The 115,343-nt window shown below is 40.2% G+C and carries 104 protein-coding genes (2 of these 104 running past the window's edge); 56 read left to right on the plus strand and 48 right to left on the minus strand.

Translation table 11 applies throughout. The annotated features are described in order from the left end of the window. On the minus strand, positions 1–404 hold the start of the coding sequence (locus OM33_RS15300; protein ID WP_040134790.1) for a NupC/NupG family nucleoside CNT transporter. Its footprint begins 826 nt before the window's first position; the window shows 404 of its 1,230 coding nt (coding positions 1–404); its start codon is at positions 402–404; the stop codon falls past the left edge of the window. Positions 405–425: 21 nt separating this feature from the next. Next, positions 426–1,052 (minus strand): uridine kinase, encoded by a 627-nt coding sequence (udk, locus tag OM33_RS15305; protein ID WP_040134791.1) that lies wholly within the window; start codon positions 1,050–1,052, stop codon positions 426–428. A gap of 272 nt (positions 1,053–1,324) precedes the next feature. On the opposite strand from udk, the gene OM33_RS15310 reads away from it, so the two are divergent. The 5 genes from OM33_RS15310 (at position 1,325) to OM33_RS15330 (ending at position 6,492) form a co-directional block, all read left to right on the plus strand. Beyond that, a complete protein-coding gene (locus OM33_RS15310; protein WP_040134793.1) occupies positions 1,325–2,536 on the plus strand; it encodes a phosphopentomutase in 1,212 nt (403 codons plus the stop codon). A gap of 16 nt (positions 2,537–2,552) precedes the next feature. Beyond that, positions 2,553–3,254 carry a purine-nucleoside phosphorylase gene (gene deoD / locus OM33_RS15315; RefSeq protein ID WP_040134795.1) on the plus strand — a complete coding sequence of 234 codons (702 nt, stop codon included), beginning with the start codon at positions 2,553–2,555 and terminating at the stop codon, positions 3,252–3,254. A 221-nt stretch (positions 3,255–3,475) separates the two neighbouring features. Next, positions 3,476–3,811, plus strand: coding sequence for a DUF3718 domain-containing protein (locus OM33_RS15320; protein WP_052141085.1), 336 nt, complete (start codon positions 3,476–3,478; stop codon positions 3,809–3,811). A 160-nt stretch (positions 3,812–3,971) separates the two neighbouring features. Then, entirely contained in the window at positions 3,972–5,645 is a 1,674-nt protein-coding gene (locus tag OM33_RS15325) for a substrate-binding domain-containing protein (protein ID WP_040134796.1), read from the plus strand. Positions 5,646–5,847: 202 nt separating this feature from the next. Continuing rightward, on the plus strand, positions 5,848–6,492 hold the full coding sequence (locus OM33_RS15330; RefSeq protein WP_199922595.1) for a hypothetical protein: 645 nt from the start codon (positions 5,848–5,850) through the stop codon (positions 6,490–6,492). 793 nt (positions 6,493–7,285) lie between these two features. Here OM33_RS15330 and OM33_RS15335 read toward each other — a convergent pair. Beyond that, a complete protein-coding gene (locus OM33_RS15335) occupies positions 7,286–8,893 on the minus strand; it encodes an isocitrate lyase (RefSeq protein WP_040136825.1) in 1,608 nt (535 codons plus the stop codon). 253 nt (positions 8,894–9,146) lie between these two features. Between OM33_RS15335 and OM33_RS15340 the strand changes: the two genes are divergently transcribed. Then, complete coding sequence (locus OM33_RS15340; protein WP_040134800.1) at positions 9,147–11,315, plus strand: malate synthase G; 2,169 nt, start codon at positions 9,147–9,149, stop codon at positions 11,313–11,315. Between the two features lie 78 nt (positions 11,316–11,393). Here the strand turns inward: OM33_RS15340 and OM33_RS15345 are convergent, their stop codons facing one another. Continuing rightward, positions 11,394–12,116 (minus strand): YebC/PmpR family DNA-binding transcriptional regulator, encoded by a 723-nt coding sequence (locus tag OM33_RS15345; protein ID WP_040134802.1) that lies wholly within the window; start codon positions 12,114–12,116, stop codon positions 11,394–11,396. Positions 12,117–12,414: 298 nt separating this feature from the next. Next, complete coding sequence (locus OM33_RS15350; RefSeq protein ID WP_199922596.1) at positions 12,415–13,284, minus strand: hypothetical protein; 870 nt, start codon at positions 13,282–13,284, stop codon at positions 12,415–12,417. Positions 13,285–13,444: 160 nt separating this feature from the next. Here OM33_RS15350 and OM33_RS15355 point away from each other — a divergent pair, with 160 nt between their 5' ends. Together OM33_RS15355 and OM33_RS15360 are read left to right on the plus strand one after the other, a co-directional pair. Next, a complete protein-coding gene (locus tag OM33_RS15355) occupies positions 13,445–13,687 on the plus strand; it encodes a hypothetical protein (RefSeq protein ID WP_040134805.1) in 243 nt (80 codons plus the stop codon). Positions 13,688–13,938: 251 nt separating this feature from the next. Beyond that, positions 13,939–14,172 carry a hypothetical protein gene (locus OM33_RS15360; RefSeq protein WP_040134807.1) on the plus strand — a complete coding sequence of 78 codons (234 nt, stop codon included), beginning with the start codon at positions 13,939–13,941 and terminating at the stop codon, positions 14,170–14,172. Between the two features lie 21 nt (positions 14,173–14,193). Here OM33_RS15360 and OM33_RS15365 read toward each other — a convergent pair whose 3' ends face one another. Both OM33_RS15365 and OM33_RS15370 read right to left on the minus strand, forming a co-directional pair. Then, complete coding sequence (locus OM33_RS15365; RefSeq protein ID WP_040134809.1) at positions 14,194–14,817, minus strand: lytic transglycosylase domain-containing protein; 624 nt, start codon at positions 14,815–14,817, stop codon at positions 14,194–14,196. A gap of 211 nt (positions 14,818–15,028) precedes the next feature. Then, positions 15,029–16,927 (minus strand): beta-ketoacyl synthase, encoded by a 1,899-nt coding sequence (locus OM33_RS15370; protein ID WP_040134810.1) that lies wholly within the window; start codon positions 16,925–16,927, stop codon positions 15,029–15,031. A 128-nt stretch (positions 16,928–17,055) separates the two neighbouring features. Between OM33_RS15370 and OM33_RS15375 the strand changes: the two genes are divergently transcribed. The 3 genes from OM33_RS15375 (at position 17,056) to OM33_RS15385 (ending at position 20,907) form a co-directional block, all read left to right on the plus strand. Further along, on the plus strand, positions 17,056–18,048 hold the full coding sequence (locus OM33_RS15375; RefSeq protein WP_040134812.1) for a GlxA family transcriptional regulator: 993 nt from the start codon (positions 17,056–17,058) through the stop codon (positions 18,046–18,048). Between the two features lie 597 nt (positions 18,049–18,645). After that, positions 18,646–20,457 carry a S8 family serine peptidase gene (locus OM33_RS15380; protein ID WP_040134814.1) on the plus strand — a complete coding sequence of 604 codons (1,812 nt, stop codon included), beginning with the start codon at positions 18,646–18,648 and terminating at the stop codon, positions 20,455–20,457. 9 nt (positions 20,458–20,466) lie between these two features. Then, complete coding sequence (locus tag OM33_RS15385; protein WP_040134816.1) at positions 20,467–20,907, plus strand: hypothetical protein; 441 nt, start codon at positions 20,467–20,469, stop codon at positions 20,905–20,907. A gap of 32 nt (positions 20,908–20,939) precedes the next feature. Here the strand turns inward: OM33_RS15385 and OM33_RS15390 are convergent, their stop codons facing one another. Together OM33_RS15390 and OM33_RS15395 are read right to left on the minus strand one after the other, a co-directional pair. Beyond that, positions 20,940–23,066: a sensor domain-containing protein gene (locus OM33_RS15390; RefSeq protein ID WP_052141086.1), complete on the minus strand. Its 2,127-nt coding sequence runs from the start codon at positions 23,064–23,066 to the stop codon at positions 20,940–20,942. A gap of 102 nt (positions 23,067–23,168) precedes the next feature. After that, the gene (locus tag OM33_RS15395; RefSeq protein WP_040134817.1) at positions 23,169–23,735 is read right to left on the minus strand and encodes a DUF6942 family protein; all 567 of its coding nucleotides are present in this window, start codon (positions 23,733–23,735) and stop codon (positions 23,169–23,171) included. Positions 23,736–23,791: 56 nt separating this feature from the next. On the opposite strand from OM33_RS15395, the gene OM33_RS15400 reads away from it, so the two are divergent. Beyond that, on the plus strand, positions 23,792–24,145 hold the full coding sequence (locus OM33_RS15400; RefSeq protein ID WP_040134819.1) for a gamma-glutamylcyclotransferase family protein: 354 nt from the start codon (positions 23,792–23,794) through the stop codon (positions 24,143–24,145). 274 nt (positions 24,146–24,419) lie between these two features. Here OM33_RS15400 and OM33_RS15405 read toward each other — a convergent pair whose 3' ends face one another. Continuing rightward, complete coding sequence (locus OM33_RS15405) at positions 24,420–25,535, minus strand: anhydro-N-acetylmuramic acid kinase (RefSeq protein ID WP_040134821.1); 1,116 nt, start codon at positions 25,533–25,535, stop codon at positions 24,420–24,422. Positions 25,536–25,707: 172 nt separating this feature from the next. On the opposite strand from OM33_RS15405, the gene OM33_RS15410 reads away from it, so the two are divergent. The 4 genes from OM33_RS15410 (at position 25,708) to OM33_RS15425 (ending at position 34,066) form a co-directional block, all read left to right on the plus strand. Further along, positions 25,708–28,050, plus strand: a complete 2,343-nt coding sequence (locus OM33_RS15410; RefSeq protein WP_040134823.1) for a S8 family serine peptidase — start codon at positions 25,708–25,710, stop codon at positions 28,048–28,050. 12 nt (positions 28,051–28,062) lie between these two features. Next, on the plus strand, positions 28,063–28,599 hold the full coding sequence (locus OM33_RS15415; protein WP_040134825.1) for a hypothetical protein: 537 nt from the start codon (positions 28,063–28,065) through the stop codon (positions 28,597–28,599). A gap of 318 nt (positions 28,600–28,917) precedes the next feature. Then, positions 28,918–32,295, plus strand: coding sequence for a S8 family serine peptidase (locus OM33_RS15420; RefSeq protein ID WP_040134827.1), 3,378 nt, complete (start codon positions 28,918–28,920; stop codon positions 32,293–32,295). Positions 32,296–32,485: 190 nt separating this feature from the next. Then, positions 32,486–34,066, plus strand: coding sequence for a methyl-accepting chemotaxis protein (locus OM33_RS15425; protein ID WP_040134829.1), 1,581 nt, complete (start codon positions 32,486–32,488; stop codon positions 34,064–34,066). Between the two features lie 72 nt (positions 34,067–34,138). On the opposite strand, the gene OM33_RS15430 is transcribed toward OM33_RS15425, so the two are convergent. From OM33_RS15430 to OM33_RS15440, 3 genes are all read right to left on the minus strand, one after another. Further along, positions 34,139–36,316 carry a M3 family metallopeptidase gene (locus OM33_RS15430; protein ID WP_040134832.1) on the minus strand — a complete coding sequence of 726 codons (2,178 nt, stop codon included), beginning with the start codon at positions 36,314–36,316 and terminating at the stop codon, positions 34,139–34,141. 78 nt (positions 36,317–36,394) lie between these two features. Further along, entirely contained in the window at positions 36,395–37,402 is a 1,008-nt protein-coding gene (locus OM33_RS15435) for a S66 family peptidase (protein WP_040134834.1), read from the minus strand. Further along, a complete protein-coding gene (locus OM33_RS15440) occupies positions 37,402–37,935 on the minus strand; it encodes a dihydrofolate reductase family protein (protein WP_040134836.1) in 534 nt (177 codons plus the stop codon). The genes OM33_RS15435 and OM33_RS15440 overlap by 1 nt, the downstream gene beginning before the upstream one ends. Positions 37,936–38,212: 277 nt before the next feature. Between OM33_RS15440 and OM33_RS15445 the strand changes: the two genes are divergently transcribed. The 3 genes from OM33_RS15445 (at position 38,213) to OM33_RS15455 (ending at position 42,201) form a co-directional block, all read left to right on the plus strand. Continuing rightward, the gene (locus OM33_RS15445) at positions 38,213–38,938 is read left to right on the plus strand and encodes a substrate-binding periplasmic protein (protein ID WP_407681061.1); all 726 of its coding nucleotides are present in this window, start codon (positions 38,213–38,215) and stop codon (positions 38,936–38,938) included. Positions 38,939–39,157: 219 nt separating this feature from the next. After that, entirely contained in the window at positions 39,158–40,069 is a 912-nt protein-coding gene (locus OM33_RS15450) for a DMT family transporter (protein ID WP_040134838.1), read from the plus strand. A gap of 86 nt (positions 40,070–40,155) precedes the next feature. Beyond that, a complete protein-coding gene (locus tag OM33_RS15455; protein WP_040134839.1) occupies positions 40,156–42,201 on the plus strand; it encodes a TonB-dependent receptor domain-containing protein in 2,046 nt (681 codons plus the stop codon). 83 nt (positions 42,202–42,284) lie between these two features. Here OM33_RS15455 and OM33_RS15460 read toward each other — a convergent pair whose 3' ends face one another. Further along, on the minus strand, positions 42,285–43,910 hold the full coding sequence (locus tag OM33_RS15460) for a methyl-accepting chemotaxis protein (protein WP_040134842.1): 1,626 nt from the start codon (positions 43,908–43,910) through the stop codon (positions 42,285–42,287). Between the two features lie 348 nt (positions 43,911–44,258). On the opposite strand from OM33_RS15460, the gene OM33_RS15465 reads away from it, so the two are divergent. Then, positions 44,259–47,699, plus strand: coding sequence for a PAS domain-containing hybrid sensor histidine kinase/response regulator (locus OM33_RS15465; protein ID WP_040134844.1), 3,441 nt, complete (start codon positions 44,259–44,261; stop codon positions 47,697–47,699). Positions 47,700–47,841: 142 nt separating this feature from the next. Here OM33_RS15465 and OM33_RS15470 read toward each other — a convergent pair whose 3' ends face one another. Together OM33_RS15470 and OM33_RS15475 are read right to left on the minus strand one after the other, a co-directional pair. Further along, positions 47,842–49,839 carry a methyl-accepting chemotaxis protein gene (locus OM33_RS15470; RefSeq protein ID WP_040134846.1) on the minus strand — a complete coding sequence of 666 codons (1,998 nt, stop codon included), beginning with the start codon at positions 49,837–49,839 and terminating at the stop codon, positions 47,842–47,844. A 227-nt stretch (positions 49,840–50,066) separates the two neighbouring features. Continuing rightward, entirely contained in the window at positions 50,067–50,438 is a 372-nt protein-coding gene (locus OM33_RS15475) for a DoxX family protein (RefSeq protein WP_040134848.1), read from the minus strand. Positions 50,439–50,548: 110 nt separating this feature from the next. Between OM33_RS15475 and OM33_RS15480 the strand changes: the two genes are divergently transcribed. Continuing rightward, entirely contained in the window at positions 50,549–51,427 is an 879-nt protein-coding gene (locus tag OM33_RS15480) for a LysR family transcriptional regulator (protein WP_040134850.1), read from the plus strand. Positions 51,428–51,613: 186 nt separating this feature from the next. Further along, positions 51,614–52,855 carry an EAL and HDOD domain-containing protein gene (locus OM33_RS15485; RefSeq protein ID WP_010558375.1) on the plus strand — a complete coding sequence of 414 codons (1,242 nt, stop codon included), beginning with the start codon at positions 51,614–51,616 and terminating at the stop codon, positions 52,853–52,855. 310 nt (positions 52,856–53,165) lie between these two features. Here the strand turns inward: OM33_RS15485 and OM33_RS15490 are convergent, their stop codons facing one another. From OM33_RS15490 to OM33_RS15530, 9 genes are all read right to left on the minus strand, one after another. Next, positions 53,166–53,693: a DinB family protein gene (locus OM33_RS15490; protein WP_040134854.1), complete on the minus strand. Its 528-nt coding sequence runs from the start codon at positions 53,691–53,693 to the stop codon at positions 53,166–53,168. Positions 53,694–53,975: 282 nt separating this feature from the next. Continuing rightward, the gene (locus tag OM33_RS15495) at positions 53,976–54,335 is read right to left on the minus strand and encodes an NMCC_0638 family (lipo)protein (protein ID WP_040134856.1); all 360 of its coding nucleotides are present in this window, start codon (positions 54,333–54,335) and stop codon (positions 53,976–53,978) included. A gap of 113 nt (positions 54,336–54,448) precedes the next feature. Then, the gene (locus OM33_RS15500) at positions 54,449–54,838 is read right to left on the minus strand and encodes a DUF6228 family protein (RefSeq protein WP_199922597.1); all 390 of its coding nucleotides are present in this window, start codon (positions 54,836–54,838) and stop codon (positions 54,449–54,451) included. 106 nt (positions 54,839–54,944) lie between these two features. Beyond that, positions 54,945–55,169 carry a hypothetical protein gene (locus OM33_RS15505; protein WP_040134859.1) on the minus strand — a complete coding sequence of 75 codons (225 nt, stop codon included), beginning with the start codon at positions 55,167–55,169 and terminating at the stop codon, positions 54,945–54,947. A 393-nt stretch (positions 55,170–55,562) separates the two neighbouring features. Next, positions 55,563–56,444 carry an NAD-dependent epimerase/dehydratase family protein gene (locus OM33_RS15510; RefSeq protein WP_040134861.1) on the minus strand — a complete coding sequence of 294 codons (882 nt, stop codon included), beginning with the start codon at positions 56,442–56,444 and terminating at the stop codon, positions 55,563–55,565. Between the two features lie 44 nt (positions 56,445–56,488). Continuing rightward, positions 56,489–57,430: a DMT family transporter gene (locus OM33_RS15515; RefSeq protein WP_040134863.1), complete on the minus strand. Its 942-nt coding sequence runs from the start codon at positions 57,428–57,430 to the stop codon at positions 56,489–56,491. Positions 57,431–57,529: 99 nt separating this feature from the next. Continuing rightward, positions 57,530–58,237, minus strand: a complete 708-nt coding sequence (locus OM33_RS15520) for a helix-turn-helix domain-containing protein (protein WP_040134865.1) — start codon at positions 58,235–58,237, stop codon at positions 57,530–57,532. A 109-nt stretch (positions 58,238–58,346) separates the two neighbouring features. After that, on the minus strand, positions 58,347–59,018 hold the full coding sequence (locus OM33_RS15525) for a response regulator transcription factor (protein WP_040134866.1): 672 nt from the start codon (positions 59,016–59,018) through the stop codon (positions 58,347–58,349). A 110-nt stretch (positions 59,019–59,128) separates the two neighbouring features. Beyond that, entirely contained in the window at positions 59,129–61,441 is a 2,313-nt protein-coding gene (locus OM33_RS15530; RefSeq protein ID WP_052141090.1) for a TonB-dependent receptor, read from the minus strand. A gap of 258 nt (positions 61,442–61,699) precedes the next feature. Between OM33_RS15530 and OM33_RS15535 the strand changes: the two genes are divergently transcribed. Genes OM33_RS15535 through OM33_RS15555 form a run of 5 tightly spaced genes read left to right on the plus strand, consistent with a single transcriptional unit; the run spans position 61,700 to position 66,320 of the window. After that, a complete protein-coding gene (locus OM33_RS15535; RefSeq protein ID WP_040134868.1) occupies positions 61,700–63,001 on the plus strand; it encodes a GntP family permease in 1,302 nt (433 codons plus the stop codon). A 9-nt stretch (positions 63,002–63,010) separates the two neighbouring features. Beyond that, complete coding sequence (locus OM33_RS15540; protein WP_040134870.1) at positions 63,011–64,186, plus strand: E22 family MetX-like putative esterase; 1,176 nt, start codon at positions 63,011–63,013, stop codon at positions 64,184–64,186. Next, positions 64,186–64,947, plus strand: a complete 762-nt coding sequence (locus tag OM33_RS15545) for a 3-hydroxybutyrate dehydrogenase (RefSeq protein WP_040134872.1) — start codon at positions 64,186–64,188, stop codon at positions 64,945–64,947. The genes OM33_RS15540 and OM33_RS15545 overlap by 1 nt, the downstream gene beginning before the upstream one ends. A 9-nt stretch (positions 64,948–64,956) precedes the next feature. Then, positions 64,957–65,661 (plus strand): CoA transferase subunit A, encoded by a 705-nt coding sequence (locus OM33_RS15550; protein ID WP_040134874.1) that lies wholly within the window; start codon positions 64,957–64,959, stop codon positions 65,659–65,661. Beyond that, positions 65,661–66,320, plus strand: coding sequence for a CoA transferase subunit B (locus OM33_RS15555; RefSeq protein WP_040134876.1), 660 nt, complete (start codon positions 65,661–65,663; stop codon positions 66,318–66,320). Before OM33_RS15550 ends, OM33_RS15555 begins: the two co-directional genes overlap by 1 nt. A 74-nt stretch (positions 66,321–66,394) precedes the next feature. Here OM33_RS15555 and OM33_RS15560 read toward each other — a convergent pair whose 3' ends face one another. From OM33_RS15560 to OM33_RS15590, 7 genes are all read right to left on the minus strand, one after another. Beyond that, positions 66,395–67,471 carry a DUF4340 domain-containing protein gene (locus OM33_RS15560; RefSeq protein ID WP_040134877.1) on the minus strand — a complete coding sequence of 359 codons (1,077 nt, stop codon included), beginning with the start codon at positions 67,469–67,471 and terminating at the stop codon, positions 66,395–66,397. Between the two features lie 10 nt (positions 67,472–67,481). Next, on the minus strand, positions 67,482–70,415 hold the full coding sequence (locus OM33_RS15565; RefSeq protein ID WP_040134879.1) for a Gldg family protein: 2,934 nt from the start codon (positions 70,413–70,415) through the stop codon (positions 67,482–67,484). Continuing rightward, entirely contained in the window at positions 70,405–71,358 is a 954-nt protein-coding gene (locus tag OM33_RS15570; protein WP_040134881.1) for an ABC transporter ATP-binding protein, read from the minus strand. The genes OM33_RS15565 and OM33_RS15570 overlap by 11 nt, the downstream gene beginning before the upstream one ends. Before the next feature lie 339 nt (positions 71,359–71,697). Further along, positions 71,698–72,102, minus strand: a complete 405-nt coding sequence (locus OM33_RS15575; RefSeq protein WP_040134883.1) for a hypothetical protein — start codon at positions 72,100–72,102, stop codon at positions 71,698–71,700. 123 nt (positions 72,103–72,225) lie between these two features. Then, positions 72,226–72,435, minus strand: coding sequence for a cold-shock protein (locus OM33_RS15580; RefSeq protein ID WP_040134885.1), 210 nt, complete (start codon positions 72,433–72,435; stop codon positions 72,226–72,228). A gap of 462 nt (positions 72,436–72,897) precedes the next feature. After that, positions 72,898–73,446 carry a redoxin domain-containing protein gene (locus tag OM33_RS15585; RefSeq protein ID WP_040134887.1) on the minus strand — a complete coding sequence of 183 codons (549 nt, stop codon included), beginning with the start codon at positions 73,444–73,446 and terminating at the stop codon, positions 72,898–72,900. Between the two features lie 11 nt (positions 73,447–73,457). Further along, on the minus strand, positions 73,458–74,039 hold the full coding sequence (locus OM33_RS15590; RefSeq protein ID WP_040134891.1) for an NAD(P)H-dependent oxidoreductase: 582 nt from the start codon (positions 74,037–74,039) through the stop codon (positions 73,458–73,460). A gap of 118 nt (positions 74,040–74,157) precedes the next feature. On the opposite strand from OM33_RS15590, the gene OM33_RS15595 reads away from it, so the two are divergent. The 4 genes from OM33_RS15595 to OM33_RS15610 all read left to right on the plus strand — a co-directional run bounded on the left by OM33_RS15595 (position 74,158) and on the right by OM33_RS15610 (position 78,588). Next, positions 74,158–74,523, plus strand: coding sequence for a winged helix-turn-helix transcriptional regulator (locus OM33_RS15595; RefSeq protein WP_040134892.1), 366 nt, complete (start codon positions 74,158–74,160; stop codon positions 74,521–74,523). A gap of 182 nt (positions 74,524–74,705) precedes the next feature. Beyond that, on the plus strand, positions 74,706–76,577 hold the full coding sequence (locus OM33_RS15600; protein WP_040134894.1) for a methyl-accepting chemotaxis protein: 1,872 nt from the start codon (positions 74,706–74,708) through the stop codon (positions 76,575–76,577). Positions 76,578–76,642: 65 nt separating this feature from the next. Continuing rightward, complete coding sequence (locus OM33_RS15605; protein ID WP_040134896.1) at positions 76,643–77,776, plus strand: porin; 1,134 nt, start codon at positions 76,643–76,645, stop codon at positions 77,774–77,776. A 5-nt stretch (positions 77,777–77,781) separates the two neighbouring features. Then, positions 77,782–78,588, plus strand: coding sequence for a substrate-binding periplasmic protein (locus OM33_RS15610; RefSeq protein WP_199922598.1), 807 nt, complete (start codon positions 77,782–77,784; stop codon positions 78,586–78,588). Between the two features lie 27 nt (positions 78,589–78,615). On the opposite strand, the gene OM33_RS15615 is transcribed toward OM33_RS15610, so the two are convergent. The 6 genes from OM33_RS15615 to OM33_RS15640 form a co-directional block, all read right to left on the minus strand. After that, the gene (locus tag OM33_RS15615; RefSeq protein ID WP_040134900.1) at positions 78,616–80,946 is read right to left on the minus strand and encodes a hypothetical protein; all 2,331 of its coding nucleotides are present in this window, start codon (positions 80,944–80,946) and stop codon (positions 78,616–78,618) included. Between the two features lie 18 nt (positions 80,947–80,964). Then, positions 80,965–81,420 (minus strand): type III secretion system chaperone, encoded by a 456-nt coding sequence (locus tag OM33_RS15620; protein WP_040134902.1) that lies wholly within the window; start codon positions 81,418–81,420, stop codon positions 80,965–80,967. A gap of 231 nt (positions 81,421–81,651) precedes the next feature. Next, entirely contained in the window at positions 81,652–82,569 is a 918-nt protein-coding gene (locus OM33_RS15625; protein WP_040134904.1) for a GTP-binding protein, read from the minus strand. Between the two features lie 147 nt (positions 82,570–82,716). Next, positions 82,717–83,382, minus strand: coding sequence for a DUF1826 domain-containing protein (locus OM33_RS15630; RefSeq protein ID WP_040134905.1), 666 nt, complete (start codon positions 83,380–83,382; stop codon positions 82,717–82,719). A gap of 115 nt (positions 83,383–83,497) precedes the next feature. Continuing rightward, positions 83,498–84,826: a dihydroorotase gene (locus OM33_RS15635; RefSeq protein ID WP_040134907.1), complete on the minus strand. Its 1,329-nt coding sequence runs from the start codon at positions 84,824–84,826 to the stop codon at positions 83,498–83,500. A gap of 32 nt (positions 84,827–84,858) precedes the next feature. Further along, positions 84,859–85,308 carry a Fur family transcriptional regulator gene (locus OM33_RS15640; RefSeq protein ID WP_040134910.1) on the minus strand — a complete coding sequence of 150 codons (450 nt, stop codon included), beginning with the start codon at positions 85,306–85,308 and terminating at the stop codon, positions 84,859–84,861. A gap of 130 nt (positions 85,309–85,438) precedes the next feature. On the opposite strand from OM33_RS15640, the gene OM33_RS15645 reads away from it, so the two are divergent. Beyond that, positions 85,439–86,833, plus strand: coding sequence for an alkaline phosphatase PhoX (locus tag OM33_RS15645; protein ID WP_040134912.1), 1,395 nt, complete (start codon positions 85,439–85,441; stop codon positions 86,831–86,833). 82 nt (positions 86,834–86,915) lie between these two features. Further along, the gene (gene bla, locus OM33_RS15650) at positions 86,916–87,677 is read left to right on the plus strand and encodes a subclass B1 metallo-beta-lactamase (RefSeq protein ID WP_040134913.1); all 762 of its coding nucleotides are present in this window, start codon (positions 86,916–86,918) and stop codon (positions 87,675–87,677) included. Here the strand turns inward: bla and OM33_RS15655 are convergent. Beyond that, the gene (locus OM33_RS15655) at positions 87,674–88,078 is read right to left on the minus strand and encodes a winged helix-turn-helix transcriptional regulator (protein ID WP_081991163.1); all 405 of its coding nucleotides are present in this window, start codon (positions 88,076–88,078) and stop codon (positions 87,674–87,676) included. The genes bla and OM33_RS15655 overlap by 4 nt on opposite strands. A 111-nt stretch (positions 88,079–88,189) precedes the next feature. Here OM33_RS15655 and OM33_RS15660 point away from each other — a divergent pair, with 111 nt between their 5' ends. From OM33_RS15660 to OM33_RS15695, 8 genes are all read left to right on the plus strand, one after another. After that, positions 88,190–88,669: a nuclear transport factor 2 family protein gene (locus OM33_RS15660; protein ID WP_040134915.1), complete on the plus strand. Its 480-nt coding sequence runs from the start codon at positions 88,190–88,192 to the stop codon at positions 88,667–88,669. 311 nt (positions 88,670–88,980) lie between these two features. After that, complete coding sequence (locus tag OM33_RS15665) at positions 88,981–89,943, plus strand: alpha/beta fold hydrolase (RefSeq protein WP_234402768.1); 963 nt, start codon at positions 88,981–88,983, stop codon at positions 89,941–89,943. Between the two features lie 334 nt (positions 89,944–90,277). Beyond that, positions 90,278–90,673: a hypothetical protein gene (locus OM33_RS15670; RefSeq protein WP_040134918.1), complete on the plus strand. Its 396-nt coding sequence runs from the start codon at positions 90,278–90,280 to the stop codon at positions 90,671–90,673. Positions 90,674–90,785: 112 nt separating this feature from the next. Then, entirely contained in the window at positions 90,786–91,091 is a 306-nt protein-coding gene (locus OM33_RS15675; RefSeq protein WP_040134920.1) for a DUF2695 domain-containing protein, read from the plus strand. A gap of 119 nt (positions 91,092–91,210) precedes the next feature. After that, positions 91,211–91,585, plus strand: a complete 375-nt coding sequence (locus OM33_RS15680; protein WP_040134922.1) for a hypothetical protein — start codon at positions 91,211–91,213, stop codon at positions 91,583–91,585. Positions 91,586–91,698: 113 nt separating this feature from the next. After that, positions 91,699–92,151: an SMI1/KNR4 family protein gene (locus OM33_RS15685; protein ID WP_199922599.1), complete on the plus strand. Its 453-nt coding sequence runs from the start codon at positions 91,699–91,701 to the stop codon at positions 92,149–92,151. Between the two features lie 108 nt (positions 92,152–92,259). Next, positions 92,260–92,829 (plus strand): hypothetical protein, encoded by a 570-nt coding sequence (locus OM33_RS15690; RefSeq protein ID WP_040134927.1) that lies wholly within the window; start codon positions 92,260–92,262, stop codon positions 92,827–92,829. A 101-nt stretch (positions 92,830–92,930) separates the two neighbouring features. Next, positions 92,931–93,389: a hypothetical protein gene (locus OM33_RS15695; RefSeq protein ID WP_040134929.1), complete on the plus strand. Its 459-nt coding sequence runs from the start codon at positions 92,931–92,933 to the stop codon at positions 93,387–93,389. A gap of 206 nt (positions 93,390–93,595) precedes the next feature. Here OM33_RS15695 and OM33_RS15700 read toward each other — a convergent pair whose 3' ends face one another. Beyond that, positions 93,596–94,099 (minus strand): lactoylglutathione lyase family protein, encoded by a 504-nt coding sequence (locus OM33_RS15700; RefSeq protein ID WP_040134932.1) that lies wholly within the window; start codon positions 94,097–94,099, stop codon positions 93,596–93,598. A gap of 105 nt (positions 94,100–94,204) precedes the next feature. Between OM33_RS15700 and OM33_RS15705 the strand changes: the two genes are divergently transcribed. Then, on the plus strand, positions 94,205–95,107 hold the full coding sequence (locus tag OM33_RS15705) for a LysR family transcriptional regulator (RefSeq protein ID WP_040134934.1): 903 nt from the start codon (positions 94,205–94,207) through the stop codon (positions 95,105–95,107). Here the strand turns inward: OM33_RS15705 and OM33_RS15710 are convergent. Further along, on the minus strand, positions 95,096–95,710 hold the full coding sequence (locus OM33_RS15710; protein ID WP_040134936.1) for a LysE family translocator: 615 nt from the start codon (positions 95,708–95,710) through the stop codon (positions 95,096–95,098). The genes OM33_RS15705 and OM33_RS15710 overlap by 12 nt on opposite strands. Before the next feature lie 7 nt (positions 95,711–95,717). Next, a complete protein-coding gene (locus OM33_RS15715; RefSeq protein WP_040134938.1) occupies positions 95,718–96,053 on the minus strand; it encodes a DUF2834 domain-containing protein in 336 nt (111 codons plus the stop codon). A 234-nt stretch (positions 96,054–96,287) separates the two neighbouring features. On the opposite strand from OM33_RS15715, the gene OM33_RS15720 reads away from it, so the two are divergent. From OM33_RS15720 to OM33_RS15760, 9 genes are all read left to right on the plus strand, one after another. Continuing rightward, positions 96,288–96,992, plus strand: coding sequence for a spondin domain-containing protein (locus OM33_RS15720; protein ID WP_040134940.1), 705 nt, complete (start codon positions 96,288–96,290; stop codon positions 96,990–96,992). 12 nt (positions 96,993–97,004) lie between these two features. Continuing rightward, positions 97,005–97,715: a spondin domain-containing protein gene (locus tag OM33_RS15725; RefSeq protein WP_040134942.1), complete on the plus strand. Its 711-nt coding sequence runs from the start codon at positions 97,005–97,007 to the stop codon at positions 97,713–97,715. Between the two features lie 125 nt (positions 97,716–97,840). Further along, positions 97,841–98,578: a response regulator transcription factor gene (locus tag OM33_RS15730; RefSeq protein WP_407681054.1), complete on the plus strand. Its 738-nt coding sequence runs from the start codon at positions 97,841–97,843 to the stop codon at positions 98,576–98,578. A gap of 241 nt (positions 98,579–98,819) precedes the next feature. Next, positions 98,820–99,377 (plus strand): type II secretion system protein, encoded by a 558-nt coding sequence (locus OM33_RS15735; protein ID WP_040134944.1) that lies wholly within the window; start codon positions 98,820–98,822, stop codon positions 99,375–99,377. Between the two features lie 95 nt (positions 99,378–99,472). Further along, entirely contained in the window at positions 99,473–100,831 is a 1,359-nt protein-coding gene (locus tag OM33_RS15740; RefSeq protein WP_040134946.1) for a DASH family cryptochrome, read from the plus strand. Continuing rightward, positions 100,832–102,283, plus strand: a complete 1,452-nt coding sequence (locus OM33_RS15745; protein WP_040134948.1) for a cryptochrome/deoxyribodipyrimidine photo-lyase family protein — start codon at positions 100,832–100,834, stop codon at positions 102,281–102,283. After that, complete coding sequence (locus OM33_RS22385) at positions 102,283–102,435, plus strand: DUF2256 domain-containing protein (RefSeq protein ID WP_040134951.1); 153 nt, start codon at positions 102,283–102,285, stop codon at positions 102,433–102,435. Before OM33_RS15745 ends, OM33_RS22385 begins: the two co-directional genes overlap by 1 nt. Continuing rightward, positions 102,425–103,984: a cryptochrome/photolyase family protein gene (locus tag OM33_RS15755; protein WP_040134952.1), complete on the plus strand. Its 1,560-nt coding sequence runs from the start codon at positions 102,425–102,427 to the stop codon at positions 103,982–103,984. Before OM33_RS22385 ends, OM33_RS15755 begins: the two co-directional genes overlap by 11 nt. 54 nt (positions 103,985–104,038) lie before the next feature. Next, on the plus strand, positions 104,039–104,695 hold the full coding sequence (locus OM33_RS15760) for a flavin reductase family protein (RefSeq protein WP_040134954.1): 657 nt from the start codon (positions 104,039–104,041) through the stop codon (positions 104,693–104,695). A 70-nt stretch (positions 104,696–104,765) separates the two neighbouring features. On the opposite strand, the gene OM33_RS15765 is transcribed toward OM33_RS15760, so the two are convergent. The 3 genes from OM33_RS15765 to OM33_RS15775 are packed head-to-tail and all read right to left on the minus strand — an operon-like array spanning position 104,766 to position 107,476. After that, on the minus strand, positions 104,766–105,956 hold the full coding sequence (locus tag OM33_RS15765; protein ID WP_407681062.1) for a porin: 1,191 nt from the start codon (positions 105,954–105,956) through the stop codon (positions 104,766–104,768). 15 nt (positions 105,957–105,971) lie between these two features. Next, positions 105,972–106,382 carry a type 2 periplasmic-binding domain-containing protein gene (locus OM33_RS15770; RefSeq protein WP_040134958.1) on the minus strand — a complete coding sequence of 137 codons (411 nt, stop codon included), beginning with the start codon at positions 106,380–106,382 and terminating at the stop codon, positions 105,972–105,974. Between the two features lie 14 nt (positions 106,383–106,396). Beyond that, complete coding sequence (locus OM33_RS15775) at positions 106,397–107,476, minus strand: porin (protein WP_040134959.1); 1,080 nt, start codon at positions 107,474–107,476, stop codon at positions 106,397–106,399. 157 nt (positions 107,477–107,633) lie between these two features. Between OM33_RS15775 and OM33_RS15780 the strand changes: the two genes are divergently transcribed. Continuing rightward, a complete protein-coding gene (locus OM33_RS15780; protein ID WP_040134960.1) occupies positions 107,634–109,247 on the plus strand; it encodes a methyl-accepting chemotaxis protein in 1,614 nt (537 codons plus the stop codon). A 100-nt stretch (positions 109,248–109,347) separates the two neighbouring features. Here the strand turns inward: OM33_RS15780 and OM33_RS15785 are convergent, their stop codons facing one another. Continuing rightward, positions 109,348–109,893, minus strand: a complete 546-nt coding sequence (locus OM33_RS15785) for a GNAT family N-acetyltransferase (RefSeq protein ID WP_040134962.1) — start codon at positions 109,891–109,893, stop codon at positions 109,348–109,350. Positions 109,894–110,075: 182 nt separating this feature from the next. On the opposite strand from OM33_RS15785, the gene OM33_RS15790 reads away from it, so the two are divergent. Next, entirely contained in the window at positions 110,076–110,882 is an 807-nt protein-coding gene (locus OM33_RS15790) for a hypothetical protein (protein WP_199922600.1), read from the plus strand. Between the two features lie 43 nt (positions 110,883–110,925). Here OM33_RS15790 and OM33_RS15795 read toward each other — a convergent pair whose 3' ends face one another. Further along, entirely contained in the window at positions 110,926–111,378 is a 453-nt protein-coding gene (locus OM33_RS15795) for a hypothetical protein (RefSeq protein ID WP_040134965.1), read from the minus strand. A 192-nt stretch (positions 111,379–111,570) separates the two neighbouring features. Between OM33_RS15795 and OM33_RS15800 the strand changes: the two genes are divergently transcribed. Beyond that, positions 111,571–112,116, plus strand: a complete 546-nt coding sequence (locus OM33_RS15800) for a hypothetical protein (protein WP_040134967.1) — start codon at positions 111,571–111,573, stop codon at positions 112,114–112,116. Between the two features lie 414 nt (positions 112,117–112,530). After that, positions 112,531–113,532 (plus strand): low-specificity L-threonine aldolase, encoded by a 1,002-nt coding sequence (ltaE, locus tag OM33_RS15805; protein ID WP_040134969.1) that lies wholly within the window; start codon positions 112,531–112,533, stop codon positions 113,530–113,532. Between the two features lie 102 nt (positions 113,533–113,634). On the opposite strand, the gene OM33_RS15810 is transcribed toward ltaE, so the two are convergent. After that, complete coding sequence (locus OM33_RS15810) at positions 113,635–114,693, minus strand: hypothetical protein (protein ID WP_234402769.1); 1,059 nt, start codon at positions 114,691–114,693, stop codon at positions 113,635–113,637. A 116-nt stretch (positions 114,694–114,809) separates the two neighbouring features. On the opposite strand from OM33_RS15810, the gene OM33_RS15815 reads away from it, so the two are divergent. Next, a protein-coding gene (locus tag OM33_RS15815) for a methyl-accepting chemotaxis protein (protein ID WP_040134970.1) crosses the window boundary here: on the plus strand, positions 114,810–115,343 show its beginning. Its footprint extends 1,428 nt past the window's final position; only the first 534 of its 1,962 coding nucleotides appear in the window; its start codon is at positions 114,810–114,812; its stop codon lies off the right edge, out of view.

Below are 115,343 nucleotides of genomic sequence, written 5' to 3' on the forward strand. Positions count from 1 at the left end.
GATGTACCTAATAATTTTTGTAGGCCACCACCTAGAATCTTAATTATCCAATCCATAATACGTAGGTGGTATAGTACCGCCACTAACGCAGAGAAAAAGACAATTACAGGCAGCACTTTAATTGCAAAAACAAAACCGATGCCTTCGATTTCGTCACCCGCTAAGCCGCCAAATAAGAAGCGAATACCATCATTCGCATAACTAATTACGTTTGCAACACCAACTGAAATGCTGTTAAGCACTTCGCGCCCAGCAGGTACGTATAAAACGAACGCGCCGATCAATACCTGCAGTGCAAATGCACCACCAACAGTGCGTAAATTAATTTTTTTTCGATTAGTAGAGCAAATAAATGCAATGGCGAGTAAGCTCGCAATGCCCACTAAACTCATTAAAGAGGTCATAAATCGTTCCCAAGTTACCTTTTATTGAAGTAATTGTTTTATTTTGCTTTTTAATATATCAATGGCAACTCGATTGCGCCCCCCTCGAGTTACAACAACATCAGCGTTGTGCTTCGATGGGTCAATAAATTGGTAAAACATTGGTCTTACCGTAGCTTGGTATTGCTCAATCACAGATTGTAGGCTTCTACCACGCTCTTCAAGATCACGCTGCATTCGACGCATTAAACATATATCTAATGGCGTATCGATAAACACCTTAATGTTAAATTCTTCACATAATTGAGGGTCTGAAAGAAGTAAAATACCCTCAACAATTAAAATTTTAGCTGGTTGAACTCGCCTAGTTTGATCACTACGAGTGTGTTTAGCGTAATCATAAACAGGAATATCAACCGGTTCGCCAGCTTTGAGCTGGTTTAAATGCGTTAATAGCAACTCATGCTCAAATGCATCAGGGTGATCATAGTTCGTTTGCGTTCTATGTTCGAACGGCAAGTGCGATTGATCACGGTAATAAGCATCTTCTTCAATAATGGCGATAGCACCGGGTGCTAGCTCATTTACAAGTTCATTATAAATCGTTTGACTAAACAACGACTTTCCAGAAGCAGATGCACCTGCAATTGCGATAATTGTGCGTGTCACAAAAACGTTACCTTAAAAATCATTACAACAGTGACTTACCTTAGCAAAAAAGCGCACAATTATCTTTAGTTAGTGGCGCCCAGTGGTTCTTTCCTGAATACGATGCCAAATTTAGCCCCTTTAACTGGTTAAAAACAGGACAAAAGTCCTGTGTTACCCATGGCGCAAAGCCTAGAGTATTTAAGTCGCTAACAGAATTTGGCTAGGCGAAATATTTGCCAGTAGCTAAACTAAAAGCAAACACCCTTCGGTAACATCAATCTGAGGTAATAATGGCAAGAGCGCTAATTTTAATGGCAGACAGTTTAGGTATCGGTGCAGCACCAGACGCTGAAAGCTTTGGTGATAAAGGAGCGAATACCTTAGCTCATTTGCTTGCAGCATACCATGGTGAGACAGGCCAAAAACTTGCGTTACCAAATTTATCAAAGCTGGGATTAATAGACGCCTGCGAAGAGGCGAGTAATACTAGTTGCCAAGTTGCTGAACGAAATGCACCAATTGCAGCATATGGCTATGCTAAAGAAATCTCCTCAGGCAAAGATACACCCTCAGGTCATTGGGAAATGGCAGGTGTTCCAGTACTGTTTGACTGGGGCTATTTTCACGATAAACAAAACAGCTTTCCAGAAGCATTTATTGAAGAATTTATCAAACGCGCAAACTTGCCAGGTATTTTAGGCAATTGTCATTCATCAGGCACAGTTATTTTAGAATCGCTTGGTGAAGAGCACATGCTAACCGGTAAACCAATTTGTTACACATCAACTGATAGTGTTTTTCAGATAGCTTGTCATGAAGAATCCTTTGGTCTTGAACGTTTATATGAAATTTGTGAAATTGCCCGCGAATTACTAGACGAATACAACATTGGTCGTGTTATTGCACGCCCATTTTTAGGGGATGCTGCTGATAATTTTGCCAGAACGGGTAACCGTCGTGATTATTCAGTATTACCACCAGCACCAACACTACTCGATAAACTAGCCGCAGATAATGGCGCGGTAATTAGTATTGGTAAAATTTCCGATATTTATGCCCACCAAGGCATCACTGAAAAACACAAAGCACCAGGCCTTGAAAACTTAATGGCAAAAACAGCTGAGGTTTTTGGCAGTGCAAATGATCACAGTTTAACGTTTGTTAACTTAGTTGATTTTGATGAAAAATTTGGCCATCGTCGCGATGCTATTGGTTATGCAAAAGCCTTGAAGCAACTGGATGATTATTTACCAGAATTCTTAGCATTGTTAGGTAAAGATGACGTATTGATGATCACTGCTGACCATGGCTGTGATCCGACATGGCAAGGCACAGATCATACGCGTGAATATGTCCCAGTCATTGCGTATACGCCAGGTATGAATGCAGTTAATTTAGGCGAACGCGGCACCTTTGCCGATATCGGACAAACATTAGCCCAATGGTTTTCACTTGAGCCATTGGAATACGGAAACAGTTTTAAATCTCAGCTTGGCAGCTAACTTAATAGGAAAGATTATGAGCACACCACACATTAATGCACAGTTAAATGATTTTGCCGAAACGGTATTGATGCCAGGCGATCCGCTTCGTGCTAAGCATATTGCTGAAACGTTTTTAGATGATGCGCGTGAAGTAACATCGGTTCGAAATATCTTAGGTTACACAGGTACTTATAATGGTAAGCCTGTGAGCATTATGGCTTCGGGAATGGGTATTCCATCGATGAGTATTTATGCTCGCGAATTAATCGTGAGTTACGGTGTTAAAAACTTAATTCGTATTGGTACCTGTGGTGGTATTGGTAGCGATATTAAAATCCGTGATGTTATTTTTGCACAAGGCGCCTCTACTGATTCAAACGTGAACCGTGCTCGCGTTCAAGGTTATGATTTTGCGGCAATTGCCGATTTTGACTTACTTGTAAATGGTGTTGAAGCTGCAAAGCGCCTAGGCATTTCTGCAAAAGTAGGTAATGTGTTTACAACAGATACTTTTTATCAAGCATCAACCGATCTTTATCAACAGCTTGATAAACTTGGCGTATTAGCAGTAGATATGGAAACTGCAGGCCTTTACGGTGTTGCTGCTGAATACGGCGCGAATGCAATGGCTTTATTCACAGTAAGTGATCATGTAATCACAGGCGAAGCAACGCCTAGCGAAGAAAGACAAAACAGTTTTAATGAAATGGTTAAAATTGCGTTAGAGTCAATTTAACGGTTTTATTAAAAACCTCCTAAACAGTTGTGAAGTCAAAGCCGGTATTTAATACTGGCTTTTTTTGTATCTGCGATACGTTTAAATGATTGAAACAAGAAAAGTTACACATTTTATTACAGATAGATCCCCAAATTAACACTGTGCTTACCTCTGAAACAGGCGAATTCACTGATGTTTGCTACTTTTAAGGAGCATTCAACGAGAGTGAGGAACGGCGTATGAAAGCATTAGCATTAACAGCAGTGAGCGTATCACTGCTAGCTGTACCAACAATGGCTACAGCCTTTAATAAATCAACAATTGAGTCAGTCTTAGTTCAAACTTGTAAAGATGTAAAAAGTAATAAAGTTTATAAGCTAAAGGCAAACCTAAAAGAAAATCACCTTCGAGTACATGTGATTAATGAAAAACTTATGTGTAATGGTGAAAGTGTCTACGATTTTGCAATGACTCATAATGCTGATAAAACCGCCAAAATGTTAAGAACAGGATCGGTATCGATTCAGGATGTTGCGCTTAATAATGCGGATAAAATATGGGTTTGGTTAGACTAAAACCAATATTTTTAAGCACTTAGTAAACAGTCTGCACTTATTTGTAGGCTGTTTTGTCAACCCCCTTTACATAAAATATTGTCATCACATTTCCCAGTTACTGTAATATAAATGCCATCTAAAGTTCATAACATACCCGAAAAAAAAATGAGGTATGGCAATGGAACACGAAAAAACACTGCTGATCGATCAAATCATCTCAACTGCCAAACGAGAATTTGATATTGATCTAGTAAAAGAAAAGTTACTCTCAGAAGAAGAATATCGCACTTTGGTGTTTACTGAACTTAACAGTTTAGAAAATGCTGAGCTAAATCGTTTGATTGGCTCATTTAATCAAGCAAACCAAACTCAACCTTCTGCTTCTAGTCGCGATGAGGTGCTTGATAGCAAGCGTAATAAAGGATTATTAATCGCTGCATCAGTTGCGGTAATTACCCTGAGTGTTATCGGCGCATGGTTTGGCCTTTCTGGAAAAAGCGAACAGCCAAATAAAGTAGTTGCAGTACCAGCTAAAGTTGTTTCGCAAAAATCACCAGAAATGACAAAACCAAAAGCAATAGAGGCTGAGCCTGAACAAATTTTTAAACCGTTATTCGCAATTCACGGATCTAACACCATTGGTGAAAAATTAGCTCCCGCGCTGCTTAAAGCTTATTTTGAAGAACAAGGCGCGAGTGATATTGACTGGCAACAAGGCGGCATTGCAACTGAACGCACAATGCAATTTGACATGGATGGTGAGAAATTAGCAATTGGTTTAGCTGCGCATGGATCGTCTACGGCATTTAAAGCGCTGAATGCAAATATGGCACAGATCGGCATGTCATCACGCAAAATAAAAACCAGTGAAATTGAAGCGTTAAAAGGGCAATCGGGCGATCTTTCAAAGCTTGGCAATGAACATATCATTGCGCTAGATGGGTTGGCTATTATTGTGAATCAAAATAATCCATTAAAAGCAATCACAACTGAAACACTATCACGAATTTTCTCGGGAGAAATCAGTAATTGGGCTGAAATTGGCGGTGAGCAAGCACCAATTAAAGTGCTTGCCCGAGATAATAACTCAGGTACTTTTGATACCTTTAAATCATTGGTATTGAAAAAGTATGGACGAAAGTTAACAGCGAGCGCTGAGCGATTTGAATCAAGTTCTGAATTGTCTGAGCGTGTATCACAAGATGATTTTGCAATTGGTTTTATTGGCTTAAACTATATCCGTTATAGTAAGGCATTAGCTATTGCTGATAGTAACGAAACAAAAGCGATTTACCCAACGCGCTTCACAATAGCAACAGAAGATTATCCACTTGCGCGAAGACTATATTTATATACGCCAACTAATAGCGCGACGCAAATAAAAGACTTTGCAAATTTTGCGATTTCAGATCGCGGCCAAGAGATTGTGCAATCACTTGGACTTATCTCCCAGTCGATCCGAGTAGAAGATGTTGCATCGAGTGAGTTAGCGCCTGATAAATATAACCAATATGCCAAACTTGCGAAGCGTTTATCATTAAACTTCCGTTTTAACTACGCCACACGCGATCTTGATAACAAAGGTAAGCGAGATTTACAGCGTTTAGTATCGTTTGTTGAGCAAAACCCAAGTAAAAAGTTAGTACTGATGGGCTTTTCTGACAGTATTGGAGCACGTGATAAAAATACACTATTGTCATTAAGCCGCGCGAAAAGTGTTGAGCAAGAACTCAATGCTCGAGGTATTAATGTCTATGCCGTAGAAGGTTTTGGCGAAGATATGCCGTTGGCTAATAATGATAACGAAGTCGGGCGAGAGCGTAATCGTCGCGTAGAGGTATGGGTGCTATAACCCCCTTAGAGAATCCTTTTAAGTAACATGATGCGATAGTTATTCAAATCAATTTGGCTAACTATCGCTGTTTTATAATTAAATCGCTTTTTATTTACTATTTACCCCATTCTTTATGATTAAAAAATCCTTTCTATTAGTCATAAGTCTGTCATTTTTCTCAGATAAACTCTGTGCTTCAACGATGAGGGAGGGTTTTTAAGTGCACAATTTATTGATGGATAAGGCGACGTTGTCGCAAGTATTTCTTGCTTTCGCACCGATGGAAGCATTAAAAGTTAAAAATAATATCGACCAAGCAATTGATGCGTTGTCATTGCCTTCTGCGGAATTACTTGAAGAAATGCAGGCGCTTGGAATTGAGCTACCTGACAAACCGAGTGTTTCTAAAAAAGTCGATTTAACCACAATTAATAGCACTGTACTGACAACACACCTCACAGAATTGTTTCTTGATAAAAACAAATTATTAAAAACGTTTAGTGAGTTTTCGTTGAGCGAACAAGTAGCACTTCGCGCATTTTTATATAACTTGATACCAATGCTTCACTTACCACCTGCGTCAATCATTGAAAAAATGCAGCAAGAAGGTGTGTTTGATGTTTTAATTGGCGAACAAGATAAAGCGCAAGCGGTTAAAGATAAAATAGCCGCGTTAAATGCTGAAAAAGAGCAGAACAAGCTTAATGCTGTAAAAGAGCGCTTAGCCAAATTGTCAGATACGCCTAAGCAGTGTGCTGATGAGCTGAAAATTGCGCGCGTGAAATCAAATCTAAATAAAGCAACGTCACAGACCCAAACAGCTGAGCTTATCGATATCAAAAGTAAGATTGCTCAGTTAGGTTAACCGTCCGATCAGAGCGGCATTTTATTAACTCAAGAATGCTGCTCATAACTCTTCCTTAAACTTCACCCCGAGTGCCCCTGTATCAAACGTTTACAAAACAAATTTTTACTAACTGACACGTCTTTGCGCCTATTTCAAGGTCGGTACAAGTACACAATAGATTCAAAAAGATGAAAATGCAGTTCAGAGATCATCATTTTACTAAGTAATAGACTGTAAGTGACAGAATTTAGCCAATTAGTTAGTAAAAATATGATCTATAGCGTGGCATTGCATTAAAAATTACTAACTAGTTGGTAAAAATGTGATCTCAAATGTCAAAAAACAGCGTTTAGCTGACTAATGTTAGTAAAAAGCTGATCTGTTGGTTGATAAATACCCTTAATTTTAACTTTAGTTAGTAAAATTATGATCTTTATAAAACGAATAGTTAGTAAAAATGTGATCTATCATTTTCATAGTTAGTAAAAATATGATCTTTAAACATCGTGTAAGTATGATATTCGCGCAAAAAATACTGTATTTAGGGGGAAGACGTGTCAATTTTGAACACTTGTTAACGTCTATTTTACAATTAGAGAGATTTTAAATTAGCTAGTAAAATAGCGATCTGTGATTATTGCTAACCATATGTTACTTAGTAAAAATATGATCTGATAAGAGTAAGTGCTTCTATCATAGAGCAATGAAAAAAGGCCATTCGGCCTTTGGATCACAGTTAGGGATACATAATAATTCGTAAAAAAGCTAGGCGCTTTGCCTAGCGAGAGTGAACGATTTACCTTGGGGATAATTAAGAGAATTGGTTCATAGTGTTGTCTTCACCTGCTGCTTTTAGCGCAGCGTCACCAGAGAAGTACTCTTTGTGATCATCGCCCATATCTGAACCTGCCATGTTTTGGTGTTTAACACACGCAATACCTTGGCGAATTTCCTGACGTTGAACATTTTTAACATAGCCAAGCATGCCTTGTTCACCGAAGTATTCTTTCGCAAGGTTATCGGTTGAAAGTGCCGCTGTATGATAAGTTGGTAATGTAATTAAGTGGTGGAAAATACCCGCTTCACGTGCAGCATCAGCTTGGAAAGTACGGATTTTCTCATCTGCCAATACTGCTAGTTCAGTATTGTCATATTCAACGCTCATTAGTTGGTCACGGTTATACTGTGAAACATCTTTTCCTTCTTCAACCATTGCATCAAATACTTGCTGACGGAAGTTAAGTGTCCAGTTGAATGACGGTGAATTGTTGTAAACTAGTTTTGCGTTAGGGATAACTTTACGAATTTCATTTACCATCGCGCCAATTTGACCAACGTGAGGTTTTTCTGTTTCGATCCAAAGTAGGTCTGCACCATTTTGTAATGACGTAATACAGTCAAGCACACAACGCTCTTCACCAGTACCTTGACGGAATTGGAATAGGTTGCTTGGTAAACGCTTAGGACGAACCAGTTTGCCGTTACGGTTAAGAATAACGTCACCGTTTTTAATATCTGTAGATTCAATTTCTTCAACATCTAGGAATGCGTTGTACTGATCACCTAAATCACCTGGTTCATTGCTTACCGCGATTTGTTTAGTTAGGCCTGCGCCTAATGAGTCGGTACGCGCAACAATCACTCCATTATCAACACCTAGCTCAAGGAATGCATATCGCACAGCATTAATTTTCGCAAGAAAATCTTCATGAGGTACTGTTACTTTACCATCTTGGTGGCCACATTGTTTTTCATCTGATACTTGGTTTTCAATCTGAATACAGCATGCGCCCGCTTCAATCATTTTCTTAGCAAGTAAGTAAGTTGCTTCTTCGTTACCAAAGCCTGCGTCAATATCAGCAATGATTGGTACAACGTGAGTTTTATGATCGTTAATTTTTTCTAATGCTGTCTGTTCAGCCGCGCTGTCGCCAGCTTTACGTGCTGCATCTAATTCACGGAAATAACCACCTAGTTCACGTGCGTCAGCTTGACGAAGGAAGGTATAAAGTTCTTCAATTAATGCTGCAACAGATGTTTTTTCGTGCATTGATTGGTCAGGCAGTGGACCAAATTCAGAGCGAAGCGCTGCAACCATCCAACCTGAAAGATATAAATAACGACGGTCAGTGTTATTTTGGAAGTGTTTTTTAATTGAAATCATTTTTTGCTGACCGATAAAACCATGCCAACAACCTAAAGATTGAGTGTACTGTGATGGATCTTGATCGTACGCTTCCATATCCTTTCGCATAATATCTGCTGTGTAGCGAGCAATCTCTAAACCATTTTGAAAGCGGTTTTGTAAACGCATACGTGCAGCCGACTCAGGGTTAATGTTTTGCCATTTCTTTTCGCCTACTTCTTTTAACGTTGCAATGCGATCGATTTCTTGTTGGTAAGTTAATTGTGTAGCCATCGTTGTAATTCCTTCATCTTGTTTATTGGATGGCGCTGGTGTTATTACCTCGCAGAGCAACAACATTGAACGGGTAGCGCCTTTACATCTAAGTTAGGCTGAATCGTAATAATTTATGAAATTTATAGTTTTTATCACCAATATTTATCTAATGAATGCCAAAAACAAGCTTTCTTGTGTAAGTTAGATAGAATCAAGTAACCAAATTATTTAAACGCATACAATTGTGTGCCACTTCAAGGTGAGAAAACTTATGACAACACGAATTCACCACGCAGGGTTAGCAGTAGACCCGAGCTTATATGCTTTTATTAACCATCAGGTTATTCCAGGCACGGGTGTCGATGTAGAGCACTTTTGGCAAGGTTTTGCAAAAATTGTGTCAGAAATGACACCAATAAACCGTGCTCTTCTGGTGAAACGTGATGACCTGCAAGTACAAATTGACCAATATCATCAAGCTCATTCGAACTTTGATTTCGAGCATTACAAACAATTCCTTCAGCAAATTGGCTATCTCAAAGAAGCACCAAATGATGTGACTATTAGCACGCAAAAGGTGGAACCAGAAATCGCAAACATGGCTGGACCACAACTGGTAGTGCCTGTGAGCAACGCTCGCTTTGCACTTAATGCGGCCAATGCGCGTTGGGGGTCGTTGTATGATGCTTTGTATGGTACTGATGCTATTTCTTATGAAAATGGCCGAGAAGTAGGTAATGCATATAATCCTGTGCGCGGTAATGCAGTAATTGATTTTGGCCGTGAATTTTTAGATCAGGCATTGCCTTTAAGTTATGGGTCACACAAAGACGCCAGCGACTATGCAATCGTTGATGGTAAGCTCATTGTTACCTTAAATAATGTAAGTCAAAGTGGTTTGCAATCTCCCGAGCAGTTAGTGGGCTATAACGGTACCAAGCAGCAGCCAAAAGAATTAATTCTTCAAAATAATGGCTTACATATTATTATTCAATTTGATGAAAACCATCAAATAGGTAAGCAAGATAGTGCGCATATTAAAGATGTTGTACTTGAGTCAGCACTTACTACCATAATGGATTGCGAAGACTCAGTCGCTGCAGTAGATGCAGAAGATAAATTAGGTGTTTACAGTAACTGGCTAGGCCTCAATAAAGGGGATTTATCAGTAGAGTTTGAAAAAGGTGGCAAGGTACTGACTCGAGCGCTTAATCCGGACAAAAGCTATGTTGATTTGAGTGGTAAAGAACAAAGTTTAAAAGGCCGCAGCTTAATGTTAGTGCGCAATGTTGGCCACTTAATGACTAACCCAGCCATTATAGATAAAAATGGCGACGAAATTTTCGAAGGGATCATGGATGCTGTTATCACATCATTAATTGCATTGCATGACCTAAGAGGCAATGGCAAGGCCGGTAATAGCCGTGCTGATAGCATTAATATTGTGAAACCTAAAATGCACGGCCCTGAAGAAGTAGCCTATGCGAATACTTTATTTAGCAAAGTGGAAAATCTACTCAACCTGCCAGAAAACACTCTAAAAATGGGCATCATGGATGAAGAGCGCCGAACCTCTGTTAACCTTGCCGCGTGTATTTTTGAGGCAAAAGAGCGCGTTATCTTTATCAATACAGGTTTCTTAGATAGAACTGGGGATGAAATCCACACCAGTATGCTGGCTGGACCAATGTTACCTAAAGAGCAAATTAAAGCGCAAAAATGGATAGGGGCATACGAAAACAATAATGTTGATGTAGGACTTGCTTGTGGCTTGAGCGGTAAAGCGCAGATAGGTAAAGGTATGTGGCCAATGCCGGATGAAATGGCCAAAATGCTTGCGCAAAAAACAGCACATGTTCAAAGTGGCGCGAATACAGCATGGGTTCCCTCACCCACAGCTGCGACGTTACATGCGCTTCACTATCATCAACAAGATGTGTTTAGTCTACAACAAGAAATTAAACAACGTGTTGCTGCCAATGTAGATGATATTTTATGTCCACCGCTGCATCCAGAACCAAAATCGATGACCCAAGATGACATTCAAAATGAGTTAAATAACAACGCTCAGGGTATTTTAGGTTATATGGTACGTTGGGTTGAGCAGGGCGTAGGCTGCTCTAAAGTACCTGATATTAATAATATTGGTCTAATGGAAGACCGTGCAACACTAAGAATATCTTCTCAGCATATGACTAACTGGTTATGTCATGGCATTTGTAATGAAAAACAGATCGTCGATACCTTGCAAGCGATGGCTAAAGTAGTTGATAAGCAAAATGAAGGTGATGAAAATTACCGTAATATGGCTGATAACTACGCTCAAAGTGTTGCTTTTCAAGCTGCTTTAGAGTTGGTGCTGACAGGAACAAAACAGCCAAATGGTTATACAGAGCCAGTGCTTCACCGTCGCCGTTTAGAGTTTAAAGCGGCACACTAAATGTGCTGATTTATCAAGCTCAGTTACAAAAAAGGCCTGAATAATCAGGCCTTTTTTATTAATTCATTTTACGATGAATTAGTCTTTCACAATTGCGTTGTGATAGATGTTTTGCACATCATCGCTATCGTTCAGCATATCCATAAACTTCTGGAACAGTGGAATGTCATCACCTTCAATATCCACGTTTGTTTGTGGTACAAAGGTAATTTCTTCTACATCCAGTTTTACGTCAGGGAATGCGTCTGCTAATGCTGTTTTCACGTTGAAAAATTCAGTATGAGGTGCAAACACTGACACAACACCATCTTCAACCTCTACATCGGTCACGTCAACGTCTGCCATCATTAGTGCTTCAAGCACTTCTTCGTCGTTATCGCCTGCAAATGCAAATACTGCTTGGTGATCAAAACTGTGTGCAGCAGTACCTGGACCACCAATTTTTGAGTTAGTTTTAGTAAATGCTAAACGTACATCTTTAATCGTACGGTTTGGGTTATCCGTTAAACAATCGATAATAACCATGCAGTTACCTGGACCAAAGCCTTCGTAGCGTGCTGGTTGGTAATCTTCGCCCGCACCGCCTTTTGCTTTTTCAATCGCTTTGTCGATTACGTGTGCAGGTACTTGGTCTTTCTTTGCTTTTTCGATAAGGCGCTTTAACGTTAAGTTAGTATCTAGTTCTGCGCCGCCATTTTTAGCTGCTACATAGATTTCTTTACCGTATTTAGAGTTTACTTTTGTTTTTGCGGCTGCTGTTTTTGCCATCGCGTTCTTGCGAACTTCAAACGCTCTTCCCATCTTAATTCACTCTCTATTCTCGCAGGAAATTTAGTTGCATGATTTTAACAAGTCATTGCAAAAACGGCTAGTGTTAAGGCATTTGCTTTCGTATCTAGCCCTTTGCGCACTAATAAAAGTGGTAATTGGCTCATAAAATTTAACAAAAATAAAAGTGATATATGCTTTCTATTTTAACTATTCATCTGGTGAATGTTTAAAGCGACATTTTTTGGTGCAAATTAATAAGTTCAGCGTTTAGCTTGAGCAGAATAGTAATAATGGATTTGATTTTTAGTTAAATAAGAAATGGAGGTTATTAAAAACGATAGCCAACTCGCCAGCTGAAACTTGAATAATTATCTTGCGGCAGAAATGCCACACTCGTATCTAACTCTATCATCCACTGAGCGGTGATATCGTAAGTGATAAAAAAGCTTAACTCAGCAAAGTCGTCATCGCTATTAACCGTATGTGATTGGCGGCCTGCAAAACTGAGCACGCCTTCGGGCTTTTCAGGTCCATCGCCGTGAAACAATGCATTCCAACGCATGATCCCGCCAATCAATAAATATTCTTCCTCAGTCATCTGAACAACTTTTGAAGCCGATAGCAAACCACTGATGACCACACTTTCATCTTCTAAAGAATCTGATAGTGAAAAACCAAGATCATTATTTACAAGTTTGTCGCGATAACGCCACTCATTATATTGCAGCGAAATAGCAGGTTCGATTACCCAGTCTTGCCAAAAAATACCGTATCCCAAAGAAACACCATAGCTTGGTGCATAGGTTGATTGTTTTACAATTGGCAGATCTATCAAGATTTCACTGTAATCACTTTGCCAATAAGTATAATTTGCTGATAACGCGAAGTTATCAACGAAATAGCTCAGTGTTGCTGCATAAGAGGTTGAGTCTATTGTGAGGTCATTTAATTTGCCTGAAATATGGGTTTTATCCCAATCAATATAATCGAGGCTTAAGCGAAAACTGTCGTTGATGTCGTGCGCTAGTGAAATTGATGTGCCGCCAGGAGCTACGCTCGTCAAAGTACCTGATTGGTCTAGTGGTAAATCAGAATAGTTTTGGCCTAGCTTAATTTCAAATCCATGCAAGGTCATAGACATACCAAGCAAAGTGCTTGGTAAAATAAAGCGATTAGCAAAGAAACGAAAATGACACATAGCGAACTCATATTAGTACTGCGATGGTGATAATAACAACAAATCTCTGACTAACTTAGTAGAAAATGCTAATAAAGTGTGAAATTTTGTAATTCAATTAAGCTGCCATTAAGTTGAAAGAGTCTAATTTACAAGTGAGAGTGAAAGTATGAGGTGTTTTATGGAGTATTTTATTCTTGCTAAAAACCGCGAAATTGCAGCGATCCCTGCTGATAGAAAGCTTTTCTTAACTTATCAAAAATTGGGCTACCGTTTTGTAGAAAAAACACAATCATGTGATGAAAAAACAGCGTTAGCAAATGCCCAGCGCAAATATAACCATACGCGCAATTACAAATTGATTTTCTCATTGGTAACCGTGTTTTTGGCGTATTGGCTGTATTTTTACTTATTACTAGCGTAATACTTCTCAATAAAATATAAATTTAAACAAATGGTTAAATAGTAGATAAGGCAGCAATTGACGCTGCCTTTCTTTATTCTCTTGAATAAAGTTATTTTGTCACAATTATTTGCCTGTGGAATTTTCTTCACTATTGCTAATTGTGTATTGCACTTTGCTTTTACTTAGTATTTAATAGCCGCCACTTTTTTGCCTTGTGTAAAAAATACCGAAGTTAGTGTTGGTTTGAGAAATAAGAATAACGGTGCGTTATGGATTTTTATATCCTAAAAAAAGGTGATGAGCTAAAAGCCATCCCTGCAGATAAAGCAATTTGTAAAAGCTACGAAAAATCAGGTTATAGTTACATTGATAAAGTGGCTGCATGTACAGAACAAGCTGCAATAAACAAACTAAAAGGTAAAACGTTTGAAACACTTAAGGGTCCATTGATCCGTTTAAGTGTCGTTATTTTTGCATTGGCTTTGTTGTGGTGGGTGAGCTAACCACCACAACTTAGGTATTATTTAGCTTGGTGAAATCTTTCTTTTCTTTTTATTGAGCGCCACTCGATAACGATTGTGTAGAATACCTACTCGTTCAACATATGCTTTCGTTTCAGCAAAAGGTGGAATGCCTTTATATTTCTTAATTGTACTTGGTCCTGCATTATATGCAGCGGTTGCCAAACGCACATTGCCATTAAATTTATCTAATAAATAAGACAGATATTTAACACCACCAAAAATATTTTGTGCTGGCAAGTTAGGCCGTTTAACTCCCATATATTTAGCAGTCGCAGGCATTAATTGCATTAATCCTATAGCCCCTTTTTTTGATCGCGCATTTGCTTTAAATGCCGATTCAGCATGGATCATGGCTCTCACCAATGCGGGGTCAACATTGTGTTGCTTGCTGGCCTTTGCAATTTCCAAATGGTATTTGTCAGGATAAATAGGGATTTTGTGCCAATTTAAAGACGAGCGCAGTTGGCAGGCATAGCAACCAGTACGATAGATACTGTAACTGTGTTTAACGGGTTTACGGTCTGTGAATGCAATTGAACCATCACTTTTTACATATTGGTAAATCGGTTTAGCAGACACTGAAAACGCAAAACACAATAAAAGAGCAAGTAATTTGTTGTTCATGTGTGATGTGGCGTAGCTTATTGTTCTAATTATGGCCGTTAAAGGGAGATTATCAAGCCCTTATAACAGTCGACACTTTACCTGTTTTTTTGTTCGCTTTGTACCCTAGTTACAATGAATAAAGATGTTAAATGATAAAAAAGTAAAAAGGCGCAATATGCGCCTTTAGGAGATGACAGAGTGTCCTTTTAACAAAGGAGAATGAATTTGCTTACACCATATCATCGAAAGGGTTAGTTGCTTTTAACTTCACTGATTGGGCGAAGCCCGGTAATGAAAGTATTTCTTGTGTTAGTTCAATTTCATTTTCATCTATCAAACCATCACCAAAGCGATAAATTAACTGGTAGTCGCCGCTATTTGCAGCATCACTGTATGCGTCTTGTTGTTGTTTTGTGGTTGTGAGCTTATCACGGTAGTTTGCCATTGCCGTTTCGCCATGACGTTTTGTTAGCATATCCAGTGTAACAGAGGCCGAAAACATGGGTGCTGTTGCATTATTGCCACCAAAGCCTTTGGAATTAATAAATGCAATATCTTGGCTCTCGCAAGCGTAATGTTCAGTGCGAATATCAAGACGATCCGCAAAAACATCATCAGCAACTTTATTGATAGTAGTGATGCCCGGCATGATGTTGTGACTAAAAATACCCAATGCCATTGCCATTTGATCACCGCTTGCGGGGCCAATGGTGTGACCAACAAACGCTTTAGGTGCTGCAAGCTTCCAATTATCAATATTAAATGCTTTTGCTACACGATCGTAAATGATTGATTCTGTTACACGGTTTTGTGGTGTACTTGAACCATGTGCCAGAATATAACTGCGTTTTTGTACCGCTTCTTCACCTAGAATACTGCTTGCCAGTGCAACCGATTTTGCCATGGTGATATAGTTTCCTGGGCCTGGTGCGGTAATTGACTTTTTAATGCCATCGGCATTGACGAAAACATCAGGCACAGAGCCCATTACATCAGCACCTAATTCCAGAGCGAGCGTATCATCCATTAAAACAGCAAATTGGGCGCCTTCACCAATGGTAAAACCACAGTTTTCGCCAAAAGGTCGGCTAGTACGGCGCAAGTCAGGAGTATCACTATTATCAAGTTTTTTCAAACCATCAACATTGGCAAGCGCACTCATATTGCCAAAGCCTTCAACAATTTCAGGAGTTATGGCGCAATCTACACTGCCTACAATTGCCACGCGTGTACGCCCTGCTTTAATATCATGCACAGCTGCACGTAGGTTATATAAGAAAGTGGCACAAGCACCAGATGTGGTGAACGTTGTACCCACATTGCCTGTAACATAGGCATTAATAAAGTCAGTAGACATGGTATTTAAACCAAGTGCTAAGTTTTTAGTACTGACACGGTCGCCTTTTAAGCGATTTTTCATCATGCCACCAAATGCTTCTTCTTGCATTTGACCGGCAACCGATGCTGAATAAGTACCGATTTGATCAGGGTCAACTACCGCTAACACAGCATCCCAATCTAGGCCCGTTGACTTAATTGCGTCTGTTGCGGCAAAAATGGTTGCTTGCAAACCTCGCGGTTGATAACGGCTGTTATAAAGAGTGCTGGGATCAAAGCCAGTAGGAAATTGGCCTGCTGCTTTAATTGGGTTATCTCGAAAAGTATCGTGCTTTAACGATAACTCACCTGAAATTGATACTTTAACTTTACCACTTTCAAGTGATTCAACATGCCAATCTCTAGGTAATGGAGTTGGTAAATGACGTGCGCTTGTTTCAAATACAATTTGCTCACCCTCAGCAGGCAAAACCGTCATTTTTTGATGACCATGGGTTGCATCAACATCAAAATGGTTGTCTTCAATTTTACGAATTAGCGTACCGGCTAGAATTTGTTCACCATATTTGCTTTCAATATTTGATGCAGTGATTGGCTGATTTTCATGATCGATTAATGCCCCGTTTTCTTGGCGAACTAAATTCATTAAAGTCGCAAGACCAAGAAATGTCTCTTGTCGTGCTTCTTGTGTTAGTTTGTCTAAAACGATGCGACGAAACCCCTGATGACCAGAAGTTCGTCCTGCGGCATTAATACCACCCATTCCAACAACAATAGGTAATGCAGTCATAAAAGCCCTAAATTCATAAAAATTACGTTATTTAGGGACAGTTTATTTTGATTTTATGTTTATGTTTGTGTTTAATTGGTCATAACTTTGGTTTATGTGGCCATTTTAAACTGGTTTGAGCAGTTGATATGACAAAAATGACAAAAGTAAGGCTGTTGCTATACCCGCAAGTGCTAGCAACAAGTGTGACATTGCCCGTCGAGATGTTAAAAGCTGGTGACGCCTCTAATTATAAGAGACATGGGACATCCCTCGATATTAAATTTGTATCAACTGAGCAAACAATTATTAAATGTCGTGCTGGTTGTGCTTTTGTGCCTGATCTGACAGTAAATAATGATGATGAAGCAGACTTTATTATCGTGCCAGGCATTTGGCGAAACCCAAGGCCTGTGATTAAGCATAACCAAACCGCAATTTCGTATTTAGCAAGGCAGTGGCAACAAGGCGCAACTATTGTGGGTGTAGGAACAGGTAATTGTTTACTGGCTGAAGCGGGGTTATTAGATAATCATGCAGCGACTACACATTGGCATTACGCAAAACAATTTCGAAAAGACTATCCGCGTGTTAATTTAAAACCAGAGTTTTTTATCACCCAATCAGAGCGCATCTTTTGCGCTGCTAGTTTAAATTCACTGGCAGACATTATGGTGCATTTAATCGCCCAGTTATATGGTCGAGAAGCGGCACAAAACGTAGAACGGAATTTTTCACATGAAATTAGAAAGCCCTACGAAGAGCAACGCTACTTGGAGGGTGCTGTGGATAGGCATCCGGATGAATTAATTGCACAAATACAGTTTTGGCTTAAGAACAACCTTACCAGTGATTTTTCATTACATGATGTTGCTGAGCAATTTGGCATCAGTCAGCGCACACTTTCACGACGTTTTAAGGCGGCAACGGGATCAACAGCAAATCACTATTTGCAAAAAATGCGCCTTGAGATGGCGCAAGAATTATTATCATCCACCAATTTAACAGTACAAGATGTTGCTGTTGAAGTTGGTTATATTGATCAAGGTTATTTAACAAAAGTGTTCAAACGAGAACTCAACCAGACGCCGTCAGATTATCGGCTTTTGGTTCGAAAAAAACTGTTTAAAACCGATTCATAACAGTATTAATTACACTAGAGCGTGTTGATCTTTGTGGTCTAAATTCTGTTCAAATACAAAGCTTTTTGATCGCGGCGTTGCTTTGTAGGCTTAGCGGGCTAAGTCAAGAAGCAGCAACAAAGAACAAAACGCTTTGGGTTGAACCTTTTAGGCAGCGCTTGTTTGGCATTTATACTGCGTTGCCCTATATGGATGTAGGGTAAGGTGACTTTGCAGGAGCACAAAGTTTTTATCGCTCATTTATGTAAATTAACTGCTAACAATTGGTTTATTGCAAGCTAAATCTGAGAATTTATAACTCGAAATCAGTGACTGCATATTTAATTGTTTGCAGTGCAATATAGCCTAATGCTCTATGTTATTTCTTTTTTTGTTAATAATGTGTAAATAACTGTAAATGCATATTTTTCAATAACTTAAAGACTTATTCAGCATTCAAAAAAGACAGCGTTGTCATTATTTAATTATTTTAAATCATGTGGTTAGCTATTTTTCTTCTGATTTTTTACTGAAAATAGCGCAGGCGTTTCTTTTTATTTTTTGTCGGTTTTTAATAGGCGTCCCGATTGTGGGGTAAAACGAATTTCAGGGGACAAAATGAAAATAAAAACACCTTTGTTGGCGGCGAGCTTAATCATCGCTTGTACGCCGGCAATAGCTAAAATCACCGATTCAACTTTTCCGCTTGTTACGGGAGATCCGCTTGTTTCTCAACAGTGGCATTTACAAAACACAGGGCAAACAGGTTTTTCTCAGTCTTCAGGTGTTGCTGGTAATGACTTAGATTTAGATTTCACTCACTTGATGGGAATTAAAGGTCGTGGCATTACTGTTTCGATAATTGATTCTGGCGTAGAAATTGACCACCCAGATTTAAGAACGAATGTTGTTGATGGTTCTATCAACCTTGGCGACGGTTCAAATTACCCGCAAGATGATGATGGTCACGGTACTTCAGTGTCTGGTTTGATTGCTGCTACTGAAGCAAATGGCTTAGGTGGCCGCGGTGTTGCACCACATGCAAATATTATTGGTTTTAACTATTTACCAAATCAGACGGTAGGTAATTGGCTGGTGGCGCATGGTTTATCAGAAGACTTTCGTCAATTAGATCGTTTTACAGACCCACGTGTATTTAACCAAAGTTATGGTAGTACACCGGCAAGCCCGCGCGTTCACGATTACTCACTTGATCCGTGGCAAGAACTGCAAGATTCTGTATACCAAGACATCACAGAAAATAGTCACTGGGGACGTGGTTCAGTTTATGTAAAATCTGCTGGCAACTCTTTTGAAGTATATAATGCATTCTATCGAGGTTATCGCATTTTAGTATTACCTTATGAGAATAATCAGTTTTTCAATAACCAAGGTTTACCATTTCACAATGCAAACATTTCATCAGACAATACAAACCATTGGAACTTGGTTGTTTCAGCACTGAATGCTGAAGGCAAGTTAAGTTCATATTCGTCTGTTGGTTCAAATGTGTTTGTAGCTGCTCCTGGTGGGGAGTTTGGCGAAGCAGCGCCAGCAATGGTTACGATTGACTTACAGGGCTGTGATGCAGGAAGCAATGTAGCAGGTGAACATGGTAATGCACTTCATGGCGGTAGTGAATTAGATCCAAATTGTGACTATACAGGCACAATGAATGGCACATCATCTGCTGCGCCAAATACATCGGGGGCGATTGCCAATATTATGTCGGCAAATCACGCGTTAGATGCGCGCGCTATTCGTCATATTCTCGCGCAAACAGCGCGTAAAACAGATGTTGAACACCCTGGCGTTGATTTAACATTTGAAAATGCGAATGGTGAATTAGTGACCTATAATGCGATCCCTGCATGGCAGACCAATGCCGCTGGTTATAACTTCCATCAGTATTATGGTTTTGGTGCCGTAGATGTTGATGATGCGGTCTATAAAGCGCTCTTTACCCCGGCTGCGCCATTACCTGAACAAGTTATTACTCCTTGGCAGCTGCAAACGGCAAATGTTGAAATTCCAGATGCGAGTTTAGTAGGTGCAACAAGTGCGCTTTCATTTGAACAAGATGTAACCGTTGAAGCTGTTCAAGTGAAGTTGAATATTGATCACTCTCGTCTGCGTGATCTTGCGATTGAACTAATTTCACCGTCGGGTACACGCTCAATTTTAATGAGTGCGCGCACAGGTTGGTTATCGAGTACACAAGGTGGTTATACTGATACTTTACTACTTAGTAATCACTTCTACGGTGAATCTGCAAAAGGTGAGTGGCAGTTAAAAGTAATTGATACTGATAAAGGCAACAGTTTTACTTTAGGTTATAACGCTGCAATTGGTTTAATTGGCTTTAATCGCGATAACAATACCGAAAATGGTATGTTAAAAGATTGGTCGCTTCGTGTAATTGGTCACTAGGAGTAAAAAATGAAAAAAGTAATTTTGATGGCGGCACTTGCTGCAACGACACACATTGCAATGGCAACCTCTGCAGATCAATTAAAAGGCTTAACCATTACACCTGTTGAGCAATTAGCGTTATCTGATTCTGAGGTGATTGTTAACAATAAAAAGTTTAAAACGAATGGTGCAAATACAGTTGTACCAGGATTAGAAATATTTGATGAGAATGGCTTTAATGCTTATACCGTCACTGGTGAAATCATTGTGAAGCTGTCTGGTGATGTAGATTTTGAGCAGTTTAATCAAGATAACGACTTGATCATAAAACAGGCTTATAAATCTTACTACATTCTTAAATCTCAAAGTGATCGCAACTTATTATCTTTAGTTGATGCTTTGAAAAAGCTAGAGGGTGTGAGTTCAGTAACTCTTGAGCTTGCCGACAAGGGCATCATTGAGAAGTAAGTAATATCAAATAAAAACGCCTGCGAATTGGGCTAAGTAGCAGGCGTTTTATTCTTTTTAGCGTGAGTCTTGTGCTCTACAGAAAACGGATCGTCACTTTTGAGCTCATTATCAAAGTCTACATGACTAATCGGTTTTGATATGAAATAACCTTGTGCGTAATCACAATCGGCGGCTTCTAAAATGGCCAGTTGTTCTCGTGTTTCAACTCCTTCTGCAATCACCTTTAATCCAAGTTTATGAGCCATCACAATAATTGCTTCACATAGCGCCTGGTTTTGTTTAGATTCTTCTAAATTCATTACAAACGCGCGATCAATTTTTAAATAATCAATATCAAATTTGGTTAAATATGACAGTGCAGCATAACCCGTTCCAAAGTCATCCAACGAGATAGCTACACCAGCAGACTGGAACTTTTTTAAAGTTTCTTTTATGAACTCGTCATCATCGAGTAGTAACCCTTCTGTAATCTCAATGCAAATGCCGTGTTTTAAACCAAGTTGTAACAGTGTATTGAGCCATATTACATCATGCTGCGTGGTATTTACCTGAAATTGCGCTGGAGAGCGGTTAACACTTATTTGAAACTGTTCGTTGTAGCTTTGCTGCCATTTTTTAACTTGCTCTGCAGCCTGTTGAAATACCCAATTACCAATGTCGATAATCATGCCAGACGTTTCAGCTAAGGGAATAAACTCGGCTGGGCTGACCATACCAAGCTCTGGGTGATGCCAGCGAATAAGTGCTTCAGCTTTATGAATGGTTTTATCTGAAATACACAAAATTGGCTGATAAAGTACTTCAAATTGTTGGTTAATAACAGCTAGTCGCAGCTCTTGCGTCAATAAATGCGCTTTTTCTGTTTTCTCTTGCAATGTTTTATTAAAGTGACGGTACTGTTTTCGTCCTTCTTCTTTCGATAAGTACATGGCTTGATCGGCAAACCTCAGTAACTCATCCATTTTCTCACTGTGATCAGGAAAAACAGTGATGCCGATACTAGCAGAGATAAAAATTGATTCATTATTGATATAAAAAGGCATTTCAATTGCTTGGATCAACTTACCTGCGATGTTTTCTACATCAGCCAGACTATAAATATTACACAGCAAGGCTGTGAACTCGTCTCCGCCGATACGCGCAACCGTGTCCGTTTCACGCAAAATAACTTTTAAGCGTTCAGAAACCTCCACAAGTAGCAAATCACCCGCGTTATGACCTAAGGTGTCATTAACTTCTTTGAAGTGGTCTAAATCAATAAAAAGAAGTGCAAATTTACTACCTGAACGTTTGCTTTTAATAATTTCCTGGTTAAGCCTATCTGTAAACATGTTGCGATTAGGCAGTTGCGTTAACGCATCAAAGTTGGCCTGATGCCAAATAACTTGCTGAGATTGCTTTTTCTCAGTGATGTCTGACATTGAGCCCACCATACGATAGGGCTTACCTTTGTCATCGCGTAATGCTTCGCCAACAATGTGGAACCAGAGCTCATGTTGCTTGGCACTGTACATGCGAACTTCAATGTCAAAAATTTCAAATGGATCTGATAAGTGAACATCAAGATTTGCATTAAACTGAGCAAGATCGTCTGGGTGTATTTGTTCTGTGAATGAGGCGAAATCATTGCCAAAAGCTAAGTTATCAAAGCCAAGTAATTCTGTGAACTTTGTTGAGTAAAACACCTCGTTTGAAACAATGTCCCAATCCCACACGCCTGCACTTGCCCCTTTTGCTGCAAGTTCGTAGCGTTGCTGACTTAAATAAAGTTTACGCTCGGTTTCATTTATTGCAGTGACGTCTTCAATAATGCCTAAATAAGCAACCAAACGTTCATCTTCAAGTAGCGGAATGGCATGGATCGCGAGTAGTTTTCCTTTGCTTTTAGATAAAGAGCGAAATGTGTAATGGAATGGTTTGCCTTTAGCTGTACTTTCGTACCATTGTTTAATCGCACCTTGACGGTCGTCAGGATGCATTGCAGAAATATAGCTGTTTCCAACAATATTTGTATTGAGTAGATTTAACACTTTATAGAGTGCATGGTTGGCAAAAATGCATTCTCCGTTAGGTTTGGCGACAAACAAACCTATTGGGGCATGCTCAAGAAGGACTTCAGGAGCAACAACACTATTTTTGACTAAGTTCCGTACCAAAATAACAATTCCATTGATAAAGTTGACACTAAGCTTTTAATAATTGTAGTCAAAATTCCATTGCATGCCCTAATTCACTTATATTTTTATGTAATTTTTTGATTACAAATCGGGCAAATGAAAATCTTTAAGGTCAATTGAGTGTGAGTGCAGCATTTGTTGGCACATTTGCGCTAGAAACGCGATTTTCATATTTGACAGTTGTCGGTAATCAAGAAACGGACAAACGATGAGTTTATTTTCAATATCAAATGCAAATTCATTGTTTAGCCATACTAGCTGCACATTCTTCAGTGACTTAATCAGCAGTTTTTTGGCATAACTACGCCCAGCAATGATGTGAAAAACATTCTTTTTGCTTAGGTTTGGAGGGCTAAACAGTAATGCGGTATGGGAGTCCTGTTGCAAAAGGTGTTTGTCGCGGAAGAGTTGCCAGCTTGTTTCTTTTTCCCGCCCATCAAATACATTTGGTTGAAGAGCGTAAATAAACTTAGCAAAAACATTAAATTGTTTACGCCAACCATTTCCACATTGCATCCCTATTTCATTTATGGCGCCAGTTGGCAATGCAATCAAGCTTTTTGGGTTAGCAAATTGTGAGTACGATGGTGCATTTTCAACATAAAAAGCAATGCGATAGCGGTTGCATCCAAATCCAACTTCTGACATGTTTCAACAGCATTTAATTATTTTTATTACTGTAACAAAATTCAAAAGGATGCGATATGGAACGCTTGTTTAGTTATGGCACTTTACAACAAGAAAATGTACAGCAGTCAAACTTTGGTCGGAAATTAGCGGGTGAAGAAGCAGTTCTAACAGGCTATCGCTTGTCAGAAATTAAAATTAGTGACGCAAATGTTGTAAAGCAAAGTGGCAAGGCATACCACCCTATTTTAATATTTACAGGCAGTGTGAGTGACGAAGTTAAAGGAAGCTGTTTTTGGCTGACACCTGAAGAGCTTGCTCAGGTTGATCGTTATGAGGTCGCTGAGTACACACGTATAAATGCCACCACGAAAGATGGCAAATCATGTTGGATTTATGCCGCATCTTCGGAAGTGTCTGCTGATTTATGAAGTATTCACTGACATATTTCATAAATCCAACTAATGGTGGCTGTCATCATTGGCACAGTTAATTTGTTCTATATCCCATTGTCGCAGGTTGAGGTGGCAGACTTGATAGATAAATAAGTAAGTTTCTTTGAGTTTATTCATAATCACTTCTCCTTTTTCTATTTACCTATATAGAAAAACCATGCCATCTTTAAAAAGCATTAATAATCAATAGTTTAATGTTTTTTATCAGAGCCTCTAGGCTATGTTGGTGCAAGCTTGCACCAACAAATGGCTAAGGTGCATAAGTGATTTGACCCAAAATAGCAGCTTTTTGAGCACCAGTGACAGACGGGGCGTTTGAGGGCAAGCCATTTAAAGTTCGATATGCCATCCAAGCAAATGCCATCGCTTCCATAAAATCGGCACTAATGGCGAAATCATCACTGCTGGCAACGCGCCATTTTGGTAGATAAGACTTAATGCGTTCAACAAGTAATGCGTTTTTAGCGCCACCACCGCATAAAATCAGTAAGCCGCTTTTTGCTTTTAACGTTTGTGTCATCGTTATCGCTGTTAACTCGGTCACAGTGGCTAAAATGTCATACGCATTGATGTTGGCATATTCTTCAAAAGACGCTAGCCAAGAAAGATTAAAGTATTCGCGTCCAGTACTTTTTGGTATCTCACTTTGAAAGTATGGGTCTGTTAACATTGCTTCAAGAAAAGCTGAATTCACGTTTCCTTTTCTTGCTAGCGCACCATTGTGATCAAACTCTTTTTCAAATCGCGTTTGGACTATGATGTCTATCAGTGTATTGCCCGGTCCTGAATCAAAACCAAGCAAGTTGTCTTTATCACATATTGATAAATTTGCGATTCCCCCAATATTGGCAAACACAAGTGATTCTTCAGGTAATTCAATAGCCAATTGAGGGCGTAAGCTTTGATGAAATAAAGGCACTAATGGGGCGCCTTGACCGCCTAAAGCAATGTCCATTTCACGAAAGTTATGCACACAATTGATACCTGTTTTTACGGCTAATACACTTGCATTAACCAGTTGTAATGAATGTGGATAGTTACTTTCTGGGTGATGAAATACGGTTTGCCCATGAACTCCAATTGCTGTAACAGCAGATGCAGAGACTTTATTTTCATTTAATAAATAATTTACAGCATTAGCATATTCATCTGCTAATTGATACGAAAGGTCACCTATGGTTGCTAAGTCGCATTGTTTTGATGTTATTAGGCTGCTGAGTTGCTGTTTGAGTGACGGTGTAAAGGGGGTTTCCAAACTTGCAATTAGGCGAGTTTGATTATCGGTTATTTCAACTAGGGCGATGTCGATACCATCTAGGCTTGTTCCCGACATGATTCCAATGTAGAGAGATGAATGTGCGTTCATAGGTATTGTGTTTGAAAGTAATAAGATGATTGTAAAGCTTAATTAAACTATATAAAGCCGTAGACCATAAATATGTAAAAAAATATTTAAAATGCAAATGGTTGTAAACAGCATGTTGTCTGAATTGTTGTGTCTTGTTAATTTGCCACTAATCTAAAAACAAGGGTTGATTATGAAAAATAATAAACTGAAGTTATCAGCACTAAGCGCAGCTATTTTAATTTCTCTAGCTGGTTGTGGTAGTGACAATGATAACAAAACAACAGTTGCACCTGATGTTGCACCTACAGCTAACGATGTAATGGTTACTGATGCCATGCAATGGATGGTATCAGAGGGCGCTCTAAATGCACGTGATGGTAATTATGACGAGCTGTCAGTTACGTTTAATGAAGCTGGTGAGACTGTAAGTGCTGAAGATGGTGTTTACACCTTTTCTCATGGTGTACTAGAGCTTGATGGTCTTAACTTTAAGTACGTTAACATTTCTGGCGAAGATGCAGAAATTGATTATACAGTAACAGCAAATGGCAAATCAGCATCTGCTAAACTAGTTGTTTCGGGTGTTAAAGGCGATCCTCTGGCTAAACATCAATGGCATCTGCGTAATACAGGTCAAAAAGCATTCGCTTTAAGTGATGAAATGAAGCAAGGTCTAATCGATTTATACGTAAACGATTTAGGCATTATGACTGAAGAAGAAGCAAAAGCATATTGGGATGCTGAATTTGCTGATGCAGAAGCTCATTATTTAGTTGCTGGTGAAGACATCAAAGCAGTTGAAGCATACAAACAAGGTGTAACTGGTGCTGGTGTAACGGCGGTTGTTGTGGATTCTGGTCTTGAAATTCGTCATGAAGATTTAGCACCAAATGTACTGCCTAATCGTTCTTTGAACTTAGTTCAGGGTGCACTTGATAAAACGGATCCTACTAGCCCAGCGGTAAATGGCGACCATGGTACAAGTGTAGCAGGTCTAATTGCAGCTAAAGGTTGGAATGGCTTAGGCGGCCGTGGTGTTGCTCCAAACACTGGTCTAATCGGTATGAACTATTTAGGTTCTGGTGATAAAGTTGCTCAAACAGACTTCTTAGTACATGGTTTCCCAGGTTCTGGTATTACTGCGAATGAAGAAATCTCAGCGTTTAACCGCAGCTATGGTATCACTTTCCCAGTGTATATTGGCTATTCAGAATTAGATGAGCAAATCGAATCGTATCCGAATCTATACCTTCGTGGTGGTAAAGGTGCGACTAATATCAAATCTAGCGGTAACAGTTTTGAAGATGGTGGTCCAGAAGGTTCTTTCTGTGCAGACAATGGCGCGAATGATTTAGGCCTTACTTGTTATAACGGTAACAGCGAACCTAGCCAAGCGCACCCTTACTACTTCTCAGTGGGTGCAGTTAATTCAAATGGTAAACACACAAGTTACTCTTCAGCAGGTGCTAACGTTTTAGTTGCTGCTCCATCTGGTGAGTTTGGTCGTTGGGCACCTGCGATGGTTACAACAGATCCAATGACATGTTTAAGTGGCGTATCTGGTTACGAAGGCCGTAATATTGCAGGTTGGAGTGCTGCTTATGGTGAAGCATTTGCTGCAAGCCAATATGTATTCGATTACCCTGGTCACCCAGAAAATTCAAGCTGTAACTATCGCTCTACAATGAATGGTACATCATCTGCAGCGCCTAATGCGGCAGGTGTAGTTTCACTTATTTTATCTGCAAACAAAGACTTAACATGGCGTGATGTACGTCATATTTTAGCTAATACGTCGACTAAAAATGATGCTAGCGATGAGGCGATTACACTATCTGTAGGTAAAGGTGATGAGGTAGGTGAATTTGTTGCACACGCTGGTTGGATTGAGAATGCTGCAGGTTATAAGTTTAATAACCTTTACGGCTTTGGACGTGTAGATGCTGGCGCTGCTGTCGCTATGGCAAAAGCATATGATACTAGCCTAGGTGAAGAAGTTGTAAGCGATTGGATTGGTGCTGGTTCTGTTGTTGGTCAAGAAGACTTAATGGTAGAAATTCCAGACAACAATGCTGAAGGTGTATCTTATAAAGTCACTATTGAAGAAGATGTTAAAGTTGAAGCAATTCAGTTTAAGTTCGATATTTTCAGCAAAGAAATGGGCTTTGGTTTTGATACAGCAAATGGTCCAGTTCAAACTACAGCGGGTACTGACTTAGCAATTGAAGTTACATCTCCAAGCGGTACACGTAGTGTATTACTATCGTCGAAACAAGCGCTTGTTTACCCAGCATTTGATTTCTACAGTGGTTGGCAACCTGGTTATATCTTGAAAAATGGTACTTTCCTTGCAAATGCGTTCTATGGTGAATCAGCGAAAGGTGAGTGGACTATTCGTTTAGTTGATACATCTGGTGATAGCTTCGCAACTGCTGATGGTGGTTCGTTTGGCTTTATCGGCTATGTTAATAACACAACCCCAACTACGATGACTGGTGCTGCGGTTCGTGTATTTGGTCATGCGGCAAACTAAGGAGTTTATGCAATGAAACTTAAATTATTATCAATGACAGTAGCTGCTATGACGTTATCAACTCAAGCTACTGCGGTATCAAAGTTTGACGCTGGAGTTGCTGATAAGGTTGATACACAAAAGCAAGTACGACAATTATCTAAAGCTGATTTTGGCATGTATAAGGTTGAAAAAGGTTTAGCATTAGTACCTTCATCAATTGCGGCTGCTGATAGTGTGATTTCTTCAAAAGGTGAAAATGCAGTTGTTGCTCTTGAAGTTCCAAATGACTTAGTAAAGCCTGGTAGTCTTGTACGTAACATTTTTACAGGTAATTTAGCGCCTATATCAGGTAACATCTCTATTTTACTTAAGAAAGGTGTTTCGGCTAATGATGTTGCAGCTGCAACTGGTTTAAAGCTGGAGTCAAGCTTTTCTGGTACTGACTTAGCTGTTGTTTCTGTTGCAGAAAACCAAGATGTTTTAAAAGCGCAAGAGCTATTAAAAGCATCAGGTCTTATTAAAGAAGCACGTATTGAAGTATTAGAGGCACGCCATACAGCGCGTTAATCTGATTACTTAACTTGTTAAGCCCGCCATTAGCGGGCTTTTTTGTTTAAATATAAAAATGCCATAAAATTGATATGCATTTAAAAATTTTTTTGAGTAGTATTTAAGATTATTTATTGCTAATACCATATTGAAAAGATTACTTTTTTTTCTATTACCTCTTTAGTTGCTACCAAGTTTAGCTTTTGCATAAAGCTTTCTAATTAATTTTTCTTAAAAATTTGTAAATGACGTGTTGCTGTTTGTTTCTTATGTTGTTAATTTTAGTAATCCAATAAAAAGGTTTATCTAAAATTATTTTCCTAGAGGGAAGTCACAATGACAAAATTTGGAACAAAAAGAACAGTAATTGCTCTATCTGTTGCGTCAGCAATTGCTACAACGGCGGTAAATGCAGCAACATTTGAACAGTATAATTACAGTGGTGCTAAAGCAATCAAGGCACAGGCAACAAAAAATAGTGATGGCCAAGAAGCTAGAGAAGCAACAGCTTGGTTAGTTAAACTGAATACTCCTGCAATTGCCCAAGCAAAAACAGCAAACATTGCTAAACAAACTGCATCAATTATGGCATCTCAAGCTGTCGTTGAGTCTGCCATTCAAAGCCAAGATCTGAACATTACGATTGTCGCTAAAACGTCGAAACTTGTGAATGGTCTTCTTGTTAAGGGTGATAAAAACGAAATTGACCAACTTGTTTCACATAACGAAGTTGATGGTATTTTCCCAATATACGACTCAAAACTTCATATCGCTGATAGTGCTGACTATATTAAGGCAACAGAGGTAGTTGCATCTGGTGTTGCAAAAGGTAACGGTGTTAAAGTTGCTGTTCTTGATACGGGTATTGACTACACGCATGCGGCATTTGGTGGCGAAGGCACCGAAGCAGCTTATATAGCTGCAGCTGAAGATCCAACAGATGCAGTTGCTTGGCCACAAGGTCAAGTGATGGGGGGCTATGATTTCTACAATATGGATCCAGACCCAATTGATGCTGGAACCAGCCACGGTACTCATGTATCTCACTCTGTTTCAGGTATTGCACCAAATGTAGAACTTTATGCATATTCAGTATGTGCTGGTGGTTGTCCAGGTGTTGCACAGTTTATGGCACTTGAAGCTGCTATGGATCCAAACAATGACGGTGATATTTCTGACCGTGTTGATGTAATTAATATGTCTCTTGGTGGTGACTTTGGTGATATTGCTACAGATGGTGTAGGCCTTGCAATTAACCAAGCTGTTAAATTAGGTACTACAGTTGTTATTTCAGCTGGTAACGATGGCGCTTATCCGTTTATCGTTGGTGGTCCAAGTACGTCTGAAAACGCGCTGTCAGTTGGTGCGATGACTCACCCAACAGATGAGTCGCTTATTCCAAGTGGTACGATTAATGGTGAAGAAGCAATTATTCAAATTGCATCATTTGGCCCGCGAGAAGCTTACAGTTTATCAAACACTGATCTTGAAGTGGTTTATCCTGACGCAAACCAAACTGCATGTGAAGCATTTGCAGATGGTACAGACTTCACAGGCAAAGCAGTTGTACTTGACCGTGGTGGCTGTGCGTTCGTAACAAAAGTATTGATGGCGCAAGAAAAAGGCGCTGAGTTTGTATTTATTGCAAATAACAATGATGATGGTACGCCTGCGCCTATGGGTGGTAGCAGCTCAGAAGTGACAATTCCATCTGTTGGTATTACCTATCAAGCAGGTATGGCGCTAAAAGAGTCAGGTATCTTCTCAGTTAATGTTGAAGCAATTGTGACTTCAGGTGCTATCGCATCATTTACATCACGCGGTCCTTCAATGGATGGTTTATTAAAGCCAGAAATTACAGCACCGGGTGTAAATATTATGACTGCACACCCAGGTACCGGTGATGGCCTTTCTGGCGCAACAGGTACGTCATTCTCAGGCCCTATGACTGCAGGTGCAATGAGCTTGTTAAAAGAAGCACATCCTAATCGTAATGCATATGAGCTGAAAGCAACGATTATGAACACGGCTAACCTAGATGTGACAATGGAGCCACGTTCACTTAACCCAGATACAGAACTTGCACCTATCAGTTATATTGGTGCTGGCCTTGTTGATGTAAACAAAGCTGCTCATCTACCTGTTGCTGCGTGGGCCAAAGACACCAAGCAAGGTGCACTCTCTCTTGGTCTAGTTAACCCGTCACAAGCTACTGACTATGTTAAAACAGTTCAAGTTAAGAACTTTACAAATGAAACCAAGACTTATTCTCTAAGCCTTGAGCAACGTTTTGCAAATGATATTGAACGTGGCGCGTTAATGGTTTCACATCCTGAATCGATTACGGTTCCTGGTGGTCAAACTGTATCATTTGATGTGACATTTAATATTGACCCAGCAAAACTTCCTGAGTGGACTCTTGACCAATCAAATATTGGTACACGTGATGCGACAGCTGATCTTACTAATTTAGAGTTAGATGGTGCACTTATTTTCTCTGAAGGCGGTGAAAAAGCATTCCACCTTGTTTACCACACTCTACCTAAAGCGGCTGCAGAGCTAGCATTTGAGCCGGTTAAAATGGAAGGTGGTACAGCACATAAGGTTACTAACATTGGTGCAGCTGATTTCGAACCATTCTTCGCACCAACTACAGTTGTTGATGATGTTGATGGCAACCGTCTAGATCTAGTAGGTGGTTCAGTTGAGATGATCCCTGTACCAGCTGAGTTCTGTGAGACTGGTTATGCTGTATTCTCTACACTGGCTATGAATGAAGGTGTTAACCACAGCTACATTGGTGGCTTTATGGTTGATTTCGACTTAGACCGCGATGGCGAATACGATGTTACTGCACAAAATGGTAAATTAGAGTGGTTCTATGATGTTGAACCAACGCAAATCTCGTTTACGCATGGCTATGGTTCTACAAGTGGCTGGTTAGGTAATATGTTCCATACAACTGGTAACAATTACATGACCATTATGTCGTGTTTAGGTGCATTTGGCTTAACCGCTGACGATATGGGTATCACCGCAGATGTGCGTTTCCGCATCGAAGAATACACATGGTCACCAATCGCTTATGATTCATTAGACAATGCAATGGGTACCTTTACATTTACGCCTTCACAACCAATAGCTGCTCTTATGACAGCTGATGGTAATTTGGTTGAATCACTGGCAACTGGCGAATCTGCTTACCTAGCACACGCTGGTCAAGATTTCATGATTCTTTCTGAGTCTGGTTCAAAAGCGATTAATGCTACACCAAGTGCTGACCGTGCTGTTGCGCCTATGCTTGCTGACGCTGAGTTCTCAATTGCTGAAAATTCAGAAGATGGCACGGTAGTAGGTATGCTAGAAGTTTCATACGGCGCTGAACTTGCTAATATGGTTTCTGAGTTTATTGTTGTGAACCAAACTTCTACAGCAGTAAAACTAGAACAAACAGGTGAGATTGTGGTGGCAGATAAGTCTGTTCTTGATTACGAGGCGGGCCTAACTGAAATCGAGATGGAAGTTGTAGTAACTGATACTGCAGGTAATATTTCAGAGCCAGCAATGGTGAAAATTATGGTAACGGATGTGAACGAAAACCCATTACCAGAGCCAATTACACCACCAACAACTAAAAAATCATCAGGTTCGTTTGGTTGGTTAGCACTATTAGCTGCACCATTAGCGTTTATTCGCCGTAGAAAAATGAAGTAATTATTTCATTTTGCTGAAAAAGCCCGCAAATGCGGGCTTTTTTTAATTCTTTTTTCTGACGCATCAAATGCTTAGTTGTGTGTATACTACATCTCCCCCGAATTGCACTCTGAAAAAGCTGCAGTGTGCTTACTGTGTACTACAATTTATTTAACTAGATAATTTTTATGATTTTTATTGGCATCGTGTTATGAAAAAGAATCAATCCATTACAGGGAATGAAGTAAAGCTAAGGTCAACTCAGCGTATTGTCTCTACCACTGACCTAAAAGGCCGGATTACTTATGCTAACCAAGATTTTATTGATATAAGTGGCTACAGCAAGGAAGAGTTGGTTGATCATGGACATAACATAGTTCGTCACCCAAATATGCCTGCGCTAGCATTTAAAGATCTTTGGGACACCATCAAACAAGGCAAACCTTGGATGGGCATTGTTGATAACCGCTGTAAAAATGGAGACAACTACTGGGTTGATGCTTATGTGACAGCAGTGATGGAAGGAAAACAAGTTGTTGGTTATCAATCTGTACGCTTAAAACCTGAAGAAGATTATATAAAACGAGCGCGAAGCCTTTATAAAATGGTAAACCAAGGCGCAAGTTTAAGCCAAAAATTGCAAAGCGCGCTATCTTTTAAGTTGATGGGAAAACTGGCTTTTTCAAGTGCTTTAGCCGTTATAATCCCGAGTTTGATAGCTTTGATGTTTGGCGTGTCTTTCGGCCAGCTTTGGCCTTTATTGTTTGCCTTCATTTTATTTATTATTTGCTCAGGCTTCATAGCCAAACCCTATCAAGACGCAGCATCAAAAGCGCGTGAAGTATTTGATAATGATATTGCCAAACAAGTTTATACGGGCAGAACTGATGAACTTGGACAGTTGCAACTCACCATCAAAATGCTACAAACGCAACAAGAAACTATCGTATGGCGTATTAACGATGCAACTTCAGGCTTAGATACAGTTGCACATAGCACGATGGATACCGCCGAAAAAACGAATCAATTAATGCAGCAACAAAACCGCGAAGTGGAACAAGTTGCAGCCGCGATTAATCAAATGTCAGCCACGGTTAAAGAAGTTGCACAAAATGCATCCTTGACCGCCGATGCTACTCAAGTTGCTGATAATGAGGTGATTGAGGGACAAAAAGTAGTTGATAGAACCACTTCGGATATTAACGAACTGGTTCGTGAAGTGGAATCTGCGGTGGAGGTTATTAACAAACTAGCATCAGATAGCCAACAAATTGGTACTGTGGTTGATGTTATTCGTGGCATCGCTGAACAAACCAACTTACTTGCGTTAAATGCCGCGATTGAGGCAGCAAGGGCTGGCGAACAAGGGCGCGGGTTTGCAGTGGTAGCTGATGAAGTACGAACACTTGCTGCACGCACGCAATCATCGACAGAAGAGATTCAACAAATGGTTGCAACCTTGCAACAATCGGCAGGTGAAGCTGTTTCTGCGATGCAACAAGGGCAAAATAGAGCGGAGCAAAGTGCTGATCAAGCACAATTGGCGAAAGCATCGCTGAGCCGTATTTTAGATGCTGTTAATACGATTACAGATATGAGCGCACAAATTGCCACAGCTGCAGAAGAGCAGTCTGCTGTCTCCGATGAAATCACCAAAAATGTGATCAATATTGATAATGCTAGTAAAGAAACTCTTGATGCATCTGAGCACGCATTTGAGTCAACTGAGAAGTTACTTAACGAAGCGGAGCGTTTAACGACGATGGCAAAACAGTTTAGCCAGCATCGTTAAATATTAAACTGATGTAGTTATTACAAACAAAAATGCCGCGACTATCGCGGCATTTTTATATTTGTGTCCCAATTACTTAACAGGGAAACCGCGGTCGCGCATCAACGCTTCAACCTTGGCATCACGTCCTCTAAATAAACGGTACGCCTCAGCTGGGTCCATTGCATTTCGGATAGAGAATAGGTGCTTAACAAGTTTGTCAGCGAGTGCTTTATCATAAAAGCCACCCGGTGCTTCAGCAAAGGCTTCTGATGCATCAGATGTCAGTACTTCAGCCCATAAATAGCCGTAATAACCTGCAGAGTAACCCTCACCAGAGAAAATATGACCAAAGTGTGTGCTGCGGTGGCGCATTACTAATTCACTCGGCATGCCAATCGCGTCAAGTTGCTCTTTTTCAAATTTAGCAGGGTCAATCTTTGCAGGATCGGTTGTATGGTAAAGCATATCCATGATCGCTGATGCTAAATATTCCGTTGTTTTAAAACCTTGGTTAAAGGTTGCTGACTTCTTAATTTTAGCCACCAACTCTTTAGGCATTGCCTCGCCTGTTTTGTAGTGCACGAGATAGTTGTTAATCACTTCATCCGTTGTTAACCAACGCTCAAGTAATTGCGATTGGAATTCAGTGTAGTCGCGAACACCTGAGTGCGATTTAGGATACGCAACCGTTGCTGATAAGAAGTGTAGTGCATGGCCAAATTCATGGAAATAGGTTTCGGCATCTGACCAAGAAATCAGTGTTGGCTCACCTTCAGGGCCTTTAACAAAGTTTGAGTTATTTGATGACAATACGGTTTTCTTTCCATCAAATGTAGTGTGGCTACGGTAGGTTGTTGCCCACGCACCAGAACGCTTACCTTTACGGCCGAATGGATCAAGGTACCAAAGGCCAATGTGCTCACCTGTGGTTTTGTCTGTTACATCCCATACACGCACATCTTCATGGAATACAGGTACAGAGCCTGCAGCTACTTCTTTAAACTCAAAGTTAAATAAGCGACCCGCAACATAGAACATTGCATCGCGAAGTTTATCTAGCTGTAAGTACTGCTTAACTTCGTTTGAATCAAGATCGTATTTTGCTTTACGCACTTTTTCTGCGTAATAACGGTAATCCCATGGAGCAATCTTAATATTTGCGCCTTCGCTGTCAGCAATCGCTTGCATATCAGCAACTTCTTCTTCAACACGCGCAATCGCCGCTGGCCATACTTTATCCATTAATGCTTTGGCATTTTCAGGCGTTTTCGCCATACGGTCTTCTAAACGCCACTGGGCGTAGTTGTCGTAACCTAATAACTGCATACGCTCGTGACGAAGCGTTAAGATGTCTTTAATGGTTTGATTATTGTCGTACTCGTCGCCATTACCACCACGGTTATAGTAGTTTTTCCATACTTGTTCGCGCAGTGCGCGTTCATCTGAGTAGGTTAAAAATGGATCCATCGATGAGCGAGAATTAGTGATAGCAAACATTTCTGGTTTGCCACGTTCTTTTGCAGCAGCCTTAGCCGCAGAAACCAGTGACTCAGGCAAACCTGAGAGCTGCTCTTGTGTTAAATACACCACATAGTTTTCTTCATCTGCTAATACATTGTTTGCAAACTTAGTGTGAAGACCTGCAAGCTCTTGATTGATTTCTGCAAAGCGTGCTTTTGATGGTTTGTCTAGCGTTGCGCCATTACGTGCAAAGCTGTTGTAAGTTAACCAAGTAACGCGTTGTTGTTCAGCTGAAAGTGATTTAAGGGCTTCGCTTTCATACACGTTTTTAATGCGCGCAAAAAGCTTTTCATTTTGCGTAATTTTTGAATTGAAAGCCGAAAGTTTAGGTGCCATTTCTTTTTGAATTGCACGGAATTCAACGCTTGAGACGTTAGAGCGCCAGATACCATAATAGGTGTAAACACGGCTTAATAAACTGCCAGAACGCTCTAGTGCCGCAATGGTATTTTCGAAAGTTGCCGGTTCAGGGTTATTTGCAATCGCATCTACTTCAGCTAATTTTTGCGCCATAGCTGCGTCGAAAGCTGGCTTTAATTCGCTCAATTTTACTTTGTCGAATGCAGGTACCCCATTATAAGGACCACTAAACTCAGCAAGAATAGCGTTATCGTTTTTATTTTCTGCCGCAACTGTTTGCTCTGCTGTTGGGGCTGTGTTTGTTGTAGTTGGTGTTGACTTTTCGCCACAGCCAGATAAAGCGAATACCGTCGCTATCGCAACTAGCGAAAGGTTTAGTTTTTTCATTGTATATTCCTAAAATTCTTTTTTTGAGCGCACCCATGCATGCTAAAAAGCTTTGCGCCTAAGTACAATGCTTTTGCGTTAAACAAGCGTTTGCTTAAGCTCAAGCTCTGGTGTGATCTCGCATAATGCCCCGTTAATTAATGTTAGGTTTGGCGCTTGGTGGCCAATATCCATATCATAAATAACTGGAATGCTTATGTCGGCTTGTTGCAATGCCTGGTGAAAATCTAATTGCTTATCCCCCATTAAAGCAGCATGTCGACCAATGAGCAGCGCTTTTATCTGAGATAAGTGACCTCTGAATTTGAGCATAAGTAACGCGCGTAGCCAAGCGGTGGGGGATAGCTCAGCATTCTCAATATATAAAATCACTCCCTCTTGCTGATAGCGCTCGCAAAAGCTGCCGAGGTCAAAATAGGGGCTATCTAAAGTAAAGATAATGGTGTCTAAACAGCCACCAATTAAACGCCCAGAAACCCCAGAATTTGGCCAGTTTAGCGTGTGCCAAGTAGTTGGCTCATTTAAGTTATAAGGCAGTTCTGGATTTTCAATAATATTACTGTATTCGTTTTCAAAGGAAGTGGACGATGTTTGTGAAAAACTCTGTTCTTTGCTTAGCGTAATTGCTTGATAAAAGGCACGTGTTACTTCATCTTGTTGCTTGGGCACAAGTTGCATTAGATTGGCGGTGTGCATGCTTGCCCAATTTAATCGAGTGGAGATGGCTATTTGTAACGTGCTGATATCGGAAAAGCCAATAATCCACTTTGGTTTAGCAGAAGCTAGCCTGTCAAAATCAAGCAGCTCAAGTACCTCCATTGCAAATTCGCCGCCCCATGGCGGCATAATGGCAGCAATGCTATCGTCAAGCAGATACTGCATTAACTGTTTGGCTCTAACTGCTTTTGGTGCACTTACATGTTGATGATTGTGCGTTAAGTTTGGATCTAACACCAATTCAAAGCCTAATGCTTCAAAATGACTGAGCGCGATGGCTAATCTTGGCTGAAACGCTTCAGCCACGCCAGAAGAACATGCACAAACAGCAATTTTACTGCCTGCAATCAGTGCATTAGGGTATTGCATTACCTGTCTCTTACATAATGATTTTGCACCACTGTATCGAGATACATTTTACTTGCCAAGAGTTTGAAGCCTAAAGGTTCAGGTAAATCGCCAAATAGCGGATAACCGCCGCCTAACAGCACAGGGAGCCGGGTAAGAATCATTTCATCGACTAAGTCTTCTTTTAAGAAGCTTTGAATCGTTTTACCACCATCAATGTATAAATTGTGATAACCCAATTCCGTTAAGTTTTTTAAGATGTTTTGCAATTCACCATTAACAAAAAACACCTTACCCTCATACCCTTTGGGTATGTGCGTTAATGTGCTGCTTAGTACAAATACTGGTTTGCTGTAGGGCCACTCAACATCAAAAGACAACACCATTTCGAAAGTGTTTCTACCCATTAGTAAGGCATCTATCCCTTCGAAAAACGCATCAAACCCAAGATCATCTCCTGTGGGATTTGGTAATTGATGAAGCCAATCTATTTTATTATTTTTATCAGCGATATACCCATCAAGGCTAGTTGCAATAAATACTTTATTTGCCATCACAATATCTTCTTTTAGTTATTAAATTTAATGGTTTTATTATTTTATTCGGCCAAAAAGCATAGGCATCTCGAACAAATTCTAACTTAGCGCAAAAGTGAACGTGGTGCTAATAACAGTTAGTTGTTTAGAACCGAGCGATTAAATTTTAGTTGGTTATAAAAAATTCAAAACATATGTGTTTTTAATCAATAGAAGGGTTTTGGTGTAATTTCGCATTTATGAGCGAATTTAGTTAAAGCTTCTATACTTAAAGCTGTTTCGAAAGGAAAGTATGATGCTTCGCTTGCTATTTTTCATCTGCTGTTTTTGTAGTCTCAAAGTAACCGCTGAGACATTTACTGTGCTTAGTTACCATAGTGCAAACCCACCTTATACTTTTATTCAAAACAAAAAAATGAAGGGAATTTTCCCTGATATTTTTAATCGAATTTCAGAATTGACAGGGCATCAATTTAATTTTGTTAGTTTTTCCGTTGCGCGCGGCCTTAATTTATTTGATCAGGGCAAAATTGACATTGAACCCGGCGTTAATCCGCTTTGGCGTCGCCATACTAAATTGCCTGGCATTTATACTGATTTTTATGCGCTTTCTCGGGAAGTGGTGATTAGCAAAAAGTACAATCAAGAAAAAAGTCCACTGGATCTCTATGGCAAGGTGTTGGGCATTGTACGTGGGTATCGCTATGGTGATTTTGAAACGCACTTTGCAGATAACAAGATTGTAAAAATTGACGTTCGCTCTGAACTAGAATTGTTGACACAACTAAACCATGGCCGCATCGATCATGCCATTATGGGTGAAGCAACCGCTGACTATTATCAAAAAGTTAACCATGCTATGCAATTTACCCCTGTTTTGATGGTAAGCGAATTACCGGTTGCTATGCGTTTACAACCGCATTTAACGTCATTACAAGCGCAGTTGAATGATGTTTTACAAAAAATGACTGAAAATGGGGAAATTGCTAAAATTTACGCAAAATATGGGACGCGACCCTAGCGATTAGCGTATGCTTAAGCCCCCTCTTCCAGCTTGTGCATTTTATGAAATACGCTTTTCACAACACACCACCAGATAGTTTGTATGTAAACGAGGTTAAGGCAAACTGTTGGCCAAGATCATTTTCTTATTCTGATTTTAAGTCCTTGTTAAAATGGCTGTTGAAAACTCTTATACTTGATTCAAGCGCTGCTTGTTCATGTTTACAAGGCAAACAATATGACCAATAGGCAGTTTTTTTTATTATTATTGTTGGCAGCTATTTGGGGTGCCTCATTTTTACTTATTCGCATTGCAGTCGATAGTTTTGCGCCAGTTTTTCTTATTGAGGCGCGGGTTTTATTTGCTGCTGTGAGCCTTTCATTAATGGCAATTTTGATGCGCCGCAAAGTGTTGATTAAAGGGCTCGGTCGGCATTATTTTATTGTCGGACTATTTAATTCAGCAATTCCATGGATGTTATTTGCCTACGCAGCACAAACGCTCACTGTTGCGATGTTAGCCATTTTAAATGCGACTGCGCCAATTTGGGGTAGCTTAATTGGTCGAATTTGGCATGGACAGCATATCTCAAAGCAAGGCTGGTGTGGTCTTGGTTTAGGTATTTTAGGTGTTATCTTGATGGTGGGGCTTGCGCCAGAGATGATTAATTCAGAGAGCCTGAGCGCATTACTCGCAGCAACCTTTGCCGCTGGGTGTTATGGCATTGCAACTAACTATACAAAGCATGTGAAACTTCAGGTTTCAGGCTTTGATACCTCACATGGCAGTTTATGGGCCACAGTGGTTCTACTGCTCCCTTTGCTTCCATTTTTTCCAATGAATCATCTTCCTACATCAGATGAGTGGTTAGCCGTTGTTATTTTAGGCATTGTTTGCACGGGCATTGCGCTTATTTTTTACTTTGATTTGGTGGCGGAAATAGGTTCAGCTTCGGCATTATCTGTGACTTTTTTAATACCAGGGTTTGCAGCCATTTGGGGTTATATTGTGTTAGGCGAAGCGCTTACGTTTAATGTTGTTGTTGGCATTATTACCGTATTGCTAGGAACCATGTTAGTGACAGGCTTTTCACCAATGCGCTTTCTCAAAAAGCGTAAAGGGGATTTACAGGCATCAAGTAAACTGTGACATATTGTCGCAGTTTGCGCTTTTTACTTTGTGTTTAATCACGGGATTACAGAAAATTTCCGTTAGTTTGTATACGGAAGTTTTTTATGAAAAGTACCTTAAACGCAATTACCTTATGTATTCTCTCTCTTCCATCCTCATTTGCATTGGCAAATGGCGAAATGGAAGTCATTACGGTCAGGGCGCAAGCAAACCAATTCGATATTTCAACTCAGCAGGCAACTGCGAGTGTCTCTTTACCTGATGTATCAGATTGGTTGCTGTCAGTGCCTGGGGCGAATGCCAACAAAAATGGTCAAATTTCAGGTATAGCTCAATATCGTGGTTATTACGGTGATCAAGTAGCAGTAGCTATTGATGGGGTCAAGCAAATTGGTGCTGGTCCAAATGCGATGGATGCACCGTTAAGTTATGCCTCGCCATTGTTGATAGAGTCGGTTGATGTTTATCGTGGTATTGCACCTGTAAGTAGTGCACTTGATTCAATGGGTGGCGTGGTGAAAGTGAATCAAAAACGCGCTGCTGATATTGAAAATAATGAACGCAACTTGGCATTGAATGGTGCGTACCTGAATAACTTTGATGGTTACAATGTTTCTGCTGTGGCAGGCGCAGGCTTTGAATCATTTGCTGTTAACAGTTATGTTGCAATACAAAATGCCGATGATTATCAGGATGGCGAGGGTAGGGAAGTAAAGTCGTCGCAAATTGAAAGAGTGCAATATGGTGTGGATGCGGCATATCGTAATACACAGTCAAGTTTAGGTTTAATTTGGCAACGAACCGATACCAAACCAACAGGTACTGTTGCGCTGCCAATGGACATTGATTATGTGGAAAGTGATCGCGTTAAGCTTGATTATCAAACTAATATAAATGAGATATCCGTTGATGCTTTCGTTGCTTACCATCAAGCAGAACATGGTATGGATAATTTTTCACAAAGGCTTAATAACAATGGTCAAAAACACCGATATAACACAACGGATGTTGAAAACCTAAGTTACTTTGCGGCTGCAAAATTTGACCACTGGCAATTTGGTTTGGAGGGGTATGTTAGCGAACACGGATCGCGTATCACAAATCCAAACAACGCAATGTTTTACGTCGAAAACTTCAATCACGTTGAAGATAACCGCCATTCTTTATTTGCTGAGTGGCAAGCAAAAGTTAATAAGCTGAGGCATTTAGTCGGTGCACGTATTAAATACAATGACGCTGATGCGGGGATTGTTTCCAGCTCTATGGCGATGATGAACCCGAATATTAAGGCGTTACAAGAACAATTTAATAACGCGGATCGCAGTGTCAGTGATACCACGGTTGATATTAGCTACTCTGGCAAATTACAACATGCAGAGCATTACGCTAGTGAACTGAGTTTTGGGTTTAAACAACGTGCAGCATCTTACCAACAACGTTACCTGTGGTTACCCATGCAGGCAACAGGCGGCTTGGCAGATGGCAAAACGTATATTGGTAATATCAACCTAAATCCAGAAACAGCGTATCAAGTTAATCTATCTTGGCAATATCAAGTTGATAGCTTTAGTATTTCACCACAAATTTTTTATCATCAAATTGATGACTACATTCAAGGTACACCTTCGCAAAACATGCCAGCCAATATGGTGGGTAACATGATGGCAGGGCAGGCACCTTTGCAATTCAATAATATCGATGCTTATTTATATGGTGGCGATGTCAACATGGCTTGGCGTTTAAATAATGCGTGGCATTTCACCAGTGTGGTGAGTTATGTTAAAGGTAAACGCGACGATATAAAGGATGATTTATACCGTATTGCCCCGTTAAATGGGCGGATCACCGCATTTTACAGACAGGGTGATTGGCAGTCTCTGTTAACTGTGAGCGCTTATGCAAAACAAACAAATGTGAGCGAACTGAATAACGAGAAAGAATCAGCAGGTTATGCCACTTTGGATTGGCAACTCGATTACGATGTTAATTCGCAATTACGTTTAAATGTGGGTATCTCCAACTTGTTGGATAAAGCATATAGCCCGCATTTAAATGGCAAAAACCGTGCTATGGGCAGTGATATAAATGTAGGTGAAGGTGTTCCAGAGGTCGGTAGAAACGCGTTTGTTGGCTTTAACTATTCTTTATAAAATGGTTTTAAAAAGGAGCTTATAGCTCCTTTTTATGTCATCACTTTCAAATATATAACTTTCGTTTTTAACTATCTGAAGCATTACACTTTAAAAATACTAATATCTTTATCAAGTTTTCCTGAGAGCTCAGAGAGTGTGCGCCCTGTTTGTGCCATATCAGAAGCGCTTACTGTCACGCTGCGGATACTGTCGCTAAACTCATTGATATTTTGTGAAATCTCTGCCGCAACTGTTGTTTGCTCTTCCGTTGAGGTAGAAACCACAATATTCATGTCAGCTATTTCAGTGATTGCATCGGCAATGGATTGAATGGAGCTTGCTGATGCAGCTGCAATATCGACACTCATATTGGCTTTACTTGACGCATCTTCCATACTTGATACTGCGCGCTGTGAAGCATCTTGTAAGGCAACAATCATAGAACTGATTTGTTCGGTTGCCTTCTGCGTATTATGCGCCAATTGACGCACTTCATCTGCTACAACAGCAAACCCTCGACCTGACTCACCTGCACGAGCTGCCTCTATTGCTGCGTTCAGCGCTAGCAAGTTTGTTTGTTCTGCCACGTTTTGAATTATCTGAACCACTGAGTTAATTTCATTACTTTTTTCACTCAACAAATCAATGTCTTTTTGAGTGTGACGAATAACCTCATTTAACTGGTTAATGGAATCAATATTTTCCTGTACTTTTGCCAAGCCATGTTTTGCCGTGTCGTCTGATTCATTAGCTTTGTGCGATGTACTGACTGCGTTAGATGCCACTTCACCAATGGCTGCGCTCATTTCAGTAATGGCCGTCGCAATCATCGCGGTTTGGTGCTCTTGCTGCTCAGTGGTGGCAGCAACTTGACCACTGCTGCGCGACATCTGTTCTGATTCACTGCTCAAGGTTTTAACAGCGTTAAGTAACTCTTCAATTAAGGATTGAAAGTGACTTATCATGGTATTTACGCTCACAGCGGTGCTTGAAAACTCATCGTTACCTTGCACTGCAACACGTAAAGTTAAGTCTGTATTGTTAGCGATGTTTGCCATGGTCGTGCCAATATTTCTTATCGGCGTAATAATGGATCTGTAGATGGCTAGTGCCATAACTGTGGTAGAAATAAGTAGAAAAATACATGCAATAATTAAAGCTGTTTGTTCAGACTCATAAGTTGCCGTTGCACTATCGGTGAACTCTTGTGAGGTATTGAGTTGTAGGTCAATCAAATCATTTAAGCTACTGCTGAAAGGATCAAACACATCATACATTTCTTTGACAAACAGTTCCGGTGAACTTGAAAGTGGTTGATTACTGACAAGCTGGTTTTTATACCAGTTCACTTTTTGCTTAACCTTATCAAATAACCTTTCGCTAGTTTGAATAAGGCGTGACTCCTCAGGTGTCAGCTCTGTTTGTAAATAAGCTTGCCAGTTTTCTTTTGCTACTTTTTCTGCACTATCAATAGCGTTAAGCAACTGGCTTTTGGACATTAACTGAGCATTATATTTATGTAAATTATCAACAATACTTACCGCGTAATTATCTGATACAACTTTGATTTGTTTGAGAGGCACTACGCGATCATTATTAATGCTTTGAATACCAGAGACTAAGGATTTTGTGAGTCCTAATGTGACAAATGCAAGAACAATAAACGCCACAATGGGCACTGTGATGAGGATTGTGAGTCTGCTTTTAACACTTACAGTATTGAGCATAATAGTACCCTTGAACGTTGGTAACGCTTAGTGTTGTTAAGTCGTTACGTCAGGTTTCGATTAATACCCTTCGACATGCTTGCTTTGTTTATTTAGTCCTCCTTGTCTTATGCCTCAAACAAAACAATGTCATAAAACATTCCTAAGTATGGTTTATTGTTGTGAAAAGTACATTGTTGCGGTTATATTGACTTTGCTTTGTTACAAAAAAATTAATTAGTTACTTAGATTCAAAGAGTTAATTTATAAATGAGCTTTTTGGAAGTGTGGTTAGTACTAAAGTTATATGAGATTATTGCTTGCTTTTCGCTTAGTCTTAGATGATGCAACCTAATAAAAACGAAAATAATGCTTACAATTTGGTCGGTTAGTGCAATTGCATTTGTTTATTTAGCTGTACTCTTTGCTATAGCTTACTTTAGCGAAAAATACAAAGTGCAGTCGTTTAAATCATTGGTTTATGGTTTAACGCTAGCGGTTTATTGTACTTCTTGGTCTTTTTATGGCACCACTGCACAGGCCGCAAACAACGGCTGGTGGCTAGCGCCCACTTATGTGGGGAGTTTGCTTTTATTTATTTTCGGCTGGCAAGTTTATTTAAAGATCAGCGAAATTTGCCAGACACATAAAATCACTTCTATTTCCGATTTTATTGCTACCCGCTATGGGCAATCCAGCTCGCTCGCTGGCATTATCACCGCCATATCGGTATTTGCTATTATTCCTTATATTTCGTTGCAATTAAGTGCTATTAGCCAAAGTACCATGTTGATTGCAGGTGGAAATACAGACGCAGCTCAGTCAATTTTTCAAGACGGTACGTTTTATATAACACTGGTATTGGCCATATTTGCCATTTTATTTGGTGCCAACAAGCTGCGCCCCAATGCCCATAATCTGGGGTTAATGAACTCCATTGCTTTTGAATCACTCCTCAAGTTATTTGCCTTTTTAGCTATCGGTTTGTATGTCTGTTTCGGTTTATTTGAAAGCCCGAGTGCACTAATGCAAGCAGCAAAAAGTGCTGACTTGCAAAACCAAGTAGCTGAGCGAGGCAGCGCAAATTATGTCTATATCAGTCATATGATTTTGGGTTTATTGGCCATGCTGTGTTTGCCACGTCAATTCCATGTCAGTTTTGTTGAACGTGATGAGCAAACCGATATAAAAAAAGCGCGTTGGATTTTTCCGCTTTATTTACTGCTATTAAACGTATGTACATTACCAATTGGCTATGCAGGCTTGTTATTACTTGATCAGCAAAGTGTGGCTTTTGATACCTTTGTACTGGCATTGCCGTTGGCATTCGATAATCAGGGCTTAGCGCTCACAGCATATTTAGGCGGCTTTTCCGCCGCTATTAGTATGGTGATTCTCTCTGCAATTGTGCTTTCTGTGATGATCACTAACGATATTATTAACCCATTACTGCTAACTAAAAGCAAAACAAAAAACGCTGAGTCAGGACTTTCGCCCGAAGGCATTTTAATGGCGCGTAAAGTGGTGATTTTAGGTGTGCTGATTGCCAGTTATTTTTGCCATAAGTTACTTAGTAGTACCAATAGCTTAGCAAATGTTGGGTTGATGTCTTTCACCCTCGTGGCGCAATTTGCACCTGCGTTGTTGCTCGGTCTAGTTTGGCGAGGAGCTGCCCGAAAAGCTGCAAAATATGCCATTTTAACAGGCTTCGCAGTATGGGTTTACAGTCTGCTCTTGCCCTCAATTGCAACTAGCTTAAATTGGCAAATGTCTTGGTTAACTTTAGGTCCTCTTGGCTTAGGTTTTTTAGCACCAGCAGACTTTTTAGGGCTTGGCCTAGATAGTATTTCGCAAACCTTATTATTATCACTCACCTTTAATACCTTAGTGTTTGTCTATATTTCATTAAAGCGAGGTGCAGAAGTTGCAGAACAATTACAAGCTGAGAAGTTTGTGTTTTCTGTGGAGCAACAACACGCAAATAACATCAAGCATCAACTGAGTGTGGATGAGTTGAGTCGTTTATTGCTGCGGTTTGTTGATGGCACAACTGGCCAGCAAATTATTGAGTACAACTTCCCAACACAAGGTGCTGATTGGTTAAAACCTGCAGATGCTAAGTTAGAAACTATCGTTGCGCGCGAAATGGCTGCCGTAATTGGTGGTGCTTCAGCGAATTTGGTACTGACAGCCGCGAAGAATAAACAACACGGACAATTAAGTGAAGTCGCCAATATTGTTGATGAGGCAAGCCAAGTGCTCAAATTCAACCGTGACTTACTGCAATCGACCATAGAAAATGTCAATCAGGGGATCAGTGTAGTGGACGGTGACTTAAACTTAGTTGCCTGGAATAGTGTTTACCAAACCATGTTTCACTACCCCGAAAATGCACTGTATATTGGCCGACCAATCGCAGATATTATTCGCTTTAATGCTGAGCGAGGCTTATTTAAAACAAACAACATTGAAAACGAAATCACTAAACGATTAGCGTTTTTAAAAACCGGTAGTGCCTATAAATATCAGCGTGCACATCAAAATGGGCGTGTATTTGAAATGCAAGGCAACCCACTGCCAAGCGGCGGCTTTGTTACCACTTTTAGTGATGTCACTGAGTTTGTGAATACACAAGATGCACTGAAAGAAGCTAATACTAATCTTGAGCAAAAAGTAAATGAGCGAACTCACGCACTAACCCAAGCAAACTTAGATTTAGCAGAAGCAACCGAAAGTAAAACCCGCTTTTTTGCAGCGGCGAGCCATGATTTGTTACAGCCGTTTAATGCGGCGAGCTTATTTTGTTCAGTAATGGAAGAGAAGTCACAGGGTTCAGAATATGCTGAGCTTGCCAGTAATATTAAAAATTCACTTACTTCAGCAGAAGAATTACTAAGTAGTATTTTAGAACTCACGAAACTTGAGTCGGGCAATCTAAAAATAGAGAAAAGCCAATTTTCAATAGCGAAATTATTAACACCCCTAAGTGCCGAATTTTCGGCACTAGCTAGTGAAAAAGGCCTTACTTTTAAATCACATTTTGATGAGATAATGGTAAATTGCGACCGTACTTTACTGCGAAGAGTGGTTCAAAATTTATTAAGTAATGCGGTGCGTTATACCCAAACTGGAGAAGTGACGCTGAATTGTGAAAAAGCAGGCAAGTACTTAGTGTTATCTGTGACAGATACGGGCCCAGGTATTGCCAGCGAAGATCAGAGCCTGATTTTCCAAGAATTCAAACAGCTAGATGGACAAGATAAGGCACAGGGACTTGGCCTAGGTTTAGCCATAACAAAACGTATTTCAGATGCGCTTCAGTTAGCACTTACAGTTCAATCTAAAGTTGGTCATGGATCGCAGTTCTCGATTCAAATGCCAATTGCAGCAGAGGGTGAGCACAATCAGGAGCATACTTCGCTATCACCAAATATTGAGCAATCAGCAAGCTTTAATGGGCTCACTGTATGGCTAATTGATAACGATAAGACGGTATTACAAGCTCTAGCAAAACGTTTACAAACCTGGGGCTGTGATGTGAAAACTGCCACAAATAAAAGTCAGCTAGAAGCACTTAAAGAGAATAAGCCACTACCAATGTTAATTATTGCTGATTACCATTTAGATGACGGTATAACCGGTGTGACGCTTTTGGACGAATGCGGACTGAGTCATTTACCGTGTATTATTAACACCGCAGAACACGATGAATCGGTGCGTGAATTGATAAGTGATGCGGGGTATCCGCTTCTTTATAAACCGGTAAAAGCGCCGGCGTTAAAGCGGTTAATTAAAAAGTTATGTGCCTAATGGTGTCGATGTTGCTATTTGGAGCAACGCCTTTGTGATTTATAAAGCAAAAACACAACGCATTTAGGCTCGATATTGTTAAGAGCTAAAGCAACCTTAGGTTTTGAGCTTTAATGCTCCCTTAATGCTCCCAGCTCAATAACTAATATTCGGGTTGTTTCGTTTTTAGTTTGTATCGTTCAATAAGGTCATCCATATTCATCGAAGACTCTGCAATATGAGAAGCTGCAACCGCTATTTGTTCTGCGCCCACAACGTTTTCTGAGGCTTTTTGGAATATTTCAAAAATCTTTTCGTTCACTTCATCAATTGCATCACGCTGATGTTGCGTGCTCACTGAAACTTCCCCCATATTAGTTTCCACTTGCTTCGCTTGCTCAACTATTTCACCCAGTGCCGTTCTTATTTCGTCAGCACGATCCGCTGCTTGCAAAGCATTCTCTTTGCCTTGTGTTATGACTCTTGCAGCTTCAATAGAACTCTCTTGCAGTTGTTCGACTAATGCTGAAATTTCTTCCGTTGATTGTTGTGTTCGACTAGCTAAGTTGCGAACTTCGTCGGCAACAACGGCAAACCCTCTGCCTTGTTCTCCAGCTCGCGCGGCTTCAATAGCCGCATTGAGGGCGAGCAGGTTTGTTTGCTCTGCAATGCCTCGGATTAGGTCAACCATAGAGGTTATACTGCCTACTTTTTCGTTTAGCTCGTTCACTTTATTGGCTGAAAGTGCCATATCTTCCGACGCTTTTTGAATAACTCCCACCGCATCAGTCACAACTTCCTGACCTTTAAAAGAAGCCATGTATACTTGCTTTGCGGACTCTGCACTTTGCGCCATAGAATCAACGATATGTTGAACATTATTACCCATTTGTTCAGCTGCTGAGGCGATTGTCTGAACCCCTTCTTGTTGTTCTACTAAATTGGTTTTGCTTTGGCTAATTGCAACAGCAGTTTCATGAGTTGAAGTGGTAATTTTTCGTGATGCATTGATAAATTCGACTAAATCCGTTTCAAACTGACTCGTTAAAGCGTTGACTCGTGTCGCTGTTACACCTAAGTCATCGCTGGATAAAATTTCAATTTCGTCAGCAAGATCGCGATGCGTGATAGCCACCTCAATACCTTTTGCAATCGCATTACCTTGTTGATCTCTTAGTTTTAAAGATAGAAAGATTGCTACCGTTGTTAACGCACCAATAATTAAAATTATTATCTCAATAACTAGTATATTTAATGCATCATGCTGAATTTTGATGGCTGTGTTATCCACTTGTATCAGCGCTTTTTCTTCAGCTTGCTTAAGTCTGTTAATGCGTTTGGTAGCGGCTGCAAACCATTCAGTTGCGTCTATGTTAAATCCATTATCTTTACTATCTGCGGCATTTCGAAAAGGTTCTACGCTCTTTAATTCTGGTGAAGAGAGTGCTTGTTCGAAAATGTCACGGATACCTTCGGGCGCTGAATCGACGGCTTCGAATAAGTAAACCGATTGTTTTGTTTTTAGCTCAACGTATTTGTTGCGAAGTGAAGGGGTAAACGCGTCGTTTGCAAATACATTTGATAGTACAGCGCGTTCAATACCCGCGGATTCTTTTGCACTTGAAATGTTGTGAATACTATAAAGCTCTGACGAGATAATTTGCTCTTTACTTAGGCGAGATGCGACATTAACAATGTGTAACCCCTTAGAGTTAATGTCGGTATAAAATTTAAGTACGTCGGCAAGCGGAATAGATTGTTGTTTAACAGATTGTCTAACCTGATTTAGCCGATTAAATTTAAGTAAAAAACCCTCGAGCTCTCGCTGCATTTCGTCGGATAAGGTCCAACTTGATTGTGTGTTTTTTAATTTAGCGAGTACTTCATCTGTATTGCGATGTTGAGACGACAGTTCAGACGAAAATTGTTGCCCTTTTGAAGCGAGAAACCCTGCAGAAGTGCCTCGCTCTTTTTGTGTTTCATGAATCAGAGACAGTACATGATGACTGACAAATGCATTGTATTCACTGTAAAGAGCGTCTTGCATGCGTTTATAAGAAACAGATACATCATAGAAAACAACCATTGCGAGTAAAACACACGGTAGCAAAACCACAAATACCACATGTTTAGAGATAAACTTCAAAACTCGATTATGCATACTACTGCGTCTCCAACAACGATACTGCTCTATGGGAGTCTTTGATTAATAATGAATTTATTATTAAATTTAATTTTTTTAGCACGCCGAAAGCAGTCTTAACTTTAACAAGACATTAACTAATAATAGGTGAAAAATTAAAATTTAAACAATTAGATTCATTTTATTTCGCTATTAATTTCGCACTGTATGGCAGAACAAGTTTCTTGTTCTAAGTAAATAATTGCTCAGAGCAAACTTGCGATCAAACCATAATGCTTGATTAGTATCATGCCAGATAAAACGAGTGTGATGAGTGCGGGTACTGCATCTTTAAACGTGTCATATCGAAAGTGAAAATAAAGCGCACCAAGAGATGTAAACGCAATTCCTAATGCGCCTAACACCATGAGTAAATCTAGCTTTAATATGAGTGAGGCAAGCAATAAAATAGCTGCAGCCATTTCAATCAATCCGACTAAATACATATGGGTACGCGTAAGCCCATACTTTTTAAAAAAGGCTAATTGAGTATTAAAGATAAACGGTTGCCAACCCAGCACTTTGATTGAGCTTGCAAATAGAAAAAATAGAAATAGCACGGATGTAATTATAGTCATATTGTGACTCCTTAAAGTAATTGTTAGCGCTATTTAAGCATTCCTGTTTTTACTCATAAATGCCTATATAATGATTTATAGTATTCCCAATTGGAATGTATGGGTAGAAGATGGATAAACTCGAATGTATTAATTTATTTTGCGTGGTGGCAAGGCTTAATAGTTTCACAGCCGCAGCCAATGAGCTTAATGTGACGCAAAGTGCAGTGAGCAAAAAGATTGCGTGGTTAGAGCACAAGTTGGGCTTTAACTTATTTGAAAGAAGTGCACGAAAAATAAACTTAACGGATGCAGGAAAATCTTATTTAGCATTTTGTGTGCAATTAGTTGAGCAAATTAATGTCACCGAACAAACGTTAAAGGGTGAACAGGCAAAGGTTTCGGGAAGATTAAAAATATCCGCTCCATCAGCGTTTGCAACGAACATGCTTTCACAGCCCGTGGCAGAGTTTTTATCACAACATCCTGAGGTTAAGTTAGAAGTCTCTGTAAATGATCAGCAAGTGGACTTATATAAAGACGATATTGATATTGCACTTAGAGCCGCACATTTACCTGATTCAGGGCTGAAAGCAAAAAGAATATTGGATCACGAGTTGTGTTATTTTGCTGCGCCTGATTACTTGGAACATAATGGCCATCCTTCAGCGCTTTCAGATTTGGCGCACCATCAATGTATTACTTACTCGCTTAGTCGGCCATCGAATGTGTGGTTTATTAATCAGCAAAAGCATTCGGTTTTAGAGTTTATTAAAAGTGATAGCCCAGAATTTATTGTGAAAATGGCTCTGATGGGCTGTGGAATTGCGGGAATGCCTAAATGGATGGTTCAAGATAAGTTGAATGAAGGTGCATTGGTAGAGCTATTTACTGATTGTGAAAAGGCTTCTCTCCCGATGTATGCAGTATATAAAAATGCAGACTATATCCCGTTTAAAATCCGCGCTTTTGTGGATTACTTATCGCGTTATTTTACTGAGCAGGTCTGAACCCTGTTGTGCAAGCTAAGTGAGGGGGCATTTACGACACGGCTTTAATTCATCAACATGTTTTGTTTGCTCAAACGGCTTGGCTGGCGTAGTCTTAATGAAAGTGTTGATAATTTAGTCAGAAATCATAGTTGATACAATTTAAATCACTCTGTTAGAGCTTTCACTACTCAATTGGCTGTACTTATGACGAAACCTGTAACCCAGTTTATTGCACGACAAGCCATTCTTGATGCATCGAAGCAAATCTTTGCTTATGAGTTGCTGTATCGAGATTCAGACAATAATGCTTTTCCTGTTGGTGTGACCGATGAGCAAGCAACGGGACGAATGTTTTTTAACTCACTGATTTTAGTTGGTAAAGATAAGTTAGTTGCTAACCATTGTGCATTTATCAACTTATCTGACACTACGTTGTTACAGGAAATTCCGCGTTTACTCAAACCCGATAACTTGGTGCTTGAAATTGTTGAACGCTCTCAGAACATTGAGGAATTACTGGCGATTGTAAAAACGCTCAGAAAACAAAATTACAAATTTGCGCTTGATGATTACGACAAAGATCCAAGATGGGAGCCTTTGTTACCTTACATGTCTTACGTTAAATTAGAGCTTGAGCACCCGATTTTAAAAACCACCACCTTAGCTAAGAAGCTAAAGCGTTTGTACCCCAAACTTAAAATTGTTGTTGAACGAATAGAAACCTACGAAGACTTTAACTACTTACAACAAGCAGGCGTTGATTTGTTTCAAGGCTACTTTTTTGCCAAACCCGAAATGCTAACCCATGGCAATGTTGAACCATCAAAGCTGGTGGTATTTGATTTATTAAAATCGACCACTCGACCTAACCTCAATTTCAAAGAGATCGAAAGCAAGATTGCCAAAGACTTAAGTCTGACTGCGCGCGTGCTAAAACTGGTTAATGCCCATTCCGGCCTTGATAAGCAAGAAATGAAGTCAATTTCGCAGGCTGTGGTGTATTTGGGAGAAGATACCCTTAGGCAGTTTATACGGGTATTAGCACTCAGTGACTTGGGGGTTGATAAGCCTTCAGAGTTGACCAAATTTGGCCTAATGCGCGCCCAGTTTATGTCGCTATTTCTAGCACCGGGCGGTAAAGAGATGGCCGAGCAGGGGTACCTGATTGGTTTAATGTCTATTTTAGGCGCTGTATTAGATATGGATCTTAATACCGTTATTAGTGAGTTTTCATTGGATAGTAATTCAAGCGGGGCACTATTAAATTATGACGGTCTTCTCGGTGGCGCATTAAAAATCGCGATGGCGATTGAAGAAAATAATTGGCAAGCCGCCGAATCCATTTTAGCAGAAGTAAGACCTGCAACACCCATCTCGAGCATTTTTGAATTGGCAGAGCAAAGCCGCACGTATGCAGATGATGTGTTTGCAGTTGTATCTGGGTAAGAAGGCTTAGAATTCGCGCCATAAAACGTTAAAGAATCGGTTTTAAACTGCTCAAGTGGAATAAAGGCCGCTTTTCCACCCCATTTAATTTTTGATATAGCATTTAGCCATATTTGTCTTTGCTTCTAACATCTTACAAAGATTAGAAGCAATCATAACGCGGTTTCGTTGTAACTTGATCTGAGTTTAGCAGTGACCGATGGAACCAAGCCTTATGGATAAATTATTACTCAAGGCTACTTTATGCTAGTTACCTTAAGGCAGCTAAATGACAAATACTTGAGGTCGATTGCAGCGCCTTATTATGCCGTTATTCACTGGGTATAAGCGCCAATAGATCAGTTTCACCAACATCAATGCCAGATTGAAAAAGAATTGTAGTTACTTGCCCTCTATGATGCGTTTGATGATTAAATAAGTGCTGGATAATAAAGCCAAGATTTTTTGTAAACTTATTGCCTTTGGTATTGATGTAGTCTAACTCGCTCAAGATTGATTCTTCCGAAATCTCATTAATGAAATTAATTATGGCTTCATCAATAACTTTTCTAGATTGAGCCAAAGACTCTAAATCTGGATGAACAATCTCACTCAAAGAAACCGGATCAGCAAATTTCTTCATCAGTTTAAGCGATTCAAAACTATCTGGGTGATTAGATATGCGTTTAAGCCAAATAATGTCACCGACCAAAATATGATTAAGGGTACCAATAATTGAACTGAAATAGGCTCCCTTATCTTTCGATAGGTCTTCGGGGTCGAGCTTATTGGCAGAATCATAGATTTTTTGATTGATCCACAAATTATAGTTGGCTAATAACTCAAAGTTTGATTTCACTAAATATACTCTCCAAGGGCATAAAGCCCGCATAACTAGCTAATAAAGCTTGGCTAAAATTAGCAACCAAGAAGCACAGCCAAGCGTTTTGATATGGGTATTACATCACAGCCGAGCTAAGAGCAATTTGATAGCTACCAGTTGTTTGATAAGTTGCGCTAAGAATAATATTAACTTTCTTACCCTCTTTTGATTGCCCTGTTACATTGAATGATTTTAGTTCAGTTTTTCCAGCAAAATTGGGGACTTTGCTAGGTGAAAAAGACCAACCAACGTTTTTATTTATTCTGGCAAGGTTAACATTAACCTCTGAAATGAATTTGCCTGCATTGGCTTTTTTGACAAAAACAGTACAGACTCCATTTTTTGAAAAGTAATTGCATATTGACCATTTGGTGCTGTGAAAGACCATGCTTTCCCTTTATTGCCATTTAAAAATTGATCTGCGAATTTGGGGGTTAATTGATTGATCCCTTTTTTTTGGAACAGATTGGATAAAGTTCTTTCATCTCCAGCATGTCTAACGCATGTTGCAAATGAAAAATTAGCTGCAAATTTTTCAATTGAAGCATAAGCTGGTTTGATAAAAGTTAAAGTGGTTAACATTAAAACGGATAACAGAGGTAACTGGGTTAACTTCATTGTTGGTCGATTCCTTGATTTACATATAACGCTTTGCTAAGCGGTGAGCGTTAGCGAGTCCAGTGGAGGCCGTCTTTTGGCCGGAACGATGCTTGAGCAACTTGTTAGAAGTTTTAGTTTGCAAAGAACGCCCTTACTGTTTTAGCAATGTTTTCGGTTTGGCTTGCATCTAAGCCAAGGGTGACATTTGAACCCCAGACTTCGGGGCCATCAAATTCACTGATTTTTATGTTCAAGGTCACGTGCCCAAGAGCATCTGATGTAGCAGATATTGCAAACTCACCTTCGATTGATGCCCACTCTTGAACACCTTGCCAACCTTTCCATTCTTTTGCGATGAATGAGAATAGATTAACCAAGAATTCGCAGTCAGTGTAACCCCAAACACGTTTCCTAAGCTTAACCGCTGGCGACTCATAGAGCACAGTGAAGTAATCAGCCTCTCTTTCGCAGAAAGTAAGTGTTGCTGATGTATTTCCTGATTTAATGACTGCTGTATCCATACTCTTTACTTCTAACGCCGCCATATGGGGCGAAAAAATGCTTAGCTAACATTAGCGAAGAATGAGCGCAAGCCAAGCGTTTTGCGTCCCTGCCATAATGGCTTTGTTATACGTTTTGTAACTCAGTTAACAGATTATCAAGAGCTGGTTTTATATTGCTTTCAACAGAATTCATATTTAGAGCATTTAAGAGATATTCGCTAACTAATGCGCGTTTTTCAGTTGGAATATCGCTTATAGTTTTAGTTGATAGATCTAAATTTAACTTAGTTGCAGACTCAGCATCTATAAAATGCTCTTCTGGTAGAGCTAAAAATTGCTTCAAATTCATATTTTAACTTCCTCGGTACCAATTTTGAGAAACGTATAACAGCTTATTAGTGCGCATTTCGATTTAAGGAAGTTATTCACAACCTAAAATTGCCAGACCAATAAGTAATTTTATTTAATATTATCAGTAGATTATCAGTAGTTTATTGCCCTAGCAATTTATAATTTGGTTTAGATAATCGAGTCATCACTTAATCGCGCAATTAGAAGACCGTTATGTAATGTTACTCTTAAGTATTTACCCATTTAAATCAGTAGATTACATTTTTTATTTAGATAATCGCGCCAAAAAAATTTATATAACGTGCCATGTTCATAAGCAAAAGTGGATGTTTGATTGGGTAATATGCTGTTGAGGTTAGTTTGAACAATCACCAGTATTGTTCATTACTTCTCAGCGCTGTTTTAAAACGGGTAACACTTCTGCTATTTCACTATCTAACATATCCAGTACACTCGCGAAGCCATGCTTTGGCTGCCAACCAAACTTGGCTTGTGCAGCTGATGAGTCATACACGCGGTCTAAACTTGTTGGCAAACGCCAACCTCTTTGTTTAAACGCTGATGTTATCTCTGGGCACTTTTCTTTTATGACTTCACTTGCATGATTGTAAAGGTGTTCGCAGTCATTTTGATTAAATGGTGTAAACCCAGAAATAATGAAACGTTTAAAGCCGTTTAATCGTTTATCTATGGCACATGCATGCGCACTTGCGACATCACGCACATCTATACCGCGAGTAAGGCGATAGATTGCCATTAAGTCAGCGGGTTCGGGAAAACATCGAGACATTTGTAATACGGTAACTGGAAGATTGAAGAGCTTTGAAATTTCATTCAGCTTGTTTTCTGCAAGTATTTTACTTTTATGATAGATAGACTTAGGTTGAGGCTCAACTTGCTCCGTAATCCAACTGGTGTCACCTTCAGAGGATGAAGCATAACCATAAAGTGCGGTTGTACTGGTAAAAACAAAGTGCTTAATGCCTGCTTTGATGCCAGCTAAGGCTAGCTTTTCGGTTGCATCGACATTGATGGTTAGAAACTCTTTATCAGCTATTAGCCCAACATGGGGTGCATGAAGTGCCGCGGTATGAACAATAACGTCCACACTTTCAAGTGCTTTAGAAATTAATTCGCCATCGCAAATATCACCGATAAGGTCTACCGTTGAGCAAGGGGTTTTATCTAAACCTACTACATCATGATCTCTCATTAATTTGATATAAATAGCACGCCCGACTCTACCTGCAGAACCTGTTACCAATATTTTCATTTTGTGCCTTTTACTATGTGAAACGCGATGCAGCCATCTAAGTATTATGAAGTAAGCTGATTATTATTGTCACTGAGTGAAGTGTTAATTTTTGGCAGATTAATGGACTGAATAACCAAGCAAAGTAAAACTAACAATGCGCCCATCCAACCCATTAGCTTAAAACTTTCCCCCAACAGCAAAACCGCCAATATTGTTGCTATTAAAGGCTCCAGCAACGTTATTAATGTCGCATTGCTTGTTTCAATAAATGTTAAGCCATATGCAAATAATAAATATCCTAGAAACATTGGGATAATTGCCATATAAAGTGAAACAACGCTATTGGTGATGTTTAAAAATAAATTCTCACCTGTAAAAAATAGAGAAGGTAATAGCAGAATTGCCGCTCCCCCGAATAACCCTGACATGGCGGCTTTAGAATCAATGCCTTTCGTTATAAAGGATTTTGCTACCCACGAATAACAGGCGTAAGTTAACCCAGCGATACAGCCTAAGACAATTCCTATTGAATTGAGAAATAAATTAGATGTGTCATCAAATGCGGGTTTTTTACCGTGAGTGAGCAAAATGACACCAATCACACCAAACGTAAAACTTACCCCCCATTTTCTTGAAATTGATTTTTGATTAAAAAGACGCTCAAGAAGGGCGGCAAACATGGGCGCAGTGGCTATTGGCACAATAGTACCTATCGCAACGCCAGATAAGTGCATAGCGGAATAAAATGCCAGAGGATATATTGCAACTGATAAGGCGCCAGCAGCGAATAGTCCCTTTCGTTTGATAAGCTGTCGATAGTTTGCAAGTAGACTTCGAATGTTGGTTAGTACCATCAATACACCGCCAACACCCATTGCGAATGCGCCAATGGCTAGGGGGCTTACATCACTTGAAAAGCTTGCAACAGTGCCGGTCGTACCCCAAAGAAAACTAGCAATAACAATCGCTAAAGTACCTTTAATCATTTTTGACTCAACAAACATAATAACTTCTCAGATTAATATTTGAAGGCTAAATAATATGTTTTTTAGAGACTTAATTTTTGACTATTCGGACGGAATTCTTATCAAATTGGACAGACATTAATTTTTGAAATTTTTAGGAGATAAACCAAAATACTGTTTGAATTTACGGCTAAATGCCGATAAATCTTTATAGCCAACTTTCTCACCAACTATCTGTAGCGAGTAGTCTGTATGCGTAAGTAATGCCTGTGCTTTTTCCATTCTAAGTTGGGTAATATGCTCAAGCACAGTTACACCCAATTGTGCTTTAAATATTTTTTTAAATTGAGTTGGACTTAAATAAGCGACTTCAGCCAGTGTCGCAATATTAAGTGGTTCGGTAATGTGTTCAGTAATGTAAAGCAGTGCATTGTTAATTCTCGCATCTAGCTTAGGCAGCAAGTTCTGGCTTTCTAACAATAGATAAAATGTTTCGTACATTGACTGTTCAATAAGCGGGTTGATTTGATTTTCTAACTGGCTCTCGATAAAAAGTAGATAATTTAACAAAGGCTTATTTATTTCAAAAACAATCTGCTCTGACGAAATAAGATTGTTAGGTAGGTTGCGCATATCAGCAACAATAAAGCGTGCCTCCCGTTCTGCTGCAAATAAATGCTTCTCATTGGCTCGAATAACGACACATTCTCGCGGCGCGACCTTACCGCTAAAATCGTCAACGTGTATGTTGATGACTCCTCGCAAGGGTAAAACAATTTGATTGAACTCATGAGAGTGAGAAACAGGGTTTGCACTATAAGAGCGAATAGATAATAGATTTGGCATGCCAACTACATCAAATTGTGATAATTCATAGCAATTTAATCGGTAATTTACGCCGCGACAAGAGGCGTTTTACCTTTGAATGAGTTTAAACCGATATCACGATAGGCGGTCAAGCAAAGCCCTCGGCCGATATAGTATCTACTTGGCTGAGTTGATTAAATAAAATACCGGCTTGGGTGCGGTTGTTTAGGTCAAGTTTACGTAAAATGGCGGATACATGTTGTTTTACTGTGGTTTCTTGCACAGACATTTCATAAGCAATTTGTTTGTTTAACAGGCCGTCGGCAATCATCGCCAGTACCTTGTATTGCTGTGGTGTAAGCTTTTCTAAGTTTTGTGCAAATTCGGTTTGTTCGTTGTCGATTGGGTGCGCTTCTAGATCTAGATTTTCAGGCAGCCAGGTGTCGCCATCAATCACGACTTCAATGGCTTTGCCAATATTGCTCAGCGAGGTCGATTTTGGAATGTAGGCGCAGGCACCAGCTTCCATGGCGTGGTTAATTATTTTGGCGTCTTCCGTTGCCGATACCATAATCACTAAGATATCAGGGTATTGGTTGCGAATTTGCGTGAGCCCTTGCAGGCCTTTGGCGCCAGGAATATTTAAATCGAGAAAAATGAGTTCGGTTTCTGGGTGAGTTTCCAGCAAAGAAAACAAGCTCGCTAAATCATAACACTCTTGAATATTGTCTTCTTCGAGATAGTTTGCCGCTGCTTGGCTTAAAGCACTGCGAAATAGCGGGTGATCGTCTGCGATAATGGCTTTCACTTGCGTTGTCATCCAATTAACTCCAATTCTTCCTGTTATAAGGTATTCGATATACGGTTACAAGCATTTCCCCAAAGCTGGGCCACCAAACTAGGTGTTGGCGACCCAAGGGGGAGTGTTAATTAAAAGCGGTAATTAACGGTGAGCGTAACGGTACGCGGGTCGCCGTAATAACCAATTAAGGTATTGTCACCACCTAACCCCGGCGTATATTTGCTTGTATCCGTTGGGTCAGTAGGATCAGGGGTGACAAATTGATAACCGCCAACAAGGTATTCTTCGTCGGTGAGGTTTTTACCCGTTAGTGATGCACTCCAGTGGCCATCATTCGAGTACCAAGTTACACCTAAATTTACTAAACCGTAGGCATCTTGCGAAAGTAGGCTGGCTTCTTCAAACAGCACGTAATCGCCGCGATGGTAGTAGTTACCGTTTACTACAAAGTCACCAAATGATGATTCAATTGAGTAATCAAATCCTAGGTTAAAGGTTAAATCTGGGGTGTTGGCAATATCAAATTGGTCTGATTTATCAAACTCTTCGCCTGTTTCTGGGTCGGTGTCGATCACTTCAGTAAATTCAGCATCGATATAACCAATCGAGGCATTAAAATTAAGGTTGTCAGTGGCAACATAAGTAAATTCGGCTTCTATGCCTTGCGACTCTGAGCGGCCAATATTGCCAAGGCGCTGGTTGAGATCGGCTGAGGTTTCGCCCGGTAAAATCGAAATATACTGGCGATCTTTATGCAGCAATGAGAACAAGGTGATGTTAGCTCGCAGGTTATCGTTCCACTCGCTTTTCATACCGAGTTCAAATGAATCTACAATCTCTGGATTGGCAGCGGGCTCTGCAGTTGTGGCACGCGGGTTATAAGTACCTGACTTAAATCCTTGTGCGTAGCTTGCAAAAAACATCATGTCATCTGAATGCTGATATTCCACACCAAGGCGTGGCGTAAAGCGCGACCAATCTTCGTTATCGTTCAGTACTTCTGGTACTAATTCGCCTGCTGGTCGCTCATAACCTGGGATCCACCCTGAGTATGGGTAGACAGTTTCAAATACTAAGCCATTGTTTACGTTTGCTTCTTTTTCATCTTGGGTATAACGGGCACCAAGGGTTGCCGACCACTGCTGGTTAAAGTAGTAGCTGCCTTGAATATACGCTGCTTTACTTGATGAATTGTTACAACCAGAGACTTCACGGGTTAACCCCGGTAATGAAATAGCATTGCCTAGCACTTCTAAAATGGCTTCAAACTGGCCGCATGACTCGCCATCATAGTAATAAAGACCCGACACCAATTTGTAGTTTTCACCTGCGTGGTTTAGTTGTAATTCATGGCTGGTTTGATTGTCGTCATACACAGCTGGAACATCAAAAATGCGAAGCGGTGTATTATCAAAGTCGATATTAGTTGGCGAATAGCTTTCACGTTTTGATGCAACGTATTTTAAGCTGGTGGCATCTGTTAAGTCCCAGTTGGCAAGTAGGCTGTAGCCTTCAAGCTCTACCTTGTTCCACGTTGGTAAGCTGGTGTACGAGTCGTATACGCTATTTGGCACTGGCGCATCTGTTAATAAACTTGGTAGTAAACGGTAGCCGCCTTTGGCATTTGAGGTATCGTCGGTTTTATCCCAATTTAAGCGGAAGAATAAATCGTCATTGGCATGCCATTCGAGTGTAACGCGGGCTGCTTCCACTTCTTTGTTGTAGTTTTCGGTATCTTGATTTGGTAAATCAGATTGTAAATATTCACCAAACCCGTCGCGATTTAAATTGGCATAACCAACGCCAACATAAAGAGTATCTTGAATAAGTGGGTATTGCCCTGTGAGTTTAATATCGCGCTGGTTATAACTACCTACGCTTGCTGATACATTAAACGTCGCATCTCCTGTCATTTCTTTGGTCACGTATTTAATGGCGCCACCTATGGTGTTTTTGCCATACAGTGTGCCTTGCGGACCGCGCAATACTTCAACGCGTTCAACATCGATTAAATCGAGCACGGCACCTTGCGGGCGCGCTAAATACACATCATCAATATAAATACCTACACCTGGCTCGTAGCCCCAAAGCGGGTCTTGCTGGCCAACACCACGAATAAACGCGGTAATGGTTGAGTTTGTGCCACGGCTGCGTTGCAACGTGGTATTTGGAGAAAATTGCTGTACTTCAATCAGTTCGGCAATGCCTTTTTCGGCAAGCTCAGTAGCACCTATTGAGGTAACGGCCACTGGCACTTGTTGAAGGTTTTCGACAGTTTTACGTGCGGTTACTTGAATGCGCTCAAGCTCTGCTTTTTTCTCGCCATTTTCCTGTTGATTTGCAAATGTAGGGGTTGCTAATGCCAATAATACAGCACCACTTACTGCAGACAGTGAGCGCAGGCAAGCGTGTTTGCTGCTGTTGATATTTGCCTTGGTCATAATGTTGTTCCTATCTTTATTGTTATACGTTACATCGCACAGCCAAGTCAGTTACCAATCTAGTGGGTAATCTTTAAAATAGCTTTAGCACTATAGTACTATCCACTGTTAATTTGTTGTTTTTAAATAACAAATCATTCACATATAACTATAGTGCTATTGTTTAAATCGCCACCCTTAGCCACATTGATATGCAGCAGTAATTTGACGCACTAGCAGCCAAGTCACCCTTGTTAGTGATTCAAATAGGAAGATTTTATGTTAAGTATGCTTGGCCTGATTGGTGGTCTGGCGCTTTTGATTGTGTTGACGCTGCGCGGCATGAATTTATTTATTGCCGCGCCAGCATGTGCACTCATTGTGGCGCTCACCAGTAATTTGGCGATATTTCCAAGCGCTGGCGCTGATAACTTTATTCAAGGCTATATGAATGGCTTTGCTAATTTTGTTAGTGCATGGTTTTTTATGTTTTTGCTTGGCAGTTTGTTTGGCAAATTTATGGAAGACACCGGCGCTGCCGACAGTGTCGCTCGCTATATTGTCGATAAACTCGGTATGAAACACGCAGTATTGGCAATTGTTATTGCCTGTGCCGTATTAACCTATGGTGGTGTTAGCGTGTTTATTGTGGCGTTTTCGGTGTACCCAATGGCGCTGTCGCTATTTAAAGATGCCAATTTACCGCGCCGTTTTATTCCAGCTACGTTGGCATTTGGTTCGGTTACCTTCACCATGACATCAGCAGGTTCGCCTGAAATTCAAAACTGGATCCCCATCAAGTATTTAGGCACTTCGCCTTATGCTGCGTGGGAAGTGAGCCTAGTTGTAGCAATTTTTATGGCGTGTTTTGGCTACTGGTGGCTGAAAAAAATGATTGGTAAAGCGGTGGCTAATGGCGAGCAGTTCGAAGCGCGCGATGACGACCCAGAAATCCCCGAGCGTGATTACCCGCACCCAATAACTGGGCTTATTCCGCTATTAGTGGTGTTGGCACTGTCATTTATTTTGCACGATAGCTTACAGCAGGCCGCTTTGATTGTGGCGTTATTAGGTGGGGTATTGTCAATTGTGGTGATTAACTTTAAACACTTTCACAATCTTGCCAAAGCGACCACCGAAGGCACTAATGGCGCACTGATTGCGATTGGTAATACCGCCGCTGTTGTGGGGTTTGGTGCCATTGCTAAATCGTCTGAAGCGTTTACCGTGGCAGTTGATTTAATGACGCAAATTCCAGGCAACGAGCTGATTGGTGCTGCGGTAGCGGTCAGTGTGATTGCGGGGTTAACGGGCTCAGCCTCCGGCGGGCAAGCCATTGCGCTGCCATTAGTCGCGCCGCACTATTTAGATGCAGGGGTTAACCCTGAACAATTACACCGAGTGGTATCAATTTCATCGGGTGCGCTTGATACCTTGCCACATAATGGGTATGTGGTAACTACCATTCGCGCAATTTGTAAAGAAACCCATCAAGCTGCATATTGGTCTATGGCGGCATTAAGTGCGGCGGTACCGTTACTTGGCGTTGTGTTGGCATTGTGTTTGTTTATTTGGTTTTAAGGGCTGATTATGAAAATAATAAAAATGATTACTTTGGTGTTTTTGCTATGTTGTTTGCATGTAAATGCCGAAACGCTACTTGTTGAAAAACAAACATTTACTACAAAAAACTTTAAAACCTTTGGTGGTAAAAATATTGCCGAAGTAAAGGTAGGTTTTGAAAGCTACGGCACGCTTAATGCCAAAAAAGACAATGCTATTTTAATTACCCATTTCTTTTCGGGTAATTCGCACGCGGCGGGCAAATATGCCGAAAGCGATGCGCTACCAGGTTATTGGGATGCGATTATTGGCCCTGGCAAAACCATTGATACCAATAAATATTTTGTCATTAGTGTGGATTCACTTGCCAATGCCAATGTAAATGATGGTCACACCATTACTACAGGCCCTTCGTCAATTAACCCTGCCACAAACAAACCGTATGGCCTTGATTTTCCAGTGGTGACCATTCGCGATTTTGTTAACGTGCAAAAGTTAGTGCTTGAGAGTTTAGGCATAAAAAGACTGCATGCGGTAATGGGCGCATCAATGGGGTCGTTTCAAGCGCTTGAATGGGCGGTAACCTACCCAGGTTGGGTTGGCAAATTAGTGCATGTGATCGGCGCTGGCCAAATGGATGCATGGAGTGTCTCGGCGCTAGAGCACTGGGCATTGCCAATTCGTTTAGATAAAAACTGGAATAATGGTGATTACTATGGCAAAGCTGCGCCTATCGACGGGTTAACTGCCACTATGCTCAATATCACCCAAGATGCAATGCACCCGAATATGTTTGCGCTGAGCTTCCCTAATTTTAAAGTGCTGGATAAAGGGGCACTTAACGATATTCGCACCCAACCTGAGGTAGTGCAAACCCTGTTAAGCCGCGCCAAGCTTCGCGCTAAAACACAAGATGCCAACCATGTGCTTTATTTAGTGCGCGCATCGCAGTTGTTTGTAGCGGGCCATCAAGATGACTACTTAGCAAGCCTTAGCAAAATTAGCGCGCCAAGTTTAATTATTCCTGCCAGCAAAGATTTATTGCTACGCCCAGAGATGGGTCGTGCCCTTAATAGCGCATTAAAAGCGCAAGGAAAACAAACCGATTTGGTAGAGCTCACCGGCGATTGGGGTCATTTAGAAGGGGTATTTGCAATCTCAGCACAAAAAGAACGTATTCAAGAGTTTTTGGAGGCCGAATAGTGAATAAACATATTTTGATCACCGGCGGTGCCAGTGGTATTGGTTTGGGCATGGCAGAAGCACTTGCCGATAGCGACACCTTAATTACCGTAACCGATTTAAACCAAGAGGCTGCACTTGAGGCGGCAAAAAAACTCAGTTGCAAAGGCTATCACGCGCTTGGTGTAGCACTAAATGTGACCGATGAAGCTGCGATTATTCAGCTACTTAGCGAGCTGCCTGCACCGGTTGATGTGTTAATTAATAATGCAGGTATTCAACATGTTGCGGCGCTTGAAGAGTTTCCGCAAAACCAGTGGCGTTTGCTGGTGGATGTAATGCTTACCGGCACGGCACTAATGACCAAAGCGGTATTACCGAGTATGCGCGAGCGCAATTTTGGCCGCGTGATTAATATTGGCTCAATTCATAGCTTAGTGGCGTCGCGTTTTAAGTCAGCCTATGTGGCGGCCAAGCATGGTTTAGTTGGCTTTTCGAAAGTGATGGCGTTAGAAACCGCCGAGCACGATATTACCATCAATACCATTTGCCCAGCGTATGTAAAAACCCCGCTCGTTGAAAAGCAAATTGCCGATCAGGCAAAAAACCATGGCATTAGCGAGCAACAAGTGATTGAGCAAATTATGCTCGCACCCATGCCAAAAAAATCATTTATCGATATTGCAGAAATAGCCCACACAGTGCGTTTTTTAATGGCAAAAGAGGCGTGCAATATTACCGGGCAAACCTTGGCGCTAGATGGCGGCTGGACCGCACAATAGGAGTTTAAAATGGCAGGATTTAATAAGGTAGTTTCAAGTTACAGAGAGGCAATGGCTGGGCTCGAAGATGGCATGACGGTAATTGCGGGCGGTTTTGGCCTGTGTGGTATTCCAGAAGGTTTAATTAGCGAAATTAAGCGCCAACAAACTAAAGCGCTTACGGTCGTTTCAAACAACTGTGGTGTTGATGGCTTTGGTTTGGGCATTTTGCTTGAAGACAAGCAAATAAAAAAAATGGTGTCATCGTATGTGGGTGAAAACGCTTTATTTGAGCAGCAACTATTGGCGGGTGAATTGGAGGTACAACTTACTCCACAAGGCACGTTGGCTGAAAAAATGCGTGCAGGTGGTGCAGGTATTCCGGCATTTTATACGGCAACAGGTGTGGGTACTTTAGTTGCCGAAGGTAAAGAAATTAAACAATTTAATGGCCGCGATTATTTGCTCGAGCCAAGTATTGTTGGTGATTTTGCCATTATTAAAGCGTGGAAAGCTGACCGCTATGGCAACAGTGTTTATCGCCATACTGCAATGAACTTTAACCCCATGGCAGCTACCGCAGGCAAAATTACCGTGGTAGAAGCAGAAGAAATTGTGGAACCTGGTGAGCTAGCGCCAAGCGAAATTCATACCCCAGGTATTTATGTAAACCGCGTTATTAAAGGTGAATTTGAAAAACGCATTGAGCGTGTTGTGACACAGGAGCAAAACTAATGGCGTTAACCAGAGAACAAATTGCACAGCGTGTGGCACGTGAACTTGAAGACGGTTTTTACGTAAACCTTGGCATTGGTATTCCAACACTTGTGGCAAACTTTGTGCCTGAGGGCATCGAAGTGATGCTGCAATCAGAAAATGGCTTACTTGGCATGGGTCCTTATCCAACAAAAGATCAAGTAGACGCCGATATGATAAACGCCGGTAAAGAAACCGTAACCGCAGCTACAGGCGCTGCTATTTTTAGCTCGGCAGAAAGTTTTGCCATGATCCGCGGCGGTCATGTTGATTTAACCGTGTTAGGTGCATTCGAAGTGGATCAGCAGGGCAATATTGCCAGCTGGATGATCCCAAAAAAATTGGTCAAGGGCATGGGCGGCGCAATGGATTTAGTGGCAGGTGCCAAAAACATTATTTGTGTAATGACCCACGCGAACAAACACGGCGAGTCCAAATTACTTAGCCATTGCAGCCTACCGCTAACAGGGGTTAACTGCATTAATAAAATTGTTACCGATTTAGCTGTGCTAGAAGTAAAAGACGGTGCATTCCATTTACTAGAGCGCGCACCGGGCATAAGTGTGGATGAAATCATCAGCAAAACCCAAGGCAAGTTAGTGGTGCCAGAATGTGTGCCTGAAATGGTGTTTAGTTAAATTAATTTCCAGTTGTAGCGCAAAATAAAAGGGGAACGTAATAGTTCCCCTTTTTATCGAAACATGCAATCAAACTATTCTGATGTTTCAGTATCGGTTTGTTGGCCCGTTTCCTGACTCAATTGCTGCGAATTTTCGTCATCATCTGGGGTAATGAAAAAGTCATTGGCATTGATTTTAGCCAGGTTGTCAAACTGCGCTTTGCCAAGGCTAAACCAAGGTGCAAAGTCGCTGCGTTTTACATAATAGCTGTCTTCATGTTGAGCAAACTCAAAGTCGAACTGCTTTCCGTCGGCATCTTTCACGCTGAGCTTTTCAATCTCTGCAAAAGCAATTTCTTGCTCGGCGATTGCTGTGACCGTTAAACTCGAAAATTGCGCAAGCAGCTCATCAATACGCTCGGTATCGAGTGTTTGACCTTCAGGCAATTTTGCAGGCGCCTTAACTTGCCATATGGTTTCAATATGGGTCTTTGAGCTGGCGTTTGCATTTATGATATCTGGTAAGGCAGCGCTTTTATCTGTGATAGACTCAGTGCGTTTGTCTAGGTCAACATCTTGCTGTACTTGGGTTTTTTCAAACGCTAATCCTGCTTGGCTGATTTCGCTGATATCTTTTACCGACAGCAATGACTTACTCAACCAATCATTTTTATCGACACTAAGCTGATAGCCGCTGAACTCTATGGTGAACACATCGTTATTGTCGCCATTACGCACGTAGAGCTTTTTAAAGCTGGGTGACTCACCTAACAATATGTCAACTTTATCATCACCAAGCTTGTAGGTAATGCGTTTTTCGAAATTGTCATCGGCCACTTTAAAACGTTCGTGACTAGCTTCAGTGCGTGACACAGGCCAATTCACCTTGCTGTTGATTAAAGTGTCGGTTAGAGCTGACACTTTATAATCAAGTAAAGGTAAATTTGGGTAATCAGCCAAATGCCAATCTTCACCGTTCTTCACCAATGTAAGCGGCTTATCATTATCACCTTCTTGTAAGGTAATTTCGTTGATGGTTTGCTGTTCTAGGCTTAACAATGACACTGGCGCTTGTGTTTCAAAGCTATTTTGGCCGTTATAAAATAGTGCGCCAGCTAAAATCACTTGTGCGCCTAAAACCACAGATAAAATAGTTACTGCTTTATTCATGGTTGCACTCCTATTGCGAAATCCAAGTTAAATACTCACGCTGCTTGCGCTTTCTTCGTTGACGATCAAATAGGGCTAAGCCCATTAACAATGTGAATGCCAGCGCATAGTTACCGTATTCCCATATAAGCTGCTGGTCGTGCTCCATCGGTGGTAGGGTGCGATTGAAATTGCCGCGCGCGCGAATGCTCATTAACGCTCGGTCTTCTAGCGACCAATCCACGGCGTTCATCATCAGCTGCAAACTATTTAAATAATCGTTTTGCGATACGCCTGCGGTCAGTTGCAGCACTTGGTCTTGTACAAAGTCGTTTGAACTGAACAAGATAATGCGTGCACTGTCTGGCGCATGTTTAATCACACTGCTGACATCAAACTGTGTGTCGCTCTGGGCTTCACTGTTTTCAGACTCATTCTCAACGTCGTCAGCCGATGCATCGCTTTGAGAATTGGACTCTTTGGCAGCTAAAAGCGGAGAGTTTTTATCAGCAAAGTATGAGGTAAATTTACCTTGTGCCATCACACCCATTAACTGCTTCGCGGTGTCACCTTCTGAGATGTAACTAGTCTCGCCTTGCGCGTTTAGCTGCGGCATCACATCAAGAGACGATGACGTCCACGCTTTGTCAGAGCTTTCAATCAATTTAGTGAAAGTTATATTGTCTTTATTCTCTGCAAGTATAATGGGCGATGACCAAGCCATTGTCAGTTGCGGTAGTTCAGAGGTGATTAAACTGTCTTGATTTAATCCATCACGGATATCTGCAAAGTACGGGTAATCCAACATACGCATTTCTTGCAACTGGAAACCTCCAACATTACGGGTCACCGGAATTGGGAATGCCGCATTGGTGGCATCCATCACTAGGCTGTTTTCAATGTTTAAACCATGGTGCGCCAACCAGTCTGTTAGCCCACTGTCGACTGAGCTCATATTCAAACTGCCACCAGCAAGATTGATGCTATAAGGCGACGTTGCTGCGATCACTGTCCCACCTTTCATTAAGAATTGGTCTACAGCAAATAACTGTTTCTCGTCCAGTGATTTAGGCGCAACAAGCATTAGGATGTCGGCTTCACCCGATACACTGCCATCGCTTAAATCTTCATTGATGATGTTCAGCTCACTGCCTAGCATGCGCTCTAGCTCTCTAAAGCTGCTGCTTGGCATGCCGTAGCCATAGCTTGGGGCTGAAGCGGGTTTTACCAGCGCTAAGTTTTTCGTGAACCCTGATGCAAACCGCTTAATTGCCGCATCGAGGTTGCGTTCAAAGCTTGCGTCGCTAAAGTCATCCAGAGGAATTTGTACGATTTGATCTTCGCCCGCCAAAGTCAGGTAAAAGTAGAAGGTTTGATCTGAGAAAAAGCTGGTTGCCATTGGCTCAAAGCCATAGTCTTCGGCTATCTGAGTTGCAACTTTACCACCTTCGGCTTCTGGCTCGATAAAATTAACTGCCAGCTTATTGTAAGACGTGGCTTGCACATCATTTAAATGCTTTTCAATGCCTTGCTTTAAGGTTTGTAATTGCTCAGGCAATTTGTCATTTGCCGACACATACGCGTTAAACGTCAGTGTTTGCTTCACAGTGTCGAATAAGTTACCACCGCTTTGATAGTTTTGCAGTACGGTTTTAATCGCGCGGGTAATGTCGTGTTCAGGGTTACGTAACAGCACTTCAACATCTGACTCAGCGCGGGCATTAACCTCAATTAAATCCCTAAACCCTAATACTTGATGCTCGTCGCCGTATTGCACCAGAATATTAAAATAAGAGCTGACAATTGACGCTTGATAACGGTCGGCCACTTGGAACGGCATTGGTTTAATGCCAAATTGGGTGTTAGCTTCTTCTTCAAGCTCAGGGTGCATTTGCGGGTCAATAAACTCAACGCGCACTCTGCCATCGGCAACAACTTCGTACTCTTGTAATAAGTCTTTCACTTGGGGCACCAATGGCGCTAGTAACGGGTGGGTTTTATTGCTGAAATATCCTCGGATCAACATAGGCTCTTGTAATTGCGCCAAATAAGACTCAGTTGCCTCAGAAATCGAGTATTGTTTGCCTGCGGTGGTGTCTAAACGCAATTGTGGTAACTGACTGAGCCACACGTTAGCTGTGAGTAAATTTACTACTAGCAAGCCTGTCACTCGTTGCCAGGTTTTATGGTGCCTTGATTGTATATTTGCTTTATTGTCGTTTTTCGCCCAGCGCTCTTGCTCTAAAAAGTAAGTATTTAAAGCTAAGAACACCAAAGTTAACGACACATAATACACCAAGTCTCGCACATCAATGACACCACGGGTGATGTCGTCAAAGCGCGCACCGGTGCCGAGTTGTCTTAAAAATTCAGCCCCTTGATGGGAGAAAAAGTCGGTGATCGCAGCAGTACCAATAAAGTAAAAAATACCACCAATTACACATGCGGTGATCAAACTGACTATTTGATTGTCACTGCGCGCTGATACCGCTAAACCAATGGAAATATAGGCACTGCCCAGTAACAACACCGCCAAATAACCCGAAATAACAGGGCCCCAGTCTAACTCGCCTAAAAAACTAACGGTGATCGGTAAAGGCAATGTGATTACTAACGCAATCGCCAACAGAGCCAAGCAGCCTAAAAACTTGCCTAGCACAAAATGCCACAAGGGCACCGATAAGGTATGCACGTATTCAATGGTGCCGCTGCGTCGCTCTTCACTCCAAAGCTTCATGGTTAAGGTTGCCGATAGAAAGATAAGCAGAATGGGCATCCACTCAAACATCGGGCGCACATCGGCAATGTTACGAGAGAAAAATGCCTCAGCCCAAAAGAAGATAAACAAGGTTAACGACACAAATGCGCCAATAAACAAGTAAGCTATGGGCGATGAGAAAAATAGCGCGATTTCTTTTTGCGCAATACGAACAGCATTAAACTGCGCTGATTGACTAGGCTGCATGCGCGGCTCCTCCCTTAGTGTTATTCGCGGTTGCGACGAATTCGTCGTTATTGATTTGGTTAAAGACGGTTTCTAGGTCACGTTTTTGCGGGTAAATGGCAAACAATTGCGCGCCACTTTCAATAATGGTGTTGCTGATAGTGGCCGCTACTTGCTGCATGTTCGACTTGTCTTCTAAACTCACGATGAATTTTTGCGGCTCGTGTTCAACAGCAAAAATGCCTTTGATGTCGGTGAGCTTTTTCACTTCTGCTAAGTCGCTTTCGACCACCAGCTGTTTGCTTCGCTGCAATGCTTCGAGTTGTTCATCGAGCACCAGTTGCCCCGATTTCAAGATCAACACACGATCACATAAAGCATTCACCTCTTGCATAATATGGGTTGATAGAATCACCGTGGCTTTTTTGGCTATGTCTTTAATCAGCTCACGCATATGCTGTGTTTGCTCTGGGTCGAGGCCATTGGTTGGCTCATCCAAAATCAATAGTTTTGGTTGCCCCAAAATAGCTTGTGCCACACCCACACGCTGCTTATAACCTCGCGATAAGGTTTCGATGGGTGCCAATAATTTTGCAGATAAATCCGTAGCTTTGATGGCACGTTTAATCTCAGCTACTTTAGTGTTGCCCTTTAACCCTTTTAAATCTGCGGCGTAATCTAGGTACTCGGCCACGCTCATTTCTGGGTAGACGGGCAAACTTTCGGGTAAATAACCAAGTTGGCTTTGAAGTTTTTTTGGGTCTTTAGAAAGCGTTACGCCATCTAAGCTGACGTCGCCAGTGTCGGCTTCAAGATAGCCACTGATCATTTTCATTATGGTGGTTTTACCCGCGCCGTTGTGCCCAAGCAGCCCGATAATTTCACCTTTTTGGATTTTAAAACTCACAGAATCTACAGCTTTAAAACTGCCATAGCTGCGAGTTAAATTACTCACCTCTAACATGGAAGTCTCCGAATTAAGCTTATTACTGGTTGTTTATAAATAGATTTTTATTTGAAAAGAGTGCTTGAGATGTTATCGAAAAATACATTGTTATTATCTCCATAGTTGCAGGGTAAATTCCCCAAACAAAGTAAAGAACGAATCGTATTTTCTGATATGGGCAAATTAAAAAAGTTCAAGAGGGAGTGGTTATTTTTTGTTGCAATATCAAGTTAGGCAATAGAGCTAACCATAAATAGCGGAAGTTGACGAGTTTGCCTGTGTTGAAAACTGCTTATTTATCTTTAGTTTCAGCAAAAGGAGGTGGGGGCTAACAGATAAACAATACTTTCCAGCGTGTTAACATTTAGCTAATTGTGCTTTAAGCCAGCTTTCAGCCTCGTCTAATGTTTCAAAAAACGCGATATTTTGTTGTTTAAGCGCGGGTGTTCGCGCGAGTAAGATTTGCTTGGTAACATTGTTATCAATGATAAAGGCTTTTGCAATAATCGCCTGTTGATTTAACCATTCATTGTACTTATCGAGTGCTTGATATGCGTCTGGCGTGCCCCCTTCGATTTCAAGGTTATTAATTAGCATGGCGAAGGGTTGATTTTGAAAGCTGTTTACGAGACGTTTAATTTCATTTGCGTAATTTAGCACCGCTGTTTCATTAAAACTACCAATAAATGCAGCCGAAATAATACGTTCATCAATTAAATTGATTTCACATTTTCCGTGGCGGTTAGCAGCAATAGACTTCATAAACAAACTACAAAAAGATAAATACTAAGTGTAACGGAAAAATAGCGATAAGAAAGTTAGCAATTGGTGTTAGATAGCAGGAGGAGCTGAGGCAAGTAGATTACTTGCCTCCGGAATTTTTGCTTATAAAACCACTAGGTTTTCAGCTTGAGGTCCTTTTTGACCAGTCGTTACAGTGAACTCAACTTTCTGACCTTCAGTAAGGGTACGGAAGCCGTCACCAGTAATAGCACTAAAGTGTACAAATACGTCTGGGCCTGATGATTGCTCGATAAAGCCAAAACCTTTTGATTCATTGAACCACTTAACAGTGCCGTTTACTTTTTCTGACATGATATAAATCCAGTATATAAATTTGGGTGTAACAATTGCTCATAATGAGCGTGAATAGCGTCAAAATAAAGCAAAGTGTTAGTGACTACAGGACGTCGTACAACATATTCGGCGAAATGAAGAAATAATACTGTAACTCAACTTATTAGCTACTAACTCAAGGTAACTGTCATACAAGGCAAAGTCAATGATAATTTAATGACAAAATTGAGAAGTTTTTACCCAAAAGTTGTTTGTTTAATAATCAAGTTCAGTTTTCCGTGCTAAGCGAGTTTTAGCGTTGTACTTGCAAATAATTAATTGATGAATAAGAAATTAATAGAATTTTATGATAATTCCCCACTATCGATATTAAGTTAAACAAAGCCAATGGACCTAAAAAAGGGGCGTTTAGGTCCGATGGCTATTTACAGTTTGGCAAATGAGCATTGTTTACTCACTGAAAAATGCAGTATTTTTCACTCATTTCTTACGGTGCATTCCTCTTATTGGATAATTGTTATCCGGGTTTCGGATCCACGCTAAGCCATTTACTAATGCTTCCAACTCAGGACGGACAAATGGGTTGTTTGATATATCGACAACTTGAATGTCACCCTTTGCATTTACAACAAATAATCCTGGTTCAGCAAAAGGGTGATCGGTTTCTTGTTCAGAGCGAGGATCGGAAATATAAAGACCCAGAGTTTTCATTTGCTCTATTGTTAGGCCATAAGCAATTGGAAAGTTCACCGTAAGCTGCTCTAAATGAGAAGCTAATTGTTCTTTACTGTCACCTGAAATGGCCACTATATCTACCCCAATTTCAGATAATCGCTCTTGAAAAGTCGCTAATTGATTGAGGTATTTAGTGCAAAGCGGGCAGTGTCGACCGCGATAAATCAGAACTAATTGCCAATCATGATTGGCGGTCGGTAAGCCAATCTCAATCGTCTCACCAGATAACAGTGTTGCATCAAATTTCGGAAATACCGTACCTGCATGTAATTTTTGTGTGTATTCAAAAGACATTATTTACTCCGTTAAAAGTGATTATTGAGATGAGCTGTAAAACGTTCTAAATCGTTTTCTACATTTGCGTTTTTCATCACATCAAAACAGGCAAATGTTGGTAATGCGTGCATATCAAAAAATTTAAAATTCATGTGCATAGGAAAGAGTAGATCATCTACCGATTTACCGTTAAAAAACTCACTTGGATCATTAAAAGCTTCTTCCGGCGCATTAAATGTGACAGACATCATGTATTTAGTACCTGTTAGTGTGCCACCGCGCCCATAATGTTTTTTTGGCTCTTCGGCTGTTCGACCGTCGCCATTACACAATGCGCCGCCCATTCCAGCTGTGTAAACTTCATCCATGTACTTTTTGAATGACCAAGTCACGCCCATCCAATTAATCGGTGACTGAAAAATAACAACGTCTGCCCATTGGTGATTTTCAAGCTCTTTCTCAACATCTATTTCGTCTTGCATTGTTACAACGTGTGTTTCGTGACCTTTTTGCGTCAATAGTGAAACGGCTTTGTCTACTAAGGTTGCGTTTAACTTACCTTCTGAAAATGGGTAATACTGGTGACCATTAATAATTAAAATATTGCTCATATGTTACTTCCTAATGTTAGGTTTCATTAAAAGTGTTAATGAGGTATATTTTAGGAACCTAGTATGTTAATTCAATTAGTATACTTTTAGTAACCTAGTATTTAGAGGCATATTTTTAGTGGAAAGTTATGTAAAAACAGACACTAAAGGCAAGAAAAAAGTTTTTAATGTGTGTGATGAACCATGTGCCATTGAAAAAGGCATGCGTTTAATTGGCGGAAAATGGAAGGGCTCAATTATTTATCATTTAAAAGATCAGCCTGTTCGCTTTAATGATTTAGTCAGAATGCTAGGTGGTGCAACTAAAAAAATGGTTGATCAACGCCTAAAAGAACTCGAACAAGAGGGCATGGTTTTACGCAAAGTCATTAATGAACGCCCAGTGGCTGTGACTTATGAATTAACAGAGTTTGGTCGCTCTGCACTTAATATTTTAGAGTCGCTGAGACAGTGGTCTGAGTCACATAATTTAGCCATTAAATAAGCTTAAATATCACAGCTTAACGGGCTTTTAGATAGGCTATTTTGGCATACAATTAGCCGTTAATGCGCAGGAAAAATGTAAACTTATCAACTAATGTTAAAGACATCTCATAAAAAGAGGCTTAGCAATCTAATTGCTTAGGCGCTTTTTAGTTATGTAGCAAACATTAGGTTGAGAATGTTATGAAATTTGTTCATAAGGTTGCAATTGCATCTTCGCTGTTACTTATTATCACCATTGCCTTTCTTGGCACCATTCAATTTTTCACTGTTAAATCAAAACTTCAAACAACCATCGAAGAAAGTATTCAAGACATTGTTCACGGTGTTAAAAATACAGTTTCGTCGGAGTTAGGTGGGAAAAAAGCAATTGCCAGTTATGCTACATCGCTTGCGCAATTAGACCCTTCTCATCAGCACATTACCGATGTCATTCGTATTCCAGAAATTAAACAAGAGTTTTTACTGATCGGCGGCGGCTACGAATCGGATGGTTCAAACTTTAAAAGTGATCCTAATTGGGAGCCAGGAGCTGGTTGGGATCCAAGAGTAAGACCTTGGTATGTAAAAGCAAAAAATGAGCGACAACTTATTATTACTGAACCTTATGCTGATTCAGCGACAGGTGAAATACTGATTTCTGTTGCCACACCTTTGATTAAAGCGAACGAATTTATTGGCGCGATCTTTTTTGATTTGAGTTTGTCTGGTTTATCGGATTTAGTTAATCGCGTGCAACTGTTCGACGCGGGTTACATTTTTATTGTGTCGGAAAGTGGTGTGGTAATTGCCCACCCTGATGCCAGTAAAAATGGCAAAAATATGAGTGAGTTTTTACCAAACTCTCGCATTCAGGTTAATAACATTGAACACCCAATCGTTGATGGCGAAGAATTTAACTTAAGGTTTGCTAAAATTCCTGAGCAGGATTGGTACATAGGCGTGTTGCTTAACGAAAAAATTGCGTATAAAGCAGTTACCGATATGCGTAATCAATTGATTATTTTCAGTATTATTGCTTTAGTGGTAAGCGTACTCGTGTTGCAATTTATTATCAAAAAATTACTGACGCCACTAAATGCACTTAATAGTGCGATTGAAAATATCGCGACTGGTGAAGGTGACTTAACAAGACGCTTATCTACCGACACCGATCAAGAGTTTGCTGAACTTGCAACCGGGTTTAACCTCTTTAAAGAAAACCTAAGGGAGCAAATTAAGCTCTTAAAATCAACCGGTGACGACGTATTGAGTAGTATGCAGGTATCGCAACAAGGGGTGCAAGACTCAAATGCAGCGGTATCTTCTCAGTTACAAGAAATTGATTTGCTTGCAACGGCAATGAATCAGATGACGGTGACCGCTTCGGAAGTGGCAAACAATGCACTCAGTGCAGCTGAAGCAACCAAAGAGGCCGACAATGCAACGCAGACGGGTGTGCACATTGTTGAACAAACAACCTCGCTTATTGGTACGCTATCGTCACGCATAGAACAGGCCGTTGCAAATGTGGAAGTTTTAGAGAATGCAACGCACAACATTGAAACCATTTTACAGGTGATCAATGAAATAGCTGAGCAGACCAACTTACTAGCGTTAAATGCAGCAATAGAAGCAGCTCGCGCGGGCGAACAAGGCCGAGGTTTTGCTGTTGTGGCTGACGAAGTTCGTACACTGGCGTCTCGTACCCAAGATTCCACAACTGAAATTCGCGCCATGATTGATCAACTACAATCGGGTGTAAAAACGGTGGTTGAAGCAATGAAACTAAGTCAAGGTGCGGCGCTCGAAACTGTCGAACAAGCACAAAGTACGCAACAAGCTCTCGATAGAATTTGTGCAGCAATCAATTTAATTAATGATATGAATACACAAATTGCGTCGGCGGCCGAAGAGCAAAGCTCGGTATCGGAAGAAATTAATGAAAATACCGTTAAGATCCGTGATATTTCAGTCAATGTGTCGAATTATGCGCATCAAACGAGTGAATCAATAGAGTTACAAGCAAATAGTATTCAAGAACAAAAACAAATACTTGACCGATTCAAGGTGTAACCAAGAGCGCTTTTTACTTCAATGGCGAGCAGTTTAGCCAGTTAGTCATTTAGAGGAATATGCCGATGAAACGCCTTACAGTAATGCTTATTTCACTGCCCTTGTTTTGTCATGCTGCATTTGCGAATAACAGCCAAAAAAGTGAAATTGAGTTAATAAAAAAGCAGTTAGTAGAGTTGCAAAAACGCTTGGCTGATTTGGAAGCAAAAGCAAACCAGCAAAGTGAACCCAATACACAAAACGTAGCAACAGCTAAAACAAACACTGCTCAACCCAAAAAGCCAGAGGATGGCACCATTAAGCTCTATGCCACATTACGGCCGACCTATGGCTACATTGAAGAGCAAGATGATGAGTTTATGGATATTCAAGATGCTTTGTCTCATGCGGGTTTTAAATCAACTTATCAATTTCAGCCTGGATGGCAAGCTATAGCGCATGGTGAGTGGAGTATTGATCTTGGCAATAATGGTGACTTTGGTAAAGCTAGACAAGTTTATGTAGCGCTAGACTCGCCCATAGGGCAAATCGGTCTTGGTAAACAAAGGCCTGTTCAATATACCTTAATTGCTGAATATGTTGATATTTTTAATCATCGCAGCAGCCCATTTGCTTATGACGTAGAGAGCCCATTTTTTGTTAATAACCTGGTGACGTATGAAAACCAATTTAACGACTTTAAGTTTATGATTGGTGGACAATTTGATGGTGATAATGGCGATGATTTTGCTGATTTTATTAATACGGGGTTAGGTTATAGCAGTAATGGCCTGCATTTATCTTTAACTTATTCAACACAAAATGACTTTAACGAGCAGCAAATCAAAATAGGTGAAACAGAAGTGTTAGCTGGCATGGCGGCACTCGATATTACTGACAATCTGTACGCAGCTATTGCGTATCAGGATGTTGATTATCAACGATTAACCCCTCGTAGTGGTTCTACACTAGATGTGTCTCTTGGGTATCGTTTTCATCCCTTGTATCGCGCAAAACTCGGCTTTTTTGATTTTGATGATGGGATAAATGCGTATGGTAGCAATAGTCATCAAGGCGCAAATTTGACTCTCGAATGGTTGCCAAGTGACAATTTACGCTTTCATTTAGAATATTTAACCAAAGACTTTGATTTTCTACTAGACTCACAATCTATTTCTATCGGATTTCGCTACGATTATTCTCAGCAGTGGGCTTATTAAACAATATGGATTTTGGTTTCTACAAATATTTGCGCTTTTTAATTGGCTTTGTCTTGCTGCTTTATTTTAGTGCTCAATTAGTTGCCAAAGAAAGCCAAGAAATACGTATTTTAGTTGATGATGATTACCCTCCATACAGTTATGTTGAAAATGGCAAAGTAAAGGGGGTTTACATTGACTTTATTCGCCAAGTAAGTCGAGAATTGGCACCAAACTATCATATCCGTTTTTTACCTTTGCCGTGGAAGCGAGCGTTAATGCTTGTTGAGCAAGGAAAAGAGTTCGCTATTTTACCTCCATATAGGCACACCTCAACCCGACCTTTTATCTCTCATTACTCTGAAAGAATTGGGCTCGAAGAAGTGGTGGTGTTGTGTCATAAAAATGTTCGCCTTGGCGATTATTTCTCAAAGTCTGAAGTATCAAAGCCTTTAAGTTTAGGTATTAATGCAGGTTATATCTTGTTAAATGATGCGTATCAAAAAGCGGTTACACGCGGGGCAATTTTACTCGAAAGTAATAAAAGTACTGAACATAATGTGGAAAAACTGCTTAAGCGACGCATTGACTGCTACATAAACGATAAAACATCTACCTTACTGGTGCTCAAGGAAACCATGGTACAAAATGATATGCCAAATAATGATGATTTTATTGTAATGGAAACCATCTCTTCACAATCTGCACATATTGGTTTTTCAAAAGAATATGTTAAACATTTTGCTGATTTTGACATGTTTTTAACTAGCCTAAATGGTGCAATCAAACAGATATCAAACCAGCAGCAACCCTCTTTGAATAATGACGATTAGGTGTATTTTTTTGCTGAAAATAGATAATTACACTTTCACCAATAAGTGTTCAAGTGGTTTTAAATGGGCGCGTTGATACGCTTCAGCTGCAGAATCGGCCATACTTTGTTTTACGAGCATTTTAGCTACGGATAAGCTTACAGTATGTTCTATGTCCATTGGCACGTCATATACTTTGTCATCACTCTCATAAAGGTCTGGTACAAGCTTGCCTAAATTGATCAATTCGTCATGGCCATATTTTGCGTGTGGATTGCCAACCCATGAAGAACCCGCGTCGATATTTTCAATTGAGACTAAGCGCGGTGTTGTTAGCGGATCGTTCGGGTCTATTTTAAACTTAAATTCCATTTTTGGTATGACGCTGTTATTACTATCTTGCTCGTTATGGAATACGATTATCTCAGAATTGGGATCTGATAACGGGATGTATCGGTGAACAATCTCATCAAAATCGGGACGCAATTGATTGGTTAGTTTTGCGGTATTTGCCGATATTAAGTGTTTAGATAAATCATCTTGTAATGGTATTGCTTCATTAGCCTCGAACCAATTACCCAACCTTTCAAGAGCATTGTGTGACAAGCTTAAGTGATCACCAATCACTTTCGGCGTGAACGAACCTTTAGATGTATCACATTTAATAAGTGTTTTTGTTATTTCGTTTGAGGCATCACTTGTTTTATGAGAGTAAGCAATTAAATAGTTTTCTCCTGCTAAATTAAATGGGCTTGATAACGAGATACGATCCAGTGGTTCACCATCCAATGTACTGTGTGATGAGCTAAACAAAGAGCTTGTCTCTGATATGCGATATTTAGGCTCAAGTGATAAAGAGAGCATATCTTGACTGCGAAGAGAAACGAGCTTGTTTGCTATGTTTGCATCATCAATACCACGCCAAGTACTGCTCTCTAGCTGTGATTTAGCGGTTATTTGCGATTCAAATCGATCAAAAGAAAGGTTGTTCTCTTTTAAAGTTAATTGCATGTTTTTTGCAAACTGCTCTACGTTTTCAGTACACCATCCACCTGAGAATTTTTCTAAGTGTTGTTGTAAATTTTGTTTCAGGTGAACATGCGCTTGGTTATGTTTGAAATTAAAGAACGGCTTCAGCGTTTTATTATTTGCTACTGAGAGTTCAAAAAGTACATTGTCTAGTTTTTGTTCTGAACAAGCAAACTGATGTGCATCTAATATCATCATGGTTTGCAATTGATCACTGATGGATTGTGAGCCAACTAAACCATGAGTTTTTAAAGTCGCAAATGCTTGTTGAAGCACACTTAATTGCTCTTGCGTATTTAATGCTTGTAGTGACCCTTTTATTTCATCAGGCAAAGAATCATTGATGATATGCTGATGAAAATGGTCAACTAAGTTTGTTAGTTTTTGATATTCGTTTTGCTTTAAGACTGTCCCTTGCACATAATTTTGAGCGTCAGTTTCAGTTAGCTGAGAGGGCGTGATGTTTTGCTCAAAATGATTACTTATCACGATATTTTTGGCAAACTGGACTGCTTTTTCAGCAAGTGTATTGATTGCTTCTCGTGCTTCAATAGAGTCGACACTTGCTGTAAGTAACGATGTGTCAACATCGCTATTTTGTTCAATCATATGTAGCGCAAATGCGAAAATTTGACTTTTGATTGCATCAGATTGTTGTTCATAACTACGAATTTCTTTATCTGTTTCTATCAGACGTTCGATACTGATATTGCATAGCTCATTGCCTGTAGGGTTTGCTATTTTGGGGGTTAAAAAGCACTGTTTAACAATAGGTTGCTTTGAATTTAATAACTCTGAATCATTTGTTTGGTTTGTATGATCGATATTGTTAAATTCGTTATCGCTGCTTAGTAAGTTTTGCAAAAATGTTTGCCAATGGGCGTCATCGCTTTCAAGTGAGCTGGTGCTTGAAATGCTGTATTCAATATCAGAATCATCAAAGAATTCATCAAAATCGGTTTGGAAAAAATCGTTATCATCGATATTTGATAATAAATCTAACTCATCGAAAGTCATACTTTGCTGATCAAATTCAAGGTCGTCAATGTGCGTAAAAAACGCTGACATTTGCAAATTAAATTCAGTGGCTATGGCTTGTGTAGCTTTGCCAAGCTTGTCAATTTCAAGTGACTGTTTAGCCGTAAACTTATGAAGATTTTCAAGCGTAATTGGATCGCTTATATGCTGCTCTAACGAATCGTGATACTCGCACTCTAAAAGGATTGAGAGTTCGCTATTCGATAACGATATATCTAACAGATCGTTGTTTGATTGTGACTGCTCAGTTGTATGTGTTGTGTGTGGGTTATTTAGGTTAGTTGTATTGACTGAGTCGGTCGTAAATGGCATGAATTAAAATGTCCTTATTTATACGCGAATCGTAGCTTCAAGAGGGGAGCGCATTACGTTGGAAGTGCTGGAGTCAGGCAGCTTTTTTATCATGCCTTGCCATACAATGTTTTTGTTGAGTAAGTGAATTGCGATTTTGCGTAAGCTGTTGGCATCTAAATCACTTAAGCTCACATGTATCATCAACAAAAGTGCTCCCTGCGGCTGTGTCATCGACACAAATACGCCGCCAGTTTTTTCACTTTGGCTATTAAAGCAAAGTAAAGATTCGAGCATCTTCTTGGGCAGCTCCCTAAGCTGTTTGGTAATTGGTGTGTAGAGTATTAGCTCAGGCTTTTTGCTAGCGTATTTGATAAATAAGGCTTGGCGTTGAACAGACATTTCCCAGCGTGCATCTTGATACTCTTTTAACAAAGTTGCGTTTAATAAACTTCCCGTTGTCTCAATTAATACGCGCGCTGTAGTTTTATCCACGACGTGATCTCATAAGTGCTACCAGATAGGGTAGAGTAACCCTAAGCTTGAATAATGGCTGCCTTAAATGGGCGCTTTTTTTTAGCTTTTAGAATATAGTCACTAGGTAGTTGTATGCCTTTAAACGAATGCATGCATCGTTTTAAGGCACCCAAGTTCACGCTGATACAACACTATAAACAGAGTAAGTAGTGTATCAAGCTGTATTCACATGGTTTCACTTTTTAAGAATTATTCAGCACGTTGTTTGGCTGAGCTTAAAGCTTGATTGATGACTCTTTCAAGTAATGGCTTATCACTGCCTGGGCCAATGGTTAATAGTTTGGCGCCAGTATCAGGTTTTCCTCGGTAAGGTCTAACATAAATCTCACCATCTGGGCAGCGCTCAAAATACATATAGCTTGGCTGGTTTGCGATAGTGGTGCACCCTTTTATTCTTAAAATAGATGGCGGCAATGCCTCGCAAATATCTTTAATGCATTGATAATCCGGTAGGGGTGGCAGGTCGATTGAGCTCGATGCCCAGTGTGCTTTATGATGGTCGAGTTTTGTTGCTATGTTGTTAGAGGGGGCAACCTCAGGTAACTGAGTTAAGTCTAATTCGGCGACACTAATAATGTGTGCACTTGGATTGAGTTGTTGAAGCGCAACTTTAACGTTATTTAGGCGGCTTTCATCCACTTTATCTTCATGGGTAAGCACTAATATAGACGATACTTGGATTTGATTTGCTTCAAGCTCATTGTAGATATCACGCTGCTGCCAGTTATTAACATCGACAACCGAAATTTGAATGGGTGGTAAAAAGCGTTCGTTAATGCCAACGCCCAGAAAGCCCATTAATGAACATGCATCCGTGGTGCCATTTGCTTCAATAAAGGTAATGCCATTTTTACGCTCAGGAATGCGATTTACCGAATCTCGAAGCTCTGAAATACCACTACAACAAATACAGCTTCCGCTTAGTGCTTTTAACCATTTAGCGTCTAGCTTTTCGCTGAGTTGGGCAATGTCTAAGTCAGCGCTTTCGTAGTCATTAAGCACAACAAAAGGTTGCCAATCTCGGGCGGTTGCATCATCAACTAGTTTTTTTAACAAGGTTGTTTTGCCTGCGCCAAGAAAGCCAACAATGACGACGATTGCTTCCATTTAATTTCTCCAAATAATTGTGCTTATTAGTTACTTCTGAATCTATGAATGTAATGATTTGACAAATGCTTGGTAAAAACGCACACGCTTATTGTTAACTTGTAATAAGCATAGTGCGTTTGCATCGTTAAAAACTGCTAAAGAGTATTAGTCAATAAAATCGAGAGTGATCACCAATCGTCGTTGATCTTTTGCTTGGTAGGGTGAGCGATGAACAAGACCCGCGTGCTCATTATTAATCCAGCCAGAGCCTTTTAAAAGTGCAACATCACCGGCAGCTAATTGTTGTATCTGAGCTTCATTTTGATAAACACCTGATTCTTCATCGCTTAAACCAACACTTGCGGCACCCAATTTACTGTGGTCAACATCTTGATGTTGTAGCCACTCTGTTGCAGTTCCACTAAAAGTTGATACCAAGCGGCACGGTATTTTATCGACATGAAACTTTGGACACATCGCTTTGTCTAGAATTGTTAAGCGTAAGCCTGCCCGTTTTAGTTCAAACAAAGTACAAAACATATCAAGTAACGTGTGAATGTGCTGACAAAGTGCGGTGTGACTTGCTAATTCGCTGTGCTCTGAAAGTTGTTTGATTATGTCGTTTGGTGTTGCAGCAATAACAAGGTTGAGCTGTTCACTATTCGCTAAAATAGTGTTTGCGTCGTCGATTGCTTGTTGATTTAAACTTTCCTGCCATACCGCGATATTGACATCTTCACGGTAAATATCTGCCAGTACATTTGGCATATCTGATATCGCTGCACGGCGAATATCCAGATCGTAACTTTCTTGAATAGCTTGAACGCTCATTTTATTGCCCCAAAAAAGTGAATAAGCCCAAATGAGCTTATTCACATAAAATACATGCGCTTGATTGTAATGTTATACTGTAACATTTTGCAAGGGCAAATATTGAATCGTGATGTTAACGGTTAAATACCAACGGCATTGCAGAAACTGTGTCGTCAATAATATCGCCATGGCTGTATACGCATTGACCATTCACAAAGGTGTAGCGAATGCTATGGGAAAACTGATGACCAGCAAATGGTGACCATGCACAGTGATATTGGGTATTATCGTGTGTTACCGCTTCATTCGCGCTATTGCTCACCACGGTTAGGTCGGCAAAGTAGCCTTCTCGAATAAAACCACGTTCATTAATTTTGAAGCGTTTTGCGGGATTATGTGCTGTTTTTTCAACAACTTGTTCAATAGTTAATGCACCGCGTTTTACTTGGTCAAATAAACTCTGCAGAGCATGTTGAACCAGTGGTAATCCTGCGGGTGCTTCACTATAGGGTACTTGTTTTTCTTGCCATGTATGCGGTGCATGATCAGTGGCAATAATGTCTATTCGGCCATCGTTTAATGCGTTTAATAAAGCGAGGCGATCATGCTCTGATTTAATCGCAGGGTTACACTTAATTAAATTACCAAGGCGGGTGTAATCATCTTGGTTAAACCATAAGTGATGGACACAGGCTTCTGCGGTAATGTGTTTATTATCGATAGGGCCAGCTTCAAATAATGCTAGCTCTTTAGCTGTTGTGATATGCAAAACATGTAAGTCACTACCATACTTTTTAGCCAAATTTACCGCGTAAGAAGACGAAGCATAACACGCTTCAACATCGCGAATAATCGGATGGTCGTGAATCGTTAGCGGTCTATCTGCCAACCCTTTTAAATTGTTGGCTATAATATCGCCTTTCTCACAATGTGTGGCGATAAGTGTTGGGCATTCCTTAAAAATTGCTTCAAGTGCAGCTGGGTGCTCCACTAATAAATCACCTGTTGATGCACCCATAAATACTTTTACACCGCACACAGTTTTTGGGTCACACGCCTTAATTTGATCAAGGTTGTCAGGCGTCGCGCCTAAGTAAAATGCGTAGTTTGCCAGTGAATTGACCGCGGCAATATCGCGCTTATGCCTTAAAGCCGCATGGTTTGTGGTTGCAGGATTTACATTGGGCATTTCCATATAGCTTGTAATGCCACCGGCTACCGCCGCGCGCGATTCGCTGGCAATGTTTGCTTTCCATTCAAGGCCTGGTTCGCGAAAATGGACTTGATCATCAATCATGCCCGGAAGTAACCAATCCCCATTTAAATCGATAACCTGTTCATTTGGTTGTGCGTTGAGGTGTTTGTCGATGCGTTCTATACGGCCTTGATTAATCCGCAAGTCTGCTTCAAATATGCTGTTTTCATTAACAATTTTGGCATTTTTTAAAAGGGTTTGATTCATTTTATATTCCGCATAAGGTGAACGTTAATGGTTCAAGACGAACACGCTTGGCAAACGCCTTGAAACTCGTATTGAGGTGATTTAAGTTGAAATCCATGTTTTGCAATATGCTCACTCAACTCAGTTGTAATGGTGTGTGGAATATGGATTTCGGTGACTTTTTGGCAGACGTTACAAATTAAAAATTGACTGTGAGGGTGATGTGATTGGCATTCTAAATGTGCACAGGCTATGTATTTGTTTACCAAATCTAATTTATGAACAAGGTTAACCGAAACAAGTAAGTCAAGTGTGCGGTAAATTGAGACCACGGGAACAGAAAGCGAAAAATCATGCTCACAAAAATGTGCTAATTCGTAGGGAGAAAGCGCACGATTAGCCAATACCAAGGTATGAAAAATTTCCATTCGTTTTTGCGTTGCTTTTACTCCCGCTAACTTGAACCGTTGCTTTAGCTCCGCTTCCTTCTCAATTGATAACATTTGCGCCCCTGTTATGATTTTGTGAAATGTTATATTATAACAAATAAAGCCAAAGGCAAGATTCTCTGTGATTTAATGACAATAACGTCTGAGTAGAGTAGGTTAAAAAATATAATAAAAGGGGCATTAAATGGTTTCACGTAGGCAATTTACTAAAAACACAGTCAGATTAGCTTTTATGGGTTTAAGCAGCAGCTTACTCGGTTGTGCTATTAATCCTTCAGCTAACCCTACTCGAGTCAAAACCCCGAGTGTTAGAGGGTACGGCAATTTAGTAACTGATAAGAATGCATTAATTGACCTGCCAAAAGGATTTAGCTACCGCGTTATATCTTCTCTAAATAATAAAATGAGTGATGGCTTAACGGTGCCAGATCGCGCTGATGGCATGGGCTGTTTTGCACTTGATAATGAGCGCGTTGCGTTGGTTCGTAATCATGAATTAAGTCCGCAGCAGTTGGCTGAGGCGTCGACTGAAATACAACATCACGTTAGTGAATTTGCCTATGATACGCACAACCATAAAGTGGCATTACCTGGTGGTACGACTCACATTATTTATAATTTACGCACGAAAAAAGTGGAACGTGAATTTTATAGTTTAGTGGGCACAATTCGTAATTGTGCTGGTGGTATAACCCCTTGGGGCAGTTGGCTAACTTGTGAAGAATCTGTCGCAACCCCTGACGGAGAAATTAGTCAATCACATGGCTATGTATTTGAGGTGCCAGCAAACGCAACAGGGTTGGTAGAGGCAAAACCACTCCGCGCTATGGGGCGGTTTAATCATGAAGCAGCTGCGGTCGACCCCCGTACGGGCATTGTCTATCTCACAGAGGATAGAGGCGATAGCTTGTTTTATCGTTTTATACCAAACGTAAAAACAAAACTGCATTTGGGAGGACAATTGCAAGCGCTTGTTTTTAAGTACGCTAAGCAGTTTGACACACGAAATTGGCAGGCATCGGATTTACCTCTTGGACAGTGGTTTGAAGTGGAATGGATAGATATTGAAAACCCTGAAAGCCCAGAAGACGACCTACGTCAACGTGGTTTTGAAGCGGGTGCGGCGGTTTTTGCCCGTGGCGAAGGCATTCATTTTGGTGAAAACGAACTTTATTTTTGCTGTACTAACGGTGGATTAAAGCAGCTTGGTCAAATTATGCGATATCAACCTTCAGCCTTTGAAGGCACAAAAGATGAGGTAAAACACCCCGCGTTATTGCAGCTGTTTTTAGAAAGTAGCGATAAGTCATTGTATAACTTTGGTGATAACTTAACGGTAACGCCAAAAGGACATTTATTGGTATGTGAAGACCAATACAGTTTGATCCCGAATAACTATTTGCGTGGTGTAACTCCGAGCGGTGAGGTGTATCCATTTGCAAAAATAAATATTAATACCGAACCGGCTGGAGCGTGTTTTTCGCCTGATGGAAGCGTACTCTTTGTTAACTTATATTCGCCAACGCGTACCTTAGCAATTACCGGTCCATGGCATGAGTTTGAAAATGTAATTGTGTAAGCGATGCACTTTTGCCATGATGATTGACCTCTCAAGCTAGTTTTTGCTTTTTTATAAATTTTAATAGGTTAGGACAATTAATATGGTTGGTAAATGTGCGCTATTCTCGTTTTTTCTTGCGAGTTTAAGCCTGAGTGCAGCTGACTCACAGTTAACTATTACACCATTAAGTGAAGGTGTTTATGAGCACATTTCTTACCAACAAGTCGGTAAGTGGGGCAATGTTGCAGCACGAGGTTTGGTTGTTGTTGATGATAAAGATGCATACATAATTGATACGCCATGGTCGAATGATGACACGCTCAAACTTGTTGAATGGGCAAAAGATCAAGGTTTTATGCTTAAAGCCGCAGTTGTCACGCATTTTCATCAAGATGCAAGTGGTGGTCTTGATGTGTTAAACAAGCGCAATATTCCGACATATGCTTATCAAGAAACAAACCGTTTACTAAAACAACATAAAGGCTTATCTGCCAAACACACTATTGAAGAAACCCCGTTTTCCTTGTTGCAAGATAAAATAGACGTATTTTATCCGGGTGGTGGCCATACTGCTGATAACGTTGTGGTGTGGTTAGAACAACATCAAATGCTATTTGCGGGTTGCTTTGTAAAGGGGCTTAACAGCAAGCATTTAGGAAACTTGGAAGATGCAGTTGTTGCACAGTGGCCGACATCGATTGAAAATACTCTAAATACGTACCCAACTATCAAACAAGTGTTTCCGGGACACGGTCGCTCTGGCGATCAGTCATTACTACTTCATACCGCCAAGCTTGCTGAAAATTACCTCGCAGAGCAAAAAAGTAATCCTAGTTCAGGGTCAATATTAAAAGCGCACTAAGATGCGCTTTTAATATTTGCCAGCAAGTCATTTATTAATCCTTCACGATCATTTTTCATTCGCTCTAAAACCTGCGCTGGTAGGTTCAAACCTTTTCCATGCTTACTACTCCAAACAATCATTTCGAGCAATATTGGTAAGGTATCCTTACCCGCTTGAGTAAGTGTATAGAGCTTTTTTCGCTTATCATTTTGCGCTGTTTGCTTGCTAATTAAACCAACACTTTCAAGTTTTTCTAATCTACTCGACAAGATATTCGTTGCCATTTTCTCTTCAGAGTGTTGTAGCTCAGAGTAAGAGTGTTTATTGAAAAAAATCAAATCCCTAAGGATTAATAAGCTCCATTTATCACCAAGGTGATCCAATACATTAGAAATAGGGCAAAGTGATCGTTTAGCCATAAATATGCTCAATTTTAAAAAGTAGAGAAAGTGTAATTTACTTGCAAAACGCAAGCAAATAATTTAACTTGCAAAATGAAAGTTAAATTATTTTGAATCTTGAGAGAGTATATGAACAAGCCAAGTATTAATATTGCAGCCTTATTGAAGCCCCATTGGTCGGCACAAGACAAAGAAAAAGCAGAAGCAGTTATCGCTTTTATTCAACTGATAATGAACGATCACAACTTTGACGAAGTTACTAAGCAGTATGGCCAAAATAGTTATAAACAACATAACCGTACTATGGCTGACAATATTGAAGGCGTAGTGAAAACCGTGAGCAATCTTGTAAAAACATCGCCTGAATTTAGTTACGATGTTAAACATGTATTTGTTGATGGTGATTACGTTATTGTTCACTCACATGCGACACTTAAGCGCAAACATCGTGGTGATGATTCGCAAGGTTTCAATATTATCGATACATGGCGTTTAGAAAATGGCCAATTAGTAGAGCATTGGGATGCCGTGCAAGGTTTAAGTTTTTCGATGCGTTTATACAGTTTGATGGTGGGTGGTAAAGTGCGAAATAGTAATGGTGTGTTTTAAAGTTAAAGGGAGTGAACACTCCCTTTTTGTTTATTCAGTTTAGCAGTATAAGTTAAGTCTTCATGAGTTGATTTTTAATGAGCTAAAAAACGTTCATTGTAAACTTACATCTGAAAGAGCTGCTCTGAATATAATGGGAGTGATATACACATTAGGAAAATTCTATTAGATTATTTACCAGTGATTATCAGCGTTAATTCCCTGCGCTTACTAACCGTAGACAGCAATGAAAAAAGCGTTGAGTAAGATAGTTCCTGATTAATATTTATGATTAAATAGATTTGTAAGATACTATAAATTAAAGGATTAATGTGGCTTATTCTCTTCAACGCCTTGCCTCAAAAAAACTTATCTTTCTTAGTTTAATTGTTTTAACTGGTTACTGTTTACTGCGAGTTGCCGCTTTTTTTGTTCATCAGCCGGTTCCTCTATCAGGTGACTATTTCTCATTTGAAGGTAAACAAGTTAGGTATGTCTGCACAGGAAGCGGAAAACCGTATGTATTTTTTGAATCTGGTTATGGTGATGACTCCCAAGAGGTCTGGTTACCAATTTCTGAGCAATTACCAGAGACATTTACGTCATGCTATTACGACCGATTAGGTCATGGTGGCAGTGACGATATTCCAACAAATTTTACGACAGAGCAGAAGGCTGAAGTTCAAGCATCGCTAATACAACATATTGCGGGTGACAATCCGGTGATTTTAGTTGCTCGGTCATACGGCGGCATTATCTCAAGACGCACCGCTGCTAAAGCCAACATTAATTTAGCTGCGCTAATATTGTTAGACTCAGCTCATGAGAATCAACATGAAATATTACGCGGGACTTTCTCTCCTATCTCTTCCTATGTGCAACTTTGGCATTATGCAGATCCAATCCTGGGGATATCCGATATCAAGAACCTGTTTAAGAAATATGACTCTTCATTGACCCAAAGGCTAGACCAATACTATTCCAGCCTTCGATATGCCAATGTGATGGCTGCTTACCGAAACGAAGGTGGCTTCTTCACGCCCTTAGAGAACTATAATTATGACTTCGGCGACTTAAAAATGGTGGTAATGAGTCATGACCGAGAAGCTTATAAAGCGGCTCCTCGTTTTTACAACGTCGGTGATAAGTGGGCAGACATGCAAAAAAGTATCGCGCAACTTTCTCGCAATTCAGAGCATATAGTTGTGAAAGGTGCCACACATAACATTCCGGGCGATGCACCTGAAGCGGTGGTAGCCAAAATCCTTGAGACAGTTAGGTTTGTTTCGAACTAACCCCTTGAGATAATAAAAGCGCAATGCCCAAATTACTTTGCGGAAGTAACCCTCTGAATTTAATTATGTATCTGGCAGAAATGAGCGAAAAGTAGTCATTAGAAAATTATTTTTCAGCACTGATTTTATGACCAGTTGCTATGTGTTTCTCTTATATTCAGGAAAACGACCCATTTGGTCGTTTTTATCCTTTTTATTATTTCTATAATGATTAAAAGTTTAACTGTAGCAACAAGTTAGTTAGTGTGGTAGAACTGGTACAATGATAAAAATGACCCGAGGCTCAGTAGAAAAAATACCCATTGGGTCGATATTAAATTGTTAGGTTTTCACCATGTATTCTCTTGCATTAGCATTACTCCTAAGTCTTGGCTCTACTGAGTATGGCGTCAAAGGTTGCGGAGACCAAAGTATAGAGGTACTTAATGAGTTTCAAACCTCAGTTGAATATTTAGATAGCACACCTGTAATATTTGAAAAAGGTACATTGAAATTGAGAGGTTTCCTATTAGGAGCCTGTTCAAGAATTAATGCAAAAGTACAAGTTGAGTTTGACGTTTCTTCAAATGGAGAAATAGAAAATTATAAAGTAATTGAAGCTATTCCAAAAAGGGTTGCTGATAGAGAAGTTAAAAGAGCTTTATATCACGCTGAATTACTCAAAAGTTCTTTTGGTAGCAAGAAAAATAAGATAATTGTTCATTACTTTCAATTTAAAAACAAAACCTAACAAACGCATTAAAAATGACGCCAAACGCTTGGCTGGCGCTCATTCTTCGCTAATTATAGCCAACATTAATACGCCGCTTATCATGGCGTTATGTTTACTTTGAGATTTGCTTATGGACAAAGAACAGAAGAAAAAACTCAAAGCTCAGTTCAAGCAAAATGAACATGAAAAATTAGTAGCTTCATTACCGTTATCAATTGAAGTATTAAAAGATCTCTTATCGTTTCTAAATAGAGAAGATGCTCCAAATTGTGATCACACACTAAGAGAAACAACGGATTTTTTAATTAGTCGTAATTTAAACCCTGAAAAAATAATTCCTTGGTTAAATGAACATGGCGGTTTTTGTGATTGCGAGGTTATTTTTAATGTCTATGATGATGTCGGTGATATTGTTGGTTGGCATCTAGAAGAGTAAACATAACAAGGCCATGAAGAACGGAACCGTAACAGTTGGCTAGGTTTCGCTCCGCTACACATTTTAGCCAACAATTACTTGTCCGCTTATAGCGGCGTTATGTTTTGCGGAGAACTTAGGTGAATCCTGAAAAGTTTATATCTGGTGTTAGAGGTGACTGTATAAATGAACTGGTATCAGATTATGGGAAAGAATTCTCGAAAATTGATATTGAAAAGTGTTCCGATAAATCAATTAAGCCTTTGCTGGAATACTGGCAACAAGCTGATGATGAAACTAGAAAAGTGTTATCGGAATTTATTAGGTTAGGTGCTCAAAATGGAGTTTCATCACTACTCTCAATTATAAGCTCAGGTGGACACTTTAATGGTGAATTTAAAGAGTTCGAATTAAGTTCTATAAGTGGAAATTCAAAAACTGAATTTAGTGAGGATTTACTTGATATCTTCTGGGAACAAGAAGAAATCTCAGGTAATGTGAATGTCAAAACATAACAAACGCATCAACGCATGGACTAATAAAGCTTGGCTTGGTTCGTGCCTCACCAATTTTAGCCAAGCATTATTAGCCCGCTATGCGAGGCGTTATGTGTCATCGAGGGATTGATTTGATTGAAGTAAAAAACTCCTATAAAACCATTGACATTGATGATATTGATCAAGCGCAAAAAGCTCTTTCTATTAAACTCCCAGAGCAATATGCTGAATTCCTCTTAAAGCACAATGGTGGAACAATATTTCCAGATGGTGTTATGGTTGATGGCAAACATTTTGATTTCGTAGCTTATCTTTACTCTATAAAAAATAAATTAGCGGTTGATGACTTAGTAACAAAATGCAATGAGTTAAAGGGCATGGTTTTAGATCATTATCTCCCATTTGGAGAAAGCCCGGGAGGTGATGTTTTCTGTTTTAGTCTACTCAAACATGAGCTTGGTGCTGTTTACTACTGGGATCATGAAGAGGCAAATTATGAGGGAGAGCCTTGGGAATACAACATGACCAAAGTAGCTGATAGCTTCAGTATGTTTATTGAACAATTATACGATTGTGATGAATAACACATAACAAACGCATCAACGCATGGACTAATAAAGTTTGGCTTAGTTCGTGCCTCACTAATTATAGCCAAACTTTATTAGCCCGTTATGCGGAGCGTTAGCAGTACTATGAATATCGAAACACTTTGCGAGAATATCTACGAAGATTTAGAAGGATATATAAGTAGCATCGAAAGCACTTATATGGGAGTCAGCTTCACATATGAAACTGATCATTGGGACGAGCATGATAAAAGAGTTCGATTCAAAATAGAATGTGAAGGTGTTGCTGAATCTACGTTAAACCTCGATGCGGGAGGCACATTTAAGCTTTTAAATGAACACCCAATATTAGATGAATACACAGGTGATTCAGGTTCGCTATTCTTTTCAAGCAAGCCTGAAAATCCAAATGAAATTATTGGATTGTTGTATTCTGCGCACCTGTCATACTTCGGTGAATGGCGCGAGCTATCAAAGTACTTAAATACCAACATTTCATTTGGTGAGTTACTTAGCAGTGGTAATGGTTCATTAGCTACTGCTCCAATTAAAGTTCTAGAGATATATAAAAAAGCAGTATCGGATTACTTAAAAGTTAATATTATTAAGTCTCATGCAAATGACGGTGGATTTCAGCTCTTATTAGTTGAAGATACTTATATTGTATGTAAAAAAATAAGTGTAAAGTACTGCTAACAAGTCAATAATGGCGTGGACGCAAAACGCATGGCTTGCGCTCCTTCGTCGCTAATTATAGCCATGCATTTGTGCGCCCCATATTGAGGCGTTAGGCATACATGACTAAATATTCGAGTTTATTGTTAGTATTTTTATTTCTTCCTAAATTGGTTGGTGCTTGTATGTTCCCAAACCAGGGTAACGAATACGATGCGTTAATTAAACTTGAAAAATTGGAAACTAAAAACAGATACCGACTATCTGTCCCTCGAATTATTGAAAGCTCTAGTGGTTGGCCAACAGTTACTTTAATCTACTCCTCTCATGAATTGGATAAAGGTTGTAAAGAAGGAACTCTTATTGATGGTACTCAAACAATATGCCTTCCCCAAGAACAAATACGCGAAGAAATTAATCTAAATAATACTTGGGAGAAAGCAATTGACTGGGTGTCAAATAAAAATTCATATGAAGGAGAGATACAGATTATGGAAAGAGAAAACTTTTCCGTAGAAGTATCAGTAATGTGGGAAACAGAAGTTTGTTTAACATTTGGTCGTAAAGTAATTATCAAGTAGTATGCCTAACAAGCGCATAAAGCAACGGGACACGCAACGTTTGGCTCTGTTTCGCTTCGCTACACATTATAGCCAAACATTACTTAGCCCCTTATGCGGGCGTTACGAATGACAGCTTATGGCACTTATAAGCCTTTGACGGCGATTGTGAAAAGAGCTGATCATTCACCTCACTGTAAAATGATCAGCTTGCAGGAATATAAAAATTAGTTATAGGCACCACTTGCGTAGTGTAATTCGTAACTGTGGCTGTAAATTTCTAAAATATTGCCAAATGGGTCTTCCATGTAAATCATACGGTATGGCTTTTCACCTGGGTAATAGTAGCGTGGTTTTGCCATACGCTTTTTACCGCCAGCAGCAACGATTTTCTCAGCTAATCCTTCTACATCTGGGTCTTGCACACAAAAGTGGAAAATACCTGTTTTCCAATATTCAAAGTTATCTTCAGGGTTTTCTTGGTTTTTAAATTCAAACAATTCAACACCAATACGGTCGCCTGTCGATAAGTGTGCAATGCGAAATCGTTCCCAGCCAGCACCAAATACGTCGGTGCACATTTCGCCGATAGGCGAGGTGTCTTCAACGATTTCAGTGGGCTTCATAATTAGATACCAGCCTAACACTTCTGTGTAGAATTTTACTGCAGCTTCCAGATCTGGCACAGAGATACCAATGTGCGAAAAACTTCTTGGGTAAGTGTGTGACATTGTGCTTCCTTTTTAAAAAAGACTATTAACTTGTGCTAAGCCTAGTAAATAAACTAAATTAAACAAAATTATCAAATTTTAGAAAATCCATAATTTAAAATTATAATGTTAAATAACATATGGTTAAGAACCTATATCACCCTTGTTGAGACAAAAAGTTTTACTAAAACTGCCGACTTATTAGCGATGACGCAGCCAGGGGTGAGTCAGCATTTGCAGAAATTAGAGAGTTACTGTGGCAAGCCGCTAATTAAACGTTATGGCAAAGCGTTTGAGATTACAGAGCAAGGCAAGATAGTGTATGAGTATGCATTGTCGACGTTTAAAGGTCATTCTAATTTGTTAGAGCAGCTTAGCTTTGATGATAAGCATAGCGGTGTCTGTCGCATTGCGTGCTCTGGAGCTAATGCGCTATCACTCTATGAGCAGTTAGTAGCTCTGCAAGTTAAATTTCCACACCTTGTATGTGAACTTGAAATCGCACCTAATGAACGTATTTTGCATCACATTCAACAGGGGACGGTTGATCTTGGTATCGTAAGTCATTATCCCATTGATAAAGGCTTTACAGCTACGCACTTAACCCATGAACGAATCGTGGTGGCGTTGGCAAAATCTTGGCGCGCTAAAGTGAGCTCGTTTGATGACTTATGTCAGCGCGGTTTTATTAATCACCCTGATGGAAAGCATTACCTTACGATGGTATTAAATCATCTTAAAATGCCTGCTAGTAGGGTTGAGTCAATACATGTTAGCGGTTACATCAATCAGCTTAACCAAATACTGTTGCCTGTTTCCAGGGGGTTAGGGTTTACCGTATTGCCTCAAATTGCAATTACGCATTCGCCCTTTAAAGAATCACTTTGTGAATTTGAGCTATCAAACATCATTACACAGCCGAGGTACCTTGTTAAAAAATCTCAGCGAGACTTACCAGCACGTTTTGCTTTGGTTACTGATACGATTAACACTGTTTTTGAATATGCCAAGGAGCACTTACCAAAATAGCTGTGTGATGATTTCGTGCATTACAGGCAGTACGGATAACACTAATAATCCTGCCATCGATAAATTAAATACACGTCGCTGAGCGGCACTGTTTAAGGCATTTTGTAACAGTGAACCGAATAACAACCACACACCTACACAGGGAAATGACACAAAAAAGAATGTAAGTGAGATAATCATTTGCTGGCTTACTAAATCACCACCACTTGAGGTAAATGCTGCGATTGCGCCGGTTGCTACAATCCAGGCTTTAGCATTGACCCATTGAAATAATGCCCCTTTCATAAATGAAAATGGCTTTGTCTGGGTGTCGCTTTTAAGCTCAGAGCTGCTTTTTGCAATTAGCCAAGCTAAATAAAGTAAATAACCTACACCGATACATTTAATAATGAAATGTAACATCGGGTAATGGGTAAAAAGCTGTGCGAAGCCAAACCCTACCACTAGCAGCATTAAACTAAAACCAATACAAATGCCTAACAACAGTGGCAAGCTTTTTTGAACACCAAAATTCACCCCTGATGTCATCACCATGATGTTATTCGGTCCGGGCGTTACTGATGATGAAATGGCAAAAAGTGCAACAGCCAGTAAATAATCCATATCATTCCTAAAGCGGCTGAGCGTCGCTTAATTGTGCCTCGTGTTGCCGGGTGCGTAAATATAAATAGAGTGGCAAGCCACATGACACCCCAACACATACGGTGCCAATAATTGCTAAATACCAGTAAGCGATTTTATTGACTTTTGCATCGACCACAATGAAACCAATTAATGTGATGGCAGCAATCAGCACATCAAGCCAAGCAAAGAGACCTACTGAGCTAGCTGAGACAGCTTGAAAAAGTAACTTTAAATTAAAACCGTTAGCCATGAACCATGGAAAAATGGCACTAAGGGGAATTACCGTGCCGGCAATCGTGGCGAATAAGTAAAAGTATTTCATTATAGGTCGAACATCCGTTTCATTGGTTACTAAGTAATGTGGCTATAAATACCTTGCCTTTTACACATTAATTTATGCACTTAGATTTCTCAATTGATTATTTTGTTACTGTGCGTTTTAAATGTCTAACACAAACTTTTTATTAAATCGTGATAATTTTGTGAGATTTTAGTGATGGGATTGCGAAGTTTGTTTTTCATAGTGAAACAGTCAAAAACAACCTGAGAACAAATTATGAAGACACAAATCCTTTCGCTTTTTGCCACCACTGCACTGATCGCAGCAAGTAATGCAAATGCAGCAGATATAGATGTAAAAATTACTAACTTAACACAAGGTATTTATTTTACACCGCTTCTTGTAACAGCTCATTCTAGTGATGCGATGTTGTATAAATTAGGTGAAGCGGCTTCACCTGAACTGCAAGCCATGGCTGAAGGCGGCAGTTTAGATGGGCTTGTAGCAATTGTTGATAGTATTGGCGCAGATACCATGGCAAACCCTGCTGGTGGTTTATTAGCACCTGCTTCAAGTACCATGACTAACATTATGACAAGTGATGGCAATACCCAGTTATCAATCGTCGGTATGATGTTACCAACCAATGATGGCTTTGTAGGCCTAAATAGTTGGAGCATTCCAAGCGAAGTGGGCACTTACACTATTTATTTAAATGCGTATGATGCGGGTACTGAAGCCAATAATGAGTTAGTAAAAGATGGATCTGGCGCACCGGGTGAATTGGGTATTCCAGCAGCACCTGGCGTTGCTCCGGGCGAAAATGGCACCGGCGTAACGACTACAGAAGAAAATAAAATGATTCATGTTCATCGTGGTAATCTGGGTGATGACAATGCTTCTGGCGGTAGTAGTGACTTACATAATACAGTTCACCGCTGGTTAAACCCGGTTGCTAAAGTAACTGTAACTGTGAAGTAATTGGGGGTCATTATGAGACTTAGTAAAATATTGATCCCAGCAGCATGTTTAGCGCTTGTTGCATGTGGTGATGACGATAATGACACTATGACCGTTGAACCGCCGGTAGTTACACCACCGGTTACAATGACCTATGAATTTATGGTTACTGCTGTCAATTTGACGCAAGCCCAACCTATGTCGCCACTTGGCAGTGCGTTACATACCTCAGGTCAATTTTGGCAAATTGGTGAAATGGCATCTGAACCTCTCGAAGTATTGGCAGAGTCGGGAGACAATTCAGGCCTGCTAGCGCTGGATGTCGTTAATAGTAGTGCATCAAGTGCGGGTGTATTAATGCCAGGCGAAAAAGCAGAAATAATGCTGACAACAGAAATGATTGAAGGTCAAAAATTATCATTAATTTCGATGATGGTGAATACAAATGATGGCTTCACCGGTCTTAATGCAATAGATGTTTCTTCCATGAGTGTTGGTGATATGCAGTACTATAAAACCTTTGCTTATGATGCGGGCACAGAAGCTAACTCAGAAGCGGCCGGAACGATACCTGGTCCTGCCGATGGTGGTGAAGGCTTTAACAGTGCGCGTGAAGAATTAAATAAAGTTGCGATGCACCCAGGAGTAGTTGGACAAGAAGATGGATTAGGTACTTCGGTACTTACCAGTCTTCACAAGTTTGATAATCCGTTGTTGGCTGTCACCGTAACACGCGTTAAATAGGCCGGCGATTTGTTTTACATTTGAGAAAGGCATGCAAAAACATGACTGTTTTTGCATGCTAACTCAGGATTGCCCTTGTTGTTGTCATCGTCGGCCTATCTTATTGTTAAATAAGCAGAGGTGTGATGATGCAACACTCGGTATTAATTGTTGAAAATGATTTTGATATTGCGGGGTTAGTGCAAGTTCATTTAACTGAACTTAACTTGTTGGTAGATCATGTTACGACAGGTGACGCTGCACTGACTAAATTAACAAAGCAAGACTATCAAATTGTTTTGCTGGATATTATGTTGCCTGGCATAGACGGGTTAAGCTTGTGCCGTGAAATCAAAACAAAAATGCCTCATGTAAGCGTTGTCTTTCTCTCCTCTAAAAATAGTGAAATGGATCGCATTATTGGTCTTGAAATGGGCGCTGATGACTATATCTGTAAGCCGTTTAGTTATCGCGAACTGCAAGCGCGCATAAAAACACAGTTGCGTCATATTCGCTTATTGCAACAAAATCAAACCCAACCAGCACTCACAACCCCTCAACACCAAGCGCTAAATTTTGGTGCATTACACATTGACCCTGCAAGTCATGAAGTGCGATTTGAAGGAGAAGACTTACCCCTTACTGCCACTGAGTTTGAGTTGATGGTCTTTTTTGCGAAACACCCAAATCAGGTTTTTTCTAGAAGCCAGTTATTAGAGTCGGTGTGGGGCTATGGACATTGTGGCTATGAGCATACAGTTAACTCGCATATAAACCGTTTGCGTGGCAAATTAGAAAAGTATGCGAAACAACATGTTATTGAAACTGTATGGGGAGTAGGTTACAAACTTAATGCTAAATCGTTGGCGGTTGCGGCACTTTGAAACCTTTGGCAGTTAAACAAAGCATGTAAATTATCCGTTTGTTTTCTTCGAATATAAATGCTCACCCTTAATGTAATGCTAAAGGTTGTAAGATAAGAAATACTTTCTTTTTCATCAGGTTAGTGAAACACGGACGTTCACTATTTTATTTGAACATTTGATTCAGAAGGCTTACTCTTTAATAAATACATAAGGTTTTGCCTTAAAAATAAATTTAACCACCAAAAGATGTACACCTGCTATGACTGCTCACCGAGGCTTTACCCTTATTGAAATGATTTTAGTGATTGTTGTGCTTGGCGTCATTGCGATAGTTGCAGCACCTAAGTTTTTGTCAGTAAGTCGCGATGCTAATGTTGCCACAATCAAACAAGTGGCAGCAGGGCTAGAGCAATTAACTGACAGTATTTATGCTAAGGCGGTAATTCAACATAAACACAAAGTGAGTAATGAATCCGTAGTGATTAATGGTGTTAACATCAATACTTACTTTGGCGCACCGCAAGAGATTTGGAATAATGCCTTAGGTAACTTGATGGAGGGAGACTTTAGTTATGTGGGTAACGGTTATTATGATTTAGGCTCAAGCTTAGTTTCAAGTTATCAGTGCCAGCAGCGTTTATGCGTGATTGATCAAACTCCTGGATCGTATGTTAATAACAGTATTCAAGGGTGGGGCCTCTTTATTTTTCCTAAGGGCTATCGTTTGCAAGATGGGTGCTATGCATATTACGCGTTTGCCGAAAATGGCAGTCAAGTTACAGAGAAAGTGAGTGCATGGGTTGTGCAAGGTTGCTAGCAAAAAATAGCACTCATCACATAACTATCTGAACTTTATCACTGAGTTAAACGTATTAATTCACCAGGATGAGATTAAACTATTGGTGAAAATACGTGGTCAAAACTCTTTATTGGTTCACTCATGATTTACGCTTAAGCGATAACCCTGCACTTGAATTTGCCCTAAATAAAAGTGAGCACATCGCTTTTGTTTATGTACTCGATCCCGCCAAAAAAATTGCCAGTAATTATCACTGTCAGTTGCTGGGTGAACATCAAACCCGCTTTATCCTTAACTCTTTACAAGAATTAGCTGATGAACTGCAAGCGCTTGGTCATCAATTGATTGTGTTAGAGGGGGAACCACAAAGAGTTTTATATGATTTTATTAACACTCATGCCATCAACCAGCTAGTGGTTGCGGAGCAGGTTGGCGTTTATGAAAAACGTCAAATAAGTGATTTACAAAACGCATTCCCAACATTACCAATAGCCTTATTTTGGCAACATACCTTATTTTCACAATCTCAAATTGACATGCTCGATTGCATGTCTGGTAGTTTTAGTAAATTTCGCAACAAAGTCGAAAAACACGCCCTACCAATTGCTGAGCCGAGTTCAAACGAGTGCAATGTCTTCCCCGAAAAATGGCCGAGCGCTATTAAAATCGACAACAATTTTGTGTTGTTAAACTGGTTTGAACGCATTGATATGTCGTATTTATTACCAAATGATATGCCATTTTTTGCAGGAGAACACGCTGGCAAGTATCACCTAGTGAGTTACCTTAACAGTGGTGCTGCAAAAACCTACAAAGCAACGCGCAATGAGCTTGATGGTTGGCAAAACTCAACCAAATTTAGTCCTTATTTAGCGATTGGTAACTTATCACCGCGCCAAATTTGGCATGCCGTTTCACATTACGAGCAATCAGATGGTGCCAATGAATCAACTTATTGGATTAAGTTTGAGTTGTTGTGGCGCGAGTATTTTCAATGGCTGAGTGTAAAATTAGGCAGCAAAATGTATGCTTTTTCAGGTTTACGTGATACTAAACCTCTGACCAGTTTTTTTGCCGAGCGTTATCAAAAATGGTGCAGTGGCAACACGCCTTACCTAATTGTTAATGCTTTAATGAAACAACTCAATGCCACGGGTTATATGTCAAATCGCGGCAGGCAAATTGCCGCAAGTTGTTTGGTGAATGAACTACAACTTGATTGGCGTTATGGTGCGGCTTATTTTCAACAACAACTTATCGATTTTGATGTGGCATCTAACTGGGGAAATTGGCAATACATTGCGGGTGTAGGTGTTGATCCTCGTGGTGGTAGGCACTTTAATCTTGATAAACAAACCGAACAGTTTGACGCTAAAGGTGAGTTTATTCGAAAGTGGCAGGGGTCAGCGGTAGGCTCTCAGCTTGATGCCAACGATGCTGCAGATTGGCCAATTTTGAGCGATGTTACGTAAATGAGCATTGCAGTTGTTTGGCTTAAACGCGACTTACGCCTATCAGATCATGCGCCATTGTTGGCGGCAGCAAAAACGGGATTGCCTGTTTTATTAGTTTATTGCTTTGAGGGTATGCTGCTCAATGATGCCCATTATTCTGAGCGTCACTGGCGTTTTGTATCGCAGTCTTTGCGTGATATGGCAAATAAATTACCTCAAGGTGCCTTGTATGTAGCGAAGGATGATGCGTTAGAAATGTTCCAAGCGCTACACGAAAAATACTGCATTTCATCAGTTTTCTCTCACCAAGAAATTGGACTCGATAATACCTTTTCTCGTGATAAGGCCTTCTCACAATGGTGTAATGATAACGGTATTTCATGGTGTGAAACCCCATTAGGTGCGGTGCAACGTGGCCTTACTCATCGCCTCAATTGGGATAAAAATTGGCAGCAAGTGATGCGCTCAGAGTGTACCAATGTCAATCTAAATTCCATGTGTTGGTTTACACACTGTGAGTTTGAGTGCCAATTAACTTACTTCGAAAAGCGTTATCAAAGCATTAAAGGACAGTTTCAAAACGGGGGGGAAAGTGAAGCTTTTCAGGTGTTAAATGATTTTTTTATTGCACGTGGGAAAGATTACGCATTTAAACTTTCCAGTCCCAGTTTAAGTCAAATTCATTGCTCACGATTATCTCCTTATCTGGCGTGGGGTAATATTAGTTTACGGCAGGTTTATCAAACGGTCCTCAATCATTGGCAAGTTCCCGGTTGGCGGCGAAGCCTTGTTGCGCTTACCTCTCGGTTACACTGGCATTGCCACTTTATTCAAAAATTTGAGAGTGAATGCGAAATGGAATTTCGCCATGTTAATAAAGGGTATGATGACTTACCCCGAGTGACAGGCGAGTTAGCCGAGCAACGATTACTTGCTTGGAAAACGGGTAATACAGGTGTGCCCATGGTGGATGCTTGTATGCGATGTTTAATTGAAACCGGATACATTAATTTTCGCATGCGAGCTATGTTAGTAAGCTTTTTATGCCATCACCTTGAGCTAGACTGGCGTGCTGGTGTCGCGCATTTAGCGAGTCTATTCTTAGACTTCGAACCAGGTATTCATTACAGCCAATTTCAAATGCAGGCAGGCGTTACCGGTATAAATACCATTCGCATTTATAGCCCAGTAAAACAGGGTGAGGAAAAAGATGAAAGGGGTGATTTTGTGAGAACTTGGGTGCCTGAATTAACAGAGGTGCCGGCTCCATTAATTCACAGTCCATGGCAACTTTCTGAAATGGAACAGGTGATGTATGGCTTCAAGTTGGGCGAAGAATACCCAAAACCAATCATTGATGTGAAGCAAAGCTATAAGAATGCACAAGCGTTACTTTGGCAGTGGCGCAAAAAACCAAAAGTAGTCATCGAAAGTAAACGGTTACTCGCGCGCCATGTGAGGCCTAATTAATGAAGAAATCCGATTTACCAACAAAATTATGCAAAGTTTGTGAGCGCCCATTTACTTGGCGAAAAAAGTGGCAACGCGATTGGCAAAATGTGAAATATTGCTCTAAACGTTGCGCAGGTAATCGACAAAAAGGAAATAACAATGGCGAATGAGTTACGTCTAATTTTGGGCGATCAACTTAATGCAGCGCATTCTTGGTTTAAAGAAAAGTCGAGTAATGTTACCTATGTGATTGCTGAGTTGCATCAAGAGGCTAATTACACAACCCATCATATTCAAAAAATTTCAGCCTTTTTTGCAGCGATGCAGGCATTTGCGAGTGCATTAGAAAAAGCTGGGCACCGAGTTATTTACCTATCCTTAGACGATACGCAAAACTATACTGATCTGCCAGCATTAATCAGCTTCTTGATTACTGAGCATGAGATAAAAACGTTTTCTTATCAATTACCTGACGAATACCGTTTAAGAGAGCAATTAGCTGACTATTGTAAACAACTCACTATTGATTCAAAGGCATACGATACAGAACATTTCTATTTAGCTGATAATCAACTGGCGAGTTATTTTAAACCAGGTAAAAAACATCGCTTGGAGCATTTTTACCGAAAAATGCGAGCGGAATTTAATGTTTTGATGGACGATGATGGGCCGCTTACCGGCCAGTGGAACTTTGATAGTCAAAATCGCAATAAATTTAAAGCCAGTGATTTAGCAGAGATACCTGAACCACTTGTATTCGCTAATGATGTCAGTGACATTCTTAAGCGAATTGAAAGGCATGACATTAAAACTATTGGTAAAGCTGAAAAACAATTGTTATGGCCAGTTAATCGTAGTCAAGCAAATGCGTTATTAGCCTTTTTTTGCAAAGAGTTGTTACCTAAGTTTGGCCAGTTTCAAGATGCGATGACAGGCAAGCTTATTGAGTTTGGTGAGGATAAGGGTTGGAGTTTGTATCATTCGCGATTGTCGTTTGCTATCAATGCCAAAATGATAAGCCCACAAAGTGTCGTAAATGCGGCAATTGACGCGTTTCATCACAATGGCAATATTGATATTGCCCAAATAGAAGGGTTTGTTAGGCAAATTCTAGGTTGGCGTGAGTTTGTGCGCGGTATTTATTGGGCGAACATGCCACATTACGCCGCATTAAATGCCCTTGATGCCAGTTTGCCTCTGCCTGAGTGGTTTTGGACTGGAAACACTAAAATGCGTTGTCTTTCCCATGCGGTGACACAATCCCTAGATTTTGCATATGCCCATCATATTCAACGATTAATGGTAACTGGCAACTTTTGTCTCATTGCAGGCATTAACCCAGACCAAGTCGATAATTGGTATTTGGGAATCTACATTGATGCTATTGAATGGGTAGAAATGCCAAATACGCGGGGAATGAGTCAATTTGCTGATGGCGGTATAGTGGGTTCCAAAGCCTATGCTGCCAGCGGTAATTACATCAAGAAGATGAGCGATTATTGTGGCGATTGCCATTATAAAGTTACCAATACAGTTGGCAGTGATGCCTGTCCACTTAATGCTCTTTATTGGCACTTTATGGATAAGCATAAAGAAAGCTTTACCAATAATCCACGCACTAAAATGGTATTAAGTAATTGGCTTAAAAAACCTGAGAGTGACCGTAAGGAGGTGCTTACTCGTGCTGATTTTTTGCTACAAAACCTTGATAACTTGTAATCGCGTGGCGCCGTTTATGCGTATAGCAAAGTAAATAAATTATTGGCAAACAGAATGATTAAACACATTACCCAAAACGATATTCACACCATGGAGCAGCGTCAACGTGCTCGTTTAATTAATAGTCTTTCTGGCTTTAAAAGTGCAAATTTGATTGGTAGCCAAAGCGACACTGGCGTGACAAATTTAGCCATTGTTAGCTCGGTGTTTCATTTAGGCGCTAATCCTGCCTTGATTGGTATGATTATTCGTCCTGATACCGTACCGCGAGATACTTTAAGCAACATTAAAGCAACGGGTGTTTACACTATTAATCATGTTAATTCATTGATTTGGCAACAAGCTCATCAAACATCAGCGCGGTACCCAGAAGAGCAGTCTGAGTTTGAAAAAGTAGCGCTCACAGAGCAGTTTGAAACGGGAATTAATGCACCTTTTGTTGGCGAATCCCAAGTTAAATTTGCGCTTAACTTGCGCGAAATAAAGCCGCTTGAGATTAATGGTACAGTGTTAGTGATTGGTGAAATTAGTCATATTGTTGTGCCAGATATAGCAATAGCTAAAGATGGTTATATTGATATTGAAGCACTTGATACTATTGCAATTTCAGGTCTAGATAGTTATCACACAACAGACCGTTTAGGGCGCTTAAGTTACGCTAAGCCCGACGTACAGTTAACAAAAATCTCGGTTGACGGAGAGGCTTGTTAATTACGTAGCACTATAAAATGAAAGAAAACCCCTACACATAAGCGCAGGGGTTTTCATGCTAGGTAATAAGTTAAAAAACCAGATCTACACCGAAGGTAATAAGATCTGCATCATTGTCGATAAGATCATCTTCAAAATGCGTGTACTCTAACTTAAATGCTGCCGCGGGATGGAAGTCATAGCGAACTGTAAATGAGTAAGAGTTCGACTTTGATGCCTGCGAAGCAAGGGCAAGATTGGTTGCATCTTGTAGATAAAGCGGTGGATTTGTACCAGGAATTACCACGGGTATTAAGTTACCTCCTGGGCCCGGAACAAAACGCGGTACTTGATTGAATTGATCACTAGAGTTTTTATCGTCATTGCCTTCATACGTTGCACTTAATGTAATTGAATCCATGCGATAACCAACAGACACATAATACTGCGTTTGTTTAGCTAATACGCTGTTATCAATTTCAAATTGTGTGTATTCTGCGTCAACTAAAAAGTCGTTGTAATCAATACCAAAACCAATTGCAGCAAAGTATGAATCATCTTCATCAATGGCAATGTTATTGTATTGCTCATTCAGCCCATATGCTTGCAATCCCGCTAACAATCCGCTCAATTCGGGGCTTCCGCTCGCATCAATTGTGGTTTCAGTGACAAAATAAGCTACACGCCCTGTAAACCAGCCATTAGTTAGCGTCCAATTTACGCCAAGCGTATCTTTAAGCTCACCTTTATCTGAATCTGTAATTGCTGCAAACTCAGTATCAACGGCACCTGCAATGAGCTGTAGGCTGCTATCCCAATCTGAAAAAGATGAGTTATAGAGATAACTTAACCCTTCATAGGTTGAGAAATTCAAGTTATAGACTGATTGTGGCGGACGCACCCAGCGATAGGCATAACCTACATCCAGAAAATCCGAATATCGGTAAAATGGAATACGCATTTTACCGGCGCTTAATTGCGCATTATCAGAGATTTCGTAAGTGAGATAAGCCCATTCAAACTCGGCATTAAAGTCTTCGCTACCACGCGCAATTAATTGTGCTGTGGCAGATAAGCCCTCGCTGACATCAGCACTGACTTGTACTGCAAACAAGCTGTCATTTTGCCAATCAAATTCATCGGTGTAGCTGTATAGCGTGTCATTACTGTTAAGTGTTTGTCCGCCATAGATTGATGCGAACCCGTTAATTCGAACATCGGCAAAACTTGGCATTGCTGCCACGCTTAATAGTAATGAAGTAAGCAGATAACGATTTTTCAACATAATCTCACCTCACTAAAAGGATTGAACAACCTTTACGCTACCATCAGCGCTGCCTTGTGATACAAAGCCAATTAAATTTGGATTTTTAGAAACTAAGTTGATTACTTCAGCATCGTTAGCGGCTTCTTCTGGTGGTGTACCTTTACCGGTAAAAACCAATTTGGACCAATAGGCTTTTAACTGGCTCGAAGACTTATTTAATACATTTTGATTAAATTCATCTGTCACTGGGTTGCCATCTGCTTGGGTGATTGGCAGCGCTTTTGAGCCATCAGCAAATGATTTTGCTTTGCCAGTAAAGATTTTTTTAATGTCACTGGCATCAATTGCGTTTGCATTTGAAGGGTGTACGACAACATCTACCGCAGCGCTTAAAGAGCAAGATGTAAATAGAATCAGTGTTAATATAATTAAATTTTTCATTGCTTTACCCTCAATTAAAATACCATGTCTACGCCGATAGTAATGGCTTTACTGTCACCAGCCACTGCCAGTGAAAAGGAGTTGTCTTCAACTTCATCGTATTGAATTTTAAACGCAGCGTTTGAGTGAAAATCCCAGCGCACGCCAACTGACGTTGTATTATGGTTTTCACCATCGTCACCGTCTTTTTGATCAAACGTCGAGTATGAAACAAAAGGCGTAAAGGAATCGATGCGATAGCCTAAGGTCAACATTGCTGTATCTAGGTTGCCATCGAGATCTAAGCGGTTTAGTTCACTGAGAATAAAGAAGTTACCAAAATCAGCATTGACCGCTAATCCATAGAAATTACCATCGCGCTCATCTTTACCATCCCACATTGACGGCTCACCATCTATATAACGCTGATTAGTGTAGGTCATTGCAGTCGCGCGAATTTCGAGCCAGTCATTACTGGTTTGGATTACACCACCGAGAATATCTTTCCAAATTTCGCGTGTTTGAGCATTAAAGAAAAAGTCAGAAAGTAGCTTATTTTCCTTATCGTCTTCACGCCCCATATAAATATTACCAGACAGCGACCAGTCACCAATCGAACCTGAATATAACGCATTAACGCCGTTGTAATTAAAAATTTGCCAAGTGTAGTTATCTGCAGGCGCACGCATCCATACGTAAGCATAACCAACATCATAGAAATCAGAGTAATAGAACAGCGGTAAGCGTTTTTTACCTGCTTGAATGGTCCAGTTTTCATTTACTTCATAGGATAGATAGGCCCATTCAAATTCAGCGTTAAAGTCATCTGCACCCCGCGCAACTATTTGCGCGGTAGCGCTCAGCCCTTCGCCAACATCTGCAGTTACTTGCAAGCCGAAAAGAGATTCAGGCTTAAAAGTAATATCTTCGTTGTAAACACTTACTATTGGATAGTCAGCCAGAAATGTGGGTTCATCAATACCAAATTGAGGGACGCCTGTGCCACTGAGTACCTTGCCCGCATTTATGCTAGTAAAACCAGATATATTGACATCTGAAAAGCTTGGGAAAGCTGTAAAACACAATGCACAACCTAATAAAACTTTATTGTTCATAATTGTTTCCTAAATTGCTTAATTTGCATTATTAGCGAAGTAAGTATAGTTAAATAAATAGAATTACTAGCAAAAATTGAAAAATAGACGACAATTTAATGGTTGGTGTTTAACAACAGATAATCAGCAAGGTTAATCTATTAGGAATAACGGTGTGATGAGAATAATTAGTAATTTAAGCATAAATAAAAAAATACATTTAATTACTGGCTTAACAGTAGTGCTGCTACTGGCAATTTTGGCTGTCAGTCGCACTACTATGGTCGATAATGAGAAATCGATAAATGAAATTTCTAGTGTTAGTTACGAAGTTGTAAAATTGGCAACAGCTAATAAATATTTGGTGCAAAAGCTTGATGAGCTCTACACCCAATCCGTTACTTTTGGTGATGAAGAGCTGATAGGAAAGGCGGATGAAACTGGCGAGATGATACAACAAAATCTCGAAAAGTTATCACGACTCTCACCGGAAGATGCCAGCAGCCGAGACATAAAGCTACTAGAAGATTACAGTAAAGTAGCTAAAGAAATCGCTTCAGGCATGATTTCTGGTACTGCTGATTTTTCTAAAATTCAACAACAAGCTCAAGCTAAAACTGCTAAATATGAAGAATTAGTAGACCATTTTGAGTCCTTTCAACGTAAATCTGATGAACGCTTTCAAGCCTTGATCAACGATACCCTCGAACGTTCTAGTGACGCCATTAGTGTGACCATTGGCATTATTGTTATCGCGATTATTGTTTCAACACTGTTAGCTATTTATATCGCGCAAGCTATTAGCCAGTCCGCAAAAGAAGTCGCATCGTCATTGGAGCAACTGGCAAATGGTGGGGGCAGTTTGAGCAGTAAATTAGAGGTGCGCGGTGAAGATGAAATAGGCCAAGTGTCGCAGAACTTCAATGGTTTTATTTCCCTATTGAAAGATTCGGTAGAAAATGTGGTATCGGTAGTGAGTCCGTTGATGGAAAACTCTACGCGTTTGGTGCAAGGCATGGAGCGTGCTGAAAATGCTACCAATCAACAATCTCATGATGCCGAAATAGTGCGCCAATCGATGGAAGAAATGAAACTTAGTGTTGGCGATATTTCAAACTCAGCGGCTAGTGCTGCAGAAGCTGCGAAAAGTGCTGAGAAAGAAGTTGAAGTGAGCGCGAAGCAAATTGAATCTTCTGTAATGCAGTCAAACTCATTGCGAGATGAAATTGAAGCAGCTTCAGGCACGATTGACCAACTAGCTAACGATACACAAAACGTGGGTCAAATCTTAAATGTGATTACTTCGATTGCGGAACAAACTAACTTGCTAGCACTTAATGCGGCCATTGAGGCTGCGCGGGCAGGTGAACAAGGTCGCGGCTTTGCTGTAGTGGCTGATGAAGTGCGAGAGTTAGCATCTCGAACTGCAAAATCTACCAATGAAATTCGCGATTTATTAAACGTATTAACGGCAGCTGCAAACGAGTCTGTAACAGCGATGAACTCGGCAATGGAAAAAGCGAAGTTAAACTCTGATAACGCAGAAAAAACTGGTGACTCGATTCGAAAAATTGCAGAGCAGATTCTCGCGATTAATGGAATGAACGCGCAAATTGCAACTGCAACAGAAGAACAAACCTCAGTGGCATCAATTGTGGTGGATAATGTCTCTAACATGCATTCATCATTTGAATCGACATTAAATTCTCTGGAACAAGTAAGAAATGTGGCAACCAATTTACATGGTTTATCTGACAAATTATTAGACGCGACATCACGCTTTAATTTATAAGCTTTTATGAGTGAAAATAGCTTTAGCACAAAATGGATTTTGTGCTTGTTTTAATATTTAGAACGCAGTTTTGAGATTCCAATCACTGTGTTCTTTTTGTTTAAGCATTTGACTGTGAAATGTACTCGCTTTTTAGCATGCCGTATTTCAAGTCATTGCACCATCTCCCATTAATTTGATAGTTATCTCGCAGTTTCCCTTCTAACTTAAAGCCAAGTGACGTTAATAAATTGCTTGATGCTATATTTCCATCGGTTACTGTGGCTGAGACTTTGTGGTACTGACAATGATTAAAAGCAAAGTCCATAATTTTTAGAGTGGATTCTTTGCCATAACCCATCCCTTGAAATGTTGGGTCAATTAGAAAACCTAACTCAGCTTGTTGGAAAGGTTGCCACTGTGAAAGAAAACCGGTTACACCAATTGGCTGAGCACTCGATTTTTCAATCATTATCAATGTTAGCCAGCGATTTTTTTCTTTTTGCCAACTGCCAATTCGCTCATTGAAGCGTTGCTGTATTTTCTCGTTTGACGGTAAATCTGCAACATAGCGCATTACTTCAGGCAATTGATGTAAGTGTGAGAAAAATTGGTAGTCAGCCTGAAATAATGGTCTTAAAAGTAATCGTGAAGTGTGAAGTTCCATTTTATAAATTGTTTTATGATTCCTGGTGGTAGAGTGTACTGACACACATTGTAAAAAACCAGCGGGCGTTATTGAGGCTGTGCGAAAGGATATCGCTGAATATTATTTATTCTATGAAGAGTGCATTGTTTAGTTGGTACGGTCTACAATGTAAGAGTTGTATTTAAGTATTAAGGCGGGTTATGCGAATAACATTATTCACATTTATGCTGATATTGCTGACAGCATTTTCGCTTACAGCATATGGCAAGAATAATTTAACTTATTGTTATGAAAATCAGCCTGTTCTTCCACATTTTTATGGCTCAGGTGCTAACGTACCGGCTGAAAACCCCGGACCAGCCATTGAAATTTTGCAACATTTAGAACGTCTTACGCCTGATCTTACTATTCACTACGTACGCTTCCCTTGGAAACGTTGTCTCAATGATCTCTCGCTTGGGAAGGTTGATGCGGTTATTGGCAGATATCATCCATTAAGAGAGCAAATTGCGAAGTACCCTAAAACAAAAGACGGTAATTTGGATAATGTTCGCAGCTTTTCAATCTCTTCTTCGTGTTTAGTGTATAAAAGAAACGATATAGTATGGGATGGCACGAATTTAGTATTTGAAAAACCGGTAAGCATGTCTGTGCCAAACGGGTATGGCGTGATTAGCGATATGCGATTAAAAGGGTTTGATATCTATCAAGCGCCGTCAATTGCCAAAGCGCATGAATTGCTTTTTAAGGGGCGAGTAAATGTATCGCTTAGTAATTGTCAAATGGACTCTTTACCAGAAGGGTTTGTTGAAAACGAGATTCCAATCAATGAAAGTATTGGCTATTTGATATTTAGCCATCAATTTTATGCGCGGCGACCTGAGTTAGCGCACAGTCTGTGGGACAACTTGTCGAAAATAAATTCGCTTGAATATTATGATAAGTATTTTGATAAGGCACTTTCTGGGCAGACTTTTAAAACGTCTACTAAGCCAGAAAATAAGTAAAGGGTGTTTTGTTAAAACACCCTTTCGATAAGTTACAAGGCCATTAGCGAGCTCGCAGTCTTACCTTTTGAACAACTGTGCCTTTTTCATCAATAACAAAAAGATGATCTGTGGTGGGTAACTTCACTGTTTTTGCAATGGTATTGCGTTTTTTCTTGATCAAAGTCACACGCTCATTACTGAGTAAGCTCACTTGATGCTCACACTCGGTATAGTCTTTTTTACGGGAACCGACTTTAACTTGACCTAAGCACATCACTACAACAGGTGCGGGTGAATCTTTCGTTCGACGTAAAATATCACGTAGTAATAATTCATTTGCAGAGTCCCAAACTAACAAATAAAAAGGGTTACCTTTAAATTGTTCGTAGTTAATTTTTTCTCGTTTAAATGTTTCACCAAAATCAGCAGGAATGTTGACGCCCACATCAAGTTTTTGTGCGAAAGCGTTGTTTGAAAGTATTAGTAAAAAAGAAAATGCTAAAAGATATTTCATAAAAACGACCTTGTAATTAATGAAGCATCATCTTTCCAAAGAAATATTAGCAAACTGTTTAATGAAGATTTTAATCTGTATGTAATTGTTACAATTTATTTTTTTGAAAAGTTTACCGAATGCTTAAAACTTTTTTCAATTTTGCTGCGACTAATTCTTTAACAACCAATATTTAGCAGGATTTGAACAGCCATGAAAAAAGTAATGACATTAATGATGATCACAAGCGTGTTATCGGCATGTGCAATTTCGCATGCAAATTCTAATGAACACATTAGCAGTACTGATGAGCCTCTAAAAATCTATGTTTTTAATGACTGTAAAGCAATTGATGAAATTACCATGACGCCATCACAAATTGCAGCATATAAAGCAATGAAAGCCGATGAGATGACGCTTAAAAGGTTAGAAAAACCACTGAGAGTCATGGAAGAAGCACTCGCTAAGCATCAAACAGAAATGGATAATTTATCGGGTGAATTGGTAATTGAAGCAAACGATGAACTTATCGTAAATAAAAAGCTTATCAAGCAACATGAGCAAGTCGCTCAAAAAATGGAAGCAATGGTGCGAAAACATCAAAAAGACATTGATGCACTTGAGCTCCATGCTCAGGATTTTGAAAATACAGCACATGAGTTTGAGAAAGCAATCAAGCCGACACTAAGCCAATATGGTGGGCATAATATTCAAGTAAGCATTGGCAAAAAGAATCTTGATTGGCAATGTGAAGTTTAACCTTTTATAACTCATCTAATGCCCCGAATGGGGCTTTTATTTTCTAGCTTTTCCTAAGCGAAGGTGCATAAAAAAGGAAGCAAATGCTTCCTTGGGATGTGACAACAGAATCCAATTTTTGGCTAGAATTGGAACTAGAATTTTCTTTTAAGCGGTCAAATACGTTAACACGTCAGCGCTATTAACGTTTAGTGCAAAAGTGAATGAACTTACACTAACGCCTAGTGTTGTAGCCTTTCTAAAAGAGAAAATAACCACTTATAGATATGTTATATTGTATCATAATATCAAAGTGAATTTTTTGCGACGAGTGGCAGTATTTTGTTTTTTACTAGCTAACGCCAAGTTGTTGTCTTTCTTGAACTGTCACGTTAAAGTTGAATACTAATATAACTGCTCTAAAGCAATGAAATAATGATTGATTTACGAAGCGATACCGTTACCCAACCCTGTGAAAATATGCGTAAAGCTATGGCTGATGCAGAGGTTGGCGATGACGTATTTGGTGATGATCCCACGGTAAATGCCTTACAGCAAAAAGCTGCTGAATTAACAGGACACGAAGCAGCATTGTTTGCCCCAAGTGGCACGCAAAGTAATTTATTGGCGTTACTCGCACATTGCCAACGTGGTGATGAATATATTGTTGGTCAAGATGCCCATACTTATAAATATGAAGGGGGCGGAGCAGCAGTACTTGGCAGTATTCAACCACAACCAATAGAATTTGAACAAGATGGCAGCTTGTCACTCGAATTAGTTAAACGAAAAATTAAGCCGAACGATCATCACTATGCGCGCACGCGTCTTTTGTCGATCGAAAATACGGTATCTGGTAAGCCCCTACCAATGGCTTATTTATCAGATGCTCGTAAATTTTGCGATGCGCATGGTTTAGGTCTGCATCTAGATGGCGCTCGTGTGTTTAATGCTGCTGTGCACCATCAAGTATCGGTAAAAGAAATCACCTCAGAAATGGATTCAGTATCTATTTGCCTTTCAAAAGGGCTTGGTACACCACTTGGCAGTGTATTGTGTGGCTCAAAGGCATTTATTCATGAGGCACATAAATGGCGTAAGATGCTTGGTGGCGGCATGCGTCAAGCGGGTATTGTTGCAGCTGCGGGTTTGTATGCCCTTGAAAACAATATAGAGCGTCTTGTTGAAGATCATGAAAACGCAGAGTTTTTAGCTGGTGAGCTTTCAAGCCTTGCTGGAATTGCTGTTGCTGGTTGTGCTACCAATATGGTTTTTGTTAATTACCACGGTACAAAACCGGTTTCTGAATTTGCCGAAGCGCTCTACAATCAGGGTGTTAACATCTGCGCTGGCGAGCAAATCCGTTTGGTGTTGCATAAAGATGTAACACGAGAGGATTGTGTGTCAGTGGTTGAAGCAATCAAGAACGCGCTTTAGCTGGTATTGCATGACTTAATAGAACCAAAATTGAGGCGGATATCGAATATCTGCCTCAACAACAGTTTAATTTTAAATTAAGCTGCAAGAACAGTTTTGTATTTACCAATAGTAATCGAAGGTAAGGTACCACGCCGCAAAGTCCCCTTGGTTGATTTGCATATTGCGGTCGAAATAAGCATCTTGATTGAGATATTCAAGGTACAGCCATCCCGGGCCATAGTCGTAGCGCACGCCCGGCGCAAACGCATAAACGGTATCACCGTCTACCCCATTTGTGTTTGATTTAGCTAAGGTCACATCTAATACAAAATACCAATTTCCTATTGTATAACCGAGTTCACCCGCATAACGGGTGTTGTCGATTGTGCTTGCGACATCGGGATTGGCTGCAAGATACGCTTGTGGTAAATCACGTTTACCATCAATGTAACTGAGCTTAGTTGTAAGTTGGTCAAATTGTCCTTGGTAATAAATAACATAAGCGCTGTGATCACCGTCAGTATGCCTATCACCGGTTATCAACTCCTCTAACTTACCCTGTTGGTAAGATGCAGCAAAGGTGTGCTGATTATTCAATGTATAAGAAAGATCGGCTACAGCCGTATCCACTTTTCTGTAAGTTGAACTGCTGCCCCAGTGACGGTTGTCATCGGTGCTGTCGGTTGATGTACTCGCCCAATCATCGGCAAGGTAGTATGCGAGCTGATAATTGAGTTGGTTAACACCACCTTGGTATTTAACGCCAACATCCATTTGATCGCCATAAGCTGCTAAAAACATATCTCCTGGCCAGAAGTTAGCGGTTTTCCAGCCAAATGGGACTTGGCTTTTACCGACTATTAATGAGTTACTTTCATTCACTTTGTAACCCAGCCAGGCCTTGTGTAATACATAATTTTGCCCGCTAGTGTTATTTTCGACATCAGTGAAACTGCCTGGGCCAATACGAAATTCACCTGAATAAAAAAACGATGAGTCGTTAGATTTTGGCTTATCAAGATATGCGATCAGTGCTTGGTCACCAAAGTGCGTGTCGTAAGAATTTTCATCGTAACTATAGTTAATCCAAAACCCGCCAGATAGCGTTGGCTCAGCTGCGACTGAGCAAGTCATTAGAATGGCCGATAAAAGGGGTAATTTAAGTCCAGCTATGCTCACTTTTTAATCCCGAAAATTTGTTGCTTTAAAATAGCTTAGACTAAAACTGACGAAGTTGACTAGTGCTTCATTGCAAACCATATTTAACGTTACCTTGGTTGCATTTAGATAAAACTATGTCGATATCAAAAAAACTCATTATTGCATTTTTGGTGACGATGACATTGCCAATTTTAGTAATTGCAGTGCTCATGATTAATCAAACGCGTAATTTAGCGCATGATAATTTTACCATTTCCAATACCCGTGAAGTAACTCAGATTGATAAAGCGATTTCGTTATTCTTTGACGAAATTAGCAAAGATGTCGTTTATATCGCACAACACCCTGATTTAGTTGCGGCAAATACAGGTATTAAGTCGTATATGAGTGTGAATACCGCAAGCCAAATGACACCAGAGCAAAACAATCCAACTGAGCAACGTGTATTTGACTTGTTCACTCAGTTTGGTGATTCGCACGAAGGCATTTCCTATATCTATATGGGGAATCAGCAAGGTGGCTATACTCAGTGGCCTAAGGGTAGTGTCGGTGCTAATTATGATCCAAGGCCGAGACCATGGTATATAACGGGTACAGGTGCAACCACGTCTCCTATTCGTACACAAGCCTACTATTGGGAGCCGGATGATGCGGTAATAGTATCAACC

The sequence above is a fragment of the Pseudoalteromonas piratica genome, assembly GCF_000788395.1.
Taxonomy (GTDB): domain Bacteria; phylum Pseudomonadota; class Gammaproteobacteria; order Enterobacterales; family Alteromonadaceae; genus Pseudoalteromonas; species Pseudoalteromonas piratica.

Excerpts from the sequence above, each read along its gene's own strand:
- OM33_RS15310 (WP_040134793.1), top strand. The coding sequence starts at position 1,325 with ATGGCAAGAGCGCTAATTTTAATGGCAGACAGTTTAGGTATCGGTGCA.
- deoD (WP_040134795.1), top strand. The coding sequence starts at position 2,553 with ATGAGCACACCACACATTAATGCACAGTTAAATGATTTTGCCGAAACG.
- OM33_RS15320 (WP_052141085.1), top strand. The coding sequence starts at position 3,476 with ATGAAAGCATTAGCATTAACAGCAGTGAGCGTATCACTGCTAGCTGTA.
- OM33_RS15325 (WP_040134796.1), top strand. The coding sequence starts at position 3,972 with ATGGAACACGAAAAAACACTGCTGATCGATCAAATCATCTCAACTGCC.
- OM33_RS15335 (WP_040136825.1), bottom strand. The coding sequence starts at position 8,893 with ATGGCTACACAATTAACTTACCAACAAGAAATCGATCGCATTGCAACG.
- OM33_RS15340 (WP_040134800.1), top strand. The coding sequence starts at position 9,147 with ATGACAACACGAATTCACCACGCAGGGTTAGCAGTAGACCCGAGCTTA.
- OM33_RS15345 (WP_040134802.1), bottom strand. The coding sequence starts at position 12,116 with ATGGGAAGAGCGTTTGAAGTTCGCAAGAACGCGATGGCAAAAACAGCA.
- OM33_RS15350 (WP_199922596.1), bottom strand. The coding sequence starts at position 13,284 with ATGTGTCATTTTCGTTTCTTTGCTAATCGCTTTATTTTACCAAGCACT.
- OM33_RS15355 (WP_040134805.1), top strand. The coding sequence starts at position 13,445 with ATGGAGTATTTTATTCTTGCTAAAAACCGCGAAATTGCAGCGATCCCT.
- OM33_RS15360 (WP_040134807.1), top strand. The coding sequence starts at position 13,939 with ATGGATTTTTATATCCTAAAAAAAGGTGATGAGCTAAAAGCCATCCCT.
- OM33_RS15365 (WP_040134809.1), bottom strand. The coding sequence starts at position 14,817 with ATGAACAACAAATTACTTGCTCTTTTATTGTGTTTTGCGTTTTCAGTG.
- OM33_RS15370 (WP_040134810.1), bottom strand. The coding sequence starts at position 16,927 with ATGACTGCATTACCTATTGTTGTTGGAATGGGTGGTATTAATGCCGCA.
- OM33_RS15375 (WP_040134812.1), top strand. The coding sequence starts at position 17,056 with ATGACAAAAATGACAAAAGTAAGGCTGTTGCTATACCCGCAAGTGCTA.
- OM33_RS15380 (WP_040134814.1), top strand. The coding sequence starts at position 18,646 with ATGAAAATAAAAACACCTTTGTTGGCGGCGAGCTTAATCATCGCTTGT.
- OM33_RS15385 (WP_040134816.1), top strand. The coding sequence starts at position 20,467 with ATGAAAAAAGTAATTTTGATGGCGGCACTTGCTGCAACGACACACATT.
- OM33_RS15395 (WP_040134817.1), bottom strand. The coding sequence starts at position 23,735 with ATGTCAGAAGTTGGATTTGGATGCAACCGCTATCGCATTGCTTTTTAT.
- OM33_RS15400 (WP_040134819.1), top strand. The coding sequence starts at position 23,792 with ATGGAACGCTTGTTTAGTTATGGCACTTTACAACAAGAAAATGTACAG.
- OM33_RS15405 (WP_040134821.1), bottom strand. The coding sequence starts at position 25,535 with ATGAACGCACATTCATCTCTCTACATTGGAATCATGTCGGGAACAAGC.
- OM33_RS15410 (WP_040134823.1), top strand. The coding sequence starts at position 25,708 with ATGAAAAATAATAAACTGAAGTTATCAGCACTAAGCGCAGCTATTTTA.
- OM33_RS15415 (WP_040134825.1), top strand. The coding sequence starts at position 28,063 with ATGAAACTTAAATTATTATCAATGACAGTAGCTGCTATGACGTTATCA.
- OM33_RS15420 (WP_040134827.1), top strand. The coding sequence starts at position 28,918 with ATGACAAAATTTGGAACAAAAAGAACAGTAATTGCTCTATCTGTTGCG.
- OM33_RS15425 (WP_040134829.1), top strand. The coding sequence starts at position 32,486 with ATGAAAAAGAATCAATCCATTACAGGGAATGAAGTAAAGCTAAGGTCA.
- OM33_RS15430 (WP_040134832.1), bottom strand. The coding sequence starts at position 36,316 with ATGAAAAAACTAAACCTTTCGCTAGTTGCGATAGCGACGGTATTCGCT.
- OM33_RS15435 (WP_040134834.1), bottom strand. The coding sequence starts at position 37,402 with ATGCAATACCCTAATGCACTGATTGCAGGCAGTAAAATTGCTGTTTGT.
- OM33_RS15440 (WP_040134836.1), bottom strand. The coding sequence starts at position 37,935 with ATGGCAAATAAAGTATTTATTGCAACTAGCCTTGATGGGTATATCGCT.
- OM33_RS15445 (WP_407681061.1), top strand. The coding sequence starts at position 38,213 with ATGCTTCGCTTGCTATTTTTCATCTGCTGTTTTTGTAGTCTCAAAGTA.
- OM33_RS15450 (WP_040134838.1), top strand. The coding sequence starts at position 39,158 with ATGACCAATAGGCAGTTTTTTTTATTATTATTGTTGGCAGCTATTTGG.
- OM33_RS15455 (WP_040134839.1), top strand. The coding sequence starts at position 40,156 with ATGAAAAGTACCTTAAACGCAATTACCTTATGTATTCTCTCTCTTCCA.
- OM33_RS15460 (WP_040134842.1), bottom strand. The coding sequence starts at position 43,910 with ATGCTCAATACTGTAAGTGTTAAAAGCAGACTCACAATCCTCATCACA.
- OM33_RS15465 (WP_040134844.1), top strand. The coding sequence starts at position 44,259 with ATGCTTACAATTTGGTCGGTTAGTGCAATTGCATTTGTTTATTTAGCT.
- OM33_RS15470 (WP_040134846.1), bottom strand. The coding sequence starts at position 49,839 with ATGCATAATCGAGTTTTGAAGTTTATCTCTAAACATGTGGTATTTGTG.
- OM33_RS15475 (WP_040134848.1), bottom strand. The coding sequence starts at position 50,438 with ATGACTATAATTACATCCGTGCTATTTCTATTTTTTCTATTTGCAAGC.
- OM33_RS15480 (WP_040134850.1), top strand. The coding sequence starts at position 50,549 with ATGGATAAACTCGAATGTATTAATTTATTTTGCGTGGTGGCAAGGCTT.
- OM33_RS15485 (WP_010558375.1), top strand. The coding sequence starts at position 51,614 with ATGACGAAACCTGTAACCCAGTTTATTGCACGACAAGCCATTCTTGAT.
- OM33_RS15495 (WP_040134856.1), bottom strand. The coding sequence starts at position 54,335 with ATGAAGTTAACCCAGTTACCTCTGTTATCCGTTTTAATGTTAACCACT.
- OM33_RS15500 (WP_199922597.1), bottom strand. The coding sequence starts at position 54,838 with ATGGATACAGCAGTCATTAAATCAGGAAATACATCAGCAACACTTACT.
- OM33_RS15505 (WP_040134859.1), bottom strand. The coding sequence starts at position 55,169 with ATGAATTTGAAGCAATTTTTAGCTCTACCAGAAGAGCATTTTATAGAT.
- OM33_RS15510 (WP_040134861.1), bottom strand. The coding sequence starts at position 56,444 with ATGAAAATATTGGTAACAGGTTCTGCAGGTAGAGTCGGGCGTGCTATT.
- OM33_RS15515 (WP_040134863.1), bottom strand. The coding sequence starts at position 57,430 with ATGTTTGTTGAGTCAAAAATGATTAAAGGTACTTTAGCGATTGTTATT.
- OM33_RS15520 (WP_040134865.1), bottom strand. The coding sequence starts at position 58,237 with ATGCCAAATCTATTATCTATTCGCTCTTATAGTGCAAACCCTGTTTCT.
- OM33_RS15525 (WP_040134866.1), bottom strand. The coding sequence starts at position 59,018 with ATGACAACGCAAGTGAAAGCCATTATCGCAGACGATCACCCGCTATTT.
- OM33_RS15530 (WP_052141090.1), bottom strand. The coding sequence starts at position 61,441 with ATGACCAAGGCAAATATCAACAGCAGCAAACACGCTTGCCTGCGCTCA.
- OM33_RS15535 (WP_040134868.1), top strand. The coding sequence starts at position 61,700 with ATGTTAAGTATGCTTGGCCTGATTGGTGGTCTGGCGCTTTTGATTGTG.
- OM33_RS15540 (WP_040134870.1), top strand. The coding sequence starts at position 63,011 with ATGAAAATAATAAAAATGATTACTTTGGTGTTTTTGCTATGTTGTTTG.
- OM33_RS15550 (WP_040134874.1), top strand. The coding sequence starts at position 64,957 with ATGGCAGGATTTAATAAGGTAGTTTCAAGTTACAGAGAGGCAATGGCT.
- OM33_RS15555 (WP_040134876.1), top strand. The coding sequence starts at position 65,661 with ATGGCGTTAACCAGAGAACAAATTGCACAGCGTGTGGCACGTGAACTT.
- OM33_RS15560 (WP_040134877.1), bottom strand. The coding sequence starts at position 67,471 with ATGAATAAAGCAGTAACTATTTTATCTGTGGTTTTAGGCGCACAAGTG.
- OM33_RS15565 (WP_040134879.1), bottom strand. The coding sequence starts at position 70,415 with ATGCAGCCTAGTCAATCAGCGCAGTTTAATGCTGTTCGTATTGCGCAA.
- OM33_RS15570 (WP_040134881.1), bottom strand. The coding sequence starts at position 71,358 with ATGTTAGAGGTGAGTAATTTAACTCGCAGCTATGGCAGTTTTAAAGCT.
- OM33_RS15575 (WP_040134883.1), bottom strand. The coding sequence starts at position 72,102 with ATGAAGTCTATTGCTGCTAACCGCCACGGAAAATGTGAAATCAATTTA.
- OM33_RS15580 (WP_040134885.1), bottom strand. The coding sequence starts at position 72,435 with ATGTCAGAAAAAGTAAACGGCACTGTTAAGTGGTTCAATGAATCAAAA.
- OM33_RS15585 (WP_040134887.1), bottom strand. The coding sequence starts at position 73,446 with ATGTCTTTTGAATACACACAAAAATTACATGCAGGTACGGTATTTCCG.
- OM33_RS15590 (WP_040134891.1), bottom strand. The coding sequence starts at position 74,039 with ATGAGCAATATTTTAATTATTAATGGTCACCAGTATTACCCATTTTCA.
- OM33_RS15600 (WP_040134894.1), top strand. The coding sequence starts at position 74,706 with ATGAAATTTGTTCATAAGGTTGCAATTGCATCTTCGCTGTTACTTATT.
- OM33_RS15605 (WP_040134896.1), top strand. The coding sequence starts at position 76,643 with ATGAAACGCCTTACAGTAATGCTTATTTCACTGCCCTTGTTTTGTCAT.
- OM33_RS15610 (WP_199922598.1), top strand. The coding sequence starts at position 77,782 with ATGGATTTTGGTTTCTACAAATATTTGCGCTTTTTAATTGGCTTTGTC.
- OM33_RS15615 (WP_040134900.1), bottom strand. The coding sequence starts at position 80,946 with ATGCCATTTACGACCGACTCAGTCAATACAACTAACCTAAATAACCCA.
- OM33_RS15625 (WP_040134904.1), bottom strand. The coding sequence starts at position 82,569 with ATGGAAGCAATCGTCGTCATTGTTGGCTTTCTTGGCGCAGGCAAAACA.
- OM33_RS15630 (WP_040134905.1), bottom strand. The coding sequence starts at position 83,382 with ATGAGCGTTCAAGCTATTCAAGAAAGTTACGATCTGGATATTCGCCGT.
- OM33_RS15635 (WP_040134907.1), bottom strand. The coding sequence starts at position 84,826 with ATGAATCAAACCCTTTTAAAAAATGCCAAAATTGTTAATGAAAACAGC.
- OM33_RS15640 (WP_040134910.1), bottom strand. The coding sequence starts at position 85,308 with ATGTTATCAATTGAGAAGGAAGCGGAGCTAAAGCAACGGTTCAAGTTA.
- OM33_RS15645 (WP_040134912.1), top strand. The coding sequence starts at position 85,439 with ATGGTTTCACGTAGGCAATTTACTAAAAACACAGTCAGATTAGCTTTT.
- bla (WP_040134913.1), top strand. The coding sequence starts at position 86,916 with ATGGTTGGTAAATGTGCGCTATTCTCGTTTTTTCTTGCGAGTTTAAGC.
- OM33_RS15655 (WP_081991163.1), bottom strand. The coding sequence starts at position 88,078 with ATGGCTAAACGATCACTTTGCCCTATTTCTAATGTATTGGATCACCTT.
- OM33_RS15660 (WP_040134915.1), top strand. The coding sequence starts at position 88,190 with ATGAACAAGCCAAGTATTAATATTGCAGCCTTATTGAAGCCCCATTGG.
- OM33_RS15670 (WP_040134918.1), top strand. The coding sequence starts at position 90,278 with ATGTATTCTCTTGCATTAGCATTACTCCTAAGTCTTGGCTCTACTGAG.
- OM33_RS15675 (WP_040134920.1), top strand. The coding sequence starts at position 90,786 with ATGGACAAAGAACAGAAGAAAAAACTCAAAGCTCAGTTCAAGCAAAAT.
- OM33_RS15690 (WP_040134927.1), top strand. The coding sequence starts at position 92,260 with ATGAATATCGAAACACTTTGCGAGAATATCTACGAAGATTTAGAAGGA.
- OM33_RS15695 (WP_040134929.1), top strand. The coding sequence starts at position 92,931 with ATGACTAAATATTCGAGTTTATTGTTAGTATTTTTATTTCTTCCTAAA.
- OM33_RS15700 (WP_040134932.1), bottom strand. The coding sequence starts at position 94,099 with ATGTCACACACTTACCCAAGAAGTTTTTCGCACATTGGTATCTCTGTG.
- OM33_RS15705 (WP_040134934.1), top strand. The coding sequence starts at position 94,205 with ATGTTAAATAACATATGGTTAAGAACCTATATCACCCTTGTTGAGACA.
- OM33_RS15710 (WP_040134936.1), bottom strand. The coding sequence starts at position 95,710 with ATGGATTATTTACTGGCTGTTGCACTTTTTGCCATTTCATCATCAGTA.
- OM33_RS15715 (WP_040134938.1), bottom strand. The coding sequence starts at position 96,053 with ATGAAATACTTTTACTTATTCGCCACGATTGCCGGCACGGTAATTCCC.
- OM33_RS15720 (WP_040134940.1), top strand. The coding sequence starts at position 96,288 with ATGAAGACACAAATCCTTTCGCTTTTTGCCACCACTGCACTGATCGCA.
- OM33_RS15725 (WP_040134942.1), top strand. The coding sequence starts at position 97,005 with ATGAGACTTAGTAAAATATTGATCCCAGCAGCATGTTTAGCGCTTGTT.
- OM33_RS15730 (WP_407681054.1), top strand. The coding sequence starts at position 97,841 with ATGATGCAACACTCGGTATTAATTGTTGAAAATGATTTTGATATTGCG.
- OM33_RS15735 (WP_040134944.1), top strand. The coding sequence starts at position 98,820 with ATGACTGCTCACCGAGGCTTTACCCTTATTGAAATGATTTTAGTGATT.
- OM33_RS15745 (WP_040134948.1), top strand. The coding sequence starts at position 100,832 with ATGAGCATTGCAGTTGTTTGGCTTAAACGCGACTTACGCCTATCAGAT.
- OM33_RS22385 (WP_040134951.1), top strand. The coding sequence starts at position 102,283 with ATGAAGAAATCCGATTTACCAACAAAATTATGCAAAGTTTGTGAGCGC.
- OM33_RS15755 (WP_040134952.1), top strand. The coding sequence starts at position 102,425 with ATGGCGAATGAGTTACGTCTAATTTTGGGCGATCAACTTAATGCAGCG.
- OM33_RS15760 (WP_040134954.1), top strand. The coding sequence starts at position 104,039 with ATGATTAAACACATTACCCAAAACGATATTCACACCATGGAGCAGCGT.
- OM33_RS15770 (WP_040134958.1), bottom strand. The coding sequence starts at position 106,382 with ATGAAAAATTTAATTATATTAACACTGATTCTATTTACATCTTGCTCT.
- OM33_RS15775 (WP_040134959.1), bottom strand. The coding sequence starts at position 107,476 with ATGAACAATAAAGTTTTATTAGGTTGTGCATTGTGTTTTACAGCTTTC.
- OM33_RS15780 (WP_040134960.1), top strand. The coding sequence starts at position 107,634 with ATGAGAATAATTAGTAATTTAAGCATAAATAAAAAAATACATTTAATT.
- OM33_RS15785 (WP_040134962.1), bottom strand. The coding sequence starts at position 109,893 with ATGGAACTTCACACTTCACGATTACTTTTAAGACCATTATTTCAGGCT.
- OM33_RS15790 (WP_199922600.1), top strand. The coding sequence starts at position 110,076 with ATGCGAATAACATTATTCACATTTATGCTGATATTGCTGACAGCATTT.
- OM33_RS15795 (WP_040134965.1), bottom strand. The coding sequence starts at position 111,378 with ATGAAATATCTTTTAGCATTTTCTTTTTTACTAATACTTTCAAACAAC.
- OM33_RS15800 (WP_040134967.1), top strand. The coding sequence starts at position 111,571 with ATGAAAAAAGTAATGACATTAATGATGATCACAAGCGTGTTATCGGCA.
- ltaE (WP_040134969.1), top strand. The coding sequence starts at position 112,531 with ATGATTGATTTACGAAGCGATACCGTTACCCAACCCTGTGAAAATATG.